We start from the raw sequence: 87,618 nt of genomic DNA, 5'->3' as shown, positions 1-87,618 counted from the left end.
TACGGCTGGGCCTCCCAGATCACCGGCGCCCAGCTGCCCGCCAAGGTCGACCTGCGCTACGTCGGCCGCTGCGTGGAGCGCATGGCCGACAAGGACCCGCTGGCCAGTGAGCCCGCGGACTGCCCGGGCATCTCCAGCAACCCGGACTCCTACCCCGACGTGCCGACCGACCTGATGTGCGACGGCACGTCCGCCGACGACGGCTGCAAGTCGATCAAGGGTGAGACGTACTCGCCGACGTTCTTCGCCACCAAGATGCTGTGGGACGTCAAGACCTTCGTCCGGGACGACGACAACTCTGCGTGGGCCCCGGCCATGCAGTACCAGATGAAGTACGGGCTGCCCAACCCCGAGGGCACCATCGACAACACCCTCTGGCTCGACTACATCCAGCGGCGCGGCTACGGCACCGGCGACGACATCACCCTGCCCACCATCAACATCAACGGTGAGTGGCGGGACAACCAGCTCGGCGGCGGCACCCTCAACTTCCGCCGTGTCACACAGATCCACAACGACCTGGGCGCGTTCGTCAACGTCACCTACCGCAACTACGACGACCAGGACACCTGCGACATCAACAACCCGCCCACGGAGTCCGACAACACCCAGGCCTGCTTCAAGCAGCGCTGGGTGCCCGAGGGCTCCACGGACGAGAAGACGGGCTGGTTCAAGAAGTACGTCGTCGCGAAGGTGAGCGTCGACCCGGGCCCGGGATCGGGCTCCGGCAACGACGGCGACCCGGTGATGACCACCACCTACGACTACGTGGGCAAGCCGGCCTGGGCGTTCCCCAACGACCCGCTGACCAAGGACAAGGACGAGTCCTGGACCGAGTGGCGCGGCTACCAGCAGGTCGAGGTCCACACCGGCACCAAGTCCAACGCGGCCTCCACCTACTACTGGCTGTACCGCGGCATGGACGGCGACCGCACGAGCAAGGACGACCCGTCCAAGACCCGCAGCGTCACGGTCGACGACGGTGACAGCGGCAGCGCGCCCAAGACCGACTCCGCCTGGCTGAACGGCAAGACCCTGGAGACGAGCGACCGCGACGGCTCCGGCCAGTCGCACAAGCGCGTCTGGCACAAGTACTGGGTGTACGACACCGCCCAGTACGAGGGCCTGCCCGACGCCCGGTTCGTCCGCGACTCCCAGATCACCACGGACGAGCTGACCTCCGGCGGCTGGCGCGAGCACACCGTCAAGGACGAGTACGACACCGCCGAGCCGGCCAGCACCAAGTACGGCCTGCCGATGCGCACCAACGACTGGGGCCTGTCGTCGTTCGACGACAACCGGTGCACCACCTACGGGCGCGCCTACAACACCGACTACTTCACCGACTCCCCGGTGCAGCGCTGGATGGTGCTGCCCGACGAGAGCCGGCACTACGCGGAGGACTGCGCCAAGCGCTCGTCCGCCAACCAGGACTCGTACGAAGTCACCCTGTACGACAACGCCACCTCGGTCGACACCAACAAGCCTGCGGACGGCCACCCGACCACCGTGCGCAAGTACACGGACGCCGACGACTACCGCGAGGCGACCGCCAAGTTCGACCAGGCCGGCCGGCAGACCTCCGCGACCGACGGCAGGCACAACACCACCACCACGACGTACCAGCCGGCCACTTCCTGGCCCGTCGACGGCGTCAAGGTGACCACCCCCGACCCCGACGGAAGCACCGGTCCGGCCACCCCGCAGTCCACCACCACCTGGTACTCCCGCCTGTGGGGCAACCCGCTCCAGGTGCTGGACGCCAACAACCAGACCACCCGTATCGTCCTGGACGCGGTCGGCCGGGTGTCGCAGGTGTTCAAGCCGGGCCAGGCCTCCGGCAGCACGCCCACCATCGCCTTCACGTACGACGTCACCACGTCGGACAACAGCGAGGGCGTCCCCGACCTGGTCTCCACCGTCCCGCCGAAGATCACCACGACGACGCTGCAGTCCGGTTCGACGACCCTGGTCAACTACACCTACCTGGACGGGCTCGGCCGGACCCGCGAGACCCAGACCCGCGCGCCGACCGGCACCGGACGCACGGTGACCAGCACCCGGTACGACACCTCCGGCAACGTCACCGGAACCAGCTCGGCGTTCTACAACTCCGGCACCGCCGGTTCGGGCATGGTCCTGCCCACCGTGGACAGCCTGCCCTCCTACACCGACCTGGTCATCGACTACGCCGGCCGCACCACCGAGTCCCGGATCATGGTGAACGGCGACCCGCAGATCCAGGGTCAGACGATCACCAACTACCACGGCGACTACACCACCACCATGCCCGCCACCGGCGAGCGCACCAACACCTACACCGATGTGTTCGGGCAGGTCAGCAAGGTCGTCGAGTTCGGGCCCTCCACGTACACGACGTCCTACGACTACAACCGCAACGGTCTGCTCGAGCAGGTCACGGACGCCAAGGGCAACGTCACCAGCTACCGCTACAACTGGCTCGGCGAACGCACCGGCGGCAAGGAGCCCGACTCCGACCCCAAGGGGCTCGCCGAGGTCACCTACGACGCCAACGGCAACGTCGCGACGGCCAAGAACGGCAAGGGCGTCACCCTCAGCTACACCTACGACACCCTCAACCGCCCGCTGACCGTGCAGAACGGCAGCACCGTGCTCACCCGGACGGCCTACGACACGGCGACGAACGGAAAGGGCCGGCCGGCCTCGAGCACCTCGTACGCGGGCGGCTACGCGTACACCACGCGGATCGACGGCTACGACGTCAACGGCCGTGTCACCGACTCCACCGTCACGATCCCGGCCGACGGCTCCGGGCTCGAGGGCACGTACCCGGTCACGATGGGGTACGACGCGGCCGGGCACCAGACCTCGGTCGATTACCAGCCCACCGCCGGTCTGCCCGCGGAGAAGGTGACCACCACCTACGACGCGTACGGCCTGCCCGACAAGGTCACCAGTCCGCTGGCCACCTATGTGGACGCCACCGACTACGACACCCTGGGTCGTCTCACCGGCCGCACCTACGGCACGACGGCGACCACGACCACCACGGCCCGGCGGACCTACAGCTACGAGGACGCCACCGGCACCGGCTGGCTGAAGAACATCACCACGACCACCAGCACGAAGGGCACCGTCCAGAACGACGACTACCTGCGGGATTCCGGCGGCCGGATCACCGATCTGACCGACAGGCTCAGCGGCCAGCACCAGTGCTTCACGTACGACGAGCTGAGCCGGCTGTCCCGGGCCTGGACCACCCAGAGCACCGGCGGCTGCGCCGGACCGTTCGCCCCCGACCTGGCCACCGGGCAGGACCCGTACCAGCTCGACTACACCTACGACGGCATCGGCAACCTGCAGAAGGTCACCAACACCACGGCCACCGGCGCCCAGGTCAATGACTACGTCTACCCCGGCTACTCCGCCGACCAGTCGACCTACACCGCCGGCGCCGCCCACCCGCACGCCGTCACCTCGGTGAAGACCCCCAGCGGCACCGACGGCTACCAGTACGACGACGCGGGCCAGCTCTACTCCCGCACGGTAGGCGGTGTCACCACCGGCTACACGTGGGACGAACTGGGCCATGTCGTCGCCACGACGGGAGCGGCGAGCAGCAGCTACGTCTACGACGCCCTCGGCGATCTGCTGATCCGCAAGGGCAAGGACGAGAACGTCCTCTACCTCGGCGGCCAGGAGATCCACAAGCCGACCGGCAAGCCCGTCAAGGGCACCCGGTACTACGGCAACGTCGCCATGCGCGTGGCCACCGGCGGGAACGGCACGCTCACCTGGCTCATGGCGGACCAGCAGGCCTCGACCCAGCTGTCCGTCGACACCGCCACCGGTACCGCCGCCCGGCGCAAGTACCTCCCCTTCGGCGCCCAGCGCGGCAGCACCACACTGCCCTCCGGAACCGACCACGGCTTCCTCGGCAAGAGCGAGGACACCGACACGGGGCTGTCGGTCCTCGGCGCCCGGATGTACGACGCGAAGCTGGGCCGGTTCCTCAGCCCGGACCCGCTGAACACCCCGTACGAGCCGCAGAACCTGAACTCGTACAGCTACTCCGACAACGACCCGGTCAACTACAGCGACCCGAGCGGCCTCTGCAAGCAGTGCACCCCCGACGGGGGCGAGTGGGCCCTCGTGGACACCGGGGACCTGGGCTCCGACAAGAACTACAAGACCAAGGCCAACAGCACGCAGGACGCCGCGGACCGGCAGGCCAACACCGACGCCCAGCGGGCCGAGGAACTGCGCAAGAAGCGACTCGAGGAGATCCTGGCCGGCAAGACCTTCTTCGGTAAGTACATCGACGACATCGACGACCTCAACAAGCGGTCCTGCAGGGCGTTGCCCGGCAGCGAGCGCGCGGCCTGCCGCTTCAACGCCGCCTGGACCCACGAGGGCCTCGAGGACATGGCCGAGAAGGCGCTGGACCGGATCGACGAGTCCTGGGTGTCGGAGGACAAGGACGGCTACGGGTTCGACGACAAGGAGTTCGAGATGGCGCTGAAGCTGGCGCTCGACGGACACAAGGTCGTGGCCCGCGGTTCCAACACGGGCAAGTACACCCAGGACGGTGCCAAGAACGCGAAGTCCTTCGACGCCTGGGTGGACGGAGTACGGTCGGAGTTCAAGCAGACGGGCAAGCGGAACATCAAGAACCATCTGCGCAAGGCCGCCGACCAGGGTGCCGACGCCGTGTACCTGAGCGTGCCGGGCGTCAGCACCGAGGCCGCCCACAAGGAGGTGTGGACCGCGGTGATCCGCAACCCCACCACCCTCTCCACGGTTTACGTGTACGACGTCGACAAGCACCTGTTCACGATGAACGTGCGGTGACGGCCGGGTGCGGACGTCACCCGGACCCGCCGACGTTCGAGATTGAGGAATCGACACCGTGAAGGACGCCGAGGCCATCGGCCACATCATGGCGACCGAAGGACTGGTGTCCCCGGGGGCGATCGTGCATTGCGCGCGGTCGCCCCGCGGGGCCGCGGTCCACGGCGTGGCCGTCGAGCCGGCCGAGGCCGAGCGGGCCTGGCGCTTCTGGCAGGGGCGCGCGGAGGGGCTGGTGCCCCTCCTCACCACGCGCGTCACCTCCCAGGAGCACCTGGACGCACTCGTGGCGGCCGCCGCCGCGGCCGGCCCGCCCGCCCCGAAGAGGGCGGCACAGGACGCGGACCGCACCGTGGCCGACATCGTCGGCCGGGTGAGTGCGCGCATCGTCGCCGAGGCCTATCCGGAGGACCGGGCCGAGGAGGAACAGCTCCGCGACGCCACCCGGCTGGCGGACCTGCTCGACGAGCCGTCCGGGACACCCCGTCCCGGTGACCCGCTGGCCTTCCGGGAACGGTGGGGAAGCCGCCCCCTGTGGCTGCTGCTCGTCGAGACGGCCGAGGCTCACCGGCTGCCGCTGCTGCTGCCCGGATTCCTGAGCAACGGCTCCACGGCCTACCCCGACTGCACCCCGCTCACCCCCGGTGACCACGCCGCGTTCCTCCGGCACTGGAGCGACCGGTACGGCGCACGGGTGTTCTTCATGAACGGCACGGAGGTCCAGCTCCAGGTCGAGCACCCTCCTGTCGACCGTCGCACGATCGCCGAAGTCGCCATCGAACACAACGCCTACTGCGACGACCTCGACGACGTCCTGGACACCGCCAACGGGCAGGCCGGGTCGACCGTGTGGTCGTTCTGGTGGGACTGACCGCACGCCACCGGCGGCGGCCGTCTGGCCGAGTCCGTCCTGCGGGCCGCGACCGCCCTGTGGCACGGTGCTGACAGGCGAGCGGGAAGGGCGCTGATGGGTGACCTCTTTCTCGTCCGGCACGGTGAGACCGAGTGGTCACGGTCCGGACGGCACACCGGCTGGACCGACGTACCCCTGACCGAGCACGGGCGGCAGGAGGCGCGACGGCTGGTGCCGCTGATCCGCTCGCACCGGATCGGGGCGGCGTTCGTCAGCCCCCTCCAGCGGGCCAGGGAGACCGCCCAGCTCATCGGCATCCATGACGCGCGGGTCGACGCCGACCTGCGTGAATGGGACTACGGCGGCTACGAGGGCGTCACCACCGTGGAGATCCAGCGGAGCCGGCCCGGCTGGTTCCTGTTCGCCGACGGGGTCGCCCCCGGGCCGCCGGAGCATCCGGGCGAGACGCCGGAACAGGTCGGGGAGCGCGCCGACCGCATGCTGGGCAAGGTCGACGCCGCCCTCGCCAACACCGAGGGCGTCGTCGTCCTGGTCGCCCACGGCCACTTCCTGCGCGTCTTCACCGCCCGCCGCCTGGGGCTCCCGCCCCAGCACGGCGCCCTCTTCCAGCTGGCCACGGGCACCCTGTGCCGCCTCGGCACGGAGCACGGCCGACCCGTGGTGGCGGGGTGGAACATCCGGCCGCCGGAGTAGGCGGGGTACGCCCGTCGGCAGGGTGCGCGGGCGGCGCGGCTCGCTCCGGGCTTACTTCGTACGATCCGGGCGACCGTGACCACACCGGCCGGCGGCCGTGCGGCAGGCGGCAGGCGGCAGGCGGCAGGCGGTTGTACGCAACCGCGGCCGTGTCCGGCGGCTGCCGTGCGGCCCGGCCCGGTCGTCCGCCGGCGCCTCGCGGCCCCGCCCGTTGTCAGACCCGGCCCGTACCCTGCGAATGGGCCGTCCGCCGGGCGGCTCCGGGCTGCGAGGGCACCGGAGGGAGCGCGCCGTGACACGACCGCCGACCGCCGCGCAGCGGCGTGTGATCGAGGCCGCCGATCCGGTCACCGGCCGGTTGCGGGGCACGGAGGCGCAGCTCGCGGCGCTGGTGAAGCGGGGGCTCGCCTTCCGGCATCCGCGGCCGCCGCACGATCACTTCCTGACCCCCGCCGGGCACCGGCTCCGCGAGGCGGAGCCGGCGGCGGCGCAGGAGCCCGCGCCGTCCACCGGGGTGTTCGCGGCTCGCGTCGGCGGCGAGGAGGAGGCCCCGCCGTCGGGGCCGGCGCGGCTGCGCGAGGTGCGCGGTGCCTGGGAGGGGCTGCTGGAGCTGCGCCGGATGACCAATCCCGACGGTTGCGTGGACCGGCCGTGCGGCTGGGAGCGTACGCATCTGGTGCGGGCCGCCGCGCTGGCCCTGGAGGCGGCGGGACATCACCCGGCGGGCGGGGACACGGACGGGTACCGGGTGCGGGCGACCCCGCAGCCGGAGGCGGTCGCGGTGCACGCGCCGGACGCGGGGACGCTGGCGGCCTGCGCGGCCACGCTGGACCGGGCCGGGTGGCAGGCGGGCGAGTACACCGAGCCGCGGACGAGGGCGCGCTATCTGCTGGCCTCACCGCGCCGGGCGTGACCGGCGTGCCAAGATCGGTCGACCGGAGATTCGAACGTGAGAAGGGCAAGCAGTGGCCGAACCGTTTTCCGTCCGTGTGACCGTCCGCGGCTACGAGACCGATGTCCAGGGGCACCTCAACCAGGCCGTGTATCTCAACTACGCGGAGCACGCCCGCTGGTCGCTGCTCCAGGCGGCCGGCGTGAGCCAGGCCCGGCTCGTGGGCCGGGGAGTCGGCCCGGTGGCACTGGAGACGACGATCCGCTACCGGCGGGAGCTGCTCGCCGGCGACGAGGTCGACGTGACCTGTGAGTTCGAGTGGGGTGACGGCAAGACCTTCCGGATCCGGCAGGAGATACGCAAGGCCGACGGCACCGTGGCGGCCGAGGTCACCGCGGTGGGCGGCATGATGAACCTGACGGAGCGCAGGCTGCTCGCCGATCCGCGGGAGGTGTTCAAGGAGCTGGCGACGGACCTCGGTCTGTTCGGCCTGTGACCGCCGCCCGGCCCCGGCGCGTCAACTCCCGCTGAAGGCGGACCGGTTGTCGCGCACCCAGTCCTGGTAGGTCCGGGCCGCCCTCCCGAGCACCCCGGGTACGTCCTGCGTGACCACCGCGTTGCCGCCGCGGCGGACGAACGCGGTGCCGGTCAGGACGCCCTCCGTCTGCGCCTCACCGAAGCCCCAGACGGTCCGCAGGAAGTCACGGGTCTCCTCCGGCGAAAGGTCCCGGGTGGTGACCGCACGGCCGAGGACCGAGGCGAGCACGGCGGCCTGCTCCGGGACGCTGATGGCCTCGGGCCCGGTCAGGGTGTACGTCCGTCCCGCGTGCCGGCCGTCGAGCAGGGCTTCCACCGCCACCTCGGCGATGTCACGGGGGTCGATCACCCCGGACGTCCCGTCCCCGGTCATGTTGGGCACCGGATCGCCCGCCCGGAGCGCCTGCGCCCAGCTCAGCGTGTTGGAGGCGAACGACGAGGGTCTGAGGACCGTCCATGCGGCGCCGCTCTCCCGGACGGCCCGCTCACCGTCCACGTGCCACAGGCCCGACGGGCCGACCTCGGGATCGCCGGTGCCGATGGCGGAGAGCTTCACCAGCCGGTGTACTCCCGCCGCGCGCGCGGCCGTCACCAGCACCCGGTCGTGGTCCGCGGCCGGGCCCGGGACACCGACGAGGAAGGCGGCCGTCACCCCCTGCATCGGACCGTCGAGGGAGCCCGGGTCGCCGTAGTCCCCGCGCACCACCTCCACCCCGGCCGGCGCCTGGGCCTTCGCCGGGTCGCGCGTCAGGGCACGCACCTTCTCACCGCGCGCCGCGAGCTGTCGTACGACTTCACTGCCAATGGTGCCCGTGGCACCCGTCACCAGAATCATGAATCCACAGTGGGCCGGGACGGGCGGCCGTTACTTGGAAATTCCGGCACGCCCGGCCCGCCCCGCGGAGCGTGCGGCGCGCCTAGGGTGGTGGGGTGCCGAACGCGACCGCCGAACAGGCCCTGACCACGCCCGAGGTGCTGCGCCCCTGGATCTCCGGGGTGCGGAGCGTGTCCCTCGCCGAACCGGCCGAGGACGCCTTCGTCCACCTTCCCGACACGGCCACCAAGGTGGTGGTGCGGGTCGCGGCGGGCGGGCACCGCGACGTGCTGGCCGTCGGGCCCCGGGTGCGTGCCTCGTACCACGAGGGCAAGGCCCATGTCGCCTGTGTGGAGCTGCGGCTCGCACCCGGGACGGCCCGGCCCCTGCTGGGCGTTCCGGCCGCCGAGCTGGTCGGCCGCGCGGTGCCGCTGGACCGGCTGCCGGGCGGGACGGCGCGCCGGCTCGCCGGCGGGTTGCGTTGGCTGGACTCCGGGGAGGTGGTGCCGTACCTGGCCGAGGCGCTGCCCGAGTGGCTGTCGGCCGCCGCGGACCCCAGCCGTACGGCGCTGGTGCGGGCCGGCGCGGACGCGCTGTCGGTCCGAACGGACCGGACTCCGCCGCAGGTACGTGATGTCGCTCGCGATCTGGCGGTCAGCGAACGCCAGTTGCGCAACCTCTTCACCGAGGGGGTGGGCGTCTCCCCCAAGCACTACGCCCGTATCAACCGGGTGCGCACCGTCATCACCCGGGCGCCGACGGCCCCTTGGTCCGAACTCGCCGCCGCCACCGGGTACTACGACCAGTCGCACATGACGTCCGACTTCCGCGCCCTGATGGGTGTGCCGCCCCGCTCGTACTTCACCGGCCGGCTGCCGGCGACGACGCCCTGCCGGGCGACCCTGGGCGGCTGAGTCCGGGGCACCGACGGCACGGGGGCCGGCACGCGGGCGGGGCCACGGCGCCTTTCTCCGTGGCCCCGCCCGCACGGTGTCAGTGCGCGGCGGCGATCTCCTCCCCCGCCTCCATCGGATGGGTGACGTCGTGGGCCTCGCGTCCCTTGCCGACGTGGTTGAAGAGCAGGTTGAGTACCACGGCCGTCACGCAGCCCGTGGAGATGCCGGAGTCCAGGATGATCTTCGCGGTCTCGGGGAAGGAGTGGTAGAACTCCGGCGCGGTGATCGGGATGATCCCGACGGCGAGGGACACGGCCACGATCAGGACGTTGTTGTCCTTGTCGAGGCCGGCCCGGACCAGGGTCTGGATACCGCTCGCGGCCACCGAGCCGAACAGGACGATGCCGGCGCCGCCGAGGACCGGCCGGGGTACGACCGCGATGAGGGACGCCGCCATCGGGCACAGGCCCATCAGGACCAGGAAGCCGCCGCCGGTCGCGACGACGTACCGGCTGCGGATCCGGGTCATCGCCACCAGGCCGATGTTCTGCGCGAACGCACTGCACATGAAGCCGTTGAAGAGCGGGCTGAGCGCCGAGCCGAGGGTGTCGGCGCGCAGGCCGGCCGCGATGGTCCTCTCGTCGGCGGGACGTTCGACGATCTCGCCGAGTGCCAGCATGTCGGCGGTCGACTCGGTCATCGAGACCACCATCACCACGCACAGCGAGAGGATGGCGGCGAGCTGGAACTGGGGCGCCCCGAAGTGGAACGGGGTGGGGAAGCCGACCACGTCGGCGTCCGCGACGGGGCCGAAGTCCGTGACGCCGAACGGTATCGCGAGGAGTGTGCCGACGACGAGCCCGAGCAGGACGGCGATCTGCTTGACGAAGCCGCGGGTGAAGCGGCGCAGCAGCAGAACGAGGAGCAGGGTGAGGCCGGCCAGGGTGAGGTAGGTCGTCGAACCGTAGTCCTCGGCCTTGGGGTCGGGGCCCTGGGCCCAGCCGAAGGCGACCGGCAGCAGGGAGACACCGATCAGGGTGATGACGGAGCCGGTGACGACGGGCGGGAAGAAGCGGACGGCCTTGCTGAAGAAGGGGGCGGCGAGGAAGCCGAGGAGGCCGGCGACGATGACCGCGCCGAAGATGATCGGCAGGGCGTCGGACTTGTCCTCGGTGGAGGCGACGACCGCGGTCATGGGGGCGACACCGGCGAAGGTGACGCCGTTGACGAAGGGCAGCCGGGCACCGATCTTCCAGATGCCGAGGGTTTGCAGGAAGGTGGCGAGGCCCGCGGTGAACAGGCAGGCGCCGGTGAGGAACGTCAGGTCGGTCGCGGAGAGGCCCACGGCCGCGCCGACGATCAAGGGTGGGGCGACGACTCCGGCGTACATGGCGGCCACGTGCTGCAGGCCGCTGGTCGCCATTTTGAGGGCGGGGAGTTTCTCGTCAACAGGATGGGCGGCCACGGCGGCTCCTCCGGGCGGGTAACACGTCGACGTCGACGTGGGTTTCTGGGAGGTGGTGCGTGTGGTCGTGCGGGACCGTGACGGGGGTGACACATGAGCGGTGAGCGGTGAAGGGGCTGGGGTGACCGTCTCCGGGGCGCGCGCGTCCGCACGCGCTCCGGAGACGGCCTGCCGTGGATCCCGCTCGGATCCACGGTCCCGGCCGGGAGCCGTCCCTCCCGACCGGAGACTTGTGGCGGACCGGCCTTGCGGCGGCCGGCCCGGTCGCTCCGGCGGATCAGCTCTGGGCGGCGATCCGGGCGAGGCGCTGGGCCTCCTCGCGGGTGGAGCGGGCGATGGCGTCCTCGTCGACGGTGAGCAGGCGGCCGTTCTCGACGATCTGCCGGCCGTTGACGAAGGACGCGGTGACCGGGGCGGCGGCGCCGAAGACGAGCGCCGTCACCGGGTCGGCGATGGAGGCGTGGGCGAGCGTGTCCATCTTCCACAGCACCACGTCGGCCAGCTTGCCGGGCTCCAGCGAGCCGGTCTGCTCGGCCCGGCCGAGGACCCGCGCGCCGCCGTAGGTGCCGAGCCGCAGCGCCTGGCGGGCGTCGAGGGCGGCCTCGCGATGGGCGCCGAGGCGGTTGATCAGCAGGGCGTTGCGCAGTTCGGTGTGGAGTTCGCCCGACTCGTTGGAGGCCGTACCGTCGACGCCGAGGCCGACCGGAACGCCCGCCCTGAGCATGTCGGGTACGCGGGCGATGCCGGCCGCGAGGCGGGCGTTGGACGACGGACAGTGGGCCACACCGGTCTTCGTGCGGGCGAAGGCGGCGATGTCGGAGTCGTTCATGTGGACGCAGTGCGCCATCCACACGTCCTCACCGAGCCAGCCCGTGGACTCGAAGTAGTCGGTGGGGCCCATGCCGAACAGCTCGTGGCAGAACTTCTCCTCCTCCACGGTCTCCGAGCCGTGGGTGTGCAGCCGTACGCCCAGCCGGCGGGCCAGCTCGGCGCCCTGGCGCAGCAGTTCGGTGGAGACGGAGAACGGCGAGCAGGGGGCGACCGCCACCTGCGTCATGGCGTCGAAGGAGGCGTCGTGGTGCCTCCTGACGGTCTCCTCGGTCGCGGCGAGCGCACCCTCCAGCGTCTCGACGGCGAAGTCCGGCGGCAGGCCGCCGTCCTTCTCGCTGCGGTCCATCGAGCCCCGGGCCAGCGTGAAGCGGACGCCCGTCTCGGCGGCGGCCCGGATGATCGAGCCGGACAGGTCGCCGGAGCCCTGCGGGAAGACGTAGTGGTGATCCATGGCGGTGGTGACACCGCCGCGGGCCATCATGGCGAGGGATCCCTGGGCGGCCGCGTACGTCATCTGCTCGTCGATGCGCGCCCAGGTGGGGTAGAGCGCGACGAGCCAGTTGAACAGGTTGTGGTCGGTGGCCAGGCCCCTGGTGATCCACTGGTAGAAGTGGTGGTGGGTGTTGATGAGACCGGGCGTGGCCAGGTGGCCGGTCGCGTCGATGCGGCGCACCACGTCGTCGAGGCCTTCGGGGGCCTGGCCCGCGCCGACCGACTCGATGCGGTTGCCGGCGAGGACGAGGTGGCCGGAGGCGTACTCCGTGTCGCCCGCGTCCACGGTCGCGATCGCGCAGTTCTCGATGACGATGCGCTGGGCTGCCGATGGTGCCATGGTGCTTCCTTGTCTGTGGTGGCGGCCCGTGGACGGGGAGTGTCCACGGGGAGGGCACGGCAGGACCCTAGGAGGATTTGAGTGCCGGAGCCGTCTGACGGCTCCGGGTGCCGAGGTGGTGGAAGAACAGGTTGAGCAGGACCGCGACGAGCGCTCCCGCGCTGATTCCGGAGCCGAGCACGGTCTGCGCCCAGGCGGGGAAGTCGGCGTAGAAGGTGGGCGCGGCGAGCGGGATGATGCCCGCGCCGAGCGCCACCGCCACCAGGATGATGTTGGAGCTGTCGTCGAGGCCCGCCTCGGACAGTGTGCGGATGCCGCTGACGGCGATGGAGCCGAAGAGCACGATGCCCGCGCCGCCGAGGACCGGCATGGGGACCAGGGAGACGACCGCGCCGAGGACCGGGAAGGCGCCGAGGACCAGCAGGGTGGCGCCGGCGGCGGCGACGACGTAGCGGCTGCGTACCCGGGTCAGGGAGACGACGCCGACGTTCTGGGCGAAGGCTGAGGTGGGGAAGCCGCCGAAGACCGGGCCGAGCAGGGTGGCGATGCCGTCGGTGCGCAGGCCGCGGGTGATGGTCTTCGCGTTCGCCTGGCGGTCGCAGATCTCGCCGAGGGCGAGCATGCCGGCGGAACTCTCGGTCATCAGCACCAGCATCACGATGCACAGCGACAGGACGGCCGCGGGCTGGAACTCGGGGGCGCCGAAGGCGAACGGCGTGGGCAGTGCGGCGACGGGTGCCGACTTCAGGCCGCTGAAGTCGGCCATGCCGAAGGGGATGGCGGCCAGGGTGCCGATGAGCAGCCCGAACAGCAGGGCGACCTGCTTGACGAAGCCCTTGCCGAAGCGCTGGATCAGCAGGATGACGGCGAGGGTGAATCCGGCGAGCGCGAGGTGCCGCATGGCGCCGAAGTCGGCGGCGGTCTTGTCGCCGCCCTGCGCCCAGCTCACCGGCACGGGCATCAGCGTGACCCCGATGAGGGTGATGACGACACCGGTGACCAGCGGCGGGAAGAAGCGGAGCAGCCGGCCGAAGAACGGGCCGACCGCCAGGCAGAAGGCGCCGGCGACCATCACCGCGCCGTAGACGGCGGGGAGTTGGTGGCCTTTGCTGTTGGTCTCGGCGATCGCGAGGATCGGGGCGATGCCCGCGGAGGAGGCGGCGTTGACGAAGGGCAGCCGGTTGCCGACGAAGCCCTTGACGCCGATGGTCTGCAGGAGGGTCGCGACGCCCGCGATGAGCAGGCTCGCGGCGATGAGCCGGGTGCGGGCCGCGATGTCGAGTCCGCAGGCCTGGCCGATGATGAGCGGAGGAGTGACAACGCCCGCGTACATCGCGGCGATGTGCTGGAGCGCGGCGGGGACGAGCCGCGTCGGGTGGAGTTTCTCGTCCACCGGGTGCACGGACGTGACGGCGTCCTCGGTGTGCACCGGCGGGGTGGAACGCGGGGCTGTGGCGGGCCCCTTCGCAGGCTGTGCCATTTTGTTCCCTCCGGTGTGGCGGGCCCCCGGCCCGGGTGGCGGGGCCGGGGGCGCGCGTCCCGCGTCAGAGGTTGGTCATGTCGACCGGGATACGGGCCTCACAGCCGTCCCGCAGGATGGTGGCCTCGATGAGGCCGTAGGGGCGGTCGGCGGCGAAGTAGACCTCGTTGTCGTTCTTCAGTCCGAACGGTTCCAGGTCCACCAGGAAGTGGTGCTTGTTCGGCAGCGAGAAGCGGACCTCGTCGATCTCGCCGCGGTTGTTGATGATGCGCGCGCCCATCTGGTACAGCGTCTGCTGCAGCGAGAGGGAGTAGGTCTCGGCGAAGGCCTGGAGCATGTGCTTCTTGACCTGCTCGTAGGACTTCTCCCAGTTGGGCATCTTCTGCTCGTCGTCGGTCCAGTTGAACCGCCAACGGCCGGAGACCTCGGTGGCCAGGATGCGGTCGTACGCCTCCTGAAGGGTGGTGTACTTGTCCTTGACGTAGCCCCAGAACTCGGAGTTGGTCGAGTTCATCACGACCAGGTCCTTCAGGCCGGAGACGACCTCCCACTTCTCACCGTCGTAGGTGATCTGGGTCAGCCGGGTCTCCTGGCCCCGGCGGACGAAGGAGTGCTTGACCTCGTCGGCGCCGATGAACTTGGAGTTGGCGTCGGAGGTCTCGATCCGCTCCCAGGCGTACTCCTCGATCCGGATCCGCGCGGTCCTGATCGGCTCCTGCGAGGTGACGAAGTGGCGGGCGAGGTGGATGCCGAACTGCTCGGCGGACTCGATGCCGTACTCCTTGGCGAACGCGAACACCGTGTTCTTGGTGGTGTCGGTCGGCAGGACGTTGGCGTTGGAACCGGAGTAGTGGACCTCTTCCATGTCGCCGCTCAGCGCCACGGACACGTTGAGGTCCTTGATGTGGTGGGTGGCCCCGTCCCGCGTGATCTTGACGACCCGGTTCTCGGCCTTGCCGTACTGGTTCTGTCCCAGGATCACAGGGCGGGCAGGGCGGGAATTGACGGTCATTTAGCTAGCTCCCTCGGTAAACGGAGTAGCCGAACGGGTTGAGCAGCAGCGGCACGTGGTAGTGCTCGCCCGGTACGACGGCGAACGTGATCGCCACCTCCGGGAAGAACACACCAGGTCCGCTGTCCCGATTCGCGGGGGCGTCCTGCTGCGCATCGGCTTGCTTCTTCGCAGAGATTTCGAAGTACGGCTCGACGGCGAAGTCCAGCCGTACGTGGGTGGTCCCCTCCGGCAGGGCCGGCAGGTCCTTGCACCGGCCGTCGGCGTCGGTCGCGGATCCGCCGAGCGCCTGCCAGTCCGCGTCGCGCCCCGGACGGGCGGAGAGCCGGACGGCGACGCCCTCGGCGGGGCGGCCGATCGAGGTGTCCAGGATGTGCGTGGACACGGAGGCGGTGGTGCTGGTGCTCATGGTGTCAGGCGTCCTCTTCGACGAGTCGGGCCAGTCGGATGCGGTTGATCTTGCCCAGCTCGGTGCGGACGATCTCCCGCTCCTGCTCCGGCGCGTTACCGATCCGCTCCTTGACCGCGTCGCGCATCTGCTCGGCGGTCCTGCCGGTGGCACAGATGAGGAACACATGACTGAACTTGTCCTGGTAGGCCAGGTTGAGGTCGAGCATCTCGGCCCTCAGTTCCTCGGAGGCACCGGCCATGCCGCGCTGTTCGCGGGCGGAGGTCGGGTCGCCGGGCTTGGGGCGCCCGATCGGCGGGTGCCCGGCCATCGCCTCCTCGAGGTCCGCCGTGGTCAGCTCGGCCATGGCGGCGTCGCTGGCGGTCCAGAGGTCCTCCACGGTGGCGTACGGGCGGGCGGCGAGCAGTCGCCGGGCCCACTCGGTGGACGCGCACGCCTCGTGGAGGGCGGCGAGAGCCGCGTTCTCCTCCAGGTCGTTGAACCGGGCCAGGCCCGGGGGCGTGGAAGTCGAAGTCACGGGAGCCTCCGTGGCCGGATACGGCCTTCGTGCTGAACGGGCTGCCGATAGCTAACGCCCTCGGAAACACCACGTCAACACTTTGTTGAAAAATCCGCGTTACAAGCGGCGGGGCTCCCGGCCCGCTCAGGAAACCTTCCGCCCGCTCAGGTGCCCTTCTCCCGGTTGAGGTAGTTGTAGACGGTGAAGCGGCTGACGCCCAGCGCGCTCGCCACCGTCTCCACGCCGTGCCGTACGGCGAAGGCGCCCCGCGCCTCCAGGATCCGTACGACCTCCTGCTTGGCCTTGCGGTCCAGGTCGGCCAGCGGCCTGCCCTGCCTGCGCTCCATGGCGGCCAGGATGTGGTCGAGGGAGTCGGCCAGCTGGGGCAGGCGCACGGCGACGAGGTCGGCGCCCTCCCAGGCGAGGACGACATCCTCGGGACCGGCCTCGTCGGGCGGGATCATCTCCCCGCCCATGGCGTCGACCAGCGGTTTCACCGCCGCGATGAAGGGCTCCTCCACGCTCACCTATCGCCCTCCCGGTTCCCGTCCTCGATCACGTTGACCTGGAGCGAGATCCGGGTGGCACCGGCCTCCAGGGACTTGCGCAGCAGCGCGTCGACGGCGGTGAGCACGCCGTCCGCGCCCCCCTCGGCGGTGTTGCCGAACGGGCCGACGTCCACGGCGTCCAGTTCCGCCGTCTCGATGACCTGCCGCGCCGCCAGGGCGTGCGCGGGCGCCTCGTCCAGGTCGAAGGGCTCGGTCGTGAACTCCACTCTCAATCGCACGCGCTCAACCTAACGCGCGGCACGGATTTTCGGGCGGGCCGGTGAGGACCGGCCGCCGGCCCCCTTGACAAGCGTCGACACACGACGGCAATCTTCCATTAAGCAGAAACGAACTTCCGCAATACGGAATCTCGACACGGAAGGGAGCGCGGCCCGAATGCCAGGGTTTGGATGGAGCACAGCCGCAGACCAGCGCTTCAACGTCAACCTGTCGATCCTCTTCACGGAACTCCCGCTCCTGGAGCGCCCCGCGGCCGCCGCCGCGGCGGGCTTCACCGCGGTCGAGCTGTGGTGGCCCTGGGTCGACTCCCCCACCCCCGAGCAGTCCGAGCTGGACGGCCTGAAGAAGGCGATCGAGGACGCGGGCGTCCAGCTCACGGGGCTGAACTTCTACGCCGGACAGCTGCCGGGCCCGGACCGCGGCGCCCTGTCGGTCCCCGGTGAGGAGTCGGAGAAGTTCCGCGCCAACATCGACGTGGCCGCGGACTTCGCCCAGTCCCTCGGCTGCAGGGCCCTGAACGCCCTCTACGGCAACCGCGTCGAGGGCGTGGACCCGGCCGAGCAGGACGCGCTCGCCCTGGAGAACCTCGCCCTCGCGGCGCGGGCCGCCGACCGGATCGGCGCGATCCTGCTGATCGAGGCCCTGAACCGGCCCGAGTCGCCGAAGTGCCCGATCGTGAGCGCGCCCAAGGCGATCGAGATCGTGGACAAGGTCAACGCGGCGACGGGACTCGGGAACGCGAAGTTCCTGATGGACCTGTACCACCTGTCGATGAACGGCGAGGACCTGCCCGCGGTCATCGAGCGGTACGCGGCGAAGACCGGGCACGTGCAGATCGCCGACAACCCCGGCCGCGGCGCCCCCGGGACGGGTTCGCTCCCGCTGGAGGAACTGCTCGGCCGGCTCAGGAAGGCCGGTTACGACGGCTGGGTCGGCCTCGAGTACAAGCCGGGCGACCGCCCGAGCGCCGAGGCCTTCGAGTGGCTCCCGCGCGAAGCGCGCTGAACCCCCCGACTTTGCACAGCAGTGAGAGAGGCACCCGCAATCATGAGCAGTCTTCCCAAGATCGCCTGGATCGGCCTCGGCATCATGGGCTCCCCCATGTCCGAGAACCTGATCAAGGCGGGATACCAGGTCACCGGCTACACCCTGGAGCAGGACAAGCTGGACCGCCTGGCCGGCGCCGGCGGCACCGCGGCCGGCTCGATCGCCGAGGCGGTCCGGGACGCCGACGTGGTGATCACGATGGTCCCCGCCTCCCCGCAGGTCGAGGCCATCGCCTACGGCCCCGACGGCATCCTGGAGAACGCCAGGGCCGGCGCCCTGCTGATCGACATGTCCTCGATCACCCCGCAGACCTCCGTCGACCTGGCGAAGGCCGCCGAGGACAAGGGCGTCCGGGTGCTGGACGCCCCGGTGTCCGGCGGTGAGGCCGGCGCCGTCGAGGCCGTGCTGTCGATCATGGTCGGCGGCGACCAGGCCGACTTCGACCAGGCCAAGCCGATCTTCGACGCCCTCGGCAAGACCATCGTGCTGTGCGGCCCGCACGGCTCCGGTCAGACCGTGAAGGCCGCCAACCAGCTGATCGTCGCCGTGAACATCCAGGCGTGCGCCGAGGCCGTGGTCTTCCTGGAGAAGTCGGGTGTGGACCTGAAGGCCGCGCTGGACGTCCTCAACGGCGGCCTCGCCGGCTCGACCGTACTGACACGCAAGACGGACAACTTCCTGAACCGCGACTTCAAGCCCGGATTCCGCATCGACCTGCACCACAAGGACATGGGCATCGTCACCGACGCCGCCCGCACCGTCGGCGCCGCCCTGCCGGTGGGTGCCGTGGTCGCCCAGCTGGTCGCGTCGCTGCGCGCCCAGGGCGACGGCGGCCTGGACCACTCGGCGCTGCTGCGCGCCGTCGAGCGCCTGTCCGGCGCCCAGGTCTGACCGGCCTCTTCGAGACTTCCGGGCCGCGGTGCCGCTGACACCTGTCCTGTCGCGCCCAGGCGTCGCCGCGGCCCGGAATCAACTTCAACAAACTGTTGACGCTCAGATCGCCCCACTTCTAGGCTCCACAAAGCGGAAACAGGTTTCCGCTGACACCCGCACGGAAGGTCCACGATGTCGAAGCGCGTGCTCACGACAGAGGCCGGCGCACCGGTCGCCGACAACCAGAACTCCGCCTCCGCCGGCGTCGGCGGCCCGCTCCTGATCCAGGACCAGCACCTCCTGGAGAAGCTCGCGCGCTTCAACCGCGAGCGGATCCCGGAGCGCGTCGTGCACGCCCGCGGCTCCGGCGCCTACGGCCACTTCGAGGTGACGGACGACGTCACCGGCTTCACCCACGCCGACTTCCTGAGCGAGATCGGCAAGCGCACCGAGGTGTTCGTGCGCTTCTCGACGGTCGCCGACTCCCTCGGCGGCGCGGACGCCGTCCGCGACCCGCGCGGCTTCGCGGTGAAGTTCTACACCGAGGAGGGCAATTACGACCTCGTCGGCAACAACACCCCGGTGTTCTTCATCAAGGACCCGATCAAGTTCCCCGACTTCATCCACTCGCAGAAGCGCGACCCCTTCACGGGCCGCCAGGAGGCGGACAACGTCTGGGACTTCTGGGCGCACGCCCCCGAGGCCACGCACCAGGTGACCTGGCTGATGGGCGACCGCGGCATCCCGGCGTCGTACCGGCACATGAACGGCTACGGCTCGCACACCTACCAGTGGACGAACGCCGAGGGCGAGGCCTTCTTCGTCAAGTACCACTTCAAGACCAACCAGGGCATCCGGTCCCTGAGCAGCGAGCAGGCCGCGGAGATCGCCGGCAAGGACGGCAACTCCCATCAGACGGACCTGCTGCAGGCCATCGAGCGGGGCGTGCACCCGTCCTGGACCCTGTACGTGCAGCTCATGCCGGCGGCCGAGGCGGCGGACTACCGCTTCAACCCGTTCGACCTGACGAAGGTGTGGCCGCACAAGGACTACCCGCTGCAGCGGGTCGGCCGCCTGGTGCTGGACCGCAACCCCGACAACGTCTTCGCCGAGGTCGAGCAGGCCGCGTTCTCCCCGAACAACTTCGTGCCCGGCATCGGCCCGTCCCCGGACAAGATGCTCCAGGGCCGGCTGTTCGCCTACGCGGACGCCCACCGCTACCGCCTGGGCGTCAACCACACCCTGCTCGCCGTGAACGCCCCGAAGGCCGTTCCCGGCGGCGCCCGGAACTACGGCCGGGACGGCCTCATGGCGTCCAACGCCCAGGGCCGCCACGCCAAGAACTACGAGCCGAACTCCTACGACGGCCCGGTGGAGACCGGCCGCCCGCTGTCGGCTCCCCTGGCGGTCGCCGGCCACACCGGCAACCACGAGGCCCCGCTCCACACCAAGGACGACGACTTCTTCCAGGCCGGCGAGCTGTACCGCCTGATGTCCGGTGAGGAGAGGTCCCGTCTGGTCGCGAACATCGCCGGCGGCCTGTCGCAGGTCTCCCGCGACGACGTGATCGAGAAGAACCTGGCCCACTTCCACGCCGCCGACCCGGAGTACGGCAAGCGCGTGGAGGAGGCGGTCCGCGCCCTGCGCGAGGACTGATTCCCAGGAAACCGCAAGCAGCGTACGGCGTCTGACGGGAGGTCATGACGTCCGCACGCGGCCCGCGCGCTACGCCGGACGGCCCGGATGAGGGGTGGCCGTCGGATCGGGGCGCGGGCAGGGCGAGACCGCGGCGGCATGCGAGCCAGTGCGGTGGTGAAGGAACGGCGTGCCCTTCTCGACCTGAGGGAAGGGTTCCCGGCTCCGTCGCAGCCGCCGCGGTCCCACCCAGCCCCCGCAGGGGGCCACCCGCCCCGTCCGGCGGCGCGAACGACCTGTCGCGCCCAGCCTCGCGCCGTCGGACGGCAACCACACGGTGCCGGAGGCGCCCCCTGGTCCAGGGGGCGCCTCCGGCGTTCCGGGCTGGGGGTGCGCCGGGGCCGCTTCCGCAGCACGCTGATGCCATGGGCAATCCGACGCACTATCCGCACATCGTGGTCCACGCGCCCGCTCTGGACGGCTCGCGGCGGGTCACCGAGGGGGACGTGACACTGGGGCTCGCGTCCCACCTGGACGACGTCGTGGAGATCCTTCGACTGGCCGATCTGGACCGGATCGAGGTGGAGGAGAGTGACCTGATCGAGTGGCAGGGCGGCGGCCCCGACGACTGGCCGGGACTGTCGGAGCACGAGCTGTAGCGGCCACCGGACGACAGCGGTCGTGGGCCGGGCGGCGCCACCTCGAAATCGACGCAACCTCAAATCAACCTCTGAACACGGTGACGGAGGCTTCAACCACCCCCGCGCCAGGGCACATTATCGGCACACGGGGCCCGCCGGCACGGGGGCGGCGGGCCCCGCTCGGGGGTGCCTCATGAGCCGTACGCCGTCGATTCCGCCGGACCCGCCGGACCCGTGCGCGGTCGCCCTGCTGCGGGGCGGCGGCCGCGCCGCCGTGACCGTCGCGGTGCTCGGCCTGCATCTGCGCGGCGCGGTCGAGGCCGGCCGGCCGGGCACGCTCCGCAAGACCGGGACGGGCAGTGCCGGGCCCTTCCGGCATCCGCTGGAGAAGGCGGTCCGTACCGGTCTCTACCGGCCCGCCGGACCGTGGGAGCTGCCCGACCGCGCGGTGGTGCGAAGGGCGCTCGCCCGGATGCGGGCCGAACTGGCGGCGGCGGGACTGCTGCGGGCGCTGCCGCCGGGCCGCACCCGTGCCGCCCGGCGGCTGCTGGCGGCGCTGCGCGAGCGCCATCCGCTCCCCGCCGGGCCCGACGGCCTGCCGGAGCAGGAGGTGCTGCTCGCCGTCGCGCTGTACGGCGAGCGGGCGCTGACCGCTCTCGCGCCGCGTTTCACCCGTGAGGCCGGGCTCACCGGCCGGGGCGCGCTCGCGGACGTGGGCCGCTTCCCGTTCGGCCGCGGCAACAGCCTCCGCGACATCACCGGTGACGAGGGCCTGGGCGGGGACTACGACGCGGGCCTGACCGGCTGGGACGGCGACGACGGCCACGGTGGGGGCCACGACCACGGCAGCCACGGCGGTCACGGCGGTCACGACCACGGCGGCGGGTACGGCGGCGGCCACGACTACGGCGGGGGATGCGGCGGCGGGTTCGGCTGAGGGCCGGCCGGTGCGCGGACACGGCGAAGGGGCGGTCCCTCCCACCGGGAGGGACCGCCCCTCGTTCGCCTCCGGCGGGTCAGACCTTCAGCGGCTTGATCGACGTCGGCGCGTGGCCGGGCTCGGTGGCCAGGTCCTCGAACTCGGAGATGTCGCTGATGTCCATGGTGCGGCTCATCGAGATGTTGGTGATCCGCTCCAGGATCGCCTCGACGACGACCGGCACCCGGTACTCGGCGGCCAGCTTCTTCGCCTGCTCGAAGGCCGCGCCCAGCTGGTCGGGCTCGGTCACCCGGATCGCCTTGCAGCCCAGGCCCTCGGCGACCTTGACGTGGTCCACGCCGTAGACGCCGATCTCCGGCGTGTTGATGTTCTCGAACTCCAGGTTGACCTGGAAGTTGATGTCCAGGCCGATCTGCGCCTGACGGATCAGGCCCAGGTAGGCGTTGTTCACCAGGACGTGGACGTAGGGGATCTTGTGCTGGGCGGCGACCGCCAGCTCCTCGATCATGAACTGGAAGTCGTAGTCACCGGAGAGCGCGACGACCGGGGAGTCCGGGTCGGCCTTGGCGACGCCGATCGCGGCCGGGACGGTCCAGCCGAGCGGGCCGGCCTGGCCGCAGTTGATCCAGTGGCGCGGCTTGTAGACGTGCAGCATCTGCGCGCCGGCGATCTGGGAGAGACCGATGGTCGTGACGTACCGGGTGTCCGGGCCGAATGCCTTGTTCATCTCCTCGTACACGCGCTGCGGCTTCATCGGCACGTTGTCGAAGTGCGTACGGCGCAGCAGGGTCGCCTTGCGCTCCTGGGTGGAGGCCACCCAGTCGGCGCGGTCGGGCAGCCTGCCCTCCGCCTTCAGCTCCTTCGCCACCTGGACGAACAGCTCCAGCGCGGCCTTGGCGTCGGAGACGACTCCGTAGTCCGGCGGGAAGATCTTGCCGATCTGGGTGGGCTCGATGTCGACGTGGACGAACGTGCGGCCCTGACGGTAGGTGTCGAGCTGGTAGCCGGTGTGACGGTTGGCCCAGCGGTTGCCGATGCCGAGGACGAAGTCCGACTCCAGGAAGTTGGCGTTGCCGTACCGGTGGGAGGTCTGGACGCCGACCATGCCGGCGTTCAGCTCGTGGTCGTCGGGCAGCGTGCCCCAGCCCATCAGGGTCGGGATGACCGGGGTCCCGGTCAGCTCGGCGAACTCCACCAGCAGGTCGCAGGCGTCGGCGCCGATGACGCCGCCGCCGGCGACGATGACGGGGCGCTCGGAGGCGAGCAGGTAGGAGATCGCCTTCTCGATCTGGGCGCGGGTCGCGGCGGGCTTGTAGACCGGCAGCGGCTCGTACGTCTGCGGGTCGAACTCGATCTCGGTGAGCTGGACGTCGATCGGCAGGTCGATCAGGACCGGACCGGGGCGGCCGGAGCGCATCAGGTGGAAGGCCTGCTGGAAGACGCCGGGGACCTGCGCGGCCTCCAGGACGGTCACCGCCATCTTGGTGACCGGCTTGGCGATCGAGGCGATGTCGACGGCCTGGAAGTCCTCCTTGTGGATCACGTGGGTGGGCGCCTGGCCCGTGATGCACAGGATCGGGATGGAGTCACCGATGGCCGAGTACAGGCCGGTGATCATGTCCGTGCCGGCCGGGCCGGAGGTACCGATGCAGACGCCGATGTTGCCCGGCTCGGTGCGGGTGTAGCCCTCGGCCATGTGCGAGGCACCCTCGACGTGGCGGGCGAGGGTGTGGTTGATGCCGCCGCCCTCCTTGAGGGCTTTGTAGAACGGGTTGATCGCCGCGCCCGGCACACCGAAGGCGTCGGTGACGCCCTCGCGCTTGAGGATCTCAACTGCCGCGCGGGCAGCGGTCATACGAGCCATCGAGTACTCCTGCTTCGGCTGTCGGATGCGTACTCCCGTCGCGCCCCGCGGTGAGCACAGTCTCCAGATTGTCAAACTTCCGCATTACGGAACTTAACTTCTACTATCTGGAATCAATGTAGGGGGGCGGGCGAACGCCGTCAAGAGAGGCAGAAGGCTCGCCGGGACAGGACCGGGACGCGGCAAGCGCCGGACAAGGGGGGTGCGGCAGGAGGACGATGGGGGTCGCTGTCCTGAGACGACTGTTGCGACGCGACGCCTTGGAGTGGGCCATGCCCGAGAGCGTGCCGGTGCGCTGTCCGGCCTGTCGGCGGGAGCACCTCTACACCGCGCCGGCATATCCGTGCGCCTGCGGGGCGCCCACCGCCCCGTGCCCGGATCCGGCCGCCGAGCCGGTCGTGGCGGCACACCGCGCCTGGGACGACGAGTGGCTCACCGTGCCGTGCGCCGTCTGCGGGCGCCGCAACCAGTGGCCGCACCCGGAGCTGGGCTGCCCGTGCGGCACGGTGCTGCGCGTCCCGGTCGCGGCACCGCCGGAGGTCCGGGGAGCAGGGCAGGACCCGGCACCGCCGCAGGGGCGGGCACCGGCGGAGGGGGAGGCCCGAGCGCGGACGGGGGCGGCGGAGCCCGCTCCGGCCGGGGCGGCCGCTCGCCGCCCCGCCTTCCAGCCCCGCACCATACGGACCGCGCGCGACGCCGTCACGGCCGCCGCGCTCTATCTGCGCTGGCTCGGCTACCGGGACATCCGCCGCGCCGACCAGCGGCCGGCGCACGGCATCGGGCTCGCCGCCCGCGGGCTGCTCGCCCAGGTGGACCCGACCGTACGGCCGGCCGCGCCGCGGGACGTGGAGTGCCTGTGGCTGACGGCGATGACGGAGTCCGCGGACTGCGTGTACTTCTCCCTCGCCGGGTACACCGACGAGGCCCGCACCGGCGCCGCCGCGCTGGCGGTCCCGCTGTTCGTCCTGGACCTCGCGGGTGTTCCGCAGCCGGCGAACGACCCGGCCGACGCGCTGAACGCCGAAGGCGCGCCGGAGCCGGGGACGAGGACGCGGGACGGGCGGGTCTGACCGCCCCGCGCGGGCGGCCGTGCCGACGGGTCCCGGGCCGAGTGCGCCGCCGACGGCGCGCTCGCCTGCCCGGGACCCGCCGTCGAGCATTCACCGGATGCTCGATTCCCGTCGTTTCACACCTGGTACTTCTCCCGCAGTTCGACCTTGCGCACCTTCCCGGACACCGTCATCGGGAAGGAGTCGAGGATCTGGAGCCTGCTGGGGATCTTGTAGTGCGCGAGCCGGCCGTGGCAGAAGGCGCGCAGGTCCTCCAGGGTGAGCGGGTCGGCCTCGTCGCGCGGGATGACGCAGGCCAGGACCTCCTCGCCGTACGCCTCGTGCGGCACCCCGACGACCTGGACGTCCCTGATCTTCGGGTGAGCGTAGAGGAACTCCTCGATCTCGCGCGGGTAGACGTTCTCGCCACCCCGGATGATCATGTCCTTGATCCGGCCGACGATCTCGACGTACCCGTCCTCGCGCATCACCGCCAGGTCCCCGGTGTGCATCCAGCGGCCCGCGTCGACGGCCTCGGCGGTCTTCTCCGGCTCGTTCCAGTAGCCGAGCATCACGCTGTAGCCGCGGGTGCACAGCTCGCCCGCGCTGCCTCGCGGCCGGGTCACCCCGGTGGCCGGGTCGACGACCTTGACCTCCAGGTGCGGCAGGACGCGGCCGACGGTGGCGGTGCGGTGCTCCAGGTCGTCCTCGATCCGCGTCTGCAGGGACACCGGTGACGTCTCCGTCATGCCGTAGCAGATGGAGACCTCCTCCATGTGCATCTCGGCGACCACCCGTTTCATCACCTCCACCGGGCAGGGCGAGCCCGCCATGATGCCGGTGCGCAGCGTGGAGAGGTCGTAGGAGGCGAAGTCGGGGAGGTTCAGCTCGGCGATGAACATCGTCGGGACGCCGTACAGGGACGTACAGCGCTCCTGCTGGACGGCCTCCAGGGTGGCCTTCGGCTCGAAGGAGGGGGCCGGGATGACCATGCAGGCGCCGTGCGAGGTGGCTGCGAGGTTGCCCATCACCATGCCGAAGCAGTGGTAGAAGGGCACCGGGATGCAGATCCGGTCCTGCTCGGTGTAGCCGGTCAACTCGCCGACGAAGTAGCCGTTGTTGAGGATGTTGTGGTGGGAGAGGGTGGCCCCCTTGGGGAAGCCCGTCGTGCCCGAGGTGTACTGGATGTTGATGGGGTCGTCGCAGGACAGCGGCTCGTGCGGCACGTCGGGCGTCGCGCGCCCGAGCAGCGCCTCCCAGCTCGGGTCCCCGATGTACACGACCTCCCGCAACGCGGGGCAGCTGCCCCGCACCTGGTCGACCATCGCCCGGTAGTCGCTCGTCTTGTGGCTCAGGGAGGCGAAGAGCAGCGAGATCCCGGCCTGGCCGAGGACGTACTCGACCTCGTGGGTGCGGTAGGCCGGGTTGATGTTCACCATGATCGCGCCGATGCGGGCGGTGGCGTACTGGACCAGGACCCATTCCGGACAGTTGATCGCCCAGATGCCCACCCGGTCGCCCTTGGTGATCCCGCTCGCCAGCAGGGCGGACGCCAGCCGGTCGACGTCCGCGGCGAACCGGGCGTAGGTCCAGCGCCGCCCCGACGGCACGTCGACGAGCGCCTCGCGGTCCGGCCAGGCGGCGACGGCCCGGTCCAGGTTGGCGCCGATGGTGTCCCCGAGCAGGACGGTCTCGCCGGTCCCGTGCGTGTACGACAGTGCGGTCACCGGAAGTCCTCCTCGCGGTACTCGTCGGCCGAGCCCGCGGCCGTGGCCTCGCGCAGCTCGATCCGGCGGATCTTGCCGGAGACGGTCTTGGGCAGCGCGCCGAACTCCAGCCGGCGGATGCGCTTGTAGGGGGCGAGCACCTCACGGGAGTGCTCGAAGAGGGCCTTCGCCGTGCCGGGTCCGGGCTCCCAGCCCTCGGCGAGGACGACGTACGCCTTGGGCACGGCGAGCCGCAGCTCGTCCGGTGCGGGGACGACGGCCGCCTCCGCCACCGCCTCGTGCTCCAGCAGCGCGCTCTCCAGCTCGAAGGGGCTGATCTTGTAGTCGGAGGCCTTGAAGACGTCGTCGGCACGGCCGACGTAGGTCAGGTAGCCGTCCTCGTCGCGGGAGGCGATGTCGCCGGTGCGGTAGTAGCCGCCCGCCATGGCCTCGGCCGTGCGGTCGGGGTCGCCGTGGTAGCCGGTCATCAGGCCGACCGGGCGCTCGGTGAGGTCGAGGGCGATCTCCCCCTCGGTGGCGCCGGGCGCGCCGGAGACCGGGTCGAGGAGTTCGACGCGGTAGCCGGGGCTCGGGCGGCCCATCGAGCCGGTCTTCAGTTCCTGGCCGGGGCTGTTGGAGACCTGGACCGCCGTCTCGGTCTGCCCGAAGCCGTCCCGGATGGTCACGTCCCAGGCCCGCCGCACCTGTTCGATGACCTCGGGGTTGAGCGGCTCGCCCGCGGCCACGACCTCGCGGGGCGGGGTGGCGATCCGGCCGAGGTCGGCCTGGATGAGCATGCGCCACACGGTCGGCGGGGCGCAGAAGGTGGTGACCCGGGCCCGGTCCATCTCGGCCATCAGCCGGACCGCGTCGAAGCGGGTGTAGTTGTAGAGGAAGACGGTCGCCTCGGCGTTCCAGGGGGCGAACAGGTTGGACCAGGCGTGCTTGGCCCAGCCGGGCGAGGAGATGTTCAGGTGCACGTCACCGGGCCTGAGGCCGATCCAGTACATGGTGGCCAGGTGCCCGACGGGGTACGAGGTGTGGGTGTGCTCCACCAGTTTGGGGCGGGCGGTCGTGCCCGAGGTGAAGTAGAGCATCAGCGGGTCGTCGGCCAGCGTCGGGCCGTCGGGCAGGAACTCGGCGGGGGCGCTGTACGCGTCCTCGTACGGCTCCCAGCCCTCCTGCGGCAGTCCGCCGACGGAGATCCTCGTGTAGGCGCCGGGCACGCCCTCGAACTTCGCGGTGTCCTCGGCCCGCACGATCACGTGCTTGACCCGGCCCCGGTCGACGCGGTCGCGCAGGTCGGCGGGACCGAGCAGCGGGGTGGCCGGGATGACGACCGCGCGCAGCTTCATCGCGGCCAGCGCGGTCTCCCACAGCTCGGCCTGGTTGCCGAGCATGACGAGGATGCGGTCCTCGGCGGCGACGCCCCGGTCGCGCAGCCAGTGGGCGACCCGGTTCGACCGCTCGGCCATCTCGGCGAAGGACAGCCGGACCTCGGCGCCGTCCTCCTCGACGATGTGCAGGGCGGTCCGGTCGTTCCCCTCGGCGATCACGTCGAACCAGTCCAGCGCCCAGTTGAAGTGCTCGGGCCGCGGCCACGCGAACCCCTCGTAGGCGCCGGCGTAGTCCTCTCGGTGCTCCAGCAGGAAGTCCCGTGCACTGCGGAACAGCTCCGTGGCCGTCGTCATCTGTGTCCTCCCATGTTCCGGACCATTGCCGGGCGGCTCTCTGGCATCGTCTAATCCGTGATGCAGGTCTCACTACCCCCGAACGGGGGTGTGGGTGGCCGAAGGAGCGGACAAAGTGACGGCACAGGCGGCGGGAGCGGTGGAGATCGGCGGCGCGCTGGCCCGGCTGCGGCACACGACCGGGCTCCCGGTCGCCTTCGGCGGGCTGGTCGAGTCGGGCCGGCCGCAGATCCGCATCAGCGAGCTGAGCGGCACGGCCACGGCCGCCCTGCGCTCGCTCGCGGTGACCTCCGGCAACGGGCTCGGGGGCAAGGCGGTGGCGCTGACCCGCCCGTGCGCGGTGACGGACTACTCCAGTTCGCGGCAGATCAGCCACGAGTACGACGTGCCGGTGGCCGCCGAGGGCATCCGCTCGGTGCTCGCGGTGCCGGTCGTCGTACGGCGCCGGGTGCGCGGGGTGCTGTACGGCGCGCTGCGTTCGGCCCAGCCGCTCGGCGACCGCACGCTGGGCGCGGCGATGGCGGTGGCGCGGGACGTGGAGCAGGCGCTGGTGGTGCGGGACGAGGCGCGGGGGCTGCTGGCGGCGGCCCGGCCGGAGCCCGCCGCCGGAGAGCGGAGTGCCGCCCGGGAGCAGGTGCGCGAGGCGCACGCGGCGCTGCGGGCGCTGGCTCCGCGGATCGCCGACCCGTGTCTGCGGGCCGAGCTGCTCGCCGCGTGCGGGCTGCTGACCGCGCCGCGGCCGGCCGACGGCACGAGCCTGGCGCCGCGCGAACTGGACGTGCTCTCCTGGGTGGCGGCGGGTGCCACCAACGCGGCCGTGGCCGAGCGGCTGGGGCTGCGCCCGGAGACGGTCAAAGGCTATCTGCGCACGGCGATGCGGAAGCTGGGCGCGCACACCCGAGGGGAGGCGGTGACCGCGGCCCGCAGGGCGGGGCTGCTGCCCTAGCCGGCCGGACAGGGAAGCCGGTGAGGAAACCTGCCCATTCATGCGGCGATGCTTTGAATTTCCCTCTGCTTGACCGTTTGTTATTTCCCTCACCACGCCTTCCGTCCGAATTTCGAGGATCGTTGCCTAGAATTTGGCCCGGACACGACACACGAGGGGAGCGGTGACCGTGCGACGGGACTTCCAGGAGCCTGCCAGGTGCCGCCCCGACCTGGTCATCGGCCGCGAGGAGCTGTTCACGAGCGCCCGTGACCAACTCGCCTCGGGGGGCAGTGTGCTGCTCCACGGCCCCGCCGGAATAGGGAAATCCACCGTCCTGCGGGCATTGGCCGAGGAATACGCGGCCACCGCCCGCACCGTCTTGCGCTGCTCCGCCACCGAGTCCGAATCCCACCTGCCGTTCCTCGCCCTCGCCGACCTCCTCGGTCTGGTCCTCGACGACATCTCGCCCCGGCTGCCCGCCGCCCAGCGCACCGCCCTGGAGTCGGCGCTCACCGGCCGCGGCGAGTCCAGCCTCCAGCGCGACGGCCTCGCCCTGCGCCTCGCGGTGCTCTCCGCCCTGCGCGCCCTGGCCGCCCAGGGACCCGTCCTGCTCGTCGCCGACGATCTGCAGTGGCTGGACCCGGCCAGCGCCGAACTTCTCGGCTTCGCCGCCCGGCGACTGGAGGGCACCCCGGTGCAACTGCTGTGCGCGGTGCGGACGGAAGGCACCGAGAGCCAGGAGTACGACCGTCATCTGCGCGCCTGCCCGCCGGGCACGCTCGCCGTCCGGCTGGGCTCGCTCTCCCGCACCCAGGTCGCCCAGCTGCTCGACCACCGCGGCCACGGCGGCCTGCCCCGCTCCACGGTCCGCGAGATCCACCGCACCAGCGGCGGCAATCCGCTCTTCGCGCTGGAACTCGGCCGTGCCCTCGCCGAGAACCCCACCCCGCCCCGCCCGGGGGAGCCGCTGCCCGTGCCCACCTCGCTGCGCGCCCTGGTGCTCAGCCGCCTGGACATGCTGTCGGTGGAGGCCCGCCGCACCCTGCTGGTGGCCAGCGCCGGCGCCCGCCCCACCCCGGCGCTGCTGCACGCCGCCGGCCGGGAGCACGCCGAGGCGGAGTGCGCCCAGGCCGCCGAACTCGGGCTGCTGGCCACCGAGCCCGACGCCCCGGCCGTACGGTTCGCCCACCCGCTGATCTCCGCCGCGCTCTACGCGGAGGCCCCCGTCCACGAACGGCGGGCCGCGCACGCGGCCTTGTCGACCGCCGCCTCCGACCCGATCGAACGGGCCCGGCACCTGGCACTGGCCACCACCGGCACCGACCCGGAGGTCGCCGCCCGGCTCGCCGAGGCCGCCGCCCTCGCCCGCGACCGCGGGGCGCCCTCGGTCGCCGCCCACCTGGGGCTGCTCGCCGCCCGGCACACACCGGCCGACGGCACGCCCAGCCAGGAGGAACGCCGGCTGGGGGCCGCCGAGGACGCGATCACCGCCGGCGAGGTCGACCTGGCCCGGGACATCGCCCGGGAGGTGCTCACCCGGGCTGGTGTGCCCGCCGACCGGGTACGGGCCTGGATGATCGTCATCGACACCGCCGGCCACACCATGGCGGAGGTCGACGCCGCCTTCCCGCAGGCCCTCGCCGACGCCGGCGACGACCCCCGGCTGCTGGCCCTCGTCCACTACCAGCTGGCCTGGCGGGCGCTGATCGTGGAGGGCGACTTCACCGAGGCCCGCGAGGCCGCCGCGCACGCCGCAGAGCTGGCCGCGCGCGGCCAGGACCGGCGCACCGAACTGCTCTCCCTGGCCTTCCAGGCGCAGACCGAGACCCTGATGGGCCATCCGGAGGCGCCCCGCACCATCAAGCGCGCCCTGCGGGAACCCCAGGACCCGAGGGTGGCCTGGCACCACAACGGGGCGGGCAGCGCCCGGTTCCGCTGGCTGGTCATGGGCGACCAGCTGGCCGAGGCCCGGGCGACGGTCACCGCGCTGCTGCGCGAGGTGCGCCGGCGCGGCTCGGTGGAGAGCGAGGTGCACTTCCTGCGCGGGCTGGCCGAGACCGAACTGCGCGCCGGGCACTGCGGCCGGGCCCTGGAACTGGCCCGCGAGAGCCTGCGGCTCGCCCGGGACTCCGGGATCGGCGAGACCGCCTCGGCGATGCTCACCTCACTCGCGGAGGCCTCCGGCGGTGACGTGGACCGGGCGCTCGCCCTCGCGAGGGAGGCGGTGGAACACGCCGAGGAGGACGGCGACCAGATGTACCTCTCCCGGGCACTGGGCGCCCTCGGATACGCCCAACTGGTGGCCGGGGACCCGGCGGGCACGGTCCGCTCGCTGCGCCGGGTGCGCAGCCTGGAGCTGGGCCTCGGCATCACCGACCCGGCCCGCGGCCGGTGGCAGGGCGACCTCGCCGAGGCACTGGTCCGGATCGGTGAACCGGCCGAGGCACAGGACGTCATCGACGCGAGCCGCGAGCACGCGCTCCGGCTCGGCCGGGAGAGCGTCCTCGCCGTCCTCGACCGCGCCGAGGCCCTGGTGCGCGCCGCCCGGGGAGACCTGGAGGCCGCGGTCGGCCAGCTGACGTCCGCTCAGGACCGGCTCGCCAAGCTCGGCTACGGGCTGGAGGAGGCACGGGCCGCCTTCGCGCTGGCCCGGCTGCCGGGCCGGCGCCCCGGGCGAGCCCCTGGCGCGGGTGGCGCGGAGACGGCCCGGAAGAACACGGCCGCCTTCGACGAGGCCACCCGGATGTTCCGCCGCTGCCGGGCGCTGCCCTGGCTGCGCCAAGTGGACGAAGCCCGCACCACCCCCGAGCCGGAACCCGCGCTCGCCGTGCCGGACGCCCCGGACGCGCTGGACGCCCTCGCCGCGATGGAGCGTCAGGTCGCCGCGCTCGTCATGGAGGGCGCCACCAACCGGGAGATCGCGGCCCGGCTGTTCATCAGCGTGAAGACGGTGGAGGCGACCCTGACCCGGGTCTACCGCAAGCTGGGGATCCGATCGCGCGTCGACATCGTCCGATTGGCGGCAGGTCGCCGCGCGCCCTGAGCGGCGATCTTGTTAACTGAACCGGACCGAGGGTTTTCCCTCACCCAACCCCCTAGGGGGTTCCCTCATTGGGAGCCGAGGGTCCGGGTCCTAGCGTAAAGGGCGTGCCGCTCGCCCGGGCACACGGGGGTCGGTCCCGCGACCCCCGTGAACAACCCCACACCCGCGCGACCCCCCACCGGTGCAACCCCCACTGAGGAGACTCATGTTCGGGCCCAGACGTGCCAGAAAGACCGCCGCGACCCTGGTGGCCACCGCCGCCGCCGCGGCGACCGCGCTGCTCGCCTCCCCCACGGCGAGCGCCGCCCCCCAGCCCATCGTCGGCGGTACGACCACCACGACGACCGCTTACCCGTTCATGATGCAGATCACGGACGCGTCCGGCAGCCAGTTCTGCGGCGGCACCCTGGTCGCCGCCAAGAAGGTGGTGACGGCCGCGCACTGCATGGTCGGCGAGACGCCCAGCAGCGTCCGGGTGGTCGGCGGCCGGACCTATCTGAACGGCACCAACGGCACGGTCAGCAAGGTCAGCAAGATCTGGGTCAACCCGGACTACACGGATGCCACGAACGGCGACGACGTGGCCGTGCTGACCCTGTCGACGGCGATGCCGTACACGACGGCGAAGTACGTCTCCTCCTCCCAGACGGGCGTGTACGCGGCCGGCACCACGGCCCGCATCCTCGGCTGGGGCACCACCTCGGAGAACGGCAGCTCCTCCAACCAGCTGCGGACCGCGACCGTACCGGTCGTGTCCGACTCCAGCTGCCGTTCCTCCTACGGATCGGACTTCGTCCAGTCCGACATGGTGTGCGCCGGATACACCTCCGGCGGCGTAGACACCTGCCAGGGCGACAGCGGCGGTCCCCTGCTCATCGGGGGCGTCCTGGCAGGGATCACTTCTTGGGGCGAGGGGTGCGCGGAGGCGGGTTACCCGGGTGTGTACACCCGGCTGACCACCTTCTCGAACCTGGTGACCACGCAGGTCAACTCGTGACCCGGAAGACTTCCCGAGCACCCCTCGGGTAGCAGCCAGGGGGGCGTTGCGAGCCACCACGAGCGGCCCGCAACGCCTCCCTATCCACGTCCACCCCCGTGGGGCGCGGCGGCTACGTGTCGGCGGCTACTTGTCGGCGGTGAGCTTCCCGGCCGCGCCCCAGCTGTCGGCCGGCACCTCGTGGATCCACACCTGCACGGTCTCCGCCGGGATCCGGTACGCGTCGACGAAGGCGTCGGTGACCCGCTTGACGAGGTCCCGCTTGAGTTCGGCGTCGCGCGGGCCCTGCTGGATGGTGACGATCGGCATGACTGGACTCCCTTGTACGGGGCGGCGGTTGCCGCCTGATGTTCCGTCGGGTCCAGTCCATCGCCTGCCGCCCCCGCGACCAAGGAGCAGTGCGCGACCGCAGCGATCAGTGATCGCGATCGTCGCAGGCCAGCAGCAGGGTGTCCAGATACGGGGCCGGGTCGGCGGCGGGTACGGCCAGGCCGGTGGCGAGGGCGAGGCCGGGCGCGCGGAACGGCACGAACGCCACCCGTGGCGTGTGCAGCACGCGCGCGTGGGAGGCGTAGACGACCGTCCACAGCGGCCGGGCGCCGATGGTGGCGAGGGTGTCGTGCAGGGAGCCGCCGGCCGGTCCCGGAACCGGCTCGAACCCCGCCGCGTGGCAGGCGCCGACCACCAGGTCGACCAGGGCGGGGTTGGCCCGGCGCGGGGTGAGGGCGAGGGGCAGCCCGGCCAGGTCCGCGAGGTCGATCTCGTCCCGGGCGGCGAGCGGGTGCCCGGCCGGGAGCGCGGCCACCAGCGGGTCCGGCCACAGGGGCAGCACCTTTACGCCGGGCGGGGGTTCGGCCGACCGGACGAACGCGGCGTCCAGCGTGCCCGCCGCCACCCGGGCCAGCCGTTCGCCGGCCGGCAGCGAGACCAGCTCCACCGGCACCTGCGGTGCCCGCTCGGCGAACGCGGCGAGCACCCGGTCCAGGTGCGCGCCGAGCCCGGTGCTGGTGCCGAGGCGCAGCCCGGCGGGTCCCGCCACGGCCGCCCGTGCCCTCTCGGCCGCCGCGAGCACCGCCCGCGCCTCGGGCAGCAGCCGCTCCCCCGCTCCGGTCAGCCGCACCCGGCGCGGCGAACGGTCGAACAGCGCGGCGCCCAGCTCCCGCTCCAGCCGCTGTATCTGCTGGCTGACCGCCGACTGCACGATGTGCAGCCGCTCGGCCGCGCGCCCGAAGTGCAACTCCTCGGCGACGGCGACGAAGTAGCTGAGCTGGCGGAGTTCCATGGCCCGACTGTAGACGGCGGCTTCGCGGGGGCTCACCGCCGTACGACGTCCGCGAACCGGATGTCGTACGCGGCGCCCGGGTGCATGACGCGCAGCACCCGCTCTCCCTCCGCGGTCACCTCTTCCCGCTGGGCCCTGGTCGGCTCGGCGAAGGTCTCGATGACGAGGGTGTCGCCGTCGAGCTTCCACAGACCGGCCAGGAAGCCGTCGACGAGCAGGGTGCGGTAGGCCTGGTTGCCCTGCCAGTGGCGGCCCCGGTACGCGGGCGGTACGACCCGGGTGCGGTCGGCGTGGGAGAGGAGGAGGTTGTCGAACTCGGGCAGGAAGCGGGGCGGGGCCGGGGTGTCCGGGTCGGGGCGCGGGGCGTCGGGCAGGTCGAAGAGTTCGGTTCCGCGGGGGTCCCGGAAGGTGACCAGTTCGGGGCGCAGCCGCTCGAAGGCGTCCCGGAGGCGGGTGAGTCCGGCCCAGGTCTGCATGTCCTGCACGGAGGCCGGGCCGAAGGCGGCGAGATAGCGCAGGACGACGGATTCCGGCGCCGGGGCCGGGCCGGCCGGGCGGCCCAGCCAGTGCTCGGCGGTGGTGAGGCAGACCTGGCCGCTCTCGCCCCACAGGCCGCGTGGGGTGACCTGGACGAGCGGGAGGGTGCAGCGGGCGGCGACGGCCAGGGCCCGCGGGTCGGCGTCCGGCCACTCGGCGCCGAGCGCCTGCCGCAACCGGGCCATGGTGTGCGGCTCGGCCTCGACCAGCTCACGGGCGAGTGCGGCCAGCCGGTCCAGGTCGACGCCGCCCAGCCCCTTGCGGAAGTGCGTCAGCTCCCGGTGACGGGCCGGCTGGACGAACGGGCGCAGGCCGAGGCAGTCGTCGGCGGTGTGGGTGTGCAGGGTGGAGCGCAGGGTGACGATCCGGGCGACCTCGCGGCCGGCCATGAGCGCGGACAGGTGCTCCGGCGTGAAGGCGTCCAGGCGGGCGGCGAGGGCGTAGTACGGCGGCGTGACGTTCTGCGCCTGGAGGCCGAGCAGGTGGCGTACGGCGTCCGGGGCGGACCGCGAGGAGCGGCGCAGCAGCAGCTGTCGCTCCAGCGTGGCACGGTTCAGGGCACGCGCGTCCAGGACGGGGGCGCTCGCCGTACTGCTCTTGTTCGCGCTGCTCTTCGTCATGCCCGCACGCTAACTCCGCTTGCGGACACCCTCTGTCCGCGACTCCCGCCGAGCCTCTCCCCCGTGTCGGGCACGGGTCCGGGATGTCGCGGATATCCTTCTCGTGCCCCGCTGAATGGTCACGCCCGCACGCAGGCTCGACGGAGAGGCAGGCGATGTCCGAGCGACAAGGCGGCAGGAACGGCGGCCGCAAGCCGGTCTGGCGCCGCGCCCCCACCCCGCCCCAGCCCCCCGCCGCGGCGGCCGCACCCGGTGCCGGTCCGGCGCGGCCCGCGGGACCCGCGGGCGTCGTCCGGGCGGCGCTGTACCGCGACGGCGTCCGCGTCTCCTCCCCCGCCACGCTCGCCGAGACCTACCGCGAGCTGCGCGAGCGGCCCCCGGGCATGGCCTGGATCGGCCTCGCCCGCCCCACCGGGGCCGAACTGCAGTCCCTGGCAGCCGAGTTCGGCCTGCACCCGCTCGCCGTCGAGGACGCGATGGAGGCGCACCAGCGGCCCAAGCTGGAGCGGTACGGCGACACGCTGTTCGTCGTCCTGCGCGCCGCCCGCTACCTGGACGCGCCGGAGGAGGTCGACTTCGGGGAGCTGCACGTGTTCGTGGGCCCGGACTTCGTCCTCACGGTCCGGCACGGCGCGGCGCCCGACCTCTCGGCGGTCCGCCGCCGTATGGAGGACTCCCCCGAGCTGCTGAGACTCGGCCCGGAGGCGGTCCTGTACGCGATTCTCGACGCGGTGGTGGACGGCTACGCCCCGGTGGTCTCCGGCGTACAGAACGACGTGGACGAGATCGAGACCGAGGTGTTCCGCGGCGACCCCGAGGTCTCCCGGCGCATCTACGAACTCTCCCGGGAGATGGTGGAGTTCCAGCGCGCCACCCGCCCGCTCGTCGGCATGCTGCACGGCCTGATGGCCGGCTTCGCCAAGTACGAGACCGACGAGGAACTCCAGCGCTACCTCCGTGACGTCGCCGACCACGTCACGCACATCAGCGAACGCGTCGACGGCTTCCGCCAGGCCCTCACCGAGATCCTCACGGTCAACGCGACCCTCGTCACCCAGCAGCAGAACGCGGAGATGCGTGCACTGGCGGAGGCGGGTTTCGAACAGAACGAGGAGGTCAAGAAGATCTCGTCGTGGGCGGCGATCCTCTTCGCCCCCACGCTCGTCGGCACCATCTACGGCATGAACTTCACGCACATGCCGGAACTGAGCTGGATCTTCGGCTATCCCTTCGCGATCGGCTTGATGGGGGTTGTTTGCATCAGTTTGTACGTGATTTTCAAGCGGCGGGACTGGCTCTGAGTCCCTGGGGAGAAGTGATGCGAAGGATCTCGTCCACCTGCCTCAGTTAAGCCTCTGACCAGGTCTTTCACCCTCCTGAAGGCGCTGGGGAGAATCCGTGGAGAATCGGCTGACGACACAGGTCCTGCGCCTGCGACTTCGCCCCCGCCCCGTTCCCCCCAGCATCTCGCCGGCCGACCTTGCTGCACCCGCAACGGACAACAGACAGTGACATTGGCTCCATGAATGGAGCCACAAGCCCCCGCCCCTGTGCGGCCTCCCGATACCGGCGCCAAGCCGCCCGTCACCCTCCAGCGCGAAGGCAGTCGACGTCAGCATGTGCAGGAACGGCCTCCGACGGCGCGTACAAGGTCGAGTGCGTAAGCGGTCGGCAGCGTGCGTCCTGCTCGCTCACGACCCGCACCGCTTCGGCGGCCGTCATAATGGGGGCATGGCCTCCCACCCGCAGCACACCGCACCCGGGCCGAGGAACCTCTCCGGTGCAGACGCCGAGGACCTCGCGCTGTACCGGGAAAAGTTCCGGCGCCGTCTACCGGAGTCGCTGGACGAGTTGCATGGGCCGACCCGCGGTGTCGTGGAGCTGCCACTGCACCTGGCCTGGTCCGGGATGACCTCGTACGACCTGAGCAAACCTCGCCAGCGCATGGGCCTGTACCGCACCGTCCTACACGAGGGCCTGCGCGACGACCTGCCCCGCTACCTCAACCAGGACCTGCTCCTCCAGCTGTGGCCAGTGCTGCGCACCCTCATCGGTCGCACCGTGCGCACCGTGTGGGAGGACGCCTTCCCCCAGCCCGCCTCCCGTACCCGGGCAGCCGCGTGACGGACATGCCGGAGCTGCACACGCGGCTCCTGGCGGACGTGATCGCCCTCGGCTCGCCGTATCCCTTGGTCCTCACCGGCGGGTAGGCCGTGAGGGCGCACCGCCTCGTGAACCGCCCCAGCCAGGACCTCGATGTCGCCACCGAGAACCCGGCGCCCATGGCCGACATCGCGGCCGCACTCTGTAGCGGTCTAGCGGCCCGGGGCTGGAAGGTGCAGGCGCTGGAGACGGCCCCGCTGTCCGCTCGCTTCACCGTGACCGACCCGGCCACCGGGCAGGAGTGCGAAGTCGACATCCTCAAAGAGATCTTCTGGCGGCCCATCGCCCAGAGCCCGTACGGGCCTGTCCTGGCGGCGGAGGACGTGATCGGGACCAAGGTTCGCGCCCTCGCCGACCGCGGAGCGCCCCGCGACCTGATCGACGTGTTCGCTGCCTCCCGCCGCTGGACGAACGCCGAGCTCGAGGAGTTCGGCCGCCGCCACGCCCGCGGCCGCTTCGAGCGCGAGGACCTCCAGGCAAACCTCACTGGCGCCGAGTGGACCGACGACGAAGCCTTCGCCGTCTACGGCCTCGACGATGCCACCATCATCGCTCTCCGCACCTGGGCCACGGAGTGGGCCGACGACCTCGCGGCCCGCCTCCTCGAAGAGTACGACGACCCGGACATCGACTGATCACACCCAGGCGAGACCGCATCTGGCCAGGTGTCCACGAGACCGACCAGAGTCAGGTCTCCGTCACACGGCCCCGGGCACGCAAACGGACTACTAAGCCTGACAGCTCGCCGCCGTTGTCACCTGTCGTGTCGACCTTTAGTGAGCCGCGCATAGTCCTGGTCTACGAACTACGCGTTGTCGGAGGACGGGAGGCCCGACTGGATGCCGTCGGCAACCACGGCAGAAGGAGACGCCGCCTACCCGCCCACCACGGTACATGCGGGAGACTCCTTCAGATGATCGCGTACAGCCGCGGTGAACGCGTCGCGCTCCTCATAGAACCCGGTGCGTCGCATTAGCCACTGTTCCTCGACGGTCAGCAACTCCCAGCAGACCGGAGAACGGGCTACAGCCAGCAACTGTGTGAGCTCGGGGTCCGTTAGCGCACCACTCTCCTTAACCAGATACTCCAGAAATTCAAGATCATCAGGACGCCGGTCCTCCTCGCGATCTCCCCATCCTTCGAGCAGCTCGTACGCCACCCACGCGGAGCCGTGAGCGTCCGACTGACAATGCTCAGCATTCCCTGGACACCACCCGTCCAGGTAGACAGCTTCAAGAAGATCTCGTCGTGGGCGGCGATCCTTCAAGCGGCGGGACTGGCTCTAGGACGACCGCCGGACCCGGCCGTGCGCGGGGCCGCTTCGAAGGGCGATCTTGTCCGGGCGAGCGGAGAATGAGCGTGGGCGAGGACCGGATGTGCGGAGGTCGAGGGGCATGTCGCGGCCTGGCCGGGACGACGACCCGGGCGCCCCGGCCGGTGAGCTGCCGAGCGGCTCGGCCGCGGTGGTCGTCGAGCGGACCGCGGACGCCCAGCCCGGCGGCGCACAGGGCGAGATGGCGTCGGTGCGGGAGATCGCGGCACGGCTGAGGACCGCCTTCCCGTCCCTCGACGCCGCCACGGCCGAGGCGGTGGTCAGCGGTGCCTTCGAGTCGTTCCACGGAGCCGGCGTCCGGGTCCACGTCCCGATCCTGGTCGAGCGCCGGGTTCGCGGGGCCTTCGGGGCCGCGGCCCGTGCGGGTGGAGCGGACCCGCACGGGCCGCCCGGAACGGAAAGGGGCTGACAGGTGGTGTCGGACGAGCGGGCCGCACGCATCGCGGACTTCATCGAGCCGCTTCGGGTGGCCCCCGGTACGAAGGTCGATCTCGGCCGGGGCTTCGATCCGCGGTACAAGGCGGGGCTGAGCAAGCGGAACGCGGTCGAGCTGCTGCACTCGGGGGTGGCCCTGCTCTCCGAGTACCAGGAACGGCTGGCCGCCCAGGACACCTACGGTGTGCTGCTGTGTCTCCAGGCGCTCGACGCCGGGGGCAAGGACGGAACGATCCGGCATGTGATGAGCGGCGTCAATCCGCAAGGGGTCCGGGTGAGCAGCTTCAAGGTGCCCTCGGCCGAGGAGCTGGACCACGACTACCTGTGGCGCTACGCCCGCCGGCTCCCCGCGCGCGGCGAGATCGCCATCTTCAACCGCTCCCACTACGAGGAGGTCCTGGTCGTCCGCGTGCACCCCGAGAACCTGGTCCGGCAGAAGCTGCCGGACCGGGCGCGCGACCCGGGCGTGTGGGAGCGGCGCTACCGCGAGATCAACGACTGGGAGCGCTACCTGACGGACAACGGGTTCAGGGTGGTGAAGGTCTTCCTGAACCTGTCGAAGGAGGAGCAGCGCACCCGCTTCCTGAAGCGGATCGACCTGCCGGAGAAGAACTGGAAGTTCTCCGCGGCCGACGTCCGCGAGCGCCGTCACTGGGACGCCTACCAGGAGGCGTTCTCCGAGATGCTCGGGGCCACCAGTACGGCCTGGGCGCCCTGGTACGTCGTGCCGGCGGACCGCAAATGGTTCGCGCGGATCTGCACGGCGGCGGTGCTCGCCCACACCCTGATGGACATCGACCCCCGCTACCCCGAGGTGAGCGAGGAGGCACGCGGCGACCTGCAGGCCGCCCGGCGGGAGCTGGAGCAGGAGGCGCCGCCCCATGCCGCGGCCGATCCGTACGCGGCCACGCACGCGCCGGCGAAGGACGGCCGCGAGGCCGGGCCGGGGCGGCCGAAGAACGGGAAGCGGGGCGGGAAACGGGGCGGTGGGGGGAGCGGCCGGAGCTGACGGACCGGGAAGCGACCGGCCATGATCGGAGGCGACGCGATGACGGTGCAGTCGGAATCCCTGGAGCCAGGATCCCGGGCGCCGCGGCAGCCCTGGTACGCGCGCCCCGCCACGGACGCCGTGGCGGCCCTCGGCGTCGATCCGGCGACCGGGCTGCCCTCGGACCGGGCCGCCGAACTGCGGGCCGCGTACGGCCCCAACGCACTGCCCGAGGAGAAACGGACCCCGGCCTGGCGCCGGTTCCTGGCGCAGTACCGCAGCTACATGCAGCTCGTCCTGGTGGCAGCGGCGATCGTCTCGCTGCTCATCCGGGAGTGGACCACCGCGATCCTGCTGATCGTGCTGACCCTGCTGAACGCCGTGGTGGGCCTGCGGCAGGAAGGCAGGGCCGAGAGCGCGATGAACGCGCTGAAGTCGATGCTGGAGGCCACCGCGCGGGTACGCAGGGACGGCGTGGAGGCGGAGATCCCCGCGGACCAGCTCGTCGTCGGCGACATCGTGCTCATCGCCGCCGGCGACCAGGTGCCGGCCGATGGACGCATCGTCGAGGCCAGTGCCCTGCAGATCGACGAGTCGGCGCTGACCGGGGAGAGCGTTCCGGCGGCCAAGGACACCGCGGCGGTGTCGGGCGACCGGCTGCCACCGGGCGACCAGAGCGACATGGCGTTCATGAACACGCCGGTCACCCACGGCAGCGGTGTCCTCGTCGTCACCGCCATCGGTGCGGACACCGAGCTGGGCAAGATCTCCGGCATGCTGTCCGCCACCGAGAAGGAGGTGCCGCCGCTCACCCGGGAGCTGGACACCCTGACCCTGTGGATCACCGGGGCGGCGGGGCTGACGATGATCGTGATGTTCGCCCTGGGCCGCAGCCGCGACCAGGCCTGGGACGCGCTCTTCGTCAGCGCGGTCTCCCTCGCGATCGCCGCCATTCCGGAGGCCCTGCCGACCGTGACCCAGGCCATCCTCTCCGTCGGCAGCCTCAAACTGGCGAAGCGGAACGCCATCGTGAAGGAACTGCCGTCGGTCGAGACGCTGGCGTTCACCTCGGCGATCAACTCGGACAAGACCGGCACCCTGACGATGAACCAGATGACCGCCGTCGAAGTGCTCACGCCCACCGACCGGTACAGCGTCTCGGGCACGGGCTACGGACTGGAGGGGAGGATCCACCATGCCGCGGGCTCGGCCGCGGGCATCGACGACGCGATCCTGCCGTACGTCGTGGCGAGCGACGCGAAGCTGGTGGACGGTGCGGTGGTCGGCGACCCCACCGAGGGCGCCCTGCTGGTGCTGGCGCACAAGGCGGGCCTGGACGCCGACGCCACCAGGGAGCGCTACCCGCGGCTCGCCACCCTGCCGTTCGACCCGGCCTACAAGCTGATGGCCACCTTCAACTCGGCGGTGGACGCCGCGGGCCGGCCGGTGGTCCGGTGCTTCGTGAAGGGAGCGGCCCCCGCCGTGACGGCCAGGGCCGCCGACGCGCTCGGGGCGGGCGGCGCCGTCCCGTGGGACGCCGAACTGCGCGCTCACGCCGAGGCGCAGACCGAGCGCATGGGCGGCGAGGGGCTCCGGGTGATGGCCGCGGCCACCCGCGATCTGGACCCGGCCGGCTTCGATCCGCACCAGGACCTGCTCGGTTACGTCGGCGAGTTGCGGATGACGAGCCTCGTCGGCATGGTCGACCCGCCCCGCGCGGAGTCCAAGGCCGCCGTGGCGGACGCCCGGGCGGCGCACATCACGGTCCGCCTCGTGACCGGTGACGACGTCACCACGGGGGCGGCGATCGCCCGGCAGATCGGCATCCCCGGCGAGGCCGTCCTCGGCGCCGACTTCGCCGCCCTGAGCGAGGACGAGCGACTGGCCCGTATCGATGCCATCGGAGTGGTGGGACGGGTCGCGCCGGAACACAAGGTGCTGCTCGCCGACACGCTCAAGAAGAGGGGCGACGTCGTGGCGATGACCGGGGACGGCGTCAACGACGCGCCCGCCATCAAGGCCGCCGACATCGGGATCGCCATGGGCAGCGGCACGGACGTGGCGAAGAACGCCGGCCGGATGATCCTCTCCGACGACAACTTCGCCACGATCGTGTACGCCGTGGAGCAGGGCCGGACGATCTACGACAACCTCACCAAGTACATCCGGTTCGTCCTGCTCCTGCTGGTGACCTTCGTCCTGACGTTCCTCGGCGCCACCGTGCTGAACATCGCCGCGGGCGAGCCCTTCACCCCTCCGCAGGTGCTGTGGATCCACTTCGTGGTCAACGCCTCCTTCGGCTTCGCGCTCGGCTTCGACCGGGAGAGCCCCGGACTCATGCGGCGCCGGCCGCGGCCGCGCGGCGAGTCGGTGCTCACCGGGCCCGTGCTGGTCACGGTGGGGCTCGCCGGCCTGGCGGTCACCGTGGTCCTGCTCGGGATGATCAGGGTGGGGAAGGATCTCTACGACAGCGTCGCGATCGGCCAGTCGGTCGCGTTCACCGCGTTCGCGCTCTGCCTGATCGTGGCCGCGTTCGAATGCCGCAGCGAGACGGAGTCCGTGCTCACGACGTCCACGTTCGACAGCAGGCAGATGAACTGGGTGGCCCTGTCCCAGATCGTGCTCGCGGTGCTGGTGACCCAGCTGGACGGCTTCCGCCGTCTTCTGGGGACGACGGAGATCGACGCACGGCAGTTCGGCTGGGCGCTGCTGTCCGCTCTCGCGCTGCTGCTGGTGTGGGAGCTGGGCAAGTTCCTGGCACGCCGGTCGAGGAAGCGCTGACCGCGGTCAGCCGGTGCCGCGTCCTGCCGCTGTCCGTCCCATCGTCAGGGCCAGCCGCCGTACCCTGCGCCAGTCCATCGGCGGTGCGCTCGGCGGCACCCCGGGACGGTGCCGCGGCACCCGGACGCGCAGCGCGCCCGGCACGACACGGCAGTGCACCGGGGTGGGCAGCATCAGGGCCTCACCGTCGATCCCGACCGGGACGGCGGGCGCGTCGGCGTCGACGACGACCTCCCGGGCGGTGACCGAGGTCAGACCGCGGCTGTGCTCGCCGCGCAGCAGCACGTCCGTCGCCTCCGCCGCGCTGGTGACCTCGACGGCCAGCACCCCGAGGCGGCCGGAGTCCAGCCGGTCCCGGCGCCCCAGGCCCGCCGAGTCGTCCATCCGGTAGGGGTTGTTGCTCACCAGCACGGCCTGGGGATCCGTCAGGGACCGCGCCCCGACGCGGACCGTCAGCCGCGCGCCGCTGTGGTGGGTCAGCAGTTCCGGCAGCATCTCCAGGGTGGTCCGGGCCTTGTCCGCGCGGTAGGCGGGACTCTGCACCACGGCCGCGTACACCCCGAACGAGGCGTTGTTGACGAAGACGCGTTCCTCACCGGATTCCGCGGACCGTCCTCCCGCCCGGATCCGGCCGAGGTCGACGCGCAGTTCCACCCCGTCGGTCAGCGCGTCCAGGCAGGTCGACGGGTCCTGCCGGTCCAGGCCCAGGTCCATGGCGAAGTGGTTACGGGTACCGGCGCTGATCACCATGAACGGGACGTCGTGCTCGACGGCCACACCGGCCACCAGGGCCTGTGTGCCGTCACCGCCCGCGACGCCGAGCAGGTCCGCTCCCTGGGCGACGGCCCGCCGCGCCAGTTCGGCCACGTCCTGGTGGTGGGCCGGGTCCAGCACGACGACCTCGGCGCCCAGGGCCCTGGCGCGTTCCGCCAGGCGGAACTTCTCGACCTTCCCGCCCCCCGCGCGCGGGTTCATGATCAGGAAGGGCCGCCGGGCCCGGTCGGCGGAACGCTCCGGCATGCCCTGCGCGGTGCCGTCGGCGAGTGCGGCCCGGCCCGCGGTGACGGCCAGAGCCCACAGGGCGAGCGAGACCAGCACGACCCACAGCAGCCCGGCGGCCGTGTACAGCGCGAGGACGGCGAGCGGCGCGCCGACCATCAGCAGCACACCCAGCGCCCGCACCCACCCGGTGCGGGTCAGCAGCCACCACGCGCCGGCCACGGTGAGCGCCAGCCCGGCCGCTCCCACCCCGATGAGCACCACACTGCCGAGCCCGGCGAAGACCAGCAGCACCGCCACCGCCGCCGCGCCCGCCAGCAGGGCCAGACGCGCGGCCCAGCCCCTGTTCATAGGGTGACCTCCCGTTTCCGCACCGACCACCGGAGGATCCGTTCCGGCCGATGGACACCGAGTGAGCCGGCATCCCGTCCGGCAGTCGTGGGGATCCGCTCTCAGCCTACGAGGGGGCACCCGGCGGGGCACCTCCAAGGGAGCCGCCGGCGGTTCCCAGGAGCCCGGTGGCGGTGCGGTCAGGGCACTCCGGGAATGCCGCCTCCTCGTCCGGTGTCGTTCTCCTTGAACCGAGAGCTGTCAAGGAGACGAGATGACCGAGGCGTTGGTGCTGGGCGGCGGTGGCGTGGGCGGGATCGCCTGGCTCACGGGGCTGCTGGCGGGGCTCGCCGATGCGGGGCAGGACGTGACCGGCGCGGAGCTGCTCGTGGGGACCTCCGCCGGGTCGACCGTGGCGGCCCAGGTGGGCAGCGGGCTGAGCCTGGAGGAGCTGTACGCCCGGCAGGTGGACCCCGCGCTGCAGGCCGCCGAGATCATGGCCGAGATGGACCTGGAGAAGTTCGCCGCGGAGATCGGTGCCGCCACCGAGTCGGCCGCCTCCGTGGCGGACTTGCGGCGCGCGGTCGGCCGGGTGGCGCTCGCGGCCCGGACGGTCCCCGAGCGGGAGCGGCGTGCGGTGATCGAGTCCCGGCTGCCGTCCCACGGGTGGCCGGAGCGGGCGCTGAAGGTCGTCGCGGTGGACGCGGAGAGCGGTGAGCCGCGCGTCTTCGACCGCACCTCGGGCGTGCCCCTGGTGGACGCCGTCGCGGCGAGCTGTGCCGTGCCGGGCGTGTGGCCGCCGGTGACGATCGGCACGCGCCGGTACGTGGACGGCGGGGTGCGGTCCGTCGCCAACGTCGATCTCGCCGACGGCGCCGACCGGGTGCTGGTGCTGGTGCCGCTGGGCACCACCGAACCGTTCCCCAGCGAGCGGCCGCTGGAGCGTGCCGTGGCGGAGCTGCGCGCCCGGGGTGCCGAGGTCGCGCTCGTCGCCCCCGACGAGGCGTCGGTGGCGGCGATCGGCGACAACGCCCTGGACCCGGCCACCCGCCGCCCGGCCGCCGAGGCGGGCCGGGCGCAGGGGCGGGCGCTCACGCCCCTGTGGGGGCGCGGCTGAGCGTGCCGGTACCGGGTCGGCATGCCGAGGGGCGGGCATGCCGGCGGTGTCCACCGGGACCGGTGTGCGAGCACCGCTTCACGGCGTGTGGTCGCACACCGACGGGAGCCAGGTCAGGCCTCGGGCGTGGCGGAGGGTGTCCAGGTTCTTCAGCAGGGCGTCCAGGCGGTCCGGGTGGGCGAGGAACTGGATCGTCGCCTCGGCGAAGGCGTCGCGTACCGTCGGCGGCATGGCGTCCGAGGCGTCGAAGCAGTGCACCGCCCGGTCGTCCAGGAGGGTCGCGGCGAGGGAGCGGCGCCAGGCGGGGCCGGCGGCGTCGGGGGCGGCCTGGGCCCCGGCGTGGACGGAGAAGCCCGACTCCTTCGCGTTCCAGGAGCGTTGGGCGTCGGCGGAGGCGAGGTGGCGGATCAGCTGTTTCGCCTGCGGGGTGGCGTGCAGCAGGGCGACCAGGTCGCCGGAGACCTCCCAGGCACCGGCGGCGGTGGCCCCGGGGATCAGCCGGGCGGAGGGGGCGTGGCGGCCGTCGACGCGCTTCCAGGCGGCTCCCTGGGTACGGGTGAACGACGCCTGGTGCTCCAGGGTGCAGCCCGGCGGCTTCTCGGTGACCGGCTCGGACGCCTTCTGGTACGGGGTCTTCAGGGCCCGTGCGACCAGGTCGGGGTCGCCTCCCGCGCCGACCATGCCGCCCCAGGTCCGCCAGGCCGCCTTCACCTGCTCCGACCGCCAGGACAGTGCACCGCCCGCCCATTGCTGGTAGACGCGCGGGCCGTACCGCTGCAGGAGGATGTCCTCGATCCAGTCCGTGCCGGGCCAGCCGCTGGTGGCGCCCGAGCCCATGCCGAGGCACCACTGGCCGGGCCGGTGCGCGGCCTGCCGGCGCTGCTGCTCGCTCATGCCCGCCGGGTACCAGACGATGCTCTTCAGGTCGGCCTTCAGCGGGAACCAGTACACGTGCCCGTCGTCCAGCGAGGTGGCCCAGGAGGCGCCGAAGTCTTCGCGCCGGATGATGCCTTCGAGCGGCTCGAGCTGCTTCTGTCCCGCGTAGTCGGCGAGTTCGCCGGGGCCGGTCAGCACCACCACGTCCGGCGGTGTCCCGGCCTCGACGTCGGCGCCGAGCACCTGGCTCTGGGCGGAGCTGCCCTGGTAGTCGACGCGGATGTGGTACTTGCGCTCGAACGGCTCGATGACCGCGGCCCGGAAGTTCCGCTCGTCGGTGCCGGTCCAGTTGGCGAGCAGGGTGACGGTCGGTTCCTGCCCGAGGGTGCGCACGCCCACCACGACGACCGCCGCCAGTACGGCCAGGCAGCTCGCCACCACGGTGACGACGCGGGCCCTTCGCCGCGCGCTCACCGCGGCCTGAACCGGTAGTCGTCGATGTGCCGCCGCAGTCCCGTCTCGGCCAGCGCCATGAGCAGGATGCCTCCTATCAGGATCCACACCGCCGCTCCCGCACGGAAGCCGGTGTGGGCCAGGTGCGCGGCGGTGTCTTGCCCCGCGTCGGTGATGAGCCGCCCGGCCAGGGGGCGGTCGAGCAGGTCACGGGTGCGCGCCATGCCCTGGTGCGTCCACAGGGTGAACAGCAGTGACACGGCGATCCCGCCGGGCAACAGGGCGCTGGCAGCGAGGAGTTGGCGGTTGTAGCGGCGCCGGAAGCGGCGGCGCAGGAACCGCTGGGTCTCCAGCAGGGCCAGGGCGAGGGCGCACGCGAGCAGCAGGGTCGCGCTCCAGCCGAGCCACAGCAGCTCGCCGAACGAGGTCTGCCGGTGGACCGCGGCCCGCTGCTGTCCCTGCAGCACCTTCAGGCGGGCCAGGATCCCGGAGCCCTCGTCGCTCAGGACGCTCGTCGCGTAGCTGAGGTAGGCCTCGCGCAGCACCCGGTCGCCGGAGGCCAGTTGGGCCTGCTGGACCTTCACGGCGTACACCGTGATCAGACCGGCCACGGTCTGCAGGGCCCGGGCCGCCGGAGCGCCGATGTCGTCGCGGGCGGCGGCCGCGAGGCTCTGCGCCGCGACCGAGATCTGTTTCTGGAAGTCGCTCGTCGGTGCCGCAGCCCCGGCGTCCTGCTGGGCCTGGCCGAGCGCGTACAGCGCGGTGTCGATGGACAGCACCGCGGGGGCGCTGGAGGTGCGCAACGGGTTCGCGTCGCCGTGCACGCCTTCGTAGGACAGGAACAGGGCGAGGGTCAGCAGGGCCGACAGCGCCAGCAGCAGGCGGTGGCGCACCGCGAGGTCGTGGGCGGTCGTACTGCCGTCGTCCGGCGGGCGCAGCCCGACCCCGAGGAGACGGGTGAGGAGGTGTCCGGGGAGGCGGGTGGGGCGGCCGGCCGGCCGGCCCGGAGCGCGGCGGTCGGAGGGGCCGCCGCTCCGGCGGCGTGCGGAGGATCGCCGAACCGGGGGCGCGGCGGTCTGCGTGGCCCGGCCGCCGGTGTCCGTGGCCCGGCCGCCGGGCTCGGTGGTTCCGGGGAAGCTCACGCGGACGACCCCCTCAGCGGCCGCCCGCAGTCGCCCCCGCAGTACAGGGAGTCGGCCGGGCCGAGCCAGTCGCAGTCCGGGCACTCGACGAGGCCGTCCGGGCCGGCGGCGTCCGGAGGTACGGAGCCGGCGGGGACGGCGGGAGCCGGTGGGCCGCCGGCCGGCTCCGGCGGCGTGGTCATGGCGCTGGAGAGGATCAGGTGCTGCCAGTCGACGTCCTTGAGGCCGGTGCGGACCCGTCCGGTGCCCGGTCCGTCCTCGATCCGCCGCAGCGCGCCGAGCAGCTGGGTGTCGCGCAGCTCCGCGGCCAGGATCAGCGCCCGCGCCAGTTCGTGGTCCGCCGCGGCCCGGCCGTCCGTGCGGCGCAGCCAGGCCCGGTAGGCCCGGGCGACGGCGGCGCCGGCCTGCTGGTACAGCTCGTGCCGGCGGACCCCCGGGTGCTGCCGGGAGGCGTCGAGCGGGTTGTCGGTCCAGCGCACCAGGACGGGCCGCGGTCCGGGCAGCCGTACCGGGCGCCCGAACTCGGGTACGACGACCTCCACGGCGGCGAGTTGGAGGTCCTCGCCGATCTCGCGGCCGGTCGGATCGGCGGTCAGGACGACCTGGAAGTGCCGTACCTCGTCGCCCCAGGCGCGGGTGACGTACTCCGTGCCGCGCCCGCCGGATCCGGCGGCGGGCGGGATCTCCTGCTCGCTCGGCACGACCTGGGTGACCCGGCGGATCACCGTGCCGGGGGTGGGGGTGAGCCGGATGCGCAGCTCGGGTACGGCCGTGCCGATCAGGCCGTCGACCAGTTCCTCGTAGGCGGCGGTCAGTTCGGACTCGCTGCGGACCGCTCCGGCCCGGCCTTGCAGGCGCCGGGTGATGTGCAGCAGCAGTTCGGCGTCCCAGTCGTCGCCGATGCCCCAGGCGTCGCAGACGAACCGGCCCTCGCAGGCGTCGAGGACGGTTTCCAGCGGTCGGTCGGACCGGTGGTCGTGCTCGTTGCGCCCGTCGGTGAGCAGCAGGACGTGCTTGACCGGGGCGGGCTGGTCCTTGAGCAGCCGCCGGGCGAGATCGAGCCAGGTGCCGAGGGCGGTGCCGCCGTCCGCGTCCAGGATGCGTACGGCGCGTTCGGCAGCGGCCCGTTCGGCGGGTGCCGCGACGGCCATCACCTCGCGGCCGGGGCCGGGGTGGACCACGGTGGCGTCGAACCGGCCGGAGAGCACGGCGAAGGCGGTGCCCTCGGGGAGCATCCGGACGGCCGCGACGGTGGCGTCCTTGGCGGCGTGCAGTTTGGCGGCCGGGTGGAGCATCGAGCGGGAGGTGTCGACGATCAGCACCTCGGCGAGCGCGGGCCCGCGGCCGGGCGCGGGCGCGGCGGCGAGACCCGGACCGCCGTGGCTGTCGACCCCGATCTCCAGGATGGCGTGCATCTCCCGGTCGGGGGGCCGCCCGGGCCCGGGGGGCACGGCGGGCAGTTCCTTCTGCTGGCCGACCGCGAGCGTCACCTCGGTCTCCCCGGCGCCGGTCATCGCTGTGCACCCCCAGTGGTCATGAGCGTTCTCAGAAGGTGGTCATGGGCCGGACCGCGTGGGCCAGGTCGAGCAGCCGGCCGTGTTCCCGGGCGGTGCGGGCCTGCGCGGCCAGCTGCCGGAAGGAGTGCTCCAGCAAGGTGCGCAGGCTGTCCTCGTCACCTGGTCCGAGGAGGCCCCCGGCGGGGAGGTCCGGTCCCCGGCCACCGTGCTCCGGCCGGACACGCAGGGTGTTCTCGCGGACCTCGGCGACCAGCCGGGCCCGGGACTCGCCGTCGGCGGCACCGCCGTCCAGGCGCAGCTCGGGCAGCCGCCGGGCCGCGTCCCGCAGGTCGGCGGGCGAGGGCGGGCGGCCGTGCAGGATGCCGGCGCGGACGCGGACGGCCGCGATGCGGGCGGCGTCGTGGTGGCGGGAGGTGGCGGGGACGTCGTCGAGGACGTGCACGGCCGCGTCCCGGTCACCGCCGGCCAGGTGACCGCGGGCCAGGCCGAACGCGGCGGCGGTGTGCGCGCTGTCCCGTTTCCACACGGCCTCGTAGAACCGCATGGCCCGCGCCGGTCGCGGCCCCTCTCCGTCCCGGCGTCCGGCAGCGCGTCCGGTTCCTCCCGGTACGGCGACGTGCCCGCCCCCGTGTCCGGCTCCCTGGACCGGTCCGGCTTCCGCCGCGGTTTCGGCGGTGTCGTCGGCCGCGTCGTCGGTTCCGTGCTCGGCGCAGTATCCGAGGGCGAGCTTGGGCACGTACTCGCCCGGCAGCGCCCGGTACACGGCGTCGAAGCGGTCGCCGGCCTCGGCGACCTCGCCCTTGCTGAGGTGGAGCACACCGTGGTGCCAGGCGATGCGCCAGTCGTGGGCGGCGGCGCGTTCGCCGAGCTGGGTCTCGGCCTCGGCGAGCCAGCTCTCGGCCTCGCGTTGCTCGCCCTTTCTGAGGTAGGCGCGGCACAGCCACAGGGCGGTCTCGGGCGTGCCCAGGCGGGATTCGCGGGGCCACTGCCGGGCGACCCGGTCCGGGGCGTCGGGCGGGAAGGTGTCCAGCAGCAGGGCCGCGCCGTCGTCGGGGTCGGGGACCGGCTCCGGGAGGGCACCGGCGACCTCGGCGGCCGGGGGCGGGGAGACGTCCAGCCCAGCCGGCCGCTCGCCGGGCCGGGCGGTCCAGTGGCCCAGTGCCGGGATCGCGCCGAGTCCGGCGTCGAGGCTGGCACCGGTGGCGCGGAACCGGGTGGAACTCTCGGGCAGCTGCTCGCCGAACTGCAGCGAGCGGTACTCACGCAACACCTCCCAGAGTTGGCGCGACATCTCGGCCGCCGAGCGGAACCGGGCGCGGGGTTCGGCGTGGATGGCGCGGTCGATGAGACGGCGGAAGGAGTCGGGAGCGAGGCCGCGGGCGGGTTCCGTGCCGCGGGCGAGCGCCTCCAGGGTCATGCCGACGGTGTAGAGGTCGCTGTCCACGTGCCAGCCGCGGCGGTCGATCTCCTCCTTGGGCGGGGCGAAGCCGGTCGTGTAGACGTAGGCGGAGGCGCGGTCGCCGATCGCGCGGACCGCGCCGAGGTCGATGACCTTGATCGCCCGGCCGAAGTGGATGACGTTGGCCGGCTTCATGTCGCAGTACAGCAGCCCCCGTTCGTGCATGTACCGCAGCGCCCCGAGGATCTTGCAGCCGTAGGTGAGGACGTGGTCGAGGCGGGGGCGGCCGTGGAAGACGCGTTCGGCGTCGTCGGCGTCGAGGAGCTGTTGCAGGGAACGGCCGCCGATGTAGTCCATGACCAGGTAGCCGGCGGACGGGCGGCCGGGGGCCTGGTGGTCGGCGTACGTGATGATGCGGACGATGTCGGGGTGGTGCAGGTCGGTCAGGGAGCGGCGCTCCTCCACGGCGTTGCGGCGCGCGAGCGCGTCGTGGACGTTGATCTGCCCCTTGAGGACGACCCGGTGGCCGTCGGCGCGGGTGTCCTCGGCGAGGTAGACCCAGCCGAGGCCGCCGTGGGCGAGGCAGCCGAGGACCTTGTAGTGACCGGCGACCACGTCGCCCTGGTGGAGCTGCGGCAGGAACGAGTAGGGCGTGCCGCAGCGGGGGCAGCGGCCGGTGGCACGGGCGGGCTGGCCGCCGTAGCCGACGCCGATGGTCATCGTGCAGTCGTTCGCGCCGCAGCGGCGGCCGCCGGTGGGTGGGCGGGGGTCGGCGACGAGGACGTCGTCGGGGACGGGTACGTCGGGCAGGACGACCAGTCCGTGCTGGTCGAGTTCGCCGACGCCGGCGACGGCGTGGACGACCGGCGGGCCGGGGGCCTCCTCGGTGGTCGTGACGGTGGGCGTGACGGCGGTCGGGGGCGAGGCCGGTGGCACGCTGCGCGACTCGGCGCGCCGGCGTCCGCAGGTGTCGCAGTACCCGGTGCCCATGATGTGGCCCGCACAACGGGGACGAAGACACGAGGTCACGACACGTTCTCCTCTCCGGGCGCGGTGGGTGCGACGGGCGCGGTGCGTGCGACGGACGCGGTCGGCCCGACGGGCGCGGTCGGTGCCGGGGACGCGGTGGATGCCGGGGACGCGGTCGGTGCCATGGGTCGGGCCGGTGGGGCGGATGCGGTCCGCGCCGCCGGTCGGGCCGGTGCCACGGGCGCGGTCGACAGGGCGGGACCGGCCGGTGACCTGGGACCTGCCGACGCCGTCGGAACAGCCGGTGACCCGGGACCGGCCGACGCCACCGGAACAGCCGGTGACCCGGCACCAGCCGACGCCACCGGAACAGCCGGTGACCCGGGACCGGCCGACGCCGTCGGAACAGCCTGCGCCACAGGACCGGCCGACGCCGTCGGACCGGCCGGAGACGTGGAACCGGAGGGCGCCGTCGGGCCGGCCGGCGCCCTGGGACCAGCCGGTGACGCGGGACCAGAGGGCGCCGTGGGGCCGGCCGGTGGTGGAGGGGAGGTGGGCGAGGTCGGTGGGGTGGAGGACGGGGTGGAGCAGAAGGTGACGAATCGCTCGACGGCGGTCTCCGCGCGCTCGAGGTCGCACGGGGTCTGCCGCAGCAGGGACAGGGCGTCCTCGTAGAGCCGGTACGCCTCCATGACCCGGTCGCCGTCCGCGGCGGTCCGCTGCCGGCACAGCGGCCACTCGGCACTGACCCGGCCCAGGAGTTCCTCGCGGCGGCGCAGCCGGGCGTCGAGGACGTCGAGGGCCTGTTCCAGGCGCTGCCGGCGGCGTTCGGCGGCGTCCTCGAAGGTGAACAGCAGGTCGGCGTGGCGGGGTGCGCGCTCCCGGTCGGGGGTGTGGCCCACCCATGCGCGCAGCATCCGGGTGCGCCGTACGCCGGCCTCGGCCTGTTCCAGCAGCCGCCGGGTGCCGGGGGCGGGCAGCACCCGGTCCCGGCGCTGGTCGAGACAGGGCCCCAACTCGTCCACGATCCGGTCGAGTTCGGCGTGCAGGCGGGACCAGCGCTCGCGCAGGGGGCGGTCGACGAGGAGATCGGCGGCACGCGCGGTGCGCCCGCCCCGGCGGCGATGGGCGAGCAGCAGACGGGCGCCGTGCCGGGCGAGGCGGTCCAGCAGGCCGATCAGGGCGTCGGGTTCCGCGGCCTGGTCGACGCCGACCAGGACGGCGGCGAGGGGGACGCGCAGGGTGGCGAGCCGTTCGGGCCGGGGGTCGTCGCGGATGCCGAGGCGTTCGGCGATCCGGTCCATGACCTCGGCGGCCGTCAACCCCTTGACGTCCAGGGCGAGATCGTGGGCGCCGGCCGGGGGCACGGTCTCGGGCGGGTCGTGGCTGACGGCACTGGTGTTGCGGTGGGTGCGCAGCTCGCGGTCGGCGAGGGTGACGGCGCGCTCCAGCGTCCAGGCACGGTCGCCGCGGGCGGGGACGACGGTGACGAGCACCGGCCAGCCCTCGCCCCGGAACCAGGAGGCGAGTTCGGTGGCGAACGGCACGTCGAGCCGGCCGGCGGCGCTGCCGGGGCTTTTGGTACGCAGCCGCGGGTCGACGGCTTCGGCGCCGTCGGTCCAGGCGGCGACCTGCGGCAGATGGCTGATGATGGTCTCGGTGGGGCTCATGTAGCTGAAGGCGGAGCCCGGCCCGTCGTCCACGCTGAGGACGATGCCGATGACCTGGTCGGTGGCGTGGTCGACCACTCCCCCGCCGCTGAAGCCGGGCACGGCCAGCTCGCCGGGGGTCAGCGGGCGCAGCTGCACCTGGCTGTCCCGGCCGCGGGCGGCGACCAGGGTGGCGCCGTGCCAGCGGCCGCCGTCGTCGCCGTCCGGGAAGCCGTACATGCTGACGGGTCCGTGCGGTGCGGCGAGTCGGTAGAGCCGGGTGGTGTGCTCGGCGGGCAGCGGCGTGGCCAGGCGCATCAGGGCGAGGTCGCCGCTGCGGTCTCCGAAGGCGTCCTCGCGCTGCGGCACATACTCGTCCACGCCGACGGTGGCGGTCACGGCGTCCAGGCCGGGAACCCCGACGAGGCGCACGGTGCACTGGTGTCCCGGGCCGACGACGTGACCCGCCGTGAGCACCCGGTCGGGGGCGAGCAGCACCCCCGCGCCGAGCACCCTGCCGTCCGGTGCCTCGATGCGGGCGATCCAGGACGGTGTCCGTAAGCGCGATGTGACGGCTCGCTCCCCCGTGCGCGTCATGGACCCGAGGTTACTCCGCGTACCCGTCCGGTACTACTGGTGTGCACGGGGTCGTTGCGGAGGCACGGGCACCGGGGCGGGCGGGTGCGGCGAGGGACGGGCGCGCCGCCCGGCGGGCCGCCGCTTCCGGCCCCGGCCCTCATCGCCCCTGCAGGGCCTCGAGCACCTGGGTGTCGGTGAGTTGCTCGAAGTCCTCGTACCACTGGCCGACGGCGGCGAACCGGGCCGGACGGTGCGGGCACAGGACGGTGTCGGCGTCGGCGGCGAGCAGGGCGAGGGAGTCGGGGGCGCCGACCGGCACGGCGAGGACGAGCCGCGCGGGGCGGCGGCGCCGGACGTGGCGCAGGGCCGCGCGGGCGGTGGCGCCGGTGGCCAGACCGTCGTCGACCACGATCACCGTACGGCCGGCCAGGTCGGGGAACGGGCGGTCGCCGCGGTAGCGCCTCTCGCGGCGGCGCAGTTCCCGCCGCTCGCGCTCCACCACCGGGGCGAGGGACTCCTCGGTGAGGCCGAGCCGGTCGAGGGTGTCCGCGTCGAAGAGGGGCGGGTCGTCGTCGGCGAGCGCGCCGACGGCGAACTCCTGGTGGTGCGGGTGGCCGATCTTGCGGACGACGAGCACGTCCAGCGGGGCGCCGAGGGCGCGGGCGATCGGCTCGGCGACGGCGATGCCGCCGCGCGGCAGGGCGAGTACGACGGGTTCGGCGAGGTCACCTCGGGCGGCGGCGTCGTGCAGCAGTCCGGCCAGTTCCCGTCCGGCCTCGGCGCGGTCCCGGAAGCGCATGGTCGCCCTCCTCCGCGGAGTCTCTCCTTCCATGGTGCTACGGCTTCCAGGTGCTACGGCGGTCCGCGGCGCGACGGCGGTGCGGTGCTGCGGGGATCCCCGTCCGGGGCTCGCACAAGTGCTCTATACACTGAGTGTATAGTCCCGGCATGCCTCTTTCGACCGACAAGATCCCGACGCTGAAGCACGCGTTCAACAAGATGCGCGAACCGCGCCGAAGGTTGCGTCCGGCCGCGCTCGCCTCGGCCGCGGTCTGCCTGGCGCTGACGCTGTCCGGCTGCGCCGAGGTGGACACGACCTCGCCGAGCACCGCACGCGCCCAGGCGGCGCACGGGGCGCCGGCGAAGCTCGGGACCGTCGACTGCCGCGAGGCCAAGTGCATCGCGCTCACCTTCGACGCCGGGCCCAGCGAGAACTCGCCGCGGCTGCTGGACATCCTCGAGGAGAAGAAGGTCCCGGCCACCTTCTTCCTGCTCGGCAAGCGGCACATCGAGAAGTACCCGGAGCTGGTCAAGCGGATGGCCGCCGAGGGCCACGAGGTGGCGAGCCACACCTGGGACCACAAGATCCTCACCCGGATATCGGACGCGCAGATACGCGAGGAGCTGAAGCGGCCCAACGACGCGATAGAGCGGCTCACCGGCCACAAGCCCACGCTGATGCGCCCGCCGCAGGGCCGTACGGACAGCAACGTGCACGAGATATCCAAGGAGCTGGGCCTGGCGGAGGTGCTGTGGAGCGTGACCGCCAAGGACTACACGACCGATGACTCCGCGCTCATCACCAAGCGTGTCCTCGACCAGGCCTCCCGGGACGGGATCATCCTGCTGCACGACATCTATCCCGGCACCGTGCCGGCCGTGCCCGGCATCATCGACGCCCTGAAGGCGCGCGGCTACGTGTTCGTGACGGTCCCTCAGCTGCTCGCGCCCGGCAAGGCCGAGCCGGGGAAGGTGTACCGGCCCTGACCGTCGGCGGACCGGGTGACGGCCCCCGCGCGAGGCGTTGGACAGCGTTGCGTCCCGGCGGCCGCGGAAGAGCGCGCCGGCTGCCGAGGACCGGGGGAGGACGACGGTGCCCGACGTGACGTGTCACGAGGTCGGCGAGGAACGGATCGTTCGCGCGCTGGAGGACATCCACGGCCGCGCGCACAGCCGTTGGCGGGCCCTGCGCTACGACGGCCTGTCCCTGACGGAACTCGAGGCGCTGGCCGGCGGGCTGCTCGACCACGTCGCCGCGCGGTCCCTCGAGGACCCCGCGCTCGCCGCCGGCAGCACGCGCGAGGCGCTGCGCACGGCGGCCGAATGCGCCCTCGGGACGCTGGCTCCCGGCTGCTTCCCGGGCGGTGACTTCGAGATCCCGCTGCCGCTCGTCGGCCAGACGCTGAGCAGCGAGGAACTTCGGTTTCCACCACGACCTGGACCGGGCGCCCACCGCACGGACCTGGCGGGACGCGTTCGCGCTGTGCGTGGCCGCCGGCACGGTCTGGGAGTGGGAGCGGGTCATCGGGCTGCTGCTGCACAACGACTACGCACCGGCGGTCCGGGACGGAGTGCCGTACTCGACGCTGGAGTCACGCTCCGAGGCGGCGGACCTCGCCGAGACGGACGCGCTGTGCGGACATCTCACCGAGGCGGCCGGGCATCTGCCCAAGCACTGGCCCAAGGTGCCGCTGCGCAAGCCGGACCTCGACGAACGCCTCTCGGCGATCCGGAGGTCGGGGTCCGTGGGCCGGCTGACCCCGGATCAGCAGCTGCTGCGAGTCCGTCTCGTGGACGACCGGCCGGCCTTCGAACGGGCCCTGGCAGAACGGCTCCGGCGGCACCGCGCGGACATGGCCGCGAAACCGCCGACCCGGCGCCCCGGAGCCTGCTGCCGGCCGGCACCGTCGCGCTCGCCGCGCCGGCGGTCCAGGTCCACGGCTGGGAGCTGGAGATCAGCTCCGGATATCTGCCCGAGGGACTGCTGCGGGCACCGGAGGGCGCGCCTCAGATGCCGGCCTGACCTGCTCCGGCCGTGACGCGCCGGATGCCCCCGGTGGAGCCCTCCGAGCCCACGGAAGAGCGCCCTGATCGCCCGTGAGGTGGATCCGGTGGTGGTGGACTTGCTTCGCGCCCTCGCCGTCGCGCCGCTCCGCCCTCGGCTGTCACCGGACCCGACGCCCCGTGGGCTCCCGGCCGGACGGACGGCCGGAGGACGCGCGGACGGGGTACGGCGGGCCGAACGCGCAGGTGACCGGCGCTCATTGCCTACGATCGTGCCGTGCCCACCTTCTCCTTCGAACGTACGGCCCCGCTCACCCTCGACGAGGCATGGCGCCGGCTCACCGAGTGGCCCCGCCACGCCGACGCGGTCCCGCTGACCCGGATCAGGGTGCTCACACCCCCGCCGACCCGGGAGGGCAGCCGCTTCGTGGCCCGTTCGGGCATCGGCCCGCTCACCTTCGACGACGTCATGGAGGTGACGGTCTGGCGCCCACCGGTGGACGACGAGCCCGGCCTGTGCCGCCTGGAGAAACGCGGCCGGATGATCCTCGGCTGGGCGGAGATCGAGGTCCGGCCGGGTCCCGGCGGCCGCAGCCGGGTGGTGTGGCGCGAGGAACTGCGCGTCCGCTTCCTGCCCCGCGCCTTCGACGGCGTCCTGGAACGCACGGCCCGCACGATGTTCGGCCGCGCGGCGAACCGGTTGCTCAGGCGGGCGTGAGCCGGGGCGGGCCGGGTTCCGGCGGCTCAGGCCACCGACCCGATCCGCCCCGCCGGAGGGGACGTCGTGTCGTGGTGGATCGGGGTGTGGGCTCCGGTCAGGGAGACCCCGCTGCCGCCCCGCCGGTTCGCGACGATCTCCGCGCCGATGGACAGGGCCGTCTCCTCGGGCGTACGGGCGCCGAGGTCGAGGCCGATCGGGGAGCGCAGGCGGGCCAGTTCCAGTTCGGTGACGCCGACCGCGCGCAGGCGTTCGTTGCGGTCGAGGTGGGTGCGGCGGGAGCCCATCGCGCCGATGTAGGCGACGGGCAGCCGCAGGGCCCGTTCCAGCAGCGGTACGTCGAACTTGGCGTCGTGGGTGAGGACGCACAGGACGGTACGGCCGTCGACCTCCGTGCGTTCCAGGTAGGTGTGGGGCCACTCGACGACGATCTCGTCGGCCTCGGGGAAACGGGCGCGCGTGGCGAACACCGGGCGGGCGTCGCACACCGTGACGTGGTAGCCGAGGAACGAGCCGACCCGGACGAGGGCCGACGCGAAGTCGATCGCGCCGAAGACGATCATCCGCGGGGCGGGCACGGAGGATTCGACGAGGACCGTGAGCGGGGTGCCGCAGCGCGAGCCCTGTTCGCCGATCTCCAGGGTGCCGGTGCGGCCCGCGTCCAGGAAGGCGCCGGCCTCGGCGGCGACCGTGCGGTCCAGTTCGGGGTGGGCGCCGAAGCCGCCCTCGCGGGAGCCGTCGGGGCGGACGAGGAGGGCCCGGCCCCGCAGCTCGGCCGGGCCGTCCACGATCCGCGCGACCGCCGCCGCCTCCCCTCGCACGGCGGCGGCCAGCGCGGCCGCGACCACCGGCCGGGCGGGACCGTCCGCCCGGACCGGTGTGACGAGGATGTCGATGATTCCGCCGCAGGTCAGGCCGACGGCGAAGGCATCCTCGTCGCTGTACCCGAAGCGCTCCAGGACGCTTCCGCCGTCCTCCAGCGCCTGCCGGCACAGCTCGTACACGGCGCCCTCCACGCACCCTCCGGAGACCGAGCCGACGGCCGTGCCGTCGGCGTCCACCGCGAGGGCGGCGCCGGGCTGGCGCGGGGCGCTGCCGCCGACGGCCACCACGGTGGCGACGGCGAAGTCACGGCCCTGCTCGACCCACCGGTTCAGCTCCTCGGCGATGTCCAGCATCTCTCGGTCTCCTAACGGGGTTGCGTACGAAGGGCGTTCGACGGGGTGGCTAGTGCACGCCCAGCCAGCCCTCGATCGGATGAAGGGCGAAGTAGACCAAGAAGATGACCGTCAGACCCCACATGAAGGCGCCGATCTCGCGGGCCTTGCCCTGGGCGGCCTTGATGGCCACGTAGGAGATGACGCCCGCGGCGACACCGGTGGTGATGGTGTACGTGAACGGCATCAGGACGACGGTCAGGAAGACCGGGATCGCGGTGGCGCGGTCGGCCCAGTCCACGTGCCGGGCGTTCATCAGCATCATGGCGCCGATGACGACCAGGGCGGCGGAGGCGACCTCCTGCGGGACGATCGCGGTGACCGGGGTGAAGAACAGGCAGGCCGCGAAGAACAGGCCGGTGACGACGGAGGCGAGACCGGTGCGGGCGCCTTCGCCGACGCCGGTGGCCGACTCGATGAACACCGTCTGGCCGGAGCCGCCCGCCACGCCGCCGATCGCGCCGCCGGCGCCGTCGATGAACAGCGCCTTGGACAGGCCCGGCATGCGGCCCTTGTCGTCGGCCAGGTCGGCCTCGGTGCCCACGCCGATGATGGTGGCCATCGCGTCGAAGAAGCCGGCCAGCACCAGGGTGAAGACGATCATGCCGACGGTCATGGCGCCGACCTCGCCCCAGCCGCCGAACTCGACGTCCCCGAAGAGCGAGAAGTCGGGCATCGAGACGGCGCTGCCGTGCAGCTCGGGGGCGCCGTTGGCCCACTGCTCGGGTTCGATGACACCGAGTCCGTTGAGGACGGCGGCGACGACGGTGCCGGAGACGATGCCGATGAGGATGGCGCCGGGGATGTTCCGGGCCTGCAGCATGAAGATGAGCAGCAGGGTGCCGGCGAAGAGCAGCACCGGCCAGCCGGCGAGTTCGCCGACGGGGCCGAGGGAGAGCGGGGTGGCCTTGCCCTGGTGGACGAAGCCGGACTTGTAGAAGCCGATGAGCGCGATGAACAGGCCGATGCCCATGGTGATGCCGTGCTTGAGCGCGAGCGGGATCGCGTTCATGATCATCTCGCGGAGGCCGGTGACGACCAGCAGCATGATGACGACGCCGTACATCACGCACATGCCCATGGCCTGCGGCCAGGTCATCTCGGGGGCGACCTGCGAGGACAGGACACCGGAGACGGAGAGGCCGGCGGCGAGCGCGAGCGGCACCTTGCCGACGAAGCCCATCAGCAGCGTGGTGAAGGCCGCGGCGAACGCGGTCGCCGTGATCAGTGCCTTCTGGCCGAGCGTGTCCCCCGCCGCGTCCTTGCCGGACAGGATGAGGGGGTTGAGCAGGAGGATGTACGCCATCGCCATGAAGGTGGTGATGCCGCCGCGGACCTCTCGCGAGACCGTGGATCCTCTTCTGGATATGTGGAAGTACCGGTCGAGCCAGGACCGCCCTGCCGGGACGCGGGTGCCTTCACCGGCGTCTTCGGCTGCGGTCCTCGGCTCCACTGACTGCTGGGTCATGGTGCCATCTCCCAAGGTTCACAGGGGCACCCGTGCTTCCTGACCGGACACGGGATTTGGGAATGGACGACCCGGGGGACGGCCCGAGACGAACGAATTTCCTGGTACTTCAAGGACCGCGAGCGGTGCGGAACTCAAAGGGGGGTTCCTCCGGGCGGCGCGGCGGAGTGTGTGACGTTCCCTCACGCCGCCCGGAGAGCTGGGGTGTTACGCGGTTCCCGTCAGGTGCTCGGGCCGCACCGGAGTGCGGTTGAGCTCCAGCCCGGTCGCGTTCCGGATCGCCGCGAGGACGGCCGGGGTGGACGACAGGGTCGGGGCCTCGCCGATGCCACGGAGCCCGTAGGGGGCGTGGTCGTCGGCGAGTTCGAGTACGTCGACCGGGATGGTCGGCGTGTCGAGAATCGTGGGGATCAGGTAGTCCGTGAAGGAGGGGTTCCTGACCTTGGCCGTCTTGGGGTCGACGATGATCTCCTCCATCACGGCCACGCCCAGGCCCTGGGTGGTACCGCCCTGGATCTGGCCGACGACGGAGAGCGGGTTGAGCGCCTTGCCGACGTCCTGGGCGCAGGCCAGTTCGATGACCTTGACCAAGCCGAGTTCGGTGTCGACCTCGACGACCGCGCGGTGGGCGGCGAAGGAGTACTGGACGTGTCCGTTGCCCTGACCGGTGCGCAGGTCGAAGGCCTCGGTCGGCCGGTGCCGCCACTCCGCCTCGATCTCCACGGTCTCGCCCTCGAGGACGTCGATCAGGTCGCCGAGGACCTCGCCGCCGTCGGTGACGACCTTGCCGCCCTCCAGCAGGAGTTCGGCGGTCGCCCAGGCCGGGTGGTAGGTGCCGAACTTGCGGCGCCCGATCTCCAGGACCTTCTCGCGGACGAGTTCGCAGGCGTTCTTCACGGCGCCGCCGGTGACGTAGGTCTGCCGGGAGGCCGAGGTCGAGCCGGCGGAACCGACCTGCGTGTCCGCCGGGTGGATCGTCACCTGGGTGACGCCCAGCTCGGTGCGGGCGATCTGCGCGTGGACGGTGACACCACCCTGGCCGACCTCCGCCATCGCGGTGTGCACGGTGGCGACGGGCTCGCCGCCCACGACCTCCATGCGCACCTTGGCGGTGGAGTAGTCGTCGAAGCCCTCGGAGAAGCCGACGTTCTTGATGCCGACCGCGTAGCCGACCCCGCGTACGACGCCCTCGCCGTGCGTGGTGTTGGACAGCCCGCCGGGCAGCTGGCGCACGTCGGCGCCCTCGCTGGACTCCCACTGGCGCTCGGGCGGCATGGGCATCGCCTTGATGCGGCGCAGGAGTTCGGCGACCGGGGCCGGGGAGTCGACCGGCTGCCCGGTCGGCATGATGGTCCCCTGCTCCATCGCGTTCAGCTGCCGGAACGCCACCGGGTCCATGTCCAGCTTCTTCGCCAGCTTGTCCATCTGCGCCTCGTAGGCGAAGCACGCCTGGACCGCGCCGAAGCCGCGCATGGCGCCGCAGGGCGGGTTGTTGGTGTAGAGGGCGATGGCCTCGATGTCGACGTCGTCGATGACGTACGGGCCGACCGACAGGGACGAGGCGTTGCCGACGACCGCCGGGGAGGCGGAGGCGTAGGCACCGCCGTCCAGCACGATCCTGCACTTCATGTGCGTGAGCTTGCCGTCCTGGGTGGCGCCGTGCTCGTAGTAGAGCTTCGCCGGGTGGCGGTGCACGTGCCCGAAGAAGGACTCGAACCGGTTGTAGACGATCTTCACCGGCTTGCCGGTGCGCAGTGCCAGCAGGCAGGCGTGGATCTGCATCGACAGGTCCTCGCGGCCGCCGAACGCGCCGCCGACGCCGGCCAGCGTCATGCGCACCTTCTCCTCGGGCAGGCCGAGGACGGGGGCGATCTGGCGCAGGTCGGAGTGGAGCCACTGGGTGGCGATGTAGAGGTGGACGCCGCCGTCCTCCTCCGGCACGGCGAGGCCGGACTCGGGGCCGAGGAAGGCCTGGTCCTGCATGCCGAAGGTGTACTCGCCCCTGACGATCACATCCGCCCTCTTGGCGGCCTCGTCGGCGTCGCCGCGGATGATCGGCTGGCGGTGCACGATGTTCGGGTGCGGGACGTGCCCGGCGTGGTGGTCGTCGCGGCCCTCGTGGACGAGGATCGCGTCCGGCGCGGTCGCGGAGGCCTCGTCGGTGATGACGGGCAGCTCCTTGTACTCCACCTTGATCTTGGCGGCGGCGCGGCGGGCCGTCTCCGGGTGGTCGGCGGCGACGATCGCGACCGGCTCGCCGTGGTGGCGCACCTTGCCGTGGGCGAGGACCGGGGTGTCCTGGATCTCCAGGCCGTAGTTCTTCACCTCGGTGGGCAGGTCGTCGTACGTCATGACGGCGTACACGCCCGGCGTGGCCAGGGCCTCGGAGGTGTCGATCGACACGATCTCGGCGTGGGCGACGGGAGAGCGCAGGATCTGGCCCCACAGCATGTCCTCGTGCCACATGTCGGACGAGTACGCGAACTCGCCGGTGACCTTCAGGGTGCCGTCCGGGCGGAGCGTGGACTCGCCGATGCCGCCCTTGGTCTGCGAGCCCTGCGTGATCTTCGTAGGAGCGCCGTTGGCCGGCATGTCAGACCCCCTCGGACTGGCGGGCGGCCGCCAGGCGGACCGCGTCCATGATCTTCTCGTAGCCCGTGCAGCGGCACAGGTTGCCCGACAGCGCCTCGCGGATGTCCGCGTCGCTCGGGTTCGGGTTGTTCTCCAGCATCTCGTCGGCCGCGACGAGCAGACCCGGGGTGCAGAAGCCGCACTGGACGGCGCCGGCGTCGATGAACGCCTGCTGGATCGGCGAGAGTTCGTCACCCTCGCCGGTCTGCGAGTCGGTGCCCTTGGCCTGCCATCCCTTGGCCTCGTCGAGCGAGGTGCCGCAGGCGCCGGTCGCGCAGCCGCCCTGGGCGCGCTGCTTGGCGAAGTCCGCGAGGCCCTCGACGGTCACCACCTCACGGCCCTCGACCTGGCCGGCCGCGACCAGGCAGGAACAGACCGGGACGCCGTCCAGGCGGACCGTGCAGGAGCCGCACTCGCCCTGCTCGCAGGCGTTCTTGGAGCCGGGCAGGCCGAGGCGCTCGCGCAGGACGTACAGCAGGGACTCGCCCTCCCAGACGTCGTCGGCCTCCTGCGGGCGTCCGTTGACGGTGAAGTTGACGCGCATCACGCAGCTCCCTCGGTGGTGCGGCGGGTGCCGCGGTACGACTCCCAGGTCCAGGTCAGCGTCCGGCGGGCCATCACGCCGACCGCGTGGCGGCGGTAGCTCGCGGTGCCCCGGACGTCGTCGATCGGGTTGCAGGCGCCCGAGCACAGCTCCGCGAACTGCTTGGCGACCGACGGGGTGATGATCTTTCCGTTGTCCCAGAAGCCGCCCTCCTCGAGGGCCGCGTTCAGGAACTCCTCAGCGGCCTTGGCGCGGACCGGGGTGGGGGCGGCCGAGCCGATGCCGGTGCGCACCGTCCGGGTCTCGGGGTGCAGGGCGAGACCGAAGGCGCACACGGCGATGACCATGGCGTTGCGGGTGCCGACCTTCGAGTACTGCTGCGGGCCGTCCGCCTTCTTGACGTGGACGGCGCGGATCAGCTCGTCGGGCTGGAGCGCGTTGCGCTTGACGCCGGTGTAGAACGCGTCGATCGGGATCAGGCGGGTGCCCCGGGCCGCCGACGCCACCTCGACCTCGGCGCCGGCGGCGAGGAGGGCGGGGTGGGCGTCACCGGCGGGCGAGGCCGTGCCGAGGTTGCCGCCGACGCCGCCGCGGTTGCGGATCTGCGGGGAGGCGACCGTGTGCGAGGCGAGCGCGAGGCCCGGCAGCTCGGCACGGAGATCCGACATGATCCTGGTGTACGGGACGGAGGCACCCAGCCGTACGCTCTCCTCGCCGACCTCCCATTCACAGAGGTCGCCGATGCGGTTGAGGTCGAGCAGATACTCGGGCCGGCGGTGGTCGAAGTTGATCTCGACCATCACGTCGGTGCCACCCGCAATCGGCACAGCGGTGGGGTGCTCGGCTTTCGCGGCGAGCGCCTCCTCCCAGCTGGCGGGGCGAAGGAAGTCCATGACCGGCTCTCTTCTTCGTCTCGTGAGTCGTGCAGATTGAGCCAATCCGTGTGCGGCGGGCCCGGCTCGTTCATGTGCTGTTAACGCGGAGTGGACTCAGTACACCGCCCCGTACTCCAGCGGTGTCAGTCACCGAAACCATGAAGGAGTTCGCTGGCCAGGACGAGCATCTTGTAGATTCGTATGAACGGAGGTCATCGGTAACCTCTCCGTTTTCCTGGGGAAACGCGGGAAACAGCACGGAGACCCCGGAGTACGCCCCTGTGCGACCGGTTCCGGGTGACTCCCCCGTCACCCTCCAAGATTCATCGTAGGTTTCGAGACAAAGAACGGCGGCGACGAGATGCGGCTGCGCGCACTGCTGGACACCGACGCGCTGGGCCTGCGGCTGCTCGGCGGCGAGGACGAGCTGGACCGCTCGGTACGCGGTGTCATGACCACCGACCTGCGCGACCCGAGCCGCTACCTCTCCGGCGGCGAGCTGGTGCTCACGGGGCTGGCCTGGCGCAGGGACGCCGACGACTCCGAGCCGTTCGTCCGCATCCTCGTGCAGGCCGGCGTGGCGGCTCTCGCGGCCGGTGAGGCCGAGCTGGGCGATGTGCCGGACGACCTGGTGCTGGCCTGCGCGCGGCACCGGCTGCCGCTGTTCGCGGTGCACGAGTCGGTGGCGTTCGCGACGATCACCGAGCATGTCGTGCGGCAGGTCTCCGGCGAGCGGGCCGGCGACCTGGCGGCCGTGGTGGACCGGCACCGCCGGATGATGACCTCGGGCCCGGCGGGCGGCGGCCCGGACGTGGTCCTGGACCTGCTCGGCTCCGACCTGGACCTGCGCGCCTGGGTGCTCTCCCCGACCGGCCGGCTGATCGCGGGCTCGAAGGTCGCGGGCCCGGTGCTGCCCGCCGAGATCTGCGCGAAGCTGGCCGCCGAGCACCTGGCCGCGACGCGCACCGGCCGGCGCGGCCCGCACCGTGTCCTGCTCGGCGGGGCGACGTACTCGCTCTTCCCGGTCCGCTCCTCCGGCCGCTCCTCGCAGGCTTCCCGGGACGTGCGCGAGACGGTCCTGTCGGACTGGCTGCTGGCCGTCGAGGCGGACGCCGGCGACTGGCCGGAGGAGCGGCTGGATCTCCTCCAGGGGGTCACGCAGCTGATCTCGGTCGAGCGGGACCGCCGGGACGCGGCCCGCACGGTGCGGCGCCGGCTCGCCCAGGAAGTGCTGGAGCTGGTCCAGACGGGCGCCGCGCCCGCCGAGATCGCGGCCCGTCTGAGGGTCGCCGCGCCGGTCCTGCTGCCCGGCCTGGGGGCGGCCCCGCACTGGCAGGTCGTCGTGGCGCGCGTGGAGTGGGAGGGCGAGGAGGTCGAGGGCGGCCCGGTCGCCCAGTCGCTCCTGGAGGAAGTGCTGGTCGACCCGCTGGCGACCGGACCGGAGCCCTCGGACCGGATCGCGGTCGCGCACACGGGCGACGAGGCGATCGCCCTGGTCCCGTTGCCCGCCGTCTCCGCCGAGCACGACGGTTCGGAGAGCGGTCTGCTGGCCGATTCCCTGCTGCAGTCGGTGCGGGAGCCGCTGTCGGCGGGCCTGGACGACGACGGGCGGCTCACCCTCGGCGTCAGCGCGGCCGTGCACTCCGCGGAGGGGCTGCGCGGCGCCCTGGAGGAGGCCCGGCACGCCCGCCGGGTCGCCGCGGCCCGCCCCGGCCGGGTCTGCGCGGCCGGCCACCAGGAACTGGCCTCGCACGTCCTGCTGCTCCCGTTCGTGCCCGACGACGTCCGCCGCGCCTTCACGGCGCGCCTCCTCGACCCCCTGAAGGACTACGACCGCCGTCACCGGGCCGAACTGATTCCGACCCTGGAGGCGTTCCTCGACTGCGACGGCTCCTGGACCCGCTGCGCCACCCGTCTCCACCTGCACGTCAACACGCTGCGCTACCGGGTGGGGCGGATCGAGCAGTTGACGGGACGGGACCTGTCGCGCCTGGAGGACAAGCTGGATTTCTTCCTGGCACTGCGCATGAGCTGAGGTCAGCGGGGGCGTGAGGCGGCCAAACCCGGTCACGCCCACACCCCGCCACTTTGTGAAATCTTTCACCCACCCTCTTGGCCCGGCCCCGCGATTGGTGCTGGAATGCCGCCACCACTCAACAGCTCGATGGCGTGCTCGGGGAGGGCAACGTGGCGCATCCCGCCATGTCTGGTAACGGAACGACCGCCGGTGACGATCCTCTCCAGACCGCGGTATGGCGGTTGCGCTCGCGGGCCTGCTGGGCCGACGCGGCGGCCCTGCTGCCGGGCGACACCCCGGCGACGGCGTTGCAGCGGGCCGTCCTGCTGGCCGAGCGGTGCCTGTACACCGAGCGGGGCTGGGAGGAGGCCGAGGACGCCCTGCGGACGGCGGAGGCGCTCGCGCACAGCGACGAGGAGCGGGGCGCGGCGGCCTGTGAACGCGGCCAACTCGCCTACGCGGCAACGCTGCACGGGGTGCGCGACCGGGCGGACGAGGCGCGGGCCGCGCTGGGCCGGGCGGCGGCGCTGATCCCTCCGGGGGCGTCCGGGCGGGCCCTGCTGGACTTCCGCCGGGGGCTGCTCGCCGAGAACCTGAGCCGCTCGCCGCAGGCTGCTCGCGCCGCCTACCGCCGGGCACACGCGGGGGCCGCCGCGCACGCCGACCCGCTGCTGCTGTCCTTCACCTGGCGTCATCTGGCCGGACTCGCCCTGCGTGACGGCGAGTTGACCGAGGCGCGGCACGGGTTCGCCGAATCCCTGCGGATCCGGGAGGAGTTGGGCTACCTGGTGGGTACGGCCCCGGCGCTGGCCTCCCTGGCCGACGCGGAGTCCGAACCGGAGGCGAGTCGCCTCCGCGAGGAGGCCCGGCGCCTGTTCCGGCTGCTGGGGGGCGTGCCGACGTGGCTGGCCCGCCAGTTGGCACCACCGGCGCCGGGGGCGGCCACGGCCTAGGGGTTTCGTTCGGATCAGCCGACCTGATCCGAACGAAACCCCCTGGTGACGCGGACGGACGGGCCGCCCTTCGCCTGCCGGCCCGGCGGAGGGCTACCGGCGGGCGGCTCGTCGAGCGCTCAGGGGCGTGTGGAAGCGCGCGACCGGCCACGAGGGACCCGCACCCGGGCGACGGCAGGGGCCCCTGCGGCGGCGACCCGGCCCCCGCACGGCCGCGTCACAGGGCGCCCGTTCAGCCGGCGCCGGCGAAGTGCTCGCCCACCAGCCCCCGCACCACGTCCACGTCCCGCGCGATCAGCGCCTCCAGCAGGGCCATGTGCTCCGCCGCGTCCGCGACCAGGTCGGCCCGCCCGTGCCGCACGGGGCCGCCGACCAGCGGCCACTGCGAGCGCCGGTGCAGGTCCTCGGCGATCCGGACCAGCTGCTCGTTGCCCGACAGGGACAGCAGCGCCCCGTGGAACGCGCGGTCGGACTCCGCGTACGTCGCCGGGCAGCCGGAGGCAGCCGCACGCACCGTCTCCTCGGCGAGCGGACGCAGCCCGGCCCACCGCTCGGCCGGCACGGTCCGGGCGAGCCGCAGCATGACCGGCACCTCGATGAGCGCCCGGACCTCGGCCAGCTCGCCCAGCTCGCGTGCTCCCCGCTCGACGACCCGGAAGCCGCGGTTGGGCACCACCTCGACGGCGCCCTCCAGCGCGAGCTGCTGCATGGCCTCCCGTACCGGCGTGGCCGAGACACCGAAGCGCTCGCCGAGGACCGGCGCCGAGTACACCTCGCCCGGCTTCAGCTCACCGGCCACCAGCGCGGTGCGCAACGCGTCCAGGATCTGCCCGCGCACCGAGGACCGCTGCACCGTGGGCCGCGGCCCGGGTAGGGGACGCTCGGCGTGCGTGTGCTCACCCCGCACGCCGTGCGTCGAGGTGTCCCGCTCGCGGACACCGTCCAGGGCGTCCGCCGCGCGCTGCTGGGCGGGCACCCGGGCCGGCACGCCCCGGCCCTCCGCGATCCCCGCCCCGGCGGAGCCCTGCACGCCCTGCTTCACGGGTCCTCCTGGCGGCATGTCGGTACTTGGGGTCATTAACGACGGCTTGTCGCTTGTCCGTCAAGCACCTTAGGCGTACCGGACAGTAGTTCAAACTCCACGAAGGGCGGGTAAGGTTAGCCTTACCTGCACAGTCCAGCCCGCGATCACGGATCGGTGGTCCCGCCATGCCCGCTGCGGCCTCGCCGTTCACCGCCGCCTACGAACGCCTCGGCGCGGCCTACCCCGGCCTCACCGTGACCGAGTCGGCCCCGGACGGACCCGCGCCCCGCGGCGGCGGCTGGGTCGCCGCCGCCGGGCTCGCGGCGGGCGACGCCGCGCTGGACGCCTTCCTGGCCTGGGACGAGGCCCAGGTGCTGCGGGACTACGGACGGCGGGCCCGCCCGGACGTCGTCGCCAGCTTCGGCCTGCACCGCTACGCCTGGCCCGCCTGCCTGCTGATCACCGTCCCGTGGTTCCTGCACCGCCGGGTGCCGCGGCTGCCCGTGACGCACGTCTCGTACGACCGCGCCGCCGGCCGCATGACCGTACGCCGCCCCGTCTCGTTCGCCTGCCTGCCGGGCGACCCGGCGGCCGCGCTGCCCGGCGCCGTCGTCGTACGGGACGAGGAGGCGCTGCGGGCGGAGGTGCGGGCGGCCGTCGCCGAGCACCTGGAGCCGGTGCTCGAGGCTTTCGGGCCGCGGATGCGGCGGCGCGGGCGGGCCCTGTGGGGCATGGCGACCGACGAGGTCGTGGAGGGGCTGTGGTACGTCGCCCATCTGCTCGGGGAGGACGAGGAACGGCGGGCCGTACGGGAACTGGAGCTGCTGCTGCCCGGCGCCACCAGGCCCTACGCCGGCTCCGCCGCGTTCCGGGTGCTGACCGGGCCGGACGGCGAGCCGCTGCCCACCCGGGACCGGGCCAGCTGCTGCATGTTCTACACCGTGCGCCCCGAGGACACCTGCGCCACCTGCCCGCGCACCTGTGACAGCGACCGGATCGCCAAACTCTCGTCCGCCGCCGCTTGAGGGGCCGTCAGGGCGGGAGCACCGGCGGGCGTCCACTAGGATCGGCGCGATCGGGCCGCCCGTCCGCGGACAGGACTCGGATCCGACGGACAGTTTGTTCACCACTTCCTCACCCGTCGCGGGAACTTTCCGAGGAACCACCCGTACGGGTAGTCTTATTCGAACTCAACTCCCGCCCCTCATGCGGCAGTTCGAGCAGAACGCCGCCCTGGGCATCCCCTTGCGCTTTCTTGGCGGCCTCTTGCCCCGAAACCCCCTGAGGGCCGTCGGGAGTGGGCCACTATGGCGGGCGTTACGCCCTATCCCAATGCAAGGGACCCCTGATGAGATTGACCGACATATCGCTGAACTGGCTGCTTCCGGGCGCCGTGCTGCTCCTGGGGATGCTGGCGGCGGTGGCGGTGCTCGCGCGCGGCAAGCGCTCCTCCGGGGAGAAAGCGAGCGCGGACGACTCGTGGGAGCGCAGCGAGGAGCGCCGCAGGCGCAAGGAGGCCATCTACGGCACCGCCTCCTATGTGCTGCTGTTCTGCTGTGCCGCGGTGGCGGCAGCCCTGTCCTTCCACGGCCTGGTCGGCTTCGGCGAGCAGAACCTCGGGCTGACCGACGGCTGGCAGTACCTGGTGCCGTTCGGGCTGGACGGTGCGGCGATGTTCTGCTCCGTGCTCGCGGTGCGCGAGGCCAGCCACGGTGACGCGGCCCTCGGCTCCCGGATACTCGTGTGGATGTTCGCCGCGGCGGCGGCCTGGTTCAACTGGGTGCACGCCCCCCGCGGAGCGGGTCACGCCGGTGCGCCGCAGTTCTTCTCCGGTATGTCGCTCTCGGCGGCCGTGCTGTTCGACCGTGCGCTGAAGCAGACCCGCCGGGCCGCGCTGCGTGAGCAGGGCCTGGTGCCGCGTCCGCTGCCGCAGATCCGGATCGTGCGCTGGGCGCGGGCCCCCCGCGAGACCTACCGGGCCTGGTCGCTGATGCTCCTGGAGGGCGTGCGCAGCCTCGACGAGGCGGTCGAGGAGGTCCGCGAGGACAAGCGGCAGAAGGACGAGACCCGCCAGCGGCGGCGCGACCAGCAGCGCGTGGAGCGCGCCCAGCTGAAGGCCATCAGCCGGGGCCACCGCGGCTTCATCGGCCGGGCCGACCGGCAGGTCGAGGTACAGGCGGTCGAGCGCGGGGCCGCTCCCGCAACCGCGGAGCCTGCCATATCCACCGCGGAGCAGCTGCCCGTACGCCCTCGGCCCTCCCTGCAGCCGGTCCGCGGCGGATCTGAACCGGTGACCGTCGACCTCACCGCGGAGGACGACACCATGGCCCTGCCGCGCCTGGACTCCCTCGAGCGCAAACTGAAGGACCTGGAGAAGCAGTTCGGCTGACCCTCCGGTGGCCCCGGAGGACGGGGCGACCGCCGGACCTCACGGGACGGGGGCGTGACGACACGGGTCACGCCCCCGTCCCGTTCCCGTCTCCACCGCTCGTCCCGCCGCCGGCCGGCCGGGCCGTCGCGCTCAGGCCGCCTCGGCGCCGAGTTCGAACCACACCGACTTGCCCACCCCGTGCGGCCGTACGCCCCAGGCGTCCGCCAGGGACTGCACCAGCATCAGGCCCCGGCCGTGGGTGTCGTCATCGGAGTCCGGGCCGCGTAGCTCGGGTCTGTGGGCCACGAAGTCCCTTACCTCCACCCGCAGTCCGCCGGGTTCCACGACGGCCGTCAGCACGGCGTCGTCGTCGGTGTGGACGATCGCGTTGGTGACCAGTTCGCTGGTGAGCAGTTCGGCTATCTCCGAGCGGCCCGGCTTGCCCCAGTGCCGCAGCAGTTCACGCAGCTCCCGGCGAGCCTCCGGCACCGCCCTGAGATCCGCCCGGCCCAGCCTGCGCCGGAGCCGGTGCGCGTGTTCCGTGATGGTGTCGGTCTCTTCCCCCGTTTTCGCCGAGGAGGCCCCGATGACCACGGGACCGCCCCCTCGCGCCTGCCTCTTCATGACCCCCGCCCGCACGCCGCCGGTCCCTGCCCCTCCTGGTCGAACACGTTCACGGGGGATGCTTGCCCAGCGGGCTCACAGGCAGTCATCGCGGATGCCCGATGACCGGCGGTTCGGCCACAGTGACAGGGCACCGCACCCCGTCGGGGAACCGGTGACCCCCCGCACCACGGACTCTCCGACCACCGCTGGGCGCCACTGACGCCCCGGGAAGACAGCGCAGCTGCGCCCGGCACGGGCGGTCGGCATACCGTCACGCGTCGTGAAACTGGCCGAAATCCGCTCCCCCGCGAGGGGCTCTAGGGGCGTGGCACGTTGCGGAGGTTGGAGCGGGCCATCTGGAGCATGCGGCCGACGCCGCCGTCCAGCACGATCTTCGAGGCGGACAGCGCGAACCCGGTGACCATGTCGGCGCTGATCTTCGGCGGGATGGACAGGGCGTTGGGATCGGTGACGATGTCCACCAGGGCCGGGCCCTTGTGCCGGAAGGCGTCCTTGAGGGCCCCGGCGAGCTGCTTGGGCTTCTCCACCCGCACCCCGTGGGCACCGCAGGCACGGGCGACCGCGGCGAAGTCGGGGTTGGTGTTCGTGGTGCCGTAGGAGGGCAGGCCCGCCACCAGCATCTCCAACTCGACCATGCTGAGGGAGGAGTTGTTGAACAGCACGACCTTGACGGGCAGGTCGTACTGCACGAGCGTCAGGAAGTCGCCCATCAGCATGGAGAACCCGCCGTCACCGGACATGGAGACCACCTGCCGGCGCCGGTCGGTGAACTGCGCACCGATCGCCATGGGCAGCGCGTTCGCCATCGAACCGTGGGAGAACGAACCGATGACCCGGCGGCGGCCGTTGGGCGAGATGTACCGGGCGGCCCACACATTGCACATGCCGGTGTCGACCGTGAACACGGCGTCGTCGGCGGCGACCTCGTCGAGGACGGCGGCCACGTACTCGGGGTGGATCGGGACGTGCTTGTCGACCTTGCGCGTGTACGCCTTGACCACGCCCTCCAGCGCGTCGGCGTGCTTCTTCAGCATCTTGTCGAGGAACCGCCGGCTGGTCTTCTCCTTCACCCGCGGGATCAGACAGCGCAGTGTCTCGCGGACGTCCCCCCACACGGCGAGGTCGAGCCGGGAGCGGCGGCCGAGCACCTCGGGCCGTACGTCGACCTGGGCGATCTTCACGTCGTCGGGCAGGAAGGCGTTGTACGGGAAGTCGGTGCCGAGCAGGATCAGCAGGTCGCACTCGTGGGTGGCCTCGTAGGCCGCGCCGTAGCCGAGCAGCCCGCTCATGCCGACGTCGTAGGGGTTGTCGTACTGGATCCACTCCTTGCCGCGCAGGGCGTGCCCCACGGGGGACTTGACCAGTTCCGCGAACCGCATGACCTCGGCGTGCGCGCCGGCCGTACCGCTGCCGCAGAACAGGGTGACCTTGTCGGCCTCGTCGATCATCCGCACGAGCTTGTCGATCTCGGTGTCACCGGGGCGGACGGTGGGCCGGGAGGTGACGAGGGCGCTCTGGGCGGCCTTCTCCGGGGCGGGTTCGGCGGCGATGTCGCCCGGCAGGGAGACCACGCTGACGCCGCTCTGGCCGACCGCGTGCTGGATGGCGGTCTGCAGCAGCCGGGGCATCTGCTTGGGGCTGGAGATCAGCTCGCTGTAGTGGCTGCACTCCTGGAAGAGCCGGTCGGGGTGGGTCTCCTGGAAGTAGCCGAGGCCGATCTCGCTGGAGGGGATCTGGGAGGCGAGGGCGAGCACGGGGGCCATGGAGCGGTGGGCGTCGTAGAGCCCGTTGATCAGGTGCAGGTTGCCCGGGCCGCAGGAGCCGGCGCAGGCCGCCAGCTTGCCGGTGATCTGGGCCTCGGCACCGGCCGCGAAGGCGGCGGTCTCCTCGTGGCGTACGTGGATCCAGTCGATGGCGGAGTTGCGGCGGACGGCGTCCACGACCGGGTTGAGGCTGTCGCCGACGACGCCGTACATACGGCGCACCCCGGCGCGTACGAGGATGTCGACGAACTGCTCGGCAACGTTCTGTTTGGCCATGGTCTCTCGTCTGCCCCTCAGATCTGCCCGAATCCCTCCGGCGGTCCCGGGCTCGGTGAATTCACCTTCCATGAATCCACAGGGGCAGCGGTTACGCCTCCCAAACGGCCGCCGCCGTACGGTCGTCGGCGTAGCCCTTCACCCGCACCTGGGCGTCGGCGAGGAACGCGGCGAGGCCGGGCGCGGCCCGGCCGGACCAGCGGCGGGCCAGGTAGGCGCAGAGGGCGGGCTCGCCGCGCAGCGGGTCGGCCAGGCCGGTGGTGCACATCACCAGCGCATCACCCGGGCGGGCTACCGAGGCGCGGAAACGGAACGGTTCACGGGGCGGCTTCGGCGCCGGTTCGTAGGGGCTCGGCGGTGTCGGGATGCCGAGGTCCAGGGTGAGCCGGTCGCCCTCGAGGGTCTCCGCCGGGGGCGAGCCGAAGCCGACGACCGGCGCGCCGGTGGTCCCGGCGGGTGGCACATCGGGCTCGATGTCCTGCCATGCGCCGTCCCGCAGCCGGAACAGGCCGCCGTCACCGACGCCGAAGAACACGCGCGTACGGCAGTCCGGGTCGGCGGGCAGCAGCAGACAGCGCAGGCTCGCCGTGTACTCCTCCGGGTCGGCGCCCTGCTCGGCGGCGCTCGCCCGGAGCCTGCCGAGGCTGCGGTCGGTCAGGCGGTGCAGGCCGGACTTGAGGTCGCCGCGCCGGGCCGCCCGGATGTCCCGCACCAGCCGCTGATGGCTGCTGCCCACGGCTCGCCCGATCCACCGGCACGCCTCGGTCGCCACCAGGTGCGCCCCCGGTGTGGCCCGCGCGCCGGTCGCCATCGCGACGAGGACGAGCGCCTGCTCCCCGCTGCCGAACCGGGCGGTGAGCAGCGCGTCCCGGCGCGGCTCGCCCCGGTACCGCGCGGAGTCCCCGCGCAGCGACACCGCTCGCAGGGTGCAGGCCCCGTACCGGGCGCCGTCCAGCACGGTGTCGGAGACCAGTTCCCCGAGCCCGTCGGGATCTGCGGCCGGGAGCGCGGTGGGCTCGGGGTCGTAGGTCGGGGGTCCGGAGCCCACGTAGTCGATGGAGGCGGGGGGCGGCTCCGGGGAGCGGGAACGGGCGGAGCCGGTGGGCTCGGGCGAGGAAGGCTCGCCCGACGCGACGGGCTCCGTGCGCGCGGGCCGCTCGGCGGGGGCCGGGGCCGGTGGCGGCTCGGGAGGCGCGGCCGGCGGCGGCTCGTGCGCCGGGGCCCGGGGCGGCTGTGCGAGTCCCGTGGTCCGGCGCGGATCGGCGGGGGCTGCGGGCACGGCCCGTCCGGCCGGCGGACCGGGAGCCGGGGCCGGAGCGGTGCGTTGCGCGGGAACCGCCGGTTCCGGGGGCCCCGGTCTCACCTCACCACCACCGCCGTCGTCGCCGTCGTAGCCGTCGCCGTCGCCGTCGTAGCCGTCGCCGTCGCCGTCGTAACCCTCGTCGTCCGGCTCGCCGGGTCCCGTGTCGTGACGCCCCGGCGCCTCACCCGGTCCTCCCGCCACCGTGTTCTTCGCCGAGGCGAAGCGGTCGTCCAGGGAATCCGGCGCGGCCGTGGGACCCGTGTCCGTGGTGGAGTCGTCGTACAGCTGCCCCCACCAGTCGTCCTCATGACGGGCGGGCCTTCCCCCCTGCTGGCTCATGCCGGTAATTGTCCACCGCACGGGCCGTAGGAAAACGGGGCATCAGGAAAATCCGGCGCGCCCGCCCCCCTCGAACGGCGTGTCGGGTGAACGAGTGAACATCCGTACGAGAGGCGGTGGATGGCCGCCGGGCGGCCCCACCCCCCACGGGAGGACCGCCCGGCGACGTGTGAAGCGACCCGGCACCGGTTCGAACGGCCGGATCTTGGCTTGGTTTCCTGGGAGACGCGGCTGGGGGCCTTGAGCACGGCGGCGCGTCCTGCGGTGCTGCCACCTTGGCAGAGTGACCGCCGGTACGGCGATGATGTCCTGCGGCGGGTTTGCGCCGTGGCCGGTTTCCGCCACGGTGCACCGTTTTCGCGGGCCGATGCAAGGGGAGGGACGCAGGTCGATGCTGGCGGCGATAGGGCTGGACGAGACGCACGAGGCGGCATACCGGGTGCTGGTGTCCATGGGCGCCGCCGAGGTGGCCGATCTGGCCCGGCGCCTGACGCTGGCCGAGCAGGACACCGAGCGGGCGCTGCGCCGGCTGGAGCGGCAGGGGCTCGCCGCCCGGTCCTCGGCGCGGCCGGGCCGCTGGGTGGCGGCCCCGCCCGGGGTGGCGCTGGGCGCGCTGCTCACCCAGCAGCGGCACGAGCTGGAGAAGGCGGAGCTGACGGCGGCGCTGCTCGCGGAGGAGTACCGGGCGACGGCGGCCGAACCGGCGGTGCACGACCTGGTGGAGGTGGTGACCGGCGCCCCGGCGGTGGCCCAGCGCTTCCTTCAGTTGCAGCTGGGGGCCGCCGAGGAGGTGTGCGCGCTGGTCACCGGCAAGCCGATGGTCGTCTCCGGGATGGAGAACGACGCGGAGGAGCAGGCCGCCGGGCGCGGGGTGCGCTACCGGGTGGTGGTCGAGCGGGCGGTGCTGGACCTGCCGCACGGGCTGACCGAGCTGACGGCGGCGCTCGGCCGGGACGAACAGGTACGTGTGGTGGACCGGGTGCCGACGAAACTGGTGGTGGCCGACCGCTCGCTCGCGATGGTGCCGCTGACCGCGCGGAGCGCGGAGCCGGCCGCGCTGGTGGTGCATGCCAGCGGGCTGCTGGAGCTGCTGGCCGGGCTGTTCGAGTCGGTGTGGCGGGAGGCGCTGCCGCTGCGCCTGGGCGCCTCCGCGCCGGCCGAGGAGCAGCCGGACGCCCCCGACACCACTGATCTGGAGGTGCTGTCGCTGCTGCTCGCCGGGCTGACCGACGCGAGCGTGGCCAAACAGCTCGACCTGGGCCTGCGGACCGTGCAGCGCCGGGTGAAGCGGCTGATGGAGCTGGCCGGGGCGACGACCCGGCTGCAACTGGGCTGGCACGCCCACGACCGGGGCTGGGTGGCCCGGGACGCACCCCGCTGACCGCCGCTGCGCTGCGCCGAACCTGTTGACCTGCCGTTTCTTCCGGTGTCCGGCACTCTGGGCAGATGGGAGCGTGGGAACTCCTGCTGGTCGGCGTGGTGATCGCGCTCGGCCTGTGCGGAGTGCTGGTGCCCGGCGTACCGGGGTCGTGGCTGGTGTGGGCCGCGGTGCTGTGGTGGGCGCTGAAGGACCCTCGGCCGGTGGCCTGGAGCGTGCTGGTGGGGGCCACCGCGGTGCTGTTGCTGTCCCTGGTGGTGCGCTGGGCGCTCCCCCCGCGCCGCCTGCGGCAGAGCGGCGCCACACCCCGGATGGGGGTGTACGCGGGCGCCGGGGCGTTCCTCGGCTTCGTCCTGGTGCCGGTGGTGGGCGCGCTGCCGGGCTTCCTGGCCGGGATCTACCTGTACGAGCGGCTGCGGCTGGGCGGGCACGGCGAGGCCATGGCCGGGCTGCGCACGGCGATGCGGGCGGGCGGCTCCAGCGTGCTGACGGAACTCTTCGCGTGCCTGCTGATCGCGGGGGCGTGGCTGGGGGCGGTGGTGTGGGCGTGAGCGGCGCCTGACCGGCGACCGGGCCGTGGGCGGGACCGGGGGGCTCACCGGTGCCGAAGCGGGGAGACGGGTGTCGGGGTCGGCCGGCCGGGACGGGTCGAAGGGCGCCCGGAGTCCGCGTGCCGGGTGGAGGCCGCCCACGGTTCGCGTGCCAGGACCAGGCGCACGGCGTCGGCGACGGCCGTCATGCCCGCGTCGTTGAAGTGCAGGTGGTCACCGGGGTCGTAGCCCGGCAGGATGCGGGTGGGGTCGGCCGGGTCGCGTACGGCGGCGTCGGCGTCGGCCACCGCGTCGAAGGCGCCGTCCCCGCGGATGAAGGCGTTCACCCGCTGCCGTACGGCCTCGCCGGTGTCCGTGTAGGCGGGATAGCCCCGGTACGGGGTGAGGGTCACGCCGACGACCCGGATGCCGCGGGCGTGGGCGCGGGCGACGAGGGTGCGGTACGCGTCGGCGTAGGCGGCGGCATCGCTCGCCTGCGGGGTGCCCTTGATGTCGTTGATGCCCTCGAAGACGACCACGGCACGCACCCCCGCCCGGTCCAGGGCGTCGGCGTCCAGGCGGGCGAGGGCGCTGGGACCGCTGCCGTCGCGCAGCAGACGGTTGCCGGAGATCCCGGCGTTGAGCACGCCCAGCCGTCCGGCGCGCAGCCGCTCGGCGAGCCGGTCGGGCCAGCGGTGGTTGGCGTCGGGGGTGGAACCGTTGCCGTCGGTGAGGGAGTCGCCGAACGCCACGACGCTGCCCCGGGCGTCCCCGCGGACGTCGACGCCGGTGACGTAGTACCAGCGGCTGATCGTCTTCGTGTACGCGGCGCCGTTCTCGTCGGCGGCCCGTCCCTCGCCGGCGGGGGCCACGTAGCTGGTCTGCAGGGCGGTGTGGTGGTAGGTGGCGGGCCCGCTGTCGCCGGGTGTGTACACGGTGACGAGGAGGTCGGCGGCGGCCGGCACGGTCAGCGGCACCGGGTCGGAGACCGTGTCCTGGCCCGGTGGGACGGTGACGGTGGGGGCGCCGTGGAAGGTGACGGCGCGCAGGGTGCCGGGCGCGGCGTCCGGCCCGGCCGCCCGGCGCAGGGCGACGGTGACCTCGCCGAGGTACAGGGGCGCGGTGCCGAGGCGGTTGCCGAGCCGGATCCGCACCGCGCTGCCGCCGACGCTGAGGTGGACGACGTTGCGGACGGCGGCGCCGGGCAGTGCGGGCGCGGTTCCCGAGGGCGCGGTCTCCCAACTGCCCGTCCAGCGCGCGGACGCCGGCTCGGCCACCGCCGTCGCCGTCGTACCCGGCAGCGTCGCCAGCAGCAGGACCCCGAGGGCCCGTCGGACCTTGGCCATGTGTGCGCCGCCCTTCCCCGTGGTTCGTCGGAGGCGACCGTGCCACACGGGCGGGCCGCGCCGACGGAACATCGACGCCGGTCCACCCGCTCGGCGCAACCGGGGATTGGGGCGGCGGCCGTAGGCCCCACACCACTTGGGGCGTATCCGAGCGAGGAGGGGATCCGCGTCCGTCCGCACCGGGTGTACGGCCAGGGGCTGGAGGAGTCCTAGGTGAGCACGCCCTCCAGGGTCAGCAGCCGGACCTTGCGCTCGAGTCCGCCCGCGTAACCCGTCATCGAGCCGTCCGCGCCGATGACCCGGTGGCAAGGGCGCACGATGAGCAGCGGGTTGGCGCCGATCGCCCCGCCGACGGCGCGGACGGCCGCGCGGGAGGCGCCGATGCGCGCGGCGATCTCGCCGTAGGTGGCGGTGGCGCCGTAGGGCACCTCGTCCAGCGCGGCCCACACCCGCTGCCGGAAGTCGGTGCCGTCGGCGCGCAACGGCAGCCGGAATTCCCTGAGTTCGCCGGTGAAGTAGGCGGCGAGCTGCTCGCCGGCCACCCGGAACGGGCCCGGATCGTGCCGCCAGTCGGCCTGGACGGCCCGCCCGCCCTTCTGCCCGGGTACGGACACCGAGGTGAGTGTCCCGTCCGCGTCGGCGGTGAGCAGCAGCGGCCCGACCGGCGCGTCCAGGCGGGTGAAGTACACGCTCGTCATCGGTTCGACTCCTCCGCCACGCGCAGGTGCTGGACGGCGTAGGACCGCCACGGCCGCCATGCGTCGGGTGCCTCCGCACCGGGCGGGGCCACGTCCGGGTCGCCGAGCGCGCGCACGCGGAGGGTCGCGACGGTGGCCGGGTCCATGCCGGGCAGGGCCAGCAGCGCCTGCTGGGCGTCGTCCCGGTCGGCGCCCGGATCCAGCCGTACGGTGCCGTCGGCGAGGGCGGCGGCGAGCGCGCCCAGCGGGCCGTCGGGCTCGGCCTCGGCGAGGACGGCCGGCTCGGGGAAGAGGTGGGTCAGGCTGCCGCAGGGCGCGTCGAGCGCCTTGCCGTACCGGCGCACCAGCTCCCGGGCGCCCTGGATGCCGGTCAGGGCGCGTACGGCGGGTTCCAGCGGGTCGACGGCGCCGGGCGAGCGCAGACCGGGCCGGGCGGCGACCAGCGGGGCGAGCCGTGGGTCGGTGCCGAGCCGCTCGTCGACGGCGTACGGGTCGGCGTCGAGGTCGAACAGGCGCCGCAGCCGCTGCACCGCGGTGGTGAGGTCCCGGGGGTCGGTGAGGTGCAGCCGCGCGTCCAGCCAGCCGCCCGGATGGGTGCCGCCGCCCGCCTTCGGTGCCCGGGTGCGCTCGGCGACGGCGACGAGCGCGGTGCCGTACGGCAGCCGCAGGGTGCGCCGGTAGGTGCGGCCGCCCGCGGTGCCGGTCACTTCCTCGACGCCCGGCACCGCCTCCCGCGCCAGCTGGTCGAAGACGGCGGCCGCCTGGTACGGGCCCCGGTACGCCAGCCGCAGGGGGATGCCCGCGCCCGGGGTGGCCCGGCGGGCGTCCCGGCCCCGTGGGGCGGCGGCGCGGACCTCGGTCGGCGTCGTGTCGTACACCTCCCGGACGGTGTCGTTGAACTGCCGCACGCTGGCGAATCCGGACGCGAAGGCGATCTCGGTGACCGGCAGGTCGGTGGTCTGCAGCAGTACCCGCGCGGTGTGCGCCCGCTGGGCCCGGGCGAGTGCCACGGGCCCGGCGCCCAGCTCGCCGGTGAGCTGCCGCTGCACCTGCCGGGCGCTGTAGCCGAGCCGCGCGGCGAGCCCGGCGACGCCCTCGCGGTCCACGACACCGTCGGCGATCAGGCGCATGGCCCGGCCGACGACGTCCGCGCGGACGTTCCACTCCGCCGAGCCGGGCACGGCGTCCGGCCGGCACCGGCGGCAGGCCCGGAAGCCGGAGCCCTGCGCGGCGGCGGCCGTCGGGAAGAACCGCACGTTGTGCCGCTTGGGCGTCACCGCCGGGCAGCTCGGCCGGCAGTAGATCCCGGTGGTCTCGACGGCGAAGAAGAACGCCCCGTCGAACCGCCCGTCCCGGCTGCGCACCGCCTCGTACCTGCTGTCTTCGTCCATCACGCTTCCAGTGTCGGACGCGGCGGCGGAAACGGGCCAGCGGAAATCGGACGTGGCGTTCCGTGGGCGGCGGCCACCCGAGCCGCCGCCCACGGTGCCCTCAGTGCCAACGCCCCCGCTTGGCCTCCATCGCCGCCTTGCCCTCCGCTCCCTTCCGCTTCCAGTCCCGCCGAAGCTCCGCGCGGGCCCTGGCATCGGTCTTGGCCACGATCCACTGGTTCTCCCGCATCAGCTTGCGGTAGCTCTCCAGCCGCCGTACCGGAAGCTCCCCGCTCTCGACGGCGGAGCACACCGCGCAGCCCGGCTCGGTCTCGTGGGCGCAGTCGTGGAAGCGGCACCGTGCGGCCAGTTCCTCGATCTCGGCGAAGACCGCCCCGACGCCGGTCTCGGCGTCGAAGAGGCCGACGCCCCGCAGTCCCGGGGTGTCGATGAGGACGCCGCCGGAGGGGAGGGCGAGCAGGTTGCGGGTGGTCGTGGTGTGCCGGCCCTTGCCGTCGACGTCCCGCGCGGCGCGGACGTCCATGACGTCGTCGCCGACGAGGGCGTTGGCCAGGGTCGACTTGCCCGCGCCGGACTGCCCGAGGAGCACGGACGTACCGGAGCCGACCAGCTCGACGAGGGTGTCGAGCCCCTCGCCGTGCAGGGCGCTGACGGTGAGCACGGGCACGCCGGGCGCGCTCGTCTCCACGTCCTGGACGAGGTGGGCCAGGGTGACCGGGTCCGGCACGAGGTCGGCCTTGGTGAGGACGACGACGGGCTGGGCACCGGACTCCCAGGCGAGGGCGAGGAAGCGTTCGACGCGTCCGAGGTCGAGTTCCACCGCGAGGGACACGGCGACGACGGCGTGGTCGACGTTGGCGGCGAGGATCTGCCCCTCGGACCGCTTGGAGGAGGTGGAGCGGACGAAGGCGGTGCGGCGCGGCAGATAGCCGCGCACGTAGCGGGGGTTGCCGCCGGGTTCGACGGCGACCCAGTCGCCGGTGCACACGACCCGCATCGGGTCGTGCGGGGTGACGAAGGCGGTGTCGGCGCGGAGGATTCCGTCCGCGGTGACGACATCGCACTGGCCGCGGTCGACCCGGACGACCCGGCCGGGCAGCAGCCCTTCGGCCGCGTAGGGGGTGAACGCTTCGGCCCAGGCGTCGTCCCAGCCGTAGGGGGACAGCGCGGAGGACACAGCAGAGGTGGAAGTCAAGGGAGACCCTTCACAAGGGTGGCCCCGGGCAGGCGCGGTCGGCGCGGTCGGATCAGCCGGTGGCCACGGAGGTGGACTTGAGGAGTTCCTGGATGAGGGCAGCGCCCAGCACAGTGACAGCCATCGGTCGACACCTCCTCGTTCTCTCTCGCGTCCGCACACACCACCTCGGCGTGCTCGCCAACTGTAGCTCTTCGGCGGGGGTTTGCGTCAAAGCATTTTCCACCGGCCGTGTGGTGCCGTACGGCCGGCTCATCCGGTCGCGCAGGGTGTCCCGTTGAGCGTGAAGTCGTAGGGCGTCCGGTTCTGGTCCTGCCGGGCGCCGATGAAGCCGAAGGACAGGGTGCCGTGGGCGGCGACGGACGTGTTGTAGTCGGCGGCGGTGGCGGTGACGCGGGAGCCGTTCTGGTCGACGGTGGCGTCCCACATCTGGCCGACCTGCTGGCCGTCGCGGAAGCTCCAGGCGAGCCGCCAGCCGGTGAGGGCCTGGTCGGTGGTGACGGTGACGGTGACCTGGAAGCCTTCGGACCACTGGCTGACCAGGTCGTAGGCGACCCGGCAGGCGGCCGCCTCGGTGGTGGCGGGGGCGTCGGTGCGGCCGGGGCGGTGGGTGGCGGAGGAGGTGCCCTGGGGTTCGGGGTCGGGTTCGCTCCGCTCGGGCGTCGGCCGTGTGCCGGTCGCGGACGGGGTGGGGGCGGGCGTGCGGCGGTCCGGGGCCGGGCCGCGGGAGGAGCGGGAGACGCCGGGGTCGGCGACGGGCCGGCGGCCGTCGTGGGCGACGGCGGTGTGGTCGCCGGAGCCGTCGAAGGGCATCAGTGACACGCCGAGCGCCAGCGCCGACAGCAGGACGGCCGCGCCGAGCAGGCCGCGCCGCAGCACCCGGGCACGGCCGCCGTCCTCCTTCGGGTCGCCGGGCTCGGGGGCGGCGGCGCCGGGGCGGCCCGCGCCGAGGCGGACCTCGGCGGCGCGGCGGCGGCGCTCCAGGTAGGCGAGGCCGCCCCAGCCGATGACTCCGCCGGCCAGCGCGGCGGGCAGTCCGCCGCCGTGCAGGCGCAGGCAGGCCGCGGCCTCGGCGCACTGCACACAGGTCGCGAGGTGCCGAGAGAGGTCGTCGGGAGTGTCGGCGGCGGACGAGCGGGTGACCGCGTCCAGCAGCCGGGCGTAGCTGCGGCACTCCGCGTCCATGGGGGTGTCCAGGTGGGCGCGGTGGCAGCGCTCCCGGAACAGGGTGCGGACCTGGTCGAGTTCGTCGGCGACGGTGGCCGGGTCCAGGCCCAGCCGGCGGGCGACGGTGGGCAGGGGCAGCGCCTCCACCTCGGCCAGCCACAGCAGCGAGGCGTCGGCCTCCTGCATGTCCCTCAGGCCGCGCAGCGCGACCGGACGCTCCAGCGGGGGGCCCGCGAACCGGGCCGCCTTGCCGGAGTTGAGCCACAGCCGCAGGTCGGGGTCGAGCCGGTGGCCCCGGCCGTCGGCCTCCCAGGTCGCCGCGGTGTCGCGTACGGCGGTGAGCAGCGCCGGTATCGTCGGCAGCCGCGCGGTGCGGCGGCCGGCGCCGCGCACATGGGTGCTCGCGGCGGCGCGGACCTCGCGCATGCCGAGCGTGAACGCCTCGGACGCCAGTTGATGGGCCGTCAGGGACCCGCTGGTGCACAGGTCCGCGTAGGAGAGCACCGCGTCCCAGCCCTCCGAGAACAGCGCGGCCTCGGTGGCGTCCTGGGGGGTCGGCAGGTCGGGCATGGGACTCCTGCATCCACGTGCGAGGTCAACTCACCAAAGGGAAAAGGGAGTTGTACGGAACCTCGCGGCAGGGCACCGAGCCTTTCACGTCCTCGACACAACTGACAAGCGGCCTGTTCACATCCGGTCACCGACCGTGGCCGGGAGGATGCGCCTGGCGATGAGCCCACGACTCCGGCATGTGGTACGGATGCCGGCGCCGTTCGGCTCATCGCCTCGGCGACCTCTTGCGCGGGATCACACCTCGGCCGGTGCCACCGCCGGTTCGCCCACCGTTTCGTCCGCGGGCAGGCTGTCCATGAAGGAGCTGACGGAGAACACCGCGCGGCCGGGCCCGGGCGGGCCGTAGCCGGGAGGCGAGGACAGCCCGAAGTCGTCCATCGTGGCCCGGTAGGCCTCCAGCAGCCGGATGTGGTACTCCAGCGGCGCGCCCTGCGGGTTGGCCTTGCCGAGCGGGGTCGTGGGCTCCGGGCACCAGGTGGTGAAGCGGGGCGTGATGCCGTGCGACATGAAGAAGCGCAGGCCCTCGGTGGTGGAGGCGATGGCCTCGTCCACCGTGGTGAAGCCGAACGGCTCCGCCATCTCCACACCGGCCACGAAGTTGGGGATCACGTTGCGCGCGCCGAACACCTCGGCGGAGTCCAGGATGCGCTTGTGCCACTCGTCCCGGCCGACGTACCGCTCCTTGCCCGGGCAGTACAGCTCGAACAGCCGCCGGTCCCACACCTCGAAGTTGGGGTGGTAGATCTGCACGCCGTAGTCCTTGAAGCGCTGCACGTCCGGCTTCGGCAGCGCCTGCGCCACCACCTTGCCGATCCAGCGGCCCGGGAAGCGCTCCTCGATGGCCTTGGCGTAGCGGCCGTAGAAGTCGGCCTCGTCCCGCCCGCCGACCGTCTTGGTGATGGCGCCGCCGGTGAGGGTGTAGGCGGTGGACGCCTTCTGGGTGTCGTACCGGTCGATGATCTCGAGGGCCTCGAGGACCTCCTCGACGTCCTTCACCCCGGTGTACGGCCGCCCGGCCGCCTTGTGCTGGCGCCAGTTGTGGTTGATGTCGCAGTACTGGCACTCCTCCTTGGCGCCGAAGTACTGGCAGACCCGGAAGACGGTCAGGTAGATCAGGTAGCCCCACTGGATGGTGGGGGCCACCTCCATCACGGACTTCCCGTTGGAGAGGGTGTGCCGGTAGTACTCGGGCATCGGCGGCACGCCGACGTCGGCGATCCGCTTCCCGTCGAGGTACAGCCCGAGCAGCCCCTCGTCGTCGGCGGCGACCCGGTAGGGCGAGGCGGGGTTCACCCGTACGGAGACCACCGTACGGCGCAGGTCGTACGGGCCGCCGGTGAGGATGATCTCCTCCGGGGGCCGGCGCAGCGCCGCCTCGCCCAGCTCGGGCAGGGTGCCGTGGTCGAAGGAGAAGATGAAGTACGACTTCGGCTTGACCTCTCCGCTCTCGTTGTCGCTGAGGGCGGATGGGTCGAAGGCGACACCACCCCGGAGCAGGTCCTCCTTGAAGACGGCCTCCCGCGGCACATGCGGGAACCGCTCCATCAGATCCTCGACCAGCGCGGTGCGACTGCCCATCCGTATGTCTCCTCCCGGCTCAGGCGTTCGCCCCTCACCGTATGCCCCCGCCTCCCGGTCAGCCGTGCCGGGTCCCCGCACGGCGCGCGATGTGTTCCGGCAGGGCGGTCCCGGCAGCCAGCGCCGGGTCCGGCTCCGGCGCGCCCCAGGTCCGGGTCAGCGGCAGAACGCCGGCCCAGAGGCCGAGGTCCGCGTCGGGTCCGTCGCCGTCCTCCGGGGCGCCGGTGCGGATCTTGACGGAGGCCTCGTGGAGCGAGAGGGCGAGGAGGGTGGTGGCGGCCAGCTCCTTGCGGTTCGGGCGGCGGGCGTACGACCACTGCCCCGGCGCGGAGTGCTCGGTGAGCCGGCGCAGGCCCTCCAGCTTCTCCGCCGGGTCGGTGACCTTGCGGGCCGTGCCGTGGATCATGGCGCTGCGGTAGTTCACACCGTGCTCGAACACGGACCGGGCGAGCACGAGTCCGTCCACGTGCGTGACGGTCACGCAGACGGGGGTGTCGCCGGCGAGGCTGCGGCCGGCCACCGATCCGTGCAGGTACAGCCACCGCTCGTCCCGCCCGTACACCGTGGGCACGACCACCGGCCGCCCGTCGACCACCACGCCCAGATGGCAGACGAATCCCGCGTCGAGGATCGCCTCCAGGTCCGCCCGGCGCAGGCTGCCCTGCTCGCGCAGGCGGCGGTGGCGGGTGCGGTCGGTGACCGGGAGGGCGGCGGGGAGCGGTTCGTCGGCCATGATCAGGAGAGTAACGATATCGTCGGGACATGGCCAGATCGATTGCGGATTCACGCGTGAAATGGCAATCGAACCACGAAATCAGCAGTGGCCTCAGGGGCGGCCGCAGGACCTGGACGGCCCCGCCGGCGTTCGTGTCGGTGGCGGCGAAGACCGCCGTGAACCGCCGTCCGCTCGCGAGGAACTCCTGGGTGCGGGTGAAGCCGGAGAGGCACCGGCCGCTGGTGGACAGAACCGGAGACCGGCCCAGGTAGGCGATGCGGCCCGGCGGCCGGCGGACAGCAGGCGGGCGGTCAGGGCGGAGACGCCGCCCGCGTCGTCGTGGTCCACCACCGTGGCGGGCACCCCCGGCCCGAGCGGCGGCCGGCCGACCGGACCAGGCGGGGGCCGGCCCGGTCCGGGGCGTGCGCGGAGTGGGTCGTACGGCGCGGCCGCCGCGCCAGGGTGCTCAGGGCGATGCGCGAACCGGGCCACGTGGCCGACGCGCACGCCCGCGCCCTGGGCGGCGCCACCTGGCCACCGGGCAGGTGCCGCCCAGCACCCGGGAGACGGTCGGCGCCGGGACGCCGGCGCGGGCGGCGACGTCCCGGACGGCGTTGGTGCCCGGTCCCCCTGCGGACCGCGCCCTCTTCACGCCGTCCGCTCCAGACCGGCCTGGTCGACGATGTGCAGAAGACCGGCGCCGGACGACAGGCGCTCGGCCTCCTCGACCACCGTGCGGCCCAGCCGGGCCACCTCGTTGCCCTGGGAGCCGGCCAGGTGCGGGGTGACGAACGCGTTGGGCAGGTCGAACAGCGGGGAGCCGGCGGGCAGCGGTTCGGGGTCGGTGACGTCCAGGACGGCGCTGAGGCGCCCGGTGCGCAGTTCCCCGATCAGCGCCTCGTGGTCGACGAGGGCCCCGCGCGCGGTGTTGATGAGCACCGATCCGTCGGGCATCAGGGCGAGTTCGCGGGCGCCGACGAGGTGCAGGGTCTCGGGCGTCTGCGGGGCGTGCAGCGTGACGATGTCGGAGGTGCGCAGCAACGCGTCCAGCCCCAGCAGGCGCACGCCGAGCCGCGCGGCTTCCGGGGCGTCGACGTAGGGGTCGGCGAGCGTGACGGTGAGATCGTACGGGCGGAGCAGTTCGATCAGGCGACGGCCGATGCGGGAGGCGCCGACGATGCCCACGCGCCGGCCGTGGTTGCCGATGCCGGGGAGGACGTCGCCGTAGGGGAAGGCGCGTCGGGTGCGCAGCCGGTCGCGGAAGGCGAAGACGTCCTTGCCGGCGAGCAGGATCATCGCGAGCGTGTACTCCGCCACGGGCAGGGCGTTGGCGGCGGCGGCCGAGGAGACGACGATGCCGCGCTCCCACACCTCGGGGGTGGTGAATCCCTTGACCGAGCCGGCCGCGTGCAGCACGGCGCGCAACTCGGGTGCCGCGTCCAGGACGGCCGCGTCCAGGCGGGGGCAGCCCCAGCCGGTGATCAGCACCTCGGTGCGGGCCAGGATCTCCCGCACCCGCGGCTCCGTGAAATCCTGCGCCACCAGAGTGGGATCGATTTCTACGCACGCGCGCAGACGGGCGAGGAGTGCCGGCGGGAAGACGTGCGGCATGTTCTGGGCCGTCATGGCGAACAGTGCCTGAGGACGCTCGGGCAAGGACATGACCTTCCGGCTCGGCGACGCCTGGATAGCAACCGCTCTC

70 protein-coding genes and 1 pseudogene are annotated in these 87,618 nt (G+C 72.7%); 31 read left to right on the top strand and 40 right to left on the bottom strand.

Features of this window, described 5'->3' with window-relative positions; genetic code table 11:
- The 5 genes from ACZ5CW_RS21905 to ACZ5CW_RS21885 all read left to right on the top strand — a co-directional run.
- Nucleotides 1–4,833, top strand: a 4,833-nt coding sequence (locus tag ACZ5CW_RS21905) for an RHS repeat-associated core domain-containing protein (RefSeq protein ID WP_468603792.1), incomplete at its 5' end; no start/stop codon positions are given.
- A gap of 58 nt (nt 4,834–4,891) precedes the next feature.
- Complete coding sequence (locus tag ACZ5CW_RS21900; protein ID WP_468603790.1) at nt 4,892–5,701, top strand: DUF4253 domain-containing protein; 810 nt, start codon at nt 4,892–4,894, stop codon at nt 5,699–5,701.
- Nucleotides 5,702–5,797: 96 nt separating this feature from the next.
- A complete protein-coding gene (locus tag ACZ5CW_RS21895) occupies nt 5,798–6,397 on the top strand; it encodes a histidine phosphatase family protein (RefSeq protein WP_468603788.1) in 600 nt (199 codons plus the stop codon).
- A gap of 292 nt (nt 6,398–6,689) precedes the next feature.
- Nucleotides 6,690–7,310, top strand: a complete 621-nt coding sequence (locus tag ACZ5CW_RS21890; RefSeq protein ID WP_468603786.1) for a hypothetical protein — start codon at nt 6,690–6,692, stop codon at nt 7,308–7,310.
- Nucleotides 7,311–7,362: 52 nt separating this feature from the next.
- Nucleotides 7,363–7,785, top strand: a complete 423-nt coding sequence (locus ACZ5CW_RS21885) for an acyl-CoA thioesterase (protein ID WP_468603784.1) — start codon at nt 7,363–7,365, stop codon at nt 7,783–7,785.
- Between the two features lie 21 nt (nt 7,786–7,806).
- Here the strand turns inward: ACZ5CW_RS21885 and ACZ5CW_RS21880 are convergent, their stop codons facing one another.
- A complete protein-coding gene (locus ACZ5CW_RS21880) occupies nt 7,807–8,661 on the bottom strand; it encodes an SDR family oxidoreductase (protein WP_468603782.1) in 855 nt (284 codons plus the stop codon).
- 95 nt (nt 8,662–8,756) lie between these two features.
- Here ACZ5CW_RS21880 and ACZ5CW_RS21875 point away from each other — a divergent pair, with 95 nt between their 5' ends.
- On the top strand, nt 8,757–9,554 hold the full coding sequence (locus ACZ5CW_RS21875) for an AraC family transcriptional regulator (protein ID WP_468603780.1): 798 nt from the start codon (nt 8,757–8,759) through the stop codon (nt 9,552–9,554).
- A 79-nt stretch (nt 9,555–9,633) separates the two neighbouring features.
- Here ACZ5CW_RS21875 and ACZ5CW_RS21870 read toward each other — a convergent pair whose 3' ends face one another.
- From ACZ5CW_RS21870 to ACZ5CW_RS21835, 8 genes are all read right to left on the bottom strand, one after another.
- Entirely contained in the window at nt 9,634–11,001 is a 1,368-nt protein-coding gene (locus ACZ5CW_RS21870; protein WP_468603778.1) for a nucleobase:cation symporter-2 family protein, read from the bottom strand.
- A gap of 277 nt (nt 11,002–11,278) precedes the next feature.
- Entirely contained in the window at nt 11,279–12,664 is a 1,386-nt protein-coding gene (locus ACZ5CW_RS21865; RefSeq protein WP_468603776.1) for an 8-oxoguanine deaminase, read from the bottom strand.
- Nucleotides 12,665–12,731: 67 nt separating this feature from the next.
- Nucleotides 12,732–14,144 carry a nucleobase:cation symporter-2 family protein gene (locus ACZ5CW_RS21860; protein WP_468603774.1) on the bottom strand — a complete coding sequence of 471 codons (1,413 nt, stop codon included), beginning with the start codon at nt 14,142–14,144 and terminating at the stop codon, nt 12,732–12,734.
- Between the two features lie 64 nt (nt 14,145–14,208).
- On the bottom strand, nt 14,209–15,156 hold the full coding sequence (pucL, locus tag ACZ5CW_RS21855; protein WP_468603772.1) for a factor-independent urate hydroxylase: 948 nt from the start codon (nt 15,154–15,156) through the stop codon (nt 14,209–14,211).
- A 4-nt stretch (nt 15,157–15,160) separates the two neighbouring features.
- Nucleotides 15,161–15,565, bottom strand: a complete 405-nt coding sequence (uraH, locus tag ACZ5CW_RS21850) for a hydroxyisourate hydrolase (protein WP_468603770.1) — start codon at nt 15,563–15,565, stop codon at nt 15,161–15,163.
- Nucleotides 15,566–15,569: 4 nt separating this feature from the next.
- Entirely contained in the window at nt 15,570–16,082 is a 513-nt protein-coding gene (uraD, locus tag ACZ5CW_RS21845) for a 2-oxo-4-hydroxy-4-carboxy-5-ureidoimidazoline decarboxylase (protein WP_468603769.1), read from the bottom strand.
- Between the two features lie 146 nt (nt 16,083–16,228).
- Nucleotides 16,229–16,540, bottom strand: coding sequence for a helix-turn-helix domain-containing protein (locus tag ACZ5CW_RS21840; protein WP_468603810.1), 312 nt, complete (start codon nt 16,538–16,540; stop codon nt 16,229–16,231).
- Between the two features lie 47 nt (nt 16,541–16,587).
- Nucleotides 16,588–16,851: a hypothetical protein gene (locus ACZ5CW_RS21835; RefSeq protein WP_468603767.1), complete on the bottom strand. Its 264-nt coding sequence runs from the start codon at nt 16,849–16,851 to the stop codon at nt 16,588–16,590.
- A 157-nt stretch (nt 16,852–17,008) separates the two neighbouring features.
- Here ACZ5CW_RS21835 and ACZ5CW_RS21830 point away from each other — a divergent pair, with 157 nt between their 5' ends.
- The 5 genes from ACZ5CW_RS21830 to ACZ5CW_RS21810 all read left to right on the top strand — a co-directional run bounded on the left by ACZ5CW_RS21830 (nt 17,009) and on the right by ACZ5CW_RS21810 (nt 21,985).
- Entirely contained in the window at nt 17,009–17,857 is an 849-nt protein-coding gene (locus ACZ5CW_RS21830; protein WP_468603765.1) for a TIM barrel protein, read from the top strand.
- Nucleotides 17,858–17,899: 42 nt separating this feature from the next.
- Entirely contained in the window at nt 17,900–18,790 is an 891-nt protein-coding gene (locus tag ACZ5CW_RS21825; protein WP_468603763.1) for a 2-hydroxy-3-oxopropionate reductase, read from the top strand.
- A 174-nt stretch (nt 18,791–18,964) separates the two neighbouring features.
- Nucleotides 18,965–20,428, top strand: a complete 1,464-nt coding sequence (locus ACZ5CW_RS21820; RefSeq protein ID WP_468603761.1) for a catalase — start codon at nt 18,965–18,967, stop codon at nt 20,426–20,428.
- Between the two features lie 404 nt (nt 20,429–20,832).
- Nucleotides 20,833–21,066: a hypothetical protein gene (locus ACZ5CW_RS21815; RefSeq protein WP_468603759.1), complete on the top strand. Its 234-nt coding sequence runs from the start codon at nt 20,833–20,835 to the stop codon at nt 21,064–21,066.
- Between the two features lie 175 nt (nt 21,067–21,241).
- Complete coding sequence (locus ACZ5CW_RS21810; protein ID WP_468603757.1) at nt 21,242–21,985, top strand: TIGR04222 domain-containing membrane protein; 744 nt, start codon at nt 21,242–21,244, stop codon at nt 21,983–21,985.
- 79 nt (nt 21,986–22,064) lie between these two features.
- Here ACZ5CW_RS21810 and gcl read toward each other — a convergent pair whose 3' ends face one another.
- Nucleotides 22,065–23,852: a glyoxylate carboligase gene (gene gcl, locus ACZ5CW_RS21805; RefSeq protein ID WP_468603755.1), complete on the bottom strand. Its 1,788-nt coding sequence runs from the start codon at nt 23,850–23,852 to the stop codon at nt 22,065–22,067.
- A 272-nt stretch (nt 23,853–24,124) separates the two neighbouring features.
- Between gcl and ACZ5CW_RS21800 the strand changes: the two genes are divergently transcribed.
- A complete protein-coding gene (locus ACZ5CW_RS21800; RefSeq protein ID WP_468603753.1) occupies nt 24,125–24,922 on the top strand; it encodes a hypothetical protein in 798 nt (265 codons plus the stop codon).
- A 116-nt stretch (nt 24,923–25,038) separates the two neighbouring features.
- Here ACZ5CW_RS21800 and ACZ5CW_RS21795 read toward each other — a convergent pair whose 3' ends face one another.
- Nucleotides 25,039–26,628 carry an AMP-binding protein gene (locus ACZ5CW_RS21795; protein ID WP_468603751.1) on the bottom strand — a complete coding sequence of 530 codons (1,590 nt, stop codon included), beginning with the start codon at nt 26,626–26,628 and terminating at the stop codon, nt 25,039–25,041.
- Nucleotides 26,625–28,298: an AMP-binding protein gene (locus ACZ5CW_RS21790; RefSeq protein ID WP_468603749.1), complete on the bottom strand. Its 1,674-nt coding sequence runs from the start codon at nt 28,296–28,298 to the stop codon at nt 26,625–26,627. Before ACZ5CW_RS21790 ends, ACZ5CW_RS21795 begins: the two co-directional genes overlap by 4 nt.
- A 115-nt stretch (nt 28,299–28,413) precedes the next feature.
- Between ACZ5CW_RS21790 and ACZ5CW_RS21785 the strand changes: the two genes are divergently transcribed.
- The 3 genes from ACZ5CW_RS21785 to ACZ5CW_RS21775 all read left to right on the top strand — a co-directional run bounded on the left by ACZ5CW_RS21785 (nt 28,414) and on the right by ACZ5CW_RS21775 (nt 33,266).
- Nucleotides 28,414–29,244 carry a helix-turn-helix transcriptional regulator gene (locus ACZ5CW_RS21785; protein ID WP_468603747.1) on the top strand — a complete coding sequence of 277 codons (831 nt, stop codon included), beginning with the start codon at nt 28,414–28,416 and terminating at the stop codon, nt 29,242–29,244.
- Between the two features lie 163 nt (nt 29,245–29,407).
- Entirely contained in the window at nt 29,408–32,269 is a 2,862-nt protein-coding gene (locus ACZ5CW_RS21780) for an ATP-binding protein (protein ID WP_468603745.1), read from the top strand.
- Nucleotides 32,270–32,474: 205 nt separating this feature from the next.
- Nucleotides 32,475–33,266, top strand: coding sequence for a S1 family peptidase (locus ACZ5CW_RS21775; RefSeq protein ID WP_468603743.1), 792 nt, complete (start codon nt 32,475–32,477; stop codon nt 33,264–33,266).
- 126 nt (nt 33,267–33,392) lie between these two features.
- On the opposite strand, the gene dmpI is transcribed toward ACZ5CW_RS21775, so the two are convergent.
- From dmpI to ACZ5CW_RS21760, 3 genes are all read right to left on the bottom strand, one after another.
- Nucleotides 33,393–33,575 carry a 4-oxalocrotonate tautomerase DmpI gene (dmpI, locus tag ACZ5CW_RS21770; RefSeq protein WP_468603741.1) on the bottom strand — a complete coding sequence of 61 codons (183 nt, stop codon included), beginning with the start codon at nt 33,573–33,575 and terminating at the stop codon, nt 33,393–33,395.
- A 106-nt stretch (nt 33,576–33,681) separates the two neighbouring features.
- The gene (locus tag ACZ5CW_RS21765; protein WP_468603739.1) at nt 33,682–34,548 is read right to left on the bottom strand and encodes a LysR family transcriptional regulator; all 867 of its coding nucleotides are present in this window, start codon (nt 34,546–34,548) and stop codon (nt 33,682–33,684) included.
- 32 nt (nt 34,549–34,580) lie between these two features.
- The gene (locus ACZ5CW_RS21760; protein ID WP_468603737.1) at nt 34,581–35,705 is read right to left on the bottom strand and encodes a winged helix DNA-binding domain-containing protein; all 1,125 of its coding nucleotides are present in this window, start codon (nt 35,703–35,705) and stop codon (nt 34,581–34,583) included.
- Between the two features lie 155 nt (nt 35,706–35,860).
- Between ACZ5CW_RS21760 and ACZ5CW_RS21755 the strand changes: the two genes are divergently transcribed.
- From ACZ5CW_RS21755 to ACZ5CW_RS21745, 3 genes and pseudogenes are all read left to right on the top strand, one after another.
- Nucleotides 35,861–37,006, top strand: a complete 1,146-nt coding sequence (locus tag ACZ5CW_RS21755; RefSeq protein WP_468603735.1) for a magnesium and cobalt transport protein CorA — start codon at nt 35,861–35,863, stop codon at nt 37,004–37,006.
- A 430-nt stretch (nt 37,007–37,436) separates the two neighbouring features.
- Nucleotides 37,437–37,829, top strand: a complete 393-nt coding sequence (locus tag ACZ5CW_RS21750; RefSeq protein WP_468603733.1) for a hypothetical protein — start codon at nt 37,437–37,439, stop codon at nt 37,827–37,829.
- A 5-nt stretch (nt 37,830–37,834) separates the two neighbouring features.
- Nucleotides 37,835–38,503, top strand: a pseudogene (locus tag ACZ5CW_RS21745) (nucleotidyl transferase AbiEii/AbiGii toxin family protein).
- Nucleotides 38,504–38,742: 239 nt separating this feature from the next.
- On the opposite strand, the gene ACZ5CW_RS21740 reads toward ACZ5CW_RS21745, so the two are convergent.
- Complete coding sequence (locus ACZ5CW_RS21740; protein ID WP_468603731.1) at nt 38,743–39,027, bottom strand: hypothetical protein; 285 nt, start codon at nt 39,025–39,027, stop codon at nt 38,743–38,745.
- 235 nt (nt 39,028–39,262) lie between these two features.
- On the opposite strand from ACZ5CW_RS21740, the gene ACZ5CW_RS21735 reads away from it, so the two are divergent.
- Genes ACZ5CW_RS21735 through ACZ5CW_RS21725 form a run of 3 tightly spaced genes read left to right on the top strand, consistent with a single transcriptional unit; the run spans nt 39,263 to nt 43,405 of the window.
- Nucleotides 39,263–39,610: a three-helix bundle dimerization domain-containing protein gene (locus ACZ5CW_RS21735; protein WP_468603729.1), complete on the top strand. Its 348-nt coding sequence runs from the start codon at nt 39,263–39,265 to the stop codon at nt 39,608–39,610.
- A gap of 6 nt (nt 39,611–39,616) precedes the next feature.
- A complete protein-coding gene (locus tag ACZ5CW_RS21730; protein WP_468603808.1) occupies nt 39,617–40,645 on the top strand; it encodes a polyphosphate kinase 2 family protein in 1,029 nt (342 codons plus the stop codon).
- Between the two features lie 39 nt (nt 40,646–40,684).
- Entirely contained in the window at nt 40,685–43,405 is a 2,721-nt protein-coding gene (locus ACZ5CW_RS21725) for a cation-translocating P-type ATPase (RefSeq protein ID WP_468603806.1), read from the top strand.
- A 6-nt stretch (nt 43,406–43,411) separates the two neighbouring features.
- Here the strand turns inward: ACZ5CW_RS21725 and ACZ5CW_RS21720 are convergent, their stop codons facing one another.
- Nucleotides 43,412–44,755: a diacylglycerol/lipid kinase family protein gene (locus ACZ5CW_RS21720; RefSeq protein ID WP_468603727.1), complete on the bottom strand. Its 1,344-nt coding sequence runs from the start codon at nt 44,753–44,755 to the stop codon at nt 43,412–43,414.
- A 253-nt stretch (nt 44,756–45,008) separates the two neighbouring features.
- On the opposite strand from ACZ5CW_RS21720, the gene ACZ5CW_RS21715 reads away from it, so the two are divergent.
- Nucleotides 45,009–45,851 carry a patatin-like phospholipase family protein gene (locus ACZ5CW_RS21715; protein ID WP_468603725.1) on the top strand — a complete coding sequence of 281 codons (843 nt, stop codon included), beginning with the start codon at nt 45,009–45,011 and terminating at the stop codon, nt 45,849–45,851.
- Nucleotides 45,852–45,929: 78 nt separating this feature from the next.
- Here the strand turns inward: ACZ5CW_RS21715 and ACZ5CW_RS21710 are convergent, their stop codons facing one another.
- The 6 genes from ACZ5CW_RS21710 to ACZ5CW_RS21685 form a co-directional block, all read right to left on the bottom strand.
- Nucleotides 45,930–47,201, bottom strand: coding sequence for an extracellular solute-binding protein (locus tag ACZ5CW_RS21710; protein ID WP_468603723.1), 1,272 nt, complete (start codon nt 47,199–47,201; stop codon nt 45,930–45,932).
- Nucleotides 47,198–48,322, bottom strand: coding sequence for a hypothetical protein (locus ACZ5CW_RS21705; protein WP_468603721.1), 1,125 nt, complete (start codon nt 48,320–48,322; stop codon nt 47,198–47,200). The genes ACZ5CW_RS21710 and ACZ5CW_RS21705 overlap by 4 nt, the downstream gene beginning before the upstream one ends.
- A complete protein-coding gene (locus ACZ5CW_RS21700; protein ID WP_468603719.1) occupies nt 48,319–49,836 on the bottom strand; it encodes a VWA domain-containing protein in 1,518 nt (505 codons plus the stop codon). The genes ACZ5CW_RS21705 and ACZ5CW_RS21700 overlap by 4 nt, the downstream gene beginning before the upstream one ends.
- Before the next feature lie 31 nt (nt 49,837–49,867).
- Nucleotides 49,868–52,267, bottom strand: a complete 2,400-nt coding sequence (locus ACZ5CW_RS21695) for a serine/threonine-protein kinase (protein WP_468603717.1) — start codon at nt 52,265–52,267, stop codon at nt 49,868–49,870.
- On the bottom strand, nt 52,264–54,453 hold the full coding sequence (locus ACZ5CW_RS21690) for a trypsin-like serine protease (RefSeq protein WP_468603715.1): 2,190 nt from the start codon (nt 54,451–54,453) through the stop codon (nt 52,264–52,266). The genes ACZ5CW_RS21695 and ACZ5CW_RS21690 overlap by 4 nt, the downstream gene beginning before the upstream one ends.
- 139 nt (nt 54,454–54,592) lie before the next feature.
- On the bottom strand, nt 54,593–55,234 hold the full coding sequence (locus ACZ5CW_RS21685) for a phosphoribosyltransferase (RefSeq protein ID WP_468603713.1): 642 nt from the start codon (nt 55,232–55,234) through the stop codon (nt 54,593–54,595).
- A gap of 200 nt (nt 55,235–55,434) precedes the next feature.
- Between ACZ5CW_RS21685 and ACZ5CW_RS21680 the strand changes: the two genes are divergently transcribed.
- The 3 genes from ACZ5CW_RS21680 (at nt 55,435) to ACZ5CW_RS21670 (ending at nt 57,937) form a co-directional block, all read left to right on the top strand.
- Entirely contained in the window at nt 55,435–56,202 is a 768-nt protein-coding gene (locus ACZ5CW_RS21680) for a polysaccharide deacetylase family protein (protein WP_468603804.1), read from the top strand.
- A 500-nt stretch (nt 56,203–56,702) separates the two neighbouring features.
- The gene (locus ACZ5CW_RS21675) at nt 56,703–57,254 is read left to right on the top strand and encodes a hypothetical protein (RefSeq protein ID WP_468603711.1); all 552 of its coding nucleotides are present in this window, start codon (nt 56,703–56,705) and stop codon (nt 57,252–57,254) included.
- Between the two features lie 242 nt (nt 57,255–57,496).
- Complete coding sequence (locus ACZ5CW_RS21670; RefSeq protein ID WP_468603709.1) at nt 57,497–57,937, top strand: SRPBCC family protein; 441 nt, start codon at nt 57,497–57,499, stop codon at nt 57,935–57,937.
- Between the two features lie 26 nt (nt 57,938–57,963).
- Here the strand turns inward: ACZ5CW_RS21670 and ACZ5CW_RS21665 are convergent, their stop codons facing one another.
- The 5 genes from ACZ5CW_RS21665 to ACZ5CW_RS21645 form a co-directional block, all read right to left on the bottom strand.
- The gene (locus ACZ5CW_RS21665; RefSeq protein ID WP_468603707.1) at nt 57,964–59,115 is read right to left on the bottom strand and encodes an XdhC family protein; all 1,152 of its coding nucleotides are present in this window, start codon (nt 59,113–59,115) and stop codon (nt 57,964–57,966) included.
- A gap of 49 nt (nt 59,116–59,164) precedes the next feature.
- Entirely contained in the window at nt 59,165–60,622 is a 1,458-nt protein-coding gene (locus ACZ5CW_RS21660) for an NCS2 family permease (RefSeq protein ID WP_468603705.1), read from the bottom strand.
- A 207-nt stretch (nt 60,623–60,829) separates the two neighbouring features.
- On the bottom strand, nt 60,830–63,214 hold the full coding sequence (locus tag ACZ5CW_RS21655; protein WP_468603703.1) for a xanthine dehydrogenase family protein molybdopterin-binding subunit: 2,385 nt from the start codon (nt 63,212–63,214) through the stop codon (nt 60,830–60,832).
- Nucleotide 63,215: 1 nt separating this feature from the next.
- On the bottom strand, nt 63,216–63,797 hold the full coding sequence (locus tag ACZ5CW_RS21650; protein WP_468603701.1) for a (2Fe-2S)-binding protein: 582 nt from the start codon (nt 63,795–63,797) through the stop codon (nt 63,216–63,218).
- On the bottom strand, nt 63,797–64,690 hold the full coding sequence (locus ACZ5CW_RS21645) for an FAD binding domain-containing protein (RefSeq protein WP_468603699.1): 894 nt from the start codon (nt 64,688–64,690) through the stop codon (nt 63,797–63,799). Before ACZ5CW_RS21645 ends, ACZ5CW_RS21650 begins: the two co-directional genes overlap by 1 nt.
- A 343-nt stretch (nt 64,691–65,033) precedes the next feature.
- Between ACZ5CW_RS21645 and ACZ5CW_RS21640 the strand changes: the two genes are divergently transcribed.
- Nucleotides 65,034–66,707: a PucR family transcriptional regulator gene (locus ACZ5CW_RS21640; protein WP_468603697.1), complete on the top strand. Its 1,674-nt coding sequence runs from the start codon at nt 65,034–65,036 to the stop codon at nt 66,705–66,707.
- A gap of 167 nt (nt 66,708–66,874) precedes the next feature.
- Complete coding sequence (locus ACZ5CW_RS21635) at nt 66,875–67,642, top strand: hypothetical protein (RefSeq protein WP_468603695.1); 768 nt, start codon at nt 66,875–66,877, stop codon at nt 67,640–67,642.
- A 232-nt stretch (nt 67,643–67,874) separates the two neighbouring features.
- On the opposite strand, the gene ACZ5CW_RS21630 is transcribed toward ACZ5CW_RS21635, so the two are convergent.
- Nucleotides 67,875–68,684 carry a GntR family transcriptional regulator gene (locus ACZ5CW_RS21630; protein WP_468603693.1) on the bottom strand — a complete coding sequence of 270 codons (810 nt, stop codon included), beginning with the start codon at nt 68,682–68,684 and terminating at the stop codon, nt 67,875–67,877.
- A gap of 167 nt (nt 68,685–68,851) precedes the next feature.
- On the opposite strand from ACZ5CW_RS21630, the gene ACZ5CW_RS21625 reads away from it, so the two are divergent.
- Both ACZ5CW_RS21625 and ACZ5CW_RS21620 read left to right on the top strand, forming a co-directional pair.
- Nucleotides 68,852–69,691: a (2Fe-2S)-binding protein gene (locus ACZ5CW_RS21625; RefSeq protein ID WP_468603691.1), complete on the top strand. Its 840-nt coding sequence runs from the start codon at nt 68,852–68,854 to the stop codon at nt 69,689–69,691.
- 323 nt (nt 69,692–70,014) lie between these two features.
- Nucleotides 70,015–71,055 (top strand): DUF2637 domain-containing protein, encoded by a 1,041-nt coding sequence (locus ACZ5CW_RS21620; RefSeq protein WP_468603689.1) that lies wholly within the window; start codon nt 70,015–70,017, stop codon nt 71,053–71,055.
- A 132-nt stretch (nt 71,056–71,187) separates the two neighbouring features.
- Here the strand turns inward: ACZ5CW_RS21620 and ACZ5CW_RS21615 are convergent, their stop codons facing one another.
- From ACZ5CW_RS21615 to ACZ5CW_RS21605, 3 genes are all read right to left on the bottom strand, one after another.
- Nucleotides 71,188–71,631: an ATP-binding protein gene (locus tag ACZ5CW_RS21615; protein ID WP_468603687.1), complete on the bottom strand. Its 444-nt coding sequence runs from the start codon at nt 71,629–71,631 to the stop codon at nt 71,188–71,190.
- A gap of 329 nt (nt 71,632–71,960) precedes the next feature.
- Nucleotides 71,961–73,703, bottom strand: a complete 1,743-nt coding sequence (locus tag ACZ5CW_RS21610; RefSeq protein WP_468603685.1) for a pyruvate dehydrogenase — start codon at nt 73,701–73,703, stop codon at nt 71,961–71,963.
- Between the two features lie 91 nt (nt 73,704–73,794).
- Nucleotides 73,795–75,345 (bottom strand): protein phosphatase 2C domain-containing protein, encoded by a 1,551-nt coding sequence (locus ACZ5CW_RS21605; protein ID WP_468603683.1) that lies wholly within the window; start codon nt 75,343–75,345, stop codon nt 73,795–73,797.
- Between the two features lie 391 nt (nt 75,346–75,736).
- Here ACZ5CW_RS21605 and ACZ5CW_RS21600 point away from each other — a divergent pair, with 391 nt between their 5' ends.
- Nucleotides 75,737–76,726, top strand: a complete 990-nt coding sequence (locus ACZ5CW_RS21600; RefSeq protein WP_468603681.1) for a helix-turn-helix domain-containing protein — start codon at nt 75,737–75,739, stop codon at nt 76,724–76,726.
- Between the two features lie 65 nt (nt 76,727–76,791).
- Nucleotides 76,792–77,274, top strand: a complete 483-nt coding sequence (locus tag ACZ5CW_RS21595; RefSeq protein WP_468603679.1) for a DUF456 domain-containing protein — start codon at nt 76,792–76,794, stop codon at nt 77,272–77,274.
- Between the two features lie 44 nt (nt 77,275–77,318).
- Here the strand turns inward: ACZ5CW_RS21595 and ACZ5CW_RS21590 are convergent, their stop codons facing one another.
- The 8 genes from ACZ5CW_RS21590 to ACZ5CW_RS21555 all read right to left on the bottom strand — a co-directional run bounded on the left by ACZ5CW_RS21590 (nt 77,319) and on the right by ACZ5CW_RS21555 (nt 87,572).
- Nucleotides 77,319–78,599, bottom strand: a complete 1,281-nt coding sequence (locus ACZ5CW_RS21590; RefSeq protein ID WP_468603677.1) for a GDSL-type esterase/lipase family protein — start codon at nt 78,597–78,599, stop codon at nt 77,319–77,321.
- Nucleotides 78,600–78,808: 209 nt separating this feature from the next.
- A complete protein-coding gene (locus tag ACZ5CW_RS21585; RefSeq protein ID WP_468603675.1) occupies nt 78,809–79,297 on the bottom strand; it encodes a methylated-DNA--[protein]-cysteine S-methyltransferase in 489 nt (162 codons plus the stop codon).
- Nucleotides 79,294–80,688, bottom strand: coding sequence for a DNA-3-methyladenine glycosylase 2 family protein (locus tag ACZ5CW_RS21580; protein WP_468603802.1), 1,395 nt, complete (start codon nt 80,686–80,688; stop codon nt 79,294–79,296). Before ACZ5CW_RS21580 ends, ACZ5CW_RS21585 begins: the two co-directional genes overlap by 4 nt.
- Nucleotides 80,689–80,788: 100 nt before the next feature.
- Nucleotides 80,789–81,883, bottom strand: a complete 1,095-nt coding sequence (gene rsgA / locus ACZ5CW_RS21575) for a ribosome small subunit-dependent GTPase A (protein ID WP_468603673.1) — start codon at nt 81,881–81,883, stop codon at nt 80,789–80,791.
- Between the two features lie 252 nt (nt 81,884–82,135).
- Nucleotides 82,136–83,620 (bottom strand): cellulose binding domain-containing protein, encoded by a 1,485-nt coding sequence (locus ACZ5CW_RS21570; RefSeq protein ID WP_468603671.1) that lies wholly within the window; start codon nt 83,618–83,620, stop codon nt 82,136–82,138.
- A 237-nt stretch (nt 83,621–83,857) separates the two neighbouring features.
- The gene (locus tag ACZ5CW_RS21565; protein ID WP_468603669.1) at nt 83,858–85,201 is read right to left on the bottom strand and encodes a radical SAM protein; all 1,344 of its coding nucleotides are present in this window, start codon (nt 85,199–85,201) and stop codon (nt 83,858–83,860) included.
- A gap of 58 nt (nt 85,202–85,259) precedes the next feature.
- Nucleotides 85,260–85,934: a pyridoxamine 5'-phosphate oxidase family protein gene (locus tag ACZ5CW_RS21560; protein WP_468603667.1), complete on the bottom strand. Its 675-nt coding sequence runs from the start codon at nt 85,932–85,934 to the stop codon at nt 85,260–85,262.
- Nucleotides 85,935–86,564: 630 nt separating this feature from the next.
- On the bottom strand, nt 86,565–87,572 hold the full coding sequence (locus ACZ5CW_RS21555) for a hydroxyacid dehydrogenase (protein ID WP_468603665.1): 1,008 nt from the start codon (nt 87,570–87,572) through the stop codon (nt 86,565–86,567).
- Nucleotides 87,573–87,618: the final 46 nt, after the last annotated feature.

The organism is Streptomyces sp. NPDC031379, from assembly GCF_055569615.1.
Note: the sequence above shows the minus strand (reverse complement) of the source record. Positions and strands in the feature narration are given on the sequence as shown.

Bases quoted from the DNA above. Each gene is read 5' to 3' on its own strand.
- ACZ5CW_RS21895 (WP_468603788.1), top strand. From the start codon at position 5,798: ATGGGTGACCTCTTTCTCGTCCGGCACGGTGAGACCGAGTGGTCACGG.
- ACZ5CW_RS21880 (WP_468603782.1), bottom strand. From the start codon at position 8,661: ATGATTCTGGTGACGGGTGCCACGGGCACCATTGGCAGTGAAGTCGTA.
- ACZ5CW_RS21865 (WP_468603776.1), bottom strand. From the start codon at position 12,664: ATGGCACCATCGGCAGCCCAGCGCATCGTCATCGAGAACTGCGCGATC.
- ACZ5CW_RS21860 (WP_468603774.1), bottom strand. From the start codon at position 14,144: ATGGCACAGCCTGCGAAGGGGCCCGCCACAGCCCCGCGTTCCACCCCG.
- pucL (WP_468603772.1), bottom strand. From the start codon at position 15,156: ATGACCGTCAATTCCCGCCCTGCCCGCCCTGTGATCCTGGGACAGAAC.
- uraH (WP_468603770.1), bottom strand. From the start codon at position 15,565: ATGAGCACCAGCACCACCGCCTCCGTGTCCACGCACATCCTGGACACC.
- ACZ5CW_RS21840 (WP_468603810.1), bottom strand. From the start codon at position 16,540: ATGGGCGGGGAGATGATCCCGCCCGACGAGGCCGGTCCCGAGGATGTC.
- ACZ5CW_RS21830 (WP_468603765.1), top strand. From the start codon at position 17,009: ATGCCAGGGTTTGGATGGAGCACAGCCGCAGACCAGCGCTTCAACGTC.
- ACZ5CW_RS21825 (WP_468603763.1), top strand. From the start codon at position 17,900: ATGAGCAGTCTTCCCAAGATCGCCTGGATCGGCCTCGGCATCATGGGC.
- ACZ5CW_RS21820 (WP_468603761.1), top strand. From the start codon at position 18,965: ATGTCGAAGCGCGTGCTCACGACAGAGGCCGGCGCACCGGTCGCCGAC.
- ACZ5CW_RS21815 (WP_468603759.1), top strand. From the start codon at position 20,833: ATGGGCAATCCGACGCACTATCCGCACATCGTGGTCCACGCGCCCGCT.
- ACZ5CW_RS21810 (WP_468603757.1), top strand. From the start codon at position 21,242: ATGAGCCGTACGCCGTCGATTCCGCCGGACCCGCCGGACCCGTGCGCG.
- gcl (WP_468603755.1), bottom strand. From the start codon at position 23,852: ATGGCTCGTATGACCGCTGCCCGCGCGGCAGTTGAGATCCTCAAGCGC.
- ACZ5CW_RS21800 (WP_468603753.1), top strand. From the start codon at position 24,125: ATGCCCGAGAGCGTGCCGGTGCGCTGTCCGGCCTGTCGGCGGGAGCAC.
- ACZ5CW_RS21790 (WP_468603749.1), bottom strand. From the start codon at position 28,298: ATGACGACGGCCACGGAGCTGTTCCGCAGTGCACGGGACTTCCTGCTG.
- ACZ5CW_RS21775 (WP_468603743.1), top strand. From the start codon at position 32,475: ATGTTCGGGCCCAGACGTGCCAGAAAGACCGCCGCGACCCTGGTGGCC.
- dmpI (WP_468603741.1), bottom strand. From the start codon at position 33,575: ATGCCGATCGTCACCATCCAGCAGGGCCCGCGCGACGCCGAACTCAAG.
- ACZ5CW_RS21765 (WP_468603739.1), bottom strand. From the start codon at position 34,548: ATGGAACTCCGCCAGCTCAGCTACTTCGTCGCCGTCGCCGAGGAGTTG.
- ACZ5CW_RS21760 (WP_468603737.1), bottom strand. From the start codon at position 35,705: ATGACGAAGAGCAGCGCGAACAAGAGCAGTACGGCGAGCGCCCCCGTC.
- ACZ5CW_RS21755 (WP_468603735.1), top strand. From the start codon at position 35,861: ATGTCCGAGCGACAAGGCGGCAGGAACGGCGGCCGCAAGCCGGTCTGG.
- ACZ5CW_RS21750 (WP_468603733.1), top strand. From the start codon at position 37,437: ATGGCCTCCCACCCGCAGCACACCGCACCCGGGCCGAGGAACCTCTCC.
- ACZ5CW_RS21735 (WP_468603729.1), top strand. From the start codon at position 39,263: ATGTCGCGGCCTGGCCGGGACGACGACCCGGGCGCCCCGGCCGGTGAG.
- ACZ5CW_RS21725 (WP_468603806.1), top strand. From the start codon at position 40,685: ATGACGGTGCAGTCGGAATCCCTGGAGCCAGGATCCCGGGCGCCGCGG.
- ACZ5CW_RS21720 (WP_468603727.1), bottom strand. From the start codon at position 44,755: ATGAACAGGGGCTGGGCCGCGCGTCTGGCCCTGCTGGCGGGCGCGGCG.
- ACZ5CW_RS21715 (WP_468603725.1), top strand. From the start codon at position 45,009: ATGACCGAGGCGTTGGTGCTGGGCGGCGGTGGCGTGGGCGGGATCGCC.
- ACZ5CW_RS21700 (WP_468603719.1), bottom strand. From the start codon at position 49,836: ATGACCGGCGCCGGGGAGACCGAGGTGACGCTCGCGGTCGGCCAGCAG.
- ACZ5CW_RS21690 (WP_468603715.1), bottom strand. From the start codon at position 54,453: ATGACGCGCACGGGGGAGCGAGCCGTCACATCGCGCTTACGGACACCG.
- ACZ5CW_RS21685 (WP_468603713.1), bottom strand. From the start codon at position 55,234: ATGCGCTTCCGGGACCGCGCCGAGGCCGGACGGGAACTGGCCGGACTG.
- ACZ5CW_RS21680 (WP_468603804.1), top strand. From the start codon at position 55,435: ATGCGCGAACCGCGCCGAAGGTTGCGTCCGGCCGCGCTCGCCTCGGCC.
- ACZ5CW_RS21665 (WP_468603707.1), bottom strand. From the start codon at position 59,115: ATGCTGGACATCGCCGAGGAGCTGAACCGGTGGGTCGAGCAGGGCCGT.
- ACZ5CW_RS21660 (WP_468603705.1), bottom strand. From the start codon at position 60,622: ATGACCCAGCAGTCAGTGGAGCCGAGGACCGCAGCCGAAGACGCCGGT.
- ACZ5CW_RS21655 (WP_468603703.1), bottom strand. From the start codon at position 63,214: ATGCCGGCCAACGGCGCTCCTACGAAGATCACGCAGGGCTCGCAGACC.
- ACZ5CW_RS21650 (WP_468603701.1), bottom strand. From the start codon at position 63,797: ATGCGCGTCAACTTCACCGTCAACGGACGCCCGCAGGAGGCCGACGAC.
- ACZ5CW_RS21645 (WP_468603699.1), bottom strand. From the start codon at position 64,690: ATGGACTTCCTTCGCCCCGCCAGCTGGGAGGAGGCGCTCGCCGCGAAA.
- ACZ5CW_RS21640 (WP_468603697.1), top strand. From the start codon at position 65,034: ATGCGGCTGCGCGCACTGCTGGACACCGACGCGCTGGGCCTGCGGCTG.
- ACZ5CW_RS21635 (WP_468603695.1), top strand. From the start codon at position 66,875: ATGTCTGGTAACGGAACGACCGCCGGTGACGATCCTCTCCAGACCGCG.
- ACZ5CW_RS21625 (WP_468603691.1), top strand. From the start codon at position 68,852: ATGCCCGCTGCGGCCTCGCCGTTCACCGCCGCCTACGAACGCCTCGGC.
- ACZ5CW_RS21620 (WP_468603689.1), top strand. From the start codon at position 70,015: ATGAGATTGACCGACATATCGCTGAACTGGCTGCTTCCGGGCGCCGTG.
- ACZ5CW_RS21610 (WP_468603685.1), bottom strand. From the start codon at position 73,703: ATGGCCAAACAGAACGTTGCCGAGCAGTTCGTCGACATCCTCGTACGC.
- ACZ5CW_RS21605 (WP_468603683.1), bottom strand. From the start codon at position 75,345: ATGAGCCAGCAGGGGGGAAGGCCCGCCCGTCATGAGGACGACTGGTGG.
- ACZ5CW_RS21600 (WP_468603681.1), top strand. From the start codon at position 75,737: ATGCTGGCGGCGATAGGGCTGGACGAGACGCACGAGGCGGCATACCGG.
- ACZ5CW_RS21595 (WP_468603679.1), top strand. From the start codon at position 76,792: ATGGGAGCGTGGGAACTCCTGCTGGTCGGCGTGGTGATCGCGCTCGGC.
- ACZ5CW_RS21590 (WP_468603677.1), bottom strand. From the start codon at position 78,599: ATGGCCAAGGTCCGACGGGCCCTCGGGGTCCTGCTGCTGGCGACGCTG.
- ACZ5CW_RS21585 (WP_468603675.1), bottom strand. From the start codon at position 79,297: ATGACGAGCGTGTACTTCACCCGCCTGGACGCGCCGGTCGGGCCGCTG.
- ACZ5CW_RS21580 (WP_468603802.1), bottom strand. From the start codon at position 80,688: ATGGACGAAGACAGCAGGTACGAGGCGGTGCGCAGCCGGGACGGGCGG.
- ACZ5CW_RS21570 (WP_468603671.1), bottom strand. From the start codon at position 83,620: ATGCCCGACCTGCCGACCCCCCAGGACGCCACCGAGGCCGCGCTGTTC.
- ACZ5CW_RS21565 (WP_468603669.1), bottom strand. From the start codon at position 85,201: ATGGGCAGTCGCACCGCGCTGGTCGAGGATCTGATGGAGCGGTTCCCG.
- ACZ5CW_RS21560 (WP_468603667.1), bottom strand. From the start codon at position 85,934: ATGGCCGACGAACCGCTCCCCGCCGCCCTCCCGGTCACCGACCGCACC.